Genomic DNA, 111,890 nt, shown 5'->3' with positions numbered 1-111,890 from the left:
GTGCTTGCTGTCGTCGCCAACAAGTCGGCGATCGGTGAGCAGTTCGTCGACCTGCAGCCGCGCACCAACTCCGCGCCCTACCTGCACAAGGGATCGGCGATCTCGCTGCGTGACACGCGCATCCCGATCGACACCACGACGCTGCTGGTTGACCTGAACAAGCTCGTCTCGTCGGTCAACACCGACAGCCTGCGCACGGTCGTCGACGAGCTGGGGCAGGCGTTCGAGGGCACAGGTCAGGACCTGTCGACGATCCTCGACACGTCGTCGGAGTTCATCAAGGCCGCCGACGAGAACATCGACGTGACCCGCTCGCTGATCAACGACTCGTCGTCGGTCCTGCAGACCCAGATCGACAAGCAGGGTGAGCTCGGCACGTTCTCCAAGAACCTGGCGCTGCTGTCCGACAGCCTGGTCGACGCGGACCCCGACCTGCGGCGCCTGTTCGACAAGGGCAGCGAGAGTGCGGCAACGCTCAACGCCGTGGTCAACGAGAACTCCGCTGATCTCGGCAATGCGATCCGCGATCTCGTCACGGCCAACAAGCCGCTGTCGGAGAACGTGCTCGGCCTCCAGGCGATCTTCATCCTCTACCCCTACCTCGTCGAGGGCTCGTTCTCGGTGCTCGACAAGGTTCCGGGCACTTCGGACTACAACGCGACGTTCGGGCTGGTGATGTCGGGTGGTCTGCCCCCGCCGCCCACCTGCACGTATGCCCAGAACGGTGAGGCTTCGGGCTACACCAAGCGTCGCGCCGAACAGGTCATCAGCGACAAAGAGTTCCTGACCAACCTGGACTGTAATGTTCCTGACAACAAGATCGCGCGACAGCCGTGCAAGACCGAGGTGAACGGCAAGAGGCCGGTTGCCTGCCCGTTCAAGCTGGATCGGGCGGCGGCAGCGTCGGAGACGTCAGCACCCAATGGAAAGGACTCCTGGAAGTGGCTTCTGCTCGGCCCGGCACAACAGTGACCGAAAGGTCCAGCCGCTCCCGAGTCATCGCTCTCCTGGTGGTCGCCACGGCCTTCGGCGTGGTGCTCGCGGCAATCGGTGGCGTCCTGCTCCTTCGGGACCCCTCCGGCAGTAACGGCGACTCGAAGGACCGCAACGAGGTGATCTCGCGGGCCAACGACTTCGCGGTGGCCAACAACACGTACGACGTGCTGGAGCTCGCCGAGTATCAGAAGCGGCTCAAGGGGTTGCTCACGCCGGCGTACGACAAGGAGTTCGTCAAGATCACCGATGCCGTGTTCAAGGCACTCGAGGTCAAGAAGCAGAAGAGCGGCGAAGCCAAGGTGCTCGGCACCGGGGTTGAGAGCATCGACAAGGACTCAGCCGTCGCGCTCGTCGCGGTTGATGCCAAGATCACCAACACCGACAACGAGGCCGCGGTGCTGAGGCACTTCCGCTGGAAGGTGTCGTTCGTCAAGAGCAAGGGCGACTGGCTGGTCTCGGCCTTCGAGAGCGTCGCGCCCGTCGAGGCCCAGGCCACGCCGGTGCCGTCGGCGACGCCCAGCGCCACGGAAGGAAGCGGCGAATGACGGATCCCACTGGGCCGACCCGCCGCCGCCGGATCGCGGGGGAGGGCAAGCCTGCCGTGCCGGCTGCGAAGCCCGCCGCTCCGAAGGTGCCGGCCAGGAAGGCTGCCGCCAAGAAGGCGGCGATGCAGAAGGCGGCCCCGCCGGCGGCCCCGCCGACCAAGAGTGTCGCGACCCCCAAGGCCACCCGACCGACGAAGGGTGCACCGGCGCCCACTCGCGACCGCGCTGATGCGATCAACGCTGCACCGCTCTGGCTCGTGCTGGTGGCAGGCGTGGCGATCATCGCCGGCGTCGCGCTGACCGTGTTCGGCGTACAGCACATACGCGGTGACGGCGGCGACGATCCGCTCGACACGTCGCGCGAGCAGGCCGTCTCGGCTGCCGGGAGCGCCGCGCAGACGATCTTCTCGTTCAGCTCCGACAAGCTCAAGGAGCACGAGTCAGCCTCCAAGGCACTCATGACGCCGTCGTTCGGCAAGGACTTCGACAAGGTCGCGCCGGCGCTCTCCGAGGTCACGGCGGACCGCAAGATCGTCGTCAAGGCAGTGACCCGCGAGGCTGCGCCTCTGGCCTGCGGGGACGAGTGCTCGCCCGACAAGGTCACGGTGCTGGTCTTCCTCGACCAGGCACGCCTCATCGGCTCGTCCACGGAGCCGACGGTGTTCGCCAACCGGATCTCGTTGTCGATGGTCAACACCGACAACGGCTGGCTCGTCAACAACGTGAGGGCTCTGTAGCAGCGTTGGAACTCGCCGCGAGGTGCTAAGACTGCAGCGGCAGGGCGCCGAGCTCAGGAGTTCGTTATGTCCCGTCGACGAGCAGGCGACGCAACGCAGGCTGCCGACGCGACGGCGCTTGTCGATGGGACATAACTGACTCGTGAGCGCTGGTGACGACGGCGCAACGCGCGAGCCGACGACGCAAACGCGGTAGCCCTATCCCAACGAAAGCCATGAAAAACTGGCGGCGAGATTCAGGCGTGAAATCCGGCGTTCTTCATGAAAAGCCAAATAGACTCCCCCAAGCAGCGGGCTTTGTCAAGACCCGCCCTTGCTTCGCTGTGCCCTGCGGGTTACACTGAACTTTCGCGCTCGCTCTGTCTGCCCATGTCCCCTTGACCGGGGTCGATTGGCGTGCGCGCAGCACGATCCATCGAGCCACCCGCCTGCGAGCCCTTGGAAGGACCCCTCTTGGCCGCCTCGCGCACCTCCGCACCTGTTCAGCCCCGTCGCATCTCTTTTGCAAAAATCTCAGAACCTCTCGAGGTCCCAGAGCTTCTCGCTCTCCAGACCGACAGCTTCGCCTGGTTGATCGGCGACGACTCCTGGAAGGCTGGTGTCGAGGAAGCCCTCGCCGGCGGCCGCACGGACGTCTCCACCAAGTCCGGACTCGAGGAGATCTTCGAGGAGATCTCGCCGATCGAGGACTTCTCCGAGACGATGAGCCTGTCGTTCCGCGACCACCGCTTCGAGCCGCCGAAGTACTCCGTCGAGGACTGCAAGGACCGCGACGTCACCTACGCCGCTCCGCTGTTCGTCACGGCCGAGTTCATGAACAACGAGACTGGCGAGATCAAGAGCCAGACCGTCTTCATGGGCGACTTCCCGCTGATGACGGACAAGGGAACCTTCATCATCAACGGCACCGAGCGCGTCGTCGTGTCGCAGCTCGTCCGTTCGCCGGGTGTCTACTTCGAGCGCGTGCCCGACAAGACGTCCGACAAGGACATCTACACCGCGAAGGTCATCCCGTCGCGTGGTGCATGGCTCGAGTTCGAGATCGACAAGCGCGACCTCGTCGGCGTACGCCTCGACCGCAAGCGCAAGCAGAGCGTCACGGTCCTGCTCAAGGCGCTCGGCTGGACCGAGGCCCAGATCCTCGAGGAGTTCGGCCAGTACGAGTCGATCCGCCTGACCCTGGAGAAGGACAACACCACGACCCAGGACGAGGCGCTCCTCGACATCTACCGCAAGCTGCGTCCGGGCGAACCGCCGAGCCGCGAAGCCGCGCAGACGTTGCTGGACAACTACTATTTCAACGCCAAGCGCTACGACACGGCCAAGGTCGGTCGCTACAAGATCAACAAGAAGCTCGGCGTCGAAGAGGCCTTCGACCAGCAGACGCTGACGATCGACGACATCGTGTCGACGATCAAGTACATCGTCGCGCTGCACGCCGGTGACGAAGAGCTGACGACGCCTGCTGGCCAGACGATCGTCGAGGCCGATGACATCGACCACTTCGGCAACCGTCGTATGCGCACGGTCGGCGAGCTCATCCAGAACCAGCTCCGCACGGGCCTGGCCCGCATGGAGCGCGTCGTCCGCGAGCGCATGACGACTCAGGACGTCGAGGCCATCACGCCGCAGACCCTGATCAACATCCGCCCGGTCGTCGCTGCGCTCAAGGAGTTCTTCGGCACCTCGCAGCTCAGCCAGTTCATGGACCAGAACAACCCCCTGGCCGGACTGACGCACAAGCGTCGCCTGTCCGCCCTCGGACCTGGTGGTCTGTCCCGTGAGCGCGCCGGCTACGAAGTCCGTGACGTCCACCCGTCGCACTACGGCCGCATGTGCCCGATCGAGACCCCGGAAGGCCCCAACATCGGCCTGATCGGCTCGCTCGCGTCCTACGGCCGGATCAACTCGTTCGGCTTCGTCGAGACGCCTTACCGCAAGGTCGTCAAGGGCAAGGTCACCGAGCAGGTCGACTACCTCACCGCGACGGACGAGGACCGCTTCATCATCGCTCAGGCCAACTCGGTCCTGACCGACAAGAGCACCTTCGCCGAGGACATGGTCCTCGTACGCCAGAAGGGTGGCGAGGCCGAGCTTCGCCCCGCTGCTGACGTCGACTACATGGACGTCTCGCCTCGACAGATGGTGTCGGTCGCCACGGCGCTGATCCCGTTCCTCGAGCACGACGATGCCAACCGCGCCCTCATGGGCTCGAACATGCAGCGTCAGGCCGTCCCGCTGATCCGCAACGACGCCCCGCTCGTCGGCACCGGCATGGAGTTCCGTGCCGCCGTCGACGCCGGTGACGTCACGGTGGCCAAGGTCGCCGGCGTGGTCAACGAGGTGTCCGCGGACGCCATCGAGATCATGCAGGACGACGGCTCCTACTTCACCTACCGTCTGGCGAAGTTCCGTCGCTCCAACCAGGGCACCTGCACCAACCAGCGTCCGCTGGTCGAGCAGGGTCAGCGCGTCGAGGTCGGCACCCCGCTGGCCGACGGCCCGTGCACCGACGAGGGCGAGATGGCCCTCGGGACGAACCTGCTCGTGGCGTTCATGCCGTGGCAGGGTCACAACTACGAGGACGCGATCATCCTCTCGCAGCGAGTCGTCCAGGACGACCTGCTGACCTCGATCCACATCGAGGAGCACGAGGTCGATGCCCGCGACACGAAGCTGGGTCCCGAGGAGATCACCCGCGACATCCCCAACGTCAGCGAGGAAATGCTGGCGGACCTGGACGAGCGCGGCATCATCCGCATCGGTGCCGAGGTCGGCAACGGCGACGTCCTGGTCGGCAAGGTCACGCCCAAGGGCGAGACCGAGCTGACGCCGGAGGAGCGACTGCTCCGCGCGATCTTCGGTGAGAAGGCGCGCGAAGTGCGCGACACCTCGCTCAAGGTCCCGCACGGCGAGTCGGGCACCGTCATCGGCGTCCGGGTCTTCGACTCGGCCGAGGGTGACGAGCTCTCCCCGGGCGTCAACCAGCTCGTACGCGTCTACGTCGCCCAGAAGCGCAAGATCTCCAACGGTGACAAGCTCGCCGGTCGTCACGGCAACAAGGGCGTCATCTCCAAGATCCTTCCGGTCGAGGACATGCCCTTCCTGGAAGACGGCACGCCCGTCGACATCGTGCTCAACCCGCTCGGTGTCCCCGGTCGAATGAACGTCGGACAGGTGCTGGAGACCCACCTCGGGTGGGTCGCCAAGACCGGCTGGCAGATCCCGGACGACGAGAAGGACGAGTGGGCGCAGACCCTCCGCAAGATCAAGGCGGACAAGGCTGAGCCCTCGACCAACATCGCGACGCCCGTGTTCGACGGTGCCCGTGAGGACGAGATCCAGGGCCTGCTGGCCTCGACGCTCCCCAACCGGGACGGCGAGCGCATGGTCAAGCGTGACGGCAAGGCGGTGCTCTTCGACGGTCGTACCGGCGAGAAGTTCCCCGACCCCGTCTCGGTGGGCTACATGTACCTGCTCAAGCTGCACCACCTCGTCGACGACAAGATCCACGCACGTTCCACGGGTCCCTACTCGATGATCACGCAGCAGCCTCTCGGCGGTAAGGCGCAGTTCGGTGGACAGCGCTTCGGTGAGATGGAGGTGTGGGCCCTCGAGGCCTACGGAGCGGCGTACGCGCTGCAGGAGCTCCTGACCATCAAGTCGGACGACATCCTCGGACGCGTCAAGGTCTACGAAGCGATCGTCAAGGGCGAGAACGTCCCCGAACCCGGAATCCCGGAGTCGTTCAAGGTTCTCGTCAAGGAGATGCAGTCCCTGTGTCTCAACGTTGAGGTGCTCTCCAGTGATGGCTCGGCCGTCGAGATGCGCGACGCGGAAGAGGATCTCTTCCGTGCCGCCGAAGAACTCGGCATCGACCTGTCCAGGCGCGAGCCTTCCAGCGTGGAGGAGGTCTAGCCCCCAGGGCTGGACCTTCCCCACCGCAACCACATCAGTTTTCAGAACAAGCAAGGGAAAGAAGACAACGTGCTCGACGTGAACTTCTTCGATCAGATCCGGATCGGTCTCGCGACCGCCGACGACATCCGCGGATGGTCGTTCGGTGAGGTCAAGAAGCCGGAGACGATCAACTACCGCACGCTCAAGCCCGAGCGTGACGGCCTCTTCTGCGAGAAGATCTTCGGTCCCACCCGGGACTGGGAGTGCTACTGCGGCAAGTACAAGCGCGTGCGCTTCAAGGGCATCATCTGCGAGCGCTGCGGCGTCGAGGTCACGCGGTCCAAGGTGCGCCGTGAGCGTATGGGCCACATCGAGCTCGCCGCTCCGGTCACGCACATCTGGTACTTCAAGGGTGTGCCCAGCCGGCTCGGCTACCTGCTCGACCTGGCACCGAAGGACCTCGAGAAGGTCATCTACTTCGCGGCCTACATGATCACCAAGGTCGACGAGGACGCGCGCCACAAGGACCTCTCGAGCCTCGAGACCAAGATCGACCTCGAGCGCAAGCAGCTCGAGAACCGTCGTGACAACGAGGTCAACGAGCGCATGCAGAAGCTCGAAGAGGACCTCAAGGCACTCGAGGACGAGGGCGCCAAGGCCGACGCCAAGCGCAAGGTCAAGGACGCCGCCGAGCGCGAGGCCAAGCAGCGTCGCGACCGTACGCAGCGCGAGATCGACCGTCTGGACGAGGTCTGGAACCGCTTCAAGAACCTCAAGGTCCAGGACCTCGAGGGCGACGAGCTGCTCTACCGCGAGATGACGTACCGCTTCGGCAAGTACTTCGAGGGCTACATGGGCGCCACGGCGATCCAGAAGCGCCTGCAGGACTTCGACCTCGACGCCGAGGCCGAGTCGCTGCGCGAGATCATCGCGACCGGCAAGGGCCAGAAGAAGACCCGCGCGCTCAAGCGCCTCAAGGTCGTCTCGGCGTTCCTCGGCAGCAGCAACGCGCCCGAGGGCATGGTCCTCGACGCCGTCCCGGTGATCCCGCCGGAGCTGCGCCCGATGGTCCAGCTCGACGGTGGACGCTTCGCGACGAGCGATCTCAACGACCTCTACCGCCGCGTGATCAACCGCAACAACCGGCTCAAGCGACTGCTCGACCTGGGCGCTCCGGAGATCATCGTCAACAACGAGAAGCGCATGCTTCAGGAGGCCGTCGACTCGCTGTTCGACAACGGCCGTCGTGGCCGTCCGGTCACCGGACCGGGCAACCGTCCGCTGAAGTCGATCTCCGACATGCTCAAGGGCAAGCAGGGACGCTTCCGTCAGAACCTGCTCGGAAAGCGCGTCGACTACTCCGGCCGTTCGGTCATCATCGTCGGCCCGCAGCTCAAGCTGCACCAGTGCGGTCTGCCCAAGCAGATGGCGCTCGAGCTGTTCAAGCCGTTCGTGATGAAGCGACTCGTCGACCTCAACCACGCGCAGAACATCAAGAGCGCCAAGCGCATGGTCGAGCGTGCTCGTCCGGTCGTGTGGGATGTCCTCGAAGAGGTCATCACCGAGCACCCCGTGCTGCTGAACCGCGCACCCACGCTGCACCGTCTGGGCATCCAGGCGTTCGAGCCGCAGCTCATCGAGGGCAAGGCCATCCAGATCCACCCGCTCGTCTGCTCGGCCTTCAACGCCGACTTCGATGGTGACCAGATGGCCGTGCACCTGCCGCTGAGCGCGGAGGCGCAGGCCGAGGCCCGCGTCCTGATGCTGTCGACCAACAACATCCTGAAGCCGTCTGATGGCCGCCCGGTCACCATGCCGACCCAGGACATGATCATCGGCCTGTACTTCCTCACGCTCGAGCGTGCGGGGCACATCGGTGAGGGTCGCGCGTTCAGCTCGGTCTCCGAGGCGATCATGGCGTTCGAGCGCAACGAGATCACGCTGCAGAGCCACGTCAAGATCCGCATCGACGGCGAGACCGTCGAGACGACCCTGGGTCGGGCGATCTTCAACGAGGCGCTGCCCGAGGACTACCGCTACGTCAACTACCAGGTGGGCAAGAAGGAGCTCGGTGTGATCGTCAACGATCTCGCTGAGCGCTACTCCAAGGTCGACGTCGCCAACTCGCTCGACAACCTCAAGGACACCGGTTTCCACTGGGGCACCCGCTCCGGCGTGACCATCTCCATCGAGGACGTCGTGACCCCGGGCCGCAAGCCCGAGATCCTCGCGACGTACGAGACGCAGGCCGCCAAGGTCCAGACGCAGTTCGACCGCGGTCTCATCACCGAGGACGAGCGCCGTCAGGAGCTCATCGAGATCTGGACGCAGGCAACTGCCGAGGTCTCGGCCGAGATGGAGAAGGGTTTCCACGAGGACAACCCGATCTACATGATGGTCGACTCCGGTGCCCGCGGAAACATGATGCAGGTCCGTCAGATCGCCGCCATGCGTGGTCTGGTCGCCAACCCGAAGGGCGAGATCATCCCTCGCCCCATCAAGGCCAACTTCCGCGAGGGCCTGTCGGTGGTGGAGTACTTCATCGCCACCCACGGTGCTCGCAAGGGACTCGCGGATACCGCTCTGCGTACGGCTGACTCGGGCTACCTGACGCGTCGACTCGTCGACGTCAGCCAGGACGTCATCATCCGTGAGGACGACTGTGGCACCGAGCGAGGCCTGCCCAAGGTCATCGCGACGAAGCTCGACGACGGCCGTCTGGTCGCCGCCGAGAACGTCGAGACGTCGGCCTACTCGCGCACCGCTGCCACTGACGTGACCGACGCCAAGGGTGCTGTGCTCATCGCAGCCGGCGGCGACCTCGGCGACGTCGAGATCGAGCAGCTCATCGCTGCCGGTATCGAGGAGATCAAGGTCCGTACGGTCCTCACGTGTGAGGCCAAGGCCGGCACGTGTGCCAAGTGCTACGGCCGTTCGCTCGCGACCGGCAAGCTCGTCGACATCGGTGAAGCGGTCGGCACCATCGCCGCCCAGTCGATCGGTGAGCCCGGCACGCAGCTGACGATGCGTACGTTCCACACCGGTGGTGTGGCCGGAGACGACATCACGCACGGTCTGCCGCGCGTCGTGGAGCTCTTCGAGGCGCGTCAGCCCAAGGGCCGTGCGCCGATCACCGAGTCCGCTGGTCGGGTCGAGATCGATGACTCGGACAAGACGCGCAAGCTCGTGGTGACGCCGGACGACGGTTCCGAGGTGCTGGAGTACCCCGTGACCAAGCGTTCGCGTCTGCTCATCGCCGACGGCGACCACGTCGAGGTCGGCCAGCAGCTCACTCACGGCACCCCGGATCCGCAGGAAGTCCTGCGCATCCTCGGTGTCCGCCGGGCTCAGGAGCACCTCGTGGACGAGGTCCAGGAGGTCTACCGCTCGCAGGGCGTGGCGATCCACGACAAGCACATTGAGATCATCGTGCGCCAGATGCTCCGTCGCGTGACGGTCATCGAGCAGGGTGCGTCGAACCTCATCCCGGGTGACCTGGTCGATCGGGCCAAGTTCGAGGAAGAGAACCGTCGCGTCGTCGCCGAGGGTGGCACCCCCGCCTCCGGCCGTCCGGTCCTGATGGGCATCACGAAGGCCTCGCTGGCCGTCGAGTCGTGGCTGTCGGCCGCCTCCTTCCAGGAGACGACCCGCGTCCTCACCGACGCCGCCATCCACGGCAAGTCGGATGCGCTGCGCGGCCTCAAGGAGAACATCATCATCGGCAAGCTCATCCCGGCTGGTACCGGTCTCGACCGTTACAAGAACATCCGGGTCGAGCCCACCGAAGAGGCCCGTCAGGCCGCCTACGCCGTCACCGGCTACGGGGACTACGACTACGGCTTCGGCGCCCCGGACTCCGCTCCGGTGCAGCTGGATGACTTCGACTTCACGTCGTACGAGAAGTAGCCAGCACGACACGTCAGAAGCCCCCGGCCATCGGCCGGGGGCTTCTGCGTTGCTACAGGCCGTTCTTGCGCAGGATCCGGGCCAGCTGGTGGCCGGTCTCTCGGGCATGGGCGGATGTCTCGTAGAAGTGGCGGTGGGTCTCGGACAGCGGTCCGGCGTAGCCGCCAGGCGGCCAGTTGCAGATCTCGTCGCCGGTCGCGCAGAACGTGATGGCCTTGGCCTTGAGGGAGTCCGGCAGCGGCGTACCGGCCCCGAGCTTGCCCGGACCGGGCGCGGCCTTGCCGTAGGTCCACGAGGCGAACGCGTCGTCGGGGTTGCGTCGCGGATCGGCGATCATCGCGACGAGGGCGACCCGACGCGACGCCGAGGCCGACAGGTCGATCGCGAGCCCGTGCACGGCCTGGGCGCCCTGGCTGAAGCCCACCAGCGCGATGCGGCTCTTGGGGCACCGCTCGGCGAGCTGCGCCATCCGCGCCCTCGTCCGCGTCACCCCGTCCTCGATGTTGGCCTGGTAGATCGCCGCACTCGCTGCACTCTCAGCCCGGTAGGGGATGCCTTCGAGGCGAACAGTCGTCTCGGACGTGCGGTGCAGGTCGGCTGACATCGCGCGTACGGTGCGCAGGATCTCCTGACCCGCCCCGAAGTTCTGGTCCGCCGACTGGTTCGACCCGCGCAGCCCGAGCACGACCAGATCCGCGCACCCGGTGGTCACGAGGACCGGGGCGGGTTTGCGATTGGTGGACGACGGACCGGGTTCGTGTGCCGGGCTGGGGCTCGAGCACCCCGCGACGATGAGCAGTGCCAACGTTGCGGCGAGCCGCCTCACGTGGTGGCGGTGGAACGGTCGGTCGCCGGTTCCGACGCCTTGGCCGGGCTCGGCTTGGGGGTCTCCCTGAACAGCCAGGCCAGCTTGGGCTCGAAGATCGGGCGGAACATCGTCGCGATGGGCTTGGTCATCAAGAGGTTGGCGACGACGACCGCGACCAGCGTGCAGCCGATGACGGCGCCCACGCCGAACCGGTCGAGGCGATCGAAGACCTCGAACTGGTACTGCAGGTACAAGATGATGTAGCCGTGGATCAGGTAGCAGTAGAACGTACGGCCGCCGAGTGCCGTGGTCCACGAACGCCTGCGGGGGACGAGTGACAGCGCTGCGAACGTCAGCAGGAACCCGACAGCCAGCAGCTCGGCTCGCTGCGTGATGCCCTCGATCGCGGTGGCGCTCAGCGGGTTCTCGTCGTAGCGCTGCTTCCACAGCAGCCAGTCGGTCGTCCAGTTCTTGGAGTAGACGTAGCAGATCAGGAGCGCCGAGCCGAGCAGGACGACCGATGCCGCCCGGACGCGAGGTGTGGTGAGCCGTTCGAACCGTTCGCGGCTCATGTGCAGCCCGACGACGTAGAACGGGAGGAAGCCGAGGATCTTGGGCAGGGCCAGGACGTTGGGGACCTCGATCAGCCCGACGAGCAAGGAGATGACGATCGAGGTGGTGATGGGGTACTTCAGCGCCCGCCAGATCGGTGTCGTCAGGCGCCAGACGAACAGCGCGGCCATGAACCACGCCAGCCACTGGGGCGACAGGATCATCAGCGGATCGGGCTCACCGACGTAGTGCCGGGTGATGAGCTGCATCGTGGTCTCGACCAGCAGGTAGGGCACGACGAGCGTGCTGACGATCCGGCGTACCTGGCGGGCGTCGCCCATGTAGCGGCGTGCGGTGTAGCCGGAGATCAGGATGAAGAACGGCATGTGGAACGAGTAGATCCACACGTAGACTCCGCGGGCCGAGTCCATGTCGGTGAACTGCGTGAGGGAGTGGCCGATCACCACCAGGAGCATGACCCAGTAGCGGGCGTTGTCGAGGTAGGCCACGCGCTCCTTGGCCGGAGACGTGGTGACGGGCAACGGTTCGAGGGCACTCATTGTGATTGACTCTATAAGCACTGTCTGAACACGCACTGTGACGATCGAGTGGGGAGAACGAGTGGGCGACCCCTTACGTACCCAGCGCCTGGGTGCGTATGCCGTCGCCGTCCACGAGGATCGCCTCCTCCTGACCCGGATCTCGTCGATCGGCTATCCCGCGGGGGCGTGGACACTGCCCGGTGGCGGCGTCGACCACGGGGAGTCGCCGCACGACACCGTGCGGCGCGAGCTGTACGAGGAGGCGGGCCTCGAGGCCATGAGCACCCGGCTCGTCGACGTCCACCACGTGCACATCGTCGACGTCGGCCGTGGTGACCAGTACGAGGACTACCACGGCGTCCACCTGCTCTACGCGGTCGAGGTCGACCCCTCGATCGAGCCGCATGTCGTCGACGTCGACGGCACGACCGACCTGGTCCGTTGGGTGCCGATCGACGAGATCGGCTCAGCGACCGCGCCGGTGCTCCCGATGGTGACCCACGCGATCGAGCACCTGGATCAGTTCGTCGCCGGTTCGTAGAACAGCATGGTGTAGTTGCCGCGCGCCGACAGGACGTACGTCGCTCGCGCCGTGCTGCCGTTCTTGGTGCGGGTCGTGTAGGTCGTGCTGACCTCGTTGAGGTCCTCGACGATGTCCTTCGTGATGCGGCCGTTGGGGCTGTTGCCCAGGACGTATTGTTCCGCGGTCACGTCCGCGTCGACCGCGCGTGCGGCGGTGATGACGACGAACCTCGGGTGATAGCCGCTGAGCAGGATCGTCGCGGTCGGGGGTGCGGTCCACCCGTTGAGCAGCTTGCTGCTCGCGGGGGCGTCCTCGTCCATCTTGGGCCAGATGAGCCCCGACTTCTCAGGCTCGGAGTCGATGCCCTTGACGCCGTCGAGGGAGTTGGACTCCCGCGAGAGCTGGCCCTTGCGGGGCTCCCCGACGTACTCGACGGAGACCGTCATGACCGGACGAGTGAGGTCCGACGGACCCGACGTGCGCGACCTGACGTCGCCGGGGTCGACCGTCATGACGACCCGGATCTCACGATCGCCCTGGGCGATGCCGGTGATGGCCAGCCGGCAGCTCGTGATGCGGCGGAGGCTCGCGGTGCAGTAGTTGCCGATGTCGTCCGTCGAGACGCCCGAGTCAGGCAGGAGCGCGGCGATCTGCGAGAGCATGCGGCGGACGACGTCCGACGGAGACCCGTCGATCCGCATCAGCGACACCGTGGAGTCCGGCTTGGGCGGGTCCTCGAGCAGCTTGAACGAGTCGTCGCTGGGCCGGGTGTCGGGGGTGGGGGTGGTCGGCGTGGGTGGCGTGCCCTCGCTGGCCTCCTCGGCCTCCTTGTCGCGGGCCTCGGCGTCCTTCTGGGCCTGCGCGGCCTTGAGCTCGGGCAGGTAGGCCGCGATCAGGCGTGCACTGCGGTAGCGGATCAACGGTCCGAGCTGGGTTGCCCCGCGGGGGACCTGCAGGCCGTACGTGATGGGGCTCTCGGGACCCGACTCGTGCTCGGTGACGTCCGGCGGCTGGGTCGTCGTCTGGGTCGTCGTCGGCGTGGGATCGGCACCGGATCCCTCACCGTCGCACGCGGCGAGCAGGGTCAACGCGACGAATGACAGCACCACTCGGAAGCAGCGAGACTTCATGCGTTCCCCTCGTCGAAGTCCCCATGGGGGACGCGGTCGGTCAGGCGTTCCGAGCAACGCCATTGCGACGAGATCTCGTGCACCAACACCACACGATATCGTTCCCGGCCAAGGGTCCCGGATGTGTGGTCCTGCGATCGGGAGAGGAGGAGGCCATGGCCGCGCGGACGACGACGACCGATCGGGTGTTCGCATCGCTGCGCGAATCCATCCTCTCCGGCGAGTTCCCTGCCGGCTCGCTCCACTCGATCTATCGGCTCGCGGACCTGCTCGAGGTCTCGCGTACGCCCGTCCGTGAAGCCGTCCTGCGGCTCGCCGACATCGGTCTGGTCACGATCGAGCGCAACCGTGGCGTCCGGATCCGCGGCGTCTCGGTCGCAGACATCCGTTCGGTGTTCGAGCTGCGGCTCATGATCGAGGTGCCGACTGCCGCGTACGCCGCGGCCCACGCCAGCGATGATGACGTACGTGTGCTCGAGGCCGAGCTCGACGGGATGCGGGCCGCGGCGTCAGACAGCGATGAGCAGCGGTTCACGGCCCACGACAAGGCCCTCCACCACGCGATCGGCTCGATCCTTGGCAACCAGAGGGCCCAGCACGAGGTCGCTGCGCTCCGCGACTCGATCCAGACCCGAGGAGCCTCGACGCTGCATCGTTCGCGCGGCATGCCGGAGATCCTCGGCGAGCACGTGCCGATCGTCGAGGCGATTGCAGCCCGGGACGCGAAGGCGGCCGCCGCGCACATGGAGCAGCACCTCGTCAGCACCGCCTCCCTCCTCATGGCGCAGGCGGCCACGGGGGACGACCCCGCGCCGGAGTCCGGGTGGGCCGACCGGCTGCGGGGGCACCTGTACGTCCCGGGGAGAGCGGCCTCCCCGAGCGAGTAGCATGCTAGTAGTCTGATCGCGTCGATCCGAAGGAGCAGCACCGTGCCGAGCTTCCATCCCGCGCACCCCGAGACGGTCTTCACGTACGGCGCCCCGGGCCTGAAGTTCGGTGTCGGAGCACGGCATGAGCTCAGCCACGACCTCGGGCAGCTCGACGCCCGGCGCGTGCTGATCGTCACGGATCCAGGCGTCGCCGCGACGGGCCGGCCCGCCGAGATCGCCGAGTCGCTGCGGGCTGCGTCGATCGAGACCGTGGTCTTCGACCGGTCCCGCGTCGAGCCCACCGACGCGAGCCTGATCGAGGCGATCGACTTCGCGCGCGCCGAGGGACCGTTCGACGTCATCGTCGCGGTCGGCGGAGGGAGCAGCATCGACACCGCCAAGGCCGTCAACCTCCTGACGACCAACGACGGCGAGCTCATGGACTACATCAACGCGCCGGTCGGCAAGGCCAGGGCGCCGAAGCATCCGCTCCTGCCGCTCATCGCCCTGCCGACCACGACGGGCACCGGCAGCGAGAGCACCACGATCTGCGTGCTCGACGTCGTGAGCCAGCACGTCAAGACCGGCATCTCGCACGCCCGGCTCCGTCCGACGCTCGCGATCGTCGATCCGGAGCTGACGCTGACCCAGCCCGCCGGCGTCACGGCAGCCTCGGGGCTCGACATCCTGTGCCACGCGCTCGAGAGCTACACGGCGCGCCCGTATCAGTCGTACGAGCACAAGCGCGCCGACGAGCGGGTGCCCTATTGCGGCGCCAACCCCATTGCCGACATGTGGTCCGAGAAGGCACTCAGCCTCATGGCCTCGTCGTTCCGCAAGGCCGTCCACGACGGGGACGACCTCGCAGCCCGTACCGAGGTCGCGATGGCGGCCACCTTTGCGGGGCTCGGCTTCGGCAACGCCGGTGTGCACATCCCGCACGCCAACGCGTACCCGATCGCCGGCCAGGTCCGGGACTTCCATCCCGAGGGTTACGACGCCGATCATGCGATGGTGCCGCACGGGATGGCGGTGTCGCTGACGGCTCCGGCGGCGTTCCGCTACACGTTCCAGGCTTCTCCCGAGCGACACCTCCGAGCGGCCGAGCTCCTGGCGCCCGGCGCCGAGCGGCCGGACGACCCCGCCGAGCTGCTGCCGCAGGTGCTCGCCGGGATCATGCGCGATGTCGGCATCCCGGCCGGCATCGGCGCCGTCGGCTTCTCGACCGGCGACATCGACTCCCTCGTCGAGGGCACCATGAAGCAGCAGCGGCTCCTCGCGACCGCCCCGCTGGAGGTCACCGAGGACGCCGTGGCGACGATCCTCGACGAGTCGATCGAGCTGTGGTGATAGCCGTGACGCGCTCCTTCGTCGCGCTCGGGCGCGGCTCCGCCACTGCACGGCTGTCGACCTTCGGTCGATCATGGTGACGTCCACGGTGACGTCCGATGTCGTCCACGCGTTGCGAAAGCTGGGGGTCACCGATGTCGATGACTCGACCCTGACCCGCGCTCTCTACAGCACCGACGCGTCGCTCTACCGCGTCGTGCCCCAGGTCGTCGTACGCCCGCGCAGCGTCGAGGAGGTGCTCGCCACCGTCGAGGCCTGCCGCCTGACCGGTACGCCGCTGACATCGCGCGGCGCGGGCACCTCGATCGCCGGCAACGCCGTCGGGACGGGTGTCGTCATCGACTTCACGCGCCACCTCAACCACGTGCACGACATCGACGTCGAGGCGCGTACGGCCCGCGTCGACCCCGGCACGGTGCACGCGGTGCTGCAGAAGGCCGCAACCCCGATGGGCCTCCGCTTCGGCCCCGATCCCTCGACGCACACGAGGTGCACGGTCGGCGGCATGATCGGCAACAACGCATGCGGTTCGCGCGCCCTGGCCTACGGGCGTACGGCCGACAACGTCGTGGGCCTCGACGTCGTGACGATGGCGGGGGAGCTGCTGTCACTCGGCGCCGGAGGGCGCACCGAGTCGCCGACCCTCAGCCGGCTGGACGATGTCGTGCAGGGTGGCCTGGGCGCGATCCGGACGGAGTTCGGGAGGTTCGGCCGCCAGGTCTCGGGCTACAGCCTCGAGCACCTCCTGCCCGAACGCGGTTTCGATGTCGCCACGTTCCTCGCCGGCACGGAGGGGACCCTCGCGACGATGACGTCGGCGACCGTCCGGCTCGTCGAGGACCCGTCGCACCGGCAGATCCTCGTGCTGGGCTACGCCTCGATGGCCGAGGCCGGGGATGACGTTCCGGCCCTGCTGCCGTTCGGTCCCACCGCCTGCGAGGGTCTGGACTCCCGCATCATCGACGTGTTCCGTACGCACAAGGGCTCGGTGCCCGAGCTGCCACGCGGCCAGGGCTGGCTGTTCGTCGAGATCTCCGGCGACGAACCGGGACTCGTCGCCGACACCGTGCAGCGTGCGGCGTCGGCATCGTCGGCGATCGCGAGACGGGTCGTCACCGACCCGCGCGAGCAGGCCGTGCTGTGGCGCATCCGCGAGGAGGGTGCCGGGCTGGCGAGCCGCACGCTCCCCGGCAAGGCGCTGTCGGGCTGGGAGGATGCCGCGGTGCCGCCGGACCAGCTCGGCACCTACCTCCGCGAGTTCGACGCGCTGCTCCGTGAGAACGGACTGGACGGCGTGCCGTACGGCCACTTCGGCGACGGCTGCATCCACGTCCGGATCGACTTCCCGATCGACGCACCTGGCGGTAAGGAGCTGTTCCGGTCCTTCATGTTCGACGCGGCGAGGCTCGTGGCGTCGCACGGCGGCTCGTTCTCGGGTGAGCACGGTGACGGGCGAGCCCGCTCCGAGCTGCTGCCGCTGATGTACTCGCCGGAGGCGATCGACCTGTTCGCGCGGGTCAAGGGCGTCTTCGACCCTGACGACCTGCTCAATCCCGGTGTCCTCGTGCGTCCGCGACCGGTCGACGCGGACCTGCGTGGCCCCGAGTCGTCTCGTGACCGGCTCGAGGGCCGGCTCGGGTTGCGGCTCCTGCACGACGACGGCGACTTCGGCAAGGCGGTGCATCGTTGCACCGGCGTCGGCAAGTGCATCGCCGACAACACGGGTTCCAACGGCGTCATGTGCCCCTCCTTCCAGGCCACCCGCAACGAGAAGGACTCGACTCGCGGTCGCGCCCGCGTGCTGCAGGAGATGATCGACGGACGGCTGGTGACGGGCGGGTTCCGCGCGCCCGAGGTCCACGACGCCCTCGACCTGTGCCTGTCCTGCAAGGGCTGCGCCAACGACTGCCCGACCGGCACGGACATGGCGACGTACAAGTCCGAGGTGCTGCACCAGTCGTACAAGGGCCGGCTCCGTCCTCGCAGCCACTACATCCTCGGCCGCCTGCCGTTCTGGGCGCGGATGACGTCGCCGATCGCCTGGCTCGCGAACCTCGGCCTGCGCACGCCCGGCATCCGCTCGCTGGCTCGCTGGGCGGCCGGAGTCGACCAGCGCCGCAGCCTGCCGACGTTCGCGCGGGGGAGCCTCACCCGCTGGGGCCGCCGGCGTACGCCCGACACCGCGGGTCGCCCCCGCGTGCTGCTCTGGGCCGACTCGTTCACGGACTTCTTCTCGACCGATGGCGGCAAGGCGGCCGTCAAGGTTCTGGAGGCGGCCGGCTATCACGTCGAGTTCCTGGCGCGTTCGGCGTGCTGCGGTCTGACCTGGATCACGACCGGACAGCTCGACCAGGCGCGGTCGATCGTCGGAAACGCGGTCGCGCAGCTCCATCCGTACGTCGCCGAGGGCGTGCCGATCGTGGGGCTCGAGCCGTCATGCCTGGCGGTGCTGCGCTCGGACGCTGTCGAGCTGCTCGACGATACCCGTGCGGTCGACGTGGCCGGCGGCGTGTTCACGTTGTCGGAGCTGCTGCAACGCACCGAAGGGTGGCGGGCTCCCGACCTCACGGGCACGACGCTCATCGTCCAGCCCCACTGCCACCAGGCCTCTGTGCTCGGGTTCGAGGCCGATCTCGCCGTCATGGAGTCGACTGGCGCCACGATCCAGCGCCTGTCCGGCTGCTGCGGGCTGGCCGGCAACTTCGGCGTCGAGAAGGGTCACTACGAGGTGTCGGTCGCGGTGGCCGAGCAGCAGCTCCTGCCCGCAGTTCGTAACGCTGCGGTCGGCGCGGTCGTTGTCGCTGACGGATTCTCCTGCAGGACACAGCTGGACGACCTAGCCTCGGTGGAGGCGCTACACCTCGCGCAACTCCTCGCGCCCTGATCGGAAGCTGACGACATGGACCACATGCTCGAGCTCGGCTCGGCCATGTCGCGCTTTGTCGAGCTCGTCAGCAAGGCGGCGGGGGACGAGCCGGTCCCGGCGTGCCCGGGCTGGACGGTCCGCGACCTCACGACGCACCTCGGCACGATCCACCGATGGGCTGCGGCGACGGTGCTGAGCGGCCAGCGGCTGCGCGACCCCGAACCGCTCGTCACCGATCCCATCGTCGACTGGTACGCCGGCACCGCGTCGGCGTTGCTCGGCGCCCTCCAGGCCGTCAGCCCCGACGAACCCGTGCCCAACTTCTCCTACGTCGACGAGCGCGCCGCGTTCTGGTCCCGGCGGCAGATGCACGAGGCCACGGTCCACGCCATCGACGTGGCCCAGGCGCTGAACCTCGCCGAGGACGACTGGGGAGTGGCCTCGGCGGTCGCCGCCGACGGCATCGACGAGGTCCTGCAGGTCTTCTTCCCCCGCATGACGGCGCGCAAGCAACGCCCAGACGTGCGCTCGCGCATCCGGCTCGTCGCGACGGACACGCAGCAGTCCTGGCTGGTGGCACCCGGCAGCGGTGAGCTCGGCCCGCCGTTGCAGCTGCACCCGACGCTCGACGCAGACGGATCCGTGAGCGGCACCGCCGTCGAGCTCTACCTGGTTCTGTGGAAGCGGATGGGCCCCGAACGGCTCGACTTCGAGGGTGTCGACGGACGTATCCTGTTCGACGGCCCGACCACGCCCTGACCGGCGGCAATCCAGCGCAGTCTCGGTTTGGAATCTACCGACGCAGCCCGGTAGTATTGGCTGCTGTGCCTGAACCACTCAGGCCGATGCACGCATCCTGCCGGATTGCACGGTGGCGAGTGCATCACGACTCATGGCTCACACCAGTCAGAAGAAGGAAGTTTGTAGTGCCCACGATCAACCAGCTGGTCCGCAAGGGCCGCCAGCGCAAGGTCGTCAAGACGACGACTCCCGCGCTCAAGGGTTCGCCTCAGCGCCGCGGTGTCTGCACCCGCGTCTACACCACCACTCCGAAGAAGCCGAACTCCGCGCTCCGCAAGGTTGCTCGTGTGAAGCTCTCGAGTGGCACCGAGGTCACTGCATACATTCCGGGCGAGGGCCACAACCTGCAGGAGCACTCGATCGTGCTCGTGCGTGGTGGCCGCGTCAAGGACCTTCCTGGTGTCCGTTACAAGATCGTTCGCGGCGCCCTGGACACCCAGGCCGTCAAGGGCCGCAAGCAGGCTCGCAGCCGCTACGGCGCGAAGAAGGAGAAGAGCTAATGCCTCGTAAGGGTCCGGCAACCAAGCGCCCCGTCGAGACTGACCCCGTCTACGGGAGCCAGCTCGTCACCTCACTCATCAACAAGGTCCTGGTCGACGGCAAGAAGCAGGTCGCCCAGCGCATCGTCTACACCGCGCTCGAAGGCACCCGCGAGAAGTCCGGTACCGATCCGGTCATCACGCTCAAGCGCGCGCTCGACAACGTCAAGCCGGCCATCGAGGTCAAGAGCCGCCGTGTCGGTGGCGCGACCTACCAGGTCCCGATCGAGGTCCGCGCGGTCCGTCAGAACACCCTGGCCCTGCGTTGGCTCGTCAGCTACGCCGGCGCACGTCGTGAGAAGACCATGGCCGAGCGCCTCATGAACGAGCTGCTCGACGCCTCGAACGGTCTCGGCGGCGCGGTCAAGAAGCGTGAAGACACGCACAAGATGGCCGAAGCCAACAAGGCCTTCGCTCACTACCGCTGGTAAACCCAGCACCACATTCACCAGTCGCCGTGACCCGGCGATGCTCCGTAACAAAGGAAAGCGACCAACTCGTGGCTACAGATATCACCACCGACCTCAACAGGGTCCGCAACATCGGCATCATGGCGCACATCGATGCCGGCAAGACCACGACGACCGAGCGCATCCTCTTCTACACCGGCATCAACTACAAGATCGGTGAGGTCCACGACGGCGGCGCCACGATGGACTGGATGGAGCAGGAGCAGGAGCGCGGCATCACGATCACGTCCGCCGCGACGACCTGCTGGTGGAAAGACAACCAGATCAACATCATCGACACCCCCGGTCACGTCGACTTCACCGTCGAGGTCGAGCGCAACCTGCGCGTCCTCGACGGTGCTGTCGCCGTGTTCGACGGTGTCGCCGGTGTCGAGCCGCAGTCCGAGACCGTGTGGCGTCAGGCCGACAAGTACGGCGTCCCGCGCATGTGCTTCGTCAACAAGCTCGACCGCACCGGCGCGAGCTTCGACTACTGCGTCAAGACGATCCGTGAGCGTCTCGGCGCGACGGCCCTCGTCCTGCAGGTGCCGATCGGTGCCGAGGGCGACTTCATCGGTGTCGTCGACCTGATCGGCAACCGCGCGCTCGTCTGGCGCGGCGAGACCGCGATCGGCGAGGACTACGAGGTCGAGGAGATCCCCGCGGACCTCGTCGACAAGGCTGCCGAAGCTCGCAACGAGATGATCGAGACGCTCGCCGACCACGACGACGAGTTCGCCGAGGCCTACCTCGACGGTGCGGAGATCACCCCCGAGCTGCTCAAGCCGGCCATCCGTCGCGCGACGCTGGCCGCCAAGCTCAACCCGATCCTGTGCGGCACGGCGTTCAAGAACAAGGGCGTCCAGCCCCTGCTCGACGCCGTGATCGACTTCCTCCCGTCGCCGATCGACGTCGGCGCCATCACGGGTCTCGACCCGCGTGACGAGAGCAAGACCGACACGCGTGAGCCCAAGGAGACCGAGCCGTTCGCGGCCCTGGCGTTCAAGATCGCCTCGGACCCGCACCTCGGCAAGCTGACCTACCTGCGCATCTACTCGGGTCGCCTCGAGGCCGGCAGCACGGTCATCAACGTGACCAAGGGCCGCAAGGAGCGCATCGGCAAGATCTACCAGATGCACGCCAACAAGCGTGCCGAGATCGCCGCCGTCGGCGCCGGTCAGATCGTCGCCGTCATGGGTCTCAAGGACACCACGACCGGTGAGACGCTGGCCGATCCCAACAAGCAGATCGTCCTCGAGTCGATGACGTTCCCGGCTCCCGTGATCCAGGTCGCGATCGAGCCCAAGACCAAGAGCGACCAGGAGAAGCTCGGCACCGCGATCCAGCGGCTCGCCGAGGAGGACCCGACGTTCCAGGTCCACACCGACGAAGAGACCGGTCAGACGATCATCGCCGGCATGGGCGAGCTGCACCTCGACATCCTAGTCGACCGCATGAAGCGCGAGTTCAACGTCGAGGCGAACGTCGGCAAGCCGCAGGTCGCCTACCGCGAGACCATCAAGCGCAAGGTCGAGAACGTCAGCTACACCCACAAGAAGCAGACGGGTGGCTCGGGCCAGTTCGCCAAGGTCATCATCAGCATCGAACCGACCGGCGTCTCCGTCGGCGGCGAGGGTGGCTACGAGTTCGTCAACAACGTCACGGGTGGCCGCGTGCCCCGCGAGTACATCCCGTCGGTCGGCGCCGGAGCCGAAGACGCCATGCAGTTCGGCGTCCTCGCCGGCTACCAGATGGTCGACGTCAAGGTGACGCTCGAGGACGGCGCCTACCACGACGTCGACTCCTCGGAGCTCGCGTTCAAGCTGGCCGGCTCGATGGCTTTCAAGGAAGCCGCGCGCAAGGCCGATCCGGTGATCCTCGAACCTACTTTCGCGGTCGAGGTCACCACGCCCGAGGACTACATGGGCGACGTGATCGGCGACCTCAACTCTCGCCGTGGCCAGGTAAACGCCATGGAAGAGGGCATGGGAGGCGTCAAGATCGTCAAGGCGATCGTCCCCCTGTCCGAGATGTTCGGGTACGTCGGCGACCTGAGGTCGAAGACCTCGGGCCGTGCGTCATACTCGATGCAGTTCGACTCCTACGCGGAGGTTCCCAAGAACGTCGCGGAAGAGATCATCAAAAAGGCCCGCGGCGAGTAGCAGCGGACCATCTCATAAGATGGCCTGAGGCTTCCGTACGGCGGGACCCAACGGCGTTCAACAGCAACCAATTCGAAGAAGGAGCCCCAAGTGGCTAAGGCGAAGTTCGAGCGGACCAAGCCGCACATGAACATCGGCACCATCGGTCACATCGACCACGGTAAGACGACTCTTACCGCGGCGATCACCAAGGTGCTGCACGACAAGTACCCCGACCTGAACGAGGCCTCGGCCTTCGATCAGATCGACAAGGCGCCGGAAGAGAAGCAGCGCGGCATCACGATCTCGATCTCGCACGTTGAGTACCAGACCGAGAACCGTCACTACGCGCACGTCGACTGCCCGGGTCACGCTGACTACGTCAAGAACATGATCACCGGTGCGGCTCAGATGGACGGCGCGATCCTCGTGGTCGCCGCCACCGACGGGCCCATGCCCCAGACGCGCGAGCACGTGCTGCTCGCTCGCCAGGTCGGCGTGCCCGCGATGGTCGTCGCGCTCAACAAGTGCGACATGGTCGATGACGAAGAGATCCTCGAGCTCGTCGAGCTCGAGGTCCGTGAGCTCCTGAGCGATCAGGAGTTTGACGGCGACAACGTCCCCGTCGTCAAGGTCGCCGCTCACCCGGCGCTCCAGGGCGACGCCAAGTGGGGCGAGTCGATCCTCGAGCTCATGCAGGCCGTCGACGACTACATCCCGATGCCTCCGCGTGAGACCGACAAGCCGTTCCTCATGCCTGTCGAGGACGTCTTCACGATCACCGGTCGTGGAACCGTCATCACGGGCCGTATCGAGCGCGGCATCATCAAGGTCAACGAGACCGTCGACATCGTCGGCATCCGTGAGGCCAAGCAGACCACGACGGTCACCGGCATCGAGATGTTCCGCAAGCTGCTCGACGAGGGCCAGGCCGGCGAGAACGTCGGACTGCTGCTTCGCGGCACCAAGCGCGAAGACGTCGAGCGCGGCATGGTCATCATCGCGCCCGGTTCCACGACTCCCCACACGGAGTTCGAGGGCCAGGTCTACATCCTGTCGAAGGAGGAGGGCGGCCGTCACACGCCGTTCTTCAACAACTACCGTCCGCAGTTCTACTTCCGCACCACGGACGTCACCGGCGTCGTCACGCTGCCTGAGGGCACCGAGATGGTCATGCCCGGCGACAACACCGAGATGAGCGTTCAGCTGATCCAGCCGATCGCCATGGAGGAAGGCCTCCGCTTCGCCATCCGTGAGGGTGGTCGCACGGTGGGCGCCGGACGCGTCACGAAGATCAACAAGTGAGCTAGCCACACCAGCTCAGCGAGAGCCCCGTCCTGCTTCGGCAGGACGGGGCTCTTGTCGTACCTGACACTGGTTCCCGGTGGCGTCCTTTTGGCGGACATCGGCTCGTTGTTTACGCAACGCCGCCCTATCCTTAATGGCATGGGACACGACCACGCGCACGGTGCCGGCGCGGCGCATCGCGGCCGGCTCGCGCTGGTCCTGACGCTGTCCTTTGCCGTCCTGCTCGTCGAGGCGGTCGTCGCCTGGATCACCGGCAGCCTCGCGCTGCTGGCTGACGCCGGCCACATGCTGGGCGACTCGTTCGGCATCCTCATGGCGCTCGCCGCCATCACCGTTGCTCAACGCGGCGGCGGGCCCGGCTCGCGCCGGACGTTCGGCTACTCCCGCACGGAGGTCCTCGCCGCCGGCATCAACGGACTCGTGCTGCTGGGGCTGGCGGGCTGGGTGGCCTTCAGTGCGATCCGGCGTTTCGGAGACTCACCGGAGCTCGAGGGCGGGCTGATCCTGGTTGCCGGCGGGGTGGGCCTGGTCGTCAACGTCATCGGGCTCCTGCTGCTTCGTCACGGCGCGCAGGAGAGCATCAACGTACGCGGGGCCTATCTCGAGGTGCTGGGCGACGCCCTCGGCTCGGTGGCGGTCCTGGTGTCGGCGACCGTCATCCTGCTCACCGACTGGTACGCCGCGGATGCCGTCGCGTCCCTCGTGATCGCCGCGATGATCGTGCCACGCGCGATCTCGTTGCTCAGGGAGGTGGCCGAAGTGCTGCTGGAGTCGACTCCGCGTGATGTCGACCTGGCCGAGCTGCGCGAGCACATCCTCGCGATGGACGGCGTCAAGGACGTGCACGACCTGCACGTATGGACCATCACGTCGGGCATGCCGATCATGAGCGCACACGTCGTGGTGGAGGACTCGGTGACGGCGATGGACGATGCGCACGGCGTCCTCGACCGCCTGCGCGGTTGTCTGTCCGACCACTTCGACGTCGAGCACTCGACGTTCCAGATCGAGCCGGCCGGCCATGTGGACTCTGAGCATCACGTGCATCACTGAGCTGCCACCGGAGGATTGCCATGCGGACCGAGTTGTCGAGCAAGTGGGTCCGCGGCTACGTCGGCGAGACGGTAGTGGTCGACAGTCGTGCACCGATGCTCTTCTTCGAGGACTCGTTCCCGGTCCCCGGCTACGCGTTCGCTGACGACGACGTCCGGCTCGACCTCCTTCGGCCGACCAGCGATCCGCCGCCCCACGGACCGTTCTTCTACCTGCCCAAGGGGCCGGTCGCCGAGTGGTATCACCTCGAGGTCGAGGGCCGCATCGTCAGGCACGCCGCCTGGCGGCGTGACGACCCGGAGATCAGCGACCGGCTGGTCCTCAGCTGGCAGCCCGGCGTCCTCGACCGGTGGATGGAGGAGGAAGAGGAGGTCATCGAGCATCCTCGCGACCCACACAAGCGGGTCGAAGCCATCGCCAGCTCGCGCCACGTGGAGATCAGCCTCGACGGCAGTCCCCGCGGTCGGAAAGATCGCCGGCCTCGTGGCGTTCTACAACGAGATGGTCGACATCGTGGTCGACGGCGTGCCTCAGGAACGGCCGGTGACGGTGTTCAGCGCACGCGCGCACCGGCCGGTTTCCTCGGGATGAACGGACTGTGGTCGGCAGAGGCCGGGTCCTTGCCTAGCACTCGGCGACCTCGATTTGTATTAGGGCGCGTAGGTCTGTCAGAATAGTTCGGTTGCTCCGGCTTGATCGCTGGGGCGCCGACCGTCCGGCCTCTCACGCCGATCATGACGCCGGTGCCGAACCTGAGATCGAGCTTGTCCCGCTGAAGCGGGTCCAACCACCTAACTCGACAAGTGTGTGACGTATGCGCCCAAGTGGCCGCGACACGCCCGACCTCGGGGGTCGGCGGGAGGGAGGAGCCTTTCTCCCTCGATCCGGGGCGAGACTGCGAAGCGAACGAACGTAAAGGACAAGCGAGAGCATGGCGGGACAAAAAATCCGTATCCGGCTCAAGGCCTACGACCACGAGGTCATTGACTCCTCGGCGCGCAAGATCGTCGACACGGTGACGCGCACGGGCGCCAAGGTCGCAGGACCGGTGCCGCTGCCCACCGAGAAGAACGTGTTCTGTGTGATCCGTTCGCCGCACAAGTACAAGGACAGCCGCGAGCACTTCGAGATGCGCACGCACAAGCGCCTCATCGACATCATTGACCCGACGCCGAAGACAGTCGACTCGCTCATGCGCCTCGACCTGCCTGCCGGCGTCGACATCGAGATCAAGCTCTGAGGGGGACAGCGACCATGAGCACCAGCAGCACTGCCACCACGCGCGGCCTCCTCGGCCGCAAGCTCGGCATGACCCAGGTATGGGACGCCGACAACAAGATCATTCCCGTCACCGTGATCGCTGCCGACACCAACGTCGTCACCCAGATCCGTACGCGTGAGACCGACGGCTACTCCGCCGTCCAGCTCGGCTTCGGCGAGATCGACGGCCGCAAGGTCAACAAGCCGGTCGCCGGTCACCTGGCCAAGGCCGGCGTGACTCCTCGCCGCCACATCGTCGAGATCCGCACCGAGGCCGTCTCGGACTACACGCTGGGCCAGGAGGTCTCCCCGGAGATCTTCACGGCCGGCGACGTCGTCGACGTCACCGCGACCAGCAAGGGCAAGGGCTTCGCCGGAGTCATGAAGCGTCACGGCTTCCACGGCGTCGGCGCCTCGCACGGTGCGCACCGCAACCACCGCAAGCCCGGCTCGATCGGTGGCTGCGCCACCCCGGGTCGCGTCTTCAAGGGTCTGCGCATGGCCGGCCACATGGGCGCCGAGCAGGTCACGACGCAGAACCTCAAGGTTCACGCTGTCGACGCCGACAAGGGCGTCATCCTCATCAAGGGCGCCGTACCCGGCCCCAAGGGCGCACTCGTCGTCATCCGCTCTGCTGTGAAGGGAGCCTGATCATGGCAAAGACCATTGACGCTCAGCTGCCTGTCGACATCTTCGACGTGCAGGTCAACATCCCGCTGATCCACCAGGTCGTCGTGGCGCAGCTCGCCGCGGCTCGCCAGGGCACGCACAGCACCAAGTCGCGTGGCGAGGTGTCCGGTGGTGGCAAGAAGCCGTACCGCCAGAAGGGCACCGGTCGCGCTCGTCAGGGCTCGATCCGCGCACCCCAGTACAACGGTGGTGGCATCGTGCACGGCCCGACGCCGCGCTCGTACGACCAGCGCACGCCCAAGAAGATGAAGGCCGCCGCCCTGCGCGGTGCCCTCTCCGACCGGGCCCGCTCGGGTCGCCTGCACGTGGTTGAGAGCATCGTCGCCGGCGACAAGCCGTCGACCAAGCTGGCTCTGGCCACACTGCGCGAGCTCACGCCGCGTCCCCGCGTGCTGATCGTCGTGGACCGTGAGGACACGATCACGTCACTCAGCCTGCGCAACGCCGGCGAGACGGTCATCCTGACGTTCGACCAGGTCAACACCTACGACGTCCTGCTCAGCGACGACGTCATCTTCACGCAGGCAGCATTCGACGCCTTCGTGGCGGCGCGTTCGGCCGAGGGTGCGAAGACGATCGCCCTGAGCGCTGCGGCGACCGAGGTCGACGCCCGCGACGCCAAGCCGGCCGCCAAGAAGGCGCCTGCCAAGAAGGCCCCCGCCAAGAAGGCGGCAGCCACTGAGGCCGCCGCTGGCGAGGAGCCGGCCAAGAAGGCCACCGCCAAGAAGGCGCCTGCGAAGGCTGCCGACGAGGAGACGCCGGCCAAGAAGGCCAGCACTGCCAAGAAGGCGCCGGCCAAGAAGGCCGATGCTGACGAGGCCCCGGCCAAGAAGGCTGCTGCCAAGAAGGCCCCCGCGGCCAAGAAGGCGCCGGCCAAGAAGACCGCTGCCAAGAAGGCTGCACCCGGAGGCGATGACAAGTGAGCACGATCCACAAGGACCACCGCGACATCCTGATCGCGCCGGTCGTCAGCGAGAAGAGCTACGGCCTGCTCGATGACAACAAGTACACCTTCGTGGTGCACCCGGACGCCAACAAGACGGAGATCAAGATCGCCGTCGAGAAGATCTTCGGCGTCAAGGTCACCGCAGTCAACACGCTCAACCGCAAGGGCAAGACCCGCCGCACGCGTTCGGGTCTCGGCAAGCGCAAGGACACCAAGCGAGCCATCGTGAGTGTCGCCGCAGGCCAGAGCATCGACATCTTCGCAGGCCCGAGCGCCTGAGACGAGGACTGAAGACATATGGCAATTCGCAAATACAAGCCGACAACCCCGGGCCGTCGTGGCTCGAGCGTTGCCGACTTCGCCGAGATCACCCGCACGACTTCGGAGAAGTCGCTGACGGAGCCGCTGCCCAAGAAGGGCGGCCGCAACAACCAGGGACGCATCACGACGCGTCACCAGGGTGGCGGTCACAAGCGCGCCTACCGCATCATCGACTTCCGTCGCTATGACAAGGACGGCGTGCCGGCCAAGGTCGCTCACATCGAGTACGACCCCAACCGCACCGCGCGCATCGCGCTCCTGCACTACGCCGACGGCGAGAAGCGCTACATCATCGCGCCCGAGGGCCTCAAGCAGGGCATGACCGTCGAGTCCGGTGTCGGTTCCGACATCAAGGTCGGCAACAACCTGCCCCTGCGCAACATCCCCGTGGGAACGACGATCAACGGCATCGAGCTGCGTCCGGGCGGTGGCGCCAAGATGGGCCGCTCCGCCGGCACCAAGGTCCAGCTCGTCGCCAAGGAGGGCAACAAGGCGCAACTGCGTCTGCCCTCCGGCGAGATGCGCTACGTCGACGTCCGCTGCCGCGCCACGATCGGCGAGGTCGGCAACGCCGAGCAGTCCAACATCAACTGGGGCAAGGCCGGACGCAACCGTTGGAAGGGCAAGCGCCCGACCGTCCGCGGTGTCGCCATGAACCCGGTCGACCACCCGCACGGTGGTGGTGAGGGCAAGACGTCCGGTGGACGTCACCCCGTCTCCCCGTGGGGCAAGCCGGAAGGCCGTACGCGCAAGCGCAAGGCCAGCGACTCCCAGATCGTCCGCCGCCGCAAGTCCGGCCGCTGAGAAGGATTGGTTAACAGATGCCACGCAGTTTGAAGAAGGGCCCGTTCGTTGACGGGCACCTCGAGAAGAAGGTCGACGCGCAGAACGCCGCCGACACTCACACCGTGATCAAGACCTGGTCGCGTCGCTCGATGATCCTGCCGTCCTTCATCGGACACACGATCGCCGTGCACGACGGCCGCAAGCACGTGCCCGTGTTCATCACGGACTCGATGGTGGGTCACAAGCTGGGCGAGTTCGCCCCGACCCGCACGTTCCGCGGTCACGAGAAGGACGACCGGAAGGCGAAGAGGCGATGAGTGCAGCTACCCGTGAGAGCATCAGTGCTCGACGTGAGCGTCTGCTGGGCGACGAGCCCGGTGCGTTCGCCGTCGCGCGCTTCGTGCGCGTCACCGCGCAGAAGTCGCGCCGTATCGCGGACCTGATCCGCGGCGACTCGGTCGAGAACGCCCTGGCCACCCTGCAGTTCGCGCCGCAGGCCGTCGCCGAGAACTTCTACAAGCTCGTCGACAGCGCCGCGTCCAACGCGGAGACGACCGAAGGCCTCGACCGTTCCAACCTGGTCATCACCGTGGTCCAGGTCGACGAGGGCCCGACGATGAAGCGTTGGCGCCCCCGCGCCAAGGGTGCGGCCAACCGCATCCTCAAGCGCAGCAGCCACCTGACCGTGGTCGTGCAGCCCCGCGAGGTCGTTCAGGCCAAGCTGGACGCGGCCAACATCAAGAACTCCAAGAAGAAGGGCGGGAACCGATAGTGGGACAGAAAATCAACCCGCACGGGTTCCGACTGGGCATCTCGACGGATCACAAGAGCCGTTGGTACGCCGACAAGCTCTACAAGAGCTACGTCGGCGAGGACGTCAAGATCCGCAAGATGCTCACCAAGGGCATGGACCGCGCCGGCATCAGCCGTGTTGAGATCGAGCGCACGCGTGACCGCGTACGCGTCGACATCCACACCGCTCGTCCTGGCATCGTCATCGGCCGCCGTGGCGCCGAGGCTGACCGCATCCGCGGCGACCTCGAGAAGCTCACGGGCAAGCAGGTGCAGCTGAACATCCTCGAGGTCAAGAACCCCGAGATGGACGCGCAGCTGGTCGCCCAGGGCGTTGCCGAGCAGCTGTCGGGTCGCGTGCAGTTCCGTCGCGCGATGCGCAAGGCCATGCAGACGACGATGCGCAGCGGTGCCAAGGGCATCCGTATCCAGTGCTCGGGTCGTCTCGGCGGCGCCGAGATGTCCCGCTCGGAGTTCTACCGCGAGGGCCGCGTGCCCCTGCACACGCTCCGCGCCGACGTCGACTACGGCTTCTACGAGGCCAAGACGACCTTCGGCCGCATCGGCGTGAAAGTCTGGATCTACAAGGGTGAGGTTGCGGGCACCCGCGCCGAGCGCGAGGCCGAGGCGGCCAAGCGTGCGGCAGCTCCCGGCAGCAGCCGTCGTCCCGCCCGTGGTGGCGCGGCCGGTGGCGCACGTCGCCCCGAGCGTCCCGCCCGTGAGGACGCCGCTCCGGCGGCCGACGCCGCTGCTGCGGCTCCGGCCACCGCCGAAACCGTTGCCGCGCCCGCCGCTGCAGCACCTGAAGGAGGGGAGAGCTGATGTTGATGCCCCGCAGGGTCAAGTACCGCAAGCAGCACCACCCCACGCGCCGCGGTGCGGCCAAGGGTGGCACCGAGCTCGCGTTCGGTGACTACGGCATTCAGTGCGTGACCGCCGCCTACGTGACGAACCGTCAGATCGAGTCCGCTCGTATCGCCATGACGCGTCACATCAAGCGTGGCGGCAAGGTCTGGATCAACATCTACCCGGACCGTCCGCTCACGAAGAAGCCCGCCGAGACCCGCATGGGTTCCGGTAAGGGTTCGCCGGAGTGGTGGGTCGCCAACGTCAAGCCCGGACGCGTCATGTTCGAGCTGTCGGGTGTCTCCGAGGAGGTTGCTCGCGAGGCCATGCGCCGCGCGATCCACAAGCTCCCCATGAAGGCCCGATTCATCACCCGAGAGACAGGTGAGCTGTGATGGCGCAGCACACAACCGCAGCAGAGCTGCGCAGCGTCGCTTCCGACGACCTGGCGGCCAAGCTGTCAGAGGCCAAGGAAGAGCTGTTCAACCTGCGCTTCCAGAACGCCACTGGTCAGCTCGACAACACCGCCCGGCTTCGGGCAGTGCGCAAGGACATCGCCCGGATCTACACCGTCATGCGTGAGCGCGAGCTCGGCATCGTCGAGGAGGTCCAGGCATGACCGACAAGAACCAGAAGGACGAGGCAGTGACCGAACGCACCACGCGCAAGACCCGTGAGGGTCTTGTCGTCAGCGACAAGATGGACAAGACCGTCGTGGTCAACGTCGAGGATCGCGTCAAGCACGCCCTCTACGGCAAGGTCCTGCGTCGCAACATCAAGCTCAAGGCTCACGACGAGGCAAACGCTGCCGGCATCGGTGACCGTGTCCTGATCATGGAGACACGTCCACTGTCCGCCACCAAGCGTTGGCGCATCGTCGAGATCCTCGAGAAGGCCAAGTAGGAGACGACAGATGATTCAGCAGGAGTCGCGACTCAAGGTCGCCGACAACACCGGTGCCAAGGAGATCTTGTGCATCCGTGTCCTCGGTGGCTCAGGTCGGCGCTACGCGGGCATCGGCGACACGATTGTCGCCACTGTCAAGGACGCCATCCCCGGCGGAAACGTCAAGAAGGGTGATGTCGTCAAGGCTGTCGTCGTGCGCACCGTCAAGGAGCGCCGTCGTCCGGATGGCTCGTACATCAAGTTCGACGAGAACGCAGCCGTGATCCTCAAGGCCGATGGCGACCCGCGCGGTACGCGCATCTTCGGTCCCGTTGGCCGTGAACTTCGCGACAAGAAGTTCATGCGCATCATTTCGCTCGCACCGGAGGTGCTCTGAGATGGCCCGCAAAGGCACCATCAGCATTCGCAAGGGTGACCAGGTCAAGGTCATCGCTGGCAAGGACAAGGGCGTGACCGGATCGGTGATCGAAGTGATCGCTGACCAGAACCGCGTCATCGTCGAGGGCGTCAACCGCGTCAAGCGCCACACCAAGCCTTCACAGGCCGGTGGCGCAGGCTCGGGCGGCATCATCACCAGCGAGGCTCCGATCCACATCTCCAACGTGATGCTGCTCGCCGACAAGACCCCGACGCGTGTCGGCTACCGCCGCGACGACGTCACCAAGAACCGTCCCGACGGTTCCACCTACACCGCGCAGCGCAGCGTGCGCATCGCGAAGAAGACCGGAAAGGAGATCTGAATATGAGTACCAGCGTTGATTCCAACACGGCTTCCTCCACGGCTCCCCGCCTGAAGGCTCGGTATCGTTCCGAGATCCTTCCGGCGCTCCGTGAGCAGTTCGACTACGCCAACGTCATGCAGGTTCCCGGCCTCACCAAGATCGTCGTCAACATGGGCGTCGGCGAGGCTGCCCGCGACGGCAAGCTGATCGAGGGCGCGCTCCGCGACCTCACCGCCATCACGGGACAGAAGCCGCAGGTCACCAAGGCTCGCAAGTCCATCGCTCAGTTCAAGCTGCGTGAGGGCATGCCGATCGGCGCGCACGTCACGCTGCGTGGCGACCGCATGTGGGAGTTCCTCGACCGTCTGCTGACGCTCGCGCTGCCCCGCATCCGCGACTTCCGTGGGCTCTCGCCCAAGCAGTTCGACGGCCGCGGCAACTACACGTTCGGTCTGACCGAGCAGGTCATGTTCCACGAGATCGATCAGGACAAGATCGACCGGTCGCGTGGCATGGACATCACGATCGTCACCACGGCCACCAACGACGACGAGGGTCGCGCGCTGCTCACGCTGCTCGGCTTCCCCTACAAGGAGAACTGACATGGCGAAGACTGGACTCAAGGTCAAGGCCGCCCGCAAGCCCAAGTTCGCGGTACGCGGCTACACCCGTTGCCAGCGCTGTGGCCGACCCCGGTCGGTCTACAAGAAGTTCGGCCTCTGCCGCATCTGCCTTCGCGAGATGGCACACCGTGGCGAGCTGCCGGGCATCACCAAGAGCTCCTGGTAATCACTTCAACCACTGAAAGCCGCAGGTCCTCATCCGCCGGATGACGGAAACCACGGCAGGAATGGAACACACGAACTATGACAATGACCGATCCGATCGCCGACATGCTGACGCGTGTCCGCAACGGCAATCAGGCGTACCACGACAGCGTGTCGATGCCGTACTCCAAGCTCAAGGCCGGCGTAGCCGAGATCCTGAAGCAGGAGGGCTACATCACCGCGATCGAGGTCACCGAGCCCAAGGAGGGCGAGGTGAGCAAGACGCTCACGATCACCCTCAAGTACGGGCCGCACCGCGAGCGTTCCATCGCCGGCATCCGCCGCATCAGCAAGCCGGGTCTTCGCGTCTACGCGAAGTCGACCGGTCTGCCCAAGGTGCTCGGTGGACTCGGCGTGGCGATCATCTCGACGAGCCAGGGTCTGCTCACGGACCGCCAGGCCAACCAGAAGGGCGTAGGCGGAGAAGTCCTCGCCTACGTCTGGTGAGAGGGGTCTGAACACATGTCACGCATTGGCAAGATTCCCGTCCCGGTCCCGTCCGGGGTCGAGGTCACGATCGAGGGCCAGGACGTACGCGTCAAGGGCCCCAAGGGCGAGCTTTCGCACACGGTCGCGGAGCCCATCACGGTCTCCAAGTCCGACGACGGCAGCCTCGCGGTCGAGCGTCCCAACGACGAGCGTCGCAGCAAGGCGCTTCACGGCCTCTCACGCACCCTGATCGCCAACATGGTCACGGGTGTCACCGAGGGCTACGAGAAGAAGCTCGAGATCGTCGGCGTCGGTTACCGCGTCCAGGCCAAGGGCCCGGCTGCACTCGAGTTCGCGCTCGGCTTCAGCCACCCCGTCCCGGTCGAGGCTCCCGAGGGCATCACGTTCTCGGTCGAGTCGCCCACCAAGTTCGCCGTGCACGGCATCGACAAGCAGGCCGTCGGTGAGGTCGCAGCGAACATCCGCAAGATCCGCAAGCCCGAGCCTTACAAGGGCAAGGGCGTCCGCTACGCCGGCGAGCACGTCCGCCGCAAGGTCGGAAAGGCTGGTAAGTAGTCATGGCTATCTCGATCAAGCACGCCAAGCACACGTCGCCCCGTACGGCTTCGCGTCTGCGCCGTCAGGTGCGAGGACGCAAGAAGATCGAGGGTTCGGCGGAGCGTCCGCGTCTCGTCATCACCCGCTCGAGCAAGCACATCGTTGCTCAGGTCGTCAACGACCTCGAGGGCCGCACGCTGGCCTCCGCGTCGACGATGGAAGCCGATCTGCGCTCGTCCGACGGTGACAAGACCGCCAAGGCCCGCAAGGTCGGCGAGCTCGTCGCTGACCGCGCCAAGGCCGCCGGTGTCGCCACCGTCGTCTTCGACCGCGCGGGCAACAAGTACGCCGGCCGTGTCGCAGCTCTGGCTGACGGCGCGCGCGAGGGCGGACTGGAGTTCTGATGAAGACTAACAACCAGAGGAGTGCCGCATGAGCGGGCAGCAGCGCCGCGGAGGCGGAGGCGGACGGGGTCGTGGAAACGACCGCGGAGCCGAGAAGTCCAACTACATCGAGAAGGTCGTCACGATCAACCGTGTCGCCAAGGTCGTCAAGGGTGGTCGTCGCTTCAGCTTCACCGCTCTGGTGATCGTCGGCGACGGTGACGGTCAGGTCGGCATCGGCTACGGCAAGGCCAAGGAAGTTCCGACTGCGATCGCGAAGGGCGTCGAAGAGGCCAAGAAGTCCTTCTTCCGCGTTCCGCGCATCCAGGGCACGATCCCGCACCCGGTGCAGGGCGAGAAGGCGGCTGGCGTCGTCTTCCTGCGTCCCGCATCGCCCGGTACCGGCGTCATCGCCGGTGGCCCGGTGCGCGCCGTGCTCGAGGCGGCAGGCGTCCACGACGTCCTGTCCAAGTCGCTCGGTTCGTCCAACGCGATCAACATCGTCCACGCGACCGTGGCCGCCCTCAAGCTGCTCGAGTCGCCGGAGATGGTGGCGGCGCGTCGTGGCCTGACGGTCGAGGAGGTCGCTCCGGCGGCGCTCCTGCGGGCCGGCAAGGAAGGCATCGCCGAGGCCAAGGCCAAGGCAGAGGCCGGAGTGGGTGCGTGATGGCGAAGATCCAGGTCACCCAGATCAAGTCCGGCATCGGCCGCAAGCCCAATCACCGTCAGACCCTGCGCACGCTCGGTCTGAAGCGCATCGGCGACGTCGTCGTCAAGGAAGATCGTCCCGAGATCCGCGGCATGGCTGCGTCCATCTCGCACCTCGTGGACGTCAAGGAGGTTGACTGACATGGCGCTCAAGCTGCACCACCTGCGTCCCGCACCGGGAGCCAAGACCGCCAAGACCCGCGTGGGTCGCGGTGAGGGCTCGAAGGGCAAGACCGCTGGTCGAGGCACGAAGGGCACCCAGGCTCGTTACCAGGTCCCCGCGGGCTTCGAGGGCGGCCAGGTCCCCATCCACATGCGACTGCCCAAGCTGAAGGGGTTCAAGAACCCGTTCCGCGAGGAGTACCAGGTCGTCAACCTCGATCGTCTCGAGGAGCTCTACCCCCAGGGCGGTGACGTCGACATCGCGTCGCTCGTCGCCAACGGTGCGGTCCGCAAGGGTCGCCCGGTCAAGGTCCTCGGGCAGGGTGAGATCACGGTCAAGCTCCAGATCACGGCGAACAAGTTCTCCGGGTCGGCCAAGACCAAGATCGAAGCAGCCGGAGGCAGCGTCACCGTTCTCGGTTGATGCTGTCCGGGGCAGGACGCCATGTCCTGCCCCGGCTGTTTCGGTGACTGCTAGAGTCACCCTGCGGGCGAAAGCCCGCTTTTGTCCGTCATACCGAAGCCCGTTTTTTATATGCACAGTGGTGCACGAGGAGGCATGCGGTGCTCACCGCTTTCGTCCATGCGTTCAGGACGCCTGATCTGCGGAAGAAGATCCTCTTCGTCCTGTTCATCATCGTGCTGTTCCGCCTCGGCTCGACCATGCCGGCGCCGGGCATCAACGTCGGCAACGTCAAGGACTCCGTCGACGCGGCGACCAACGGCGACAACAGCAGCCTCTTCGCGCTGATCAACGTCTTCTCCGGTGGCGCTCTGCTCCAGCTGACGGTCTTCGCGCTGGGCATCATGCCCTACATCACCGCGAGCATCATCCTGCAGCTGCTCGTCGTCGTGATCCCACGGCTCGAAGCCCTCAAGAAGGAGGGCCAGGCCGGCCAGACCAAGATCACGCAGTACACCCGCTACCTGACGCTCGGCCTGGCGATACTCCAAGCCACGGGCATCGTGGCGCTCGCGCGATCGGGCAACCTCTTCGGCGGTCAGACCACCGGCGACCTGCTCTATCACAACGACAGCATCCTGTCGTTCCTCCTGATCGTCCTCACGATGGTCGCCGGCACCGCGGTCATCATGTGGCTCGGCGAGCTCATCACCGACCGCGGCATCGGCAACGGCATGTCGATCCTGATCTTCACGCAGGTCGTGGCGACGTTCCCCGGTGCGATGTGGCAGATCAAGCAGACCAAGGGCTGGACGACGTTCGTCCTGGTCGTGCTGATCGGCCTTGTCATTGTGGCGGCAGTGATCTTCATCGAGCAGGCGCAGCGCCGCATCCCGGTGCAGTACGCCAAGCGCATGGTCGGCCGGAGGATGTTCGGCGGCTCCTCGACGTACATCCCGCTCAAGGTCAACCAGGCCGGCATCATCCCGGTCATCTTCGCCTCGAGCCTGATGTACCTCCCAGCCCTGATGGCCCAGTTCAACCAGGACGCGTCGTGGGCCTCATGGGTCAACGACAACTTCGTCAAGGGCGACCACCCGTACTACATGATCTCGTTCTTCCTCCTGATCGTGTTCTTCACGTACTTCTACGTGTCGATCACGTTCAACCCCGAGGAAGTCGCCGACAACATGAAGAAGTACGGCGGCTTCATCCCGGGCATCCGAGCCGGCCGGCCGACGCAGGAGTACCTCGCGTACGTCCTCAGCCGCATCACCGCGCCGGGCGCGCTCTACCTGGGCCTGATCGCCCTGATCCCGATGATCGCGATCGCGGTCCTCAACGCCAGCCAGAACTTCCCGTTCGGCGGAACGACGATCCTCATCATCGTCGGCGTGGGGCTCGACACGGTCAAGCAGATCGAGAGCCAGCTGCAGCAGCGCAACTACGAAGGGTTCCTCAAGTAATGCGCCTGCTGATCATGGGTCCCCCCGGCGCCGGCAAGGGAACCCAGGCCGTGGCGCTGGCGAAGCGCATCGGTGGCGCGCACATCTCAACCGGCGACATCTTCCGCGCCAACGTGCAGCAGCAGACCGAGCTCGGCAAGGTCGCGCAGCGCTTCATGGACGCCGGCGAGTACGTCCCCGACGAGGTCACCAACGCGATGGTCGAGGACCGGCTCGGGCAGGAGGACGCGCGTGACGCGTTCATCCTCGACGGCTATCCCCGCACCGTCGACCAGGTCGACACGCTTGACCGCATCCTCGACGGCTTCGGCACCAAGCTCGATGGCGTGCTCGAGCTCGTGGTCGATCCCGAAGAGCTGATCCAGCGCCTCCTCAAGCGTGCCGAGACCAGCGGCCGCGCCGATGACACCGAAGAGGTCATCCGGCACCGCCAGGAGGTCTACACGGCCGAGACGGCACCGCTGCTCGAGGTCTACGGCGCCCGTGGCCTCGTCATCGAGGTCGACGGCATGGGCAACGTCGACGAGGTCACTCGAAGGATCGACGCCGCCCTGCCCGCGTGAGGGCGAGCTCGTAGCCATGTTCGAACGCGGCATCGAGATCAAGACTCCGGCTCAGATCGAGTCGATGCGTTCAGCGGGCCTCGTGGTGGCGTCGACGCTCGAGCTGATGCGTCGTTCGGCCGTAGCCGGGATCACCACGGCAGAGCTCGACACGATCGCCCACGACCACATCCGTTCGCAGGGCGCGACGTCCAACTTCCTCGGCTATCACGGCTTCACGGGCGTGATCTGCACGTCGGTCAACGACCAGGTCGTCCACGGCATCCCCGGCACCCGCGTGCTCCGCGACGGCGACATCATCTCGATCGACTGCGGTGCGATCGTCGACGGCTGGCACGGCGACGCCGCGACGACCGTGGCGATCGGCGAGGTGCCCGACGAGGTCACCGAGCTCATGCGCGTCACCGAGGAGGCGCTCTGGCGCGGCATCGCCGCCGCGCACCTCGGCGGCCGGGTCTCCGACATCAGCCACGCGGTCGAGCAGACGGTCGACTCCGCGGGCGACTACGGCATCGTCGAGGGCTACACCGGCCACGGCATCGGCTCGGCGATGCATCAGCCGCCCAACGTCCCCAACTACGGCAAGGCCGGTCGGGGACCCAAGCTCGTCAAGGGGCTCGCGCTGGCCGTCGAGCCGATGGTCACGCTCGGCTCACCCGAGACACGTACGCTCGCGGACGACTGGACGGTCGTGACGACCGACGGTTCCTGGGCGGCCCACTACGAGCACACCTTCACGCTGACCGACACCGGGGCGTGGGTGCTCACGGCGCTCGACGGCGGGGAGTCCCGGCTCGCCGAGCTCGGCGTGCCCTACGGGGGACACTGAAGGCATGAGGAAGATCGTCGCGGTGGCCGCCATGCTGGTCGTCGCGGCCTGCGGCACGTCGGATCCACCCGAGCCGGCGAAGCCGACAGCATCGCGCAGCACGTCCGCGGCCGTCCCAGCGCTGGCACCGGCCGAGGCAGCGGTCGACGCGCTGATGCGCGCCCTGGACGCTGGTGACTGTGAGGCAGCCAAGAAGCTCGTCGTGACGCCCTCGGAGCTCGGGTGCGACGTGGTCGAGCAGTCCAAGGACTCGTTCGCCGACGAGGGCATCGACCTGGACAAGGTGACCTACCGCGCCGGTGCTGTGCACGACGCCAGCTCAACCGTCAGCATCACGTGGGGCAATGGCTATCCCACCGAGTCTTACGACGTGCAGAAGGTCGGCGATCGGTGGAAGGTCGTCTTCGACTCCGCGGCGTGATCCTTGGGTTGCTGCTCAGCCGATCGTGACGGACTTGCTGAGGGTCGCTGACGTCACGGTCGCGGTGGGCCGCAGCGTGAAGGCATACGTCTGGACGCCCGAGGCCTGGCCCGTCAGCGTCAGCGTCGCCCGGCCGTCCACCACCGCGACGGTGCGGGACTGGTCGCCGGCGAAACGAACCACCACCGTGCCGTCGGGTGCCGCGATGCCGGTGGCTGCGACGCGGATCGTGAATGTCACGCGACGGGTGCCTGGGGTCGCCGAGACACTCAGGGTCGACTTCGCCTTGACCCAGCCGGTCAGGGCGGTGGTGGCGGTGCGTGTCGTGTAGCCGGTGGCCGAGAACCGCACGCGGGCCGACAGCCGGTGTCCCAGGTCGCCGACGGTGAGCGTGCGGGTGCGGCTGGTGGCGCCGGTCAGCACCTTGCCGTCGCGCAGCCACTGGTAGCGCACGGTCGCACCAGCTGGGGTGTGCTCACCGGGCGAGACCGACATTGAGGAGCCGAGCCGCGGCGAACCGGTGATGGTCGGCGCGGTCTGGCTGAGGATGCGACCGTAGCCGATCGCGGCGGTGCTGTAGGACAGGGCCGAGTTCGTCACGAAGCCGTCCTTGCGGACGTGGACCCGCACCTGGATCCTCGAGCCCAGCTGGCGGCTCGTGGGGATGTACGACGAGCTCGTGGCACCGGTGATCGGGACGCCGTCGGCGTACCAGGTGTAGGAGTAGGTGCCGGTCGGGGACCATGAGCCCGTCGAGGCGGTCAGTCGCGAGCCGACGCGGGTGTTGCCCGTGATCGCCGGCCGTGACCTGAGCGCGAACGTGCCGCGCGCGACCGCCGCGGTCTGCGGTGAGATCGCCGTCGTCGTGGTGTAGCCGGCGCGGCTGGCGGTGACGTGCACCGTCACCGGGAGCCCGACATCGGCGGCGCGCGGCACGAAGGTCGAGCGGTCGGCGCCACTGACCGGCGTGCCGTTGACGACCCACTGGTAGGCGTACGTGAGGCCGGGCTTGGACCAGGTGCCGGTCGACGCGCTGAGGGTCGAGCCGACCTTGGGCGTGCCGGAGATCGATGGCTTGGTGATGGCGCTCAGGAGACCCGGCGCGATCGCTGCTGTAGGAGCGGACCTCGACGTGACGCTGGTGTAGCCGGTCTTGGTCGCCTTGACCGCGACGGTGACCTGGCGCGTGACGTCGGCGGGCCCGGGCGTGAACGTCGAGCCGGTGGCGCCCGGCACGGGCACGCCGTCAACCATCCACTGGAACGTGTAAGTCGAGCCGGTGGGCGACCAGGTGCCCTTCGAGGCGGTGAGGGTGGAGTCCACCCGGGGAGTCCCGGTGATCGCCGGGACCTGGGTGGCCGTGAGCGTCCCCGGCGCGACCTTCTTGGAGAGCGAGTAGGCCCTGGCGGTCGGGTAGCCGGGCCGGCTGGCCGTCACCTTGACGGTGAGGAGCTTGCCGAGCTGTGCCGATGTCGGGGTGAACGCCCTGCCGAGGGCACCGGGGATGTCCACGCCGTCCGCGCGCCACTGATAGACGTACGTGTTGCCCTTGGGCGTCCAGTCACCGCCCGAGGCGCTCAGGGCGCCACCCACCTTGACGACGCCGCTGATCGACGGCCGGATGTTGTTGACGATCTTGAGGTCCTTGAAGTGGATGAAGCCGTCAGGCCATCCGGAGCCGGACTTGGTGATCTTGCGCCAGTCGAAGGAACCGCTCCAGTTGGACTCCGACACCCAGATCTCGCTGGAGGACACGATCTTCTCGACGTACGCGACGTGGTGGCCGGTCTTGCCCCACCAGGCGACCGAGCCCAGGGCCGGCGTCGAGTTCGTGATCGAGGCCATCGCGAAGCCCCAGTCCTGGGCATTGCCGACGCCGGACTTCGGCCGGATGTTCGGCATGCCGTTGGTCGTGACGAGGCGGTAGGCGACGTAGTTGGTGCAGTTGGTCCCGGTGTACATCATCCAGTAGCTCGTCGACTTGTGCGTCGAGTAGCCGTAGTTGGAGTAGCCCTTGTCGCTGCACGACGAGTAGCCCGTGCAGATCAGGTAGGAGCTCGCGTGGGCGGCCGATGTGGGGACCAGAAGGGCAGCGCAAAATAGCATGGCGAGGATGATCCGGGCGCGCGACACGCCGTTACCTTACGTTACTGGTGGGGCTTGTGTGACTGGATTGCCGTGAAATCCCTGGCCGCACGGCCCACAGTGCTCGGCGTCGCGTCTAGCGGTGGAGCTCCATCGTGCAGCACTTCACGCTGCCGCCGGACTTGATGTACTCGCTCAGGTCGACCGGCACCGGCGTGTAGCCGCGCTCCTTGAGGGAGGCGGCGAGGCCCGTCGCCGCGGACGGCAGCACGACGTGGCGACCGTCGCTGACGGCGTTGAGCCCCAGCACCCGGGCGTCGGCCTCCGAACAGATGACCGCGTCGGGGAACAGGTCGCGCAGGGTGCGCTGGCTGTGCTTGCTGAACGCCCCGGGGTAGTAGGCGATCTCGGCCGGCGCGTTCCCGTTGCCGTCGTCGAGGACCGCGATGGCGACGTCGAGGTGGTAGAAGCGCGGGTCGACGAGCTCGAGCGAGACGACGGGGCGGTCGACCGCCTCAGCGGCTTCGATGTGCGCAGCAAGCGAGGTCCGGAAACCCGTGCCGGCCAGGATCATCGAGCCAAGCGCCAGGAAGTCACCCTCGCCCTCATTCGTGTGGGTCGGCTCGACGACGCTGACGCCCGAGAGCCGGAGCCACGTCGCATACGCGTGGCCTTCGGCAGCCCGCTCGGGGTGGCGGAACTTCGCGCCGTACGCACGACCGCCGACGACGAGCCCGCCGTTGGCCGCGAACACCATGTCGGGCTGGGTCGCCATCGGCTCGATCAGGTCGACGCGATGGCCGAGGCTCAGGTAGGTGTTGCGCAGGACCTCCCACTGGAGGTGTGCGCGCTCGACGTTGACCGGGTTGGCGGTGTCCATCCACGGGTTGATCGCGTAAGTCACCTCGAAGTGCGTCGGTGCGCACATCAGGTAATGACGGGTTCTCGACGTCCGGGTGAGGGGCGCGGCGGTACGGACGGGGGTGCGGGTGTCGAGAACGGTCAACGTGTGCCTCCAGAGATGAGCTCCTGCGCAATGAATCAATGCTAGAGCCGGCATTGGCAGGCCAACGAATCCGAAAGTGATGATCACCCCGACGATTTGTTGCGTCCTCTTCGGATCTGTGGCGGATTCTTGCAATACTGGGTGGATGGACGATCTGGATCGCCGGCTCATCGGTTGCCTGCTCGAGGACGGGCGGGCGAGCTACGCCACGATCGGCGATCGCATCGGGCTGTCAGCGCCGGCCGTCAAACGGCGGATGGACCGGCTGCTGGCCGACGGCGTCATCAGCGGGTTCACCGCCGTGCTCGATCCGGACCTGGTGGGCTGGAGCACCGAGGCGTACGTCGAGGTGCACTGCAAGGGCACGATCTCGCCGGACGAGCTCCGGGCCGCGTTCAGCCGTGTGCCGGAGGTCCACGCTGCCGCCACCGTGTCGGGCGCCGCCGACGCGATCCTGCACATCGTGGCCAAGGACGTGCGCGACCTCGAGCGGGCACTCGAACGCGTCCGGGTCGAGACCGACAACATCGACCACACTGAGACGGCGATCGTGCTGTCCCGGTTGATCGAGCGCTACGGCCCCGGCCAGTCGGAGTTCAACCTCCCGGCGTGAGTCTGTCGCAGGGCCTCAATTTGAGTCTGCCGCCTGTGTAAGCGTAGAATCGGGAGTCGGCCTTTTCAGGTCTGCATTCCCATGTCTTGGCTACCGCTCAGGCGGCTTCGCTGGGGTGCGCCAGAACGGTCCGGCCGGCAGACAAGCAACCAGAAGTTGAGGTTATGGCGAAAAAAGAAGGCGTCATCGAGATGGAAGGCGCCGTAGTAGAGGCACTTCCGAACGCGATGTTCCGCGTGGAGCTGGCCAATGGCCACAAGGTTCTCGCGCACATCAGCGGCAAGATGCGCCAGCACTACATCCGCATCCTCCCCGAGGATCGCGTTGTGGTGGAGCTCTCGCCGTACGACCTCTCCCGCGGTCGCATCGTCTACCGCTACAAGTAAATCCAACACGTTCAGATCCCAAAGAGAGAATCTCGATGAAGGTCAACCCGAGCGTGAAGAAGATCTGTGACAAGTGCAAGGTGATTCGTCGCCACGGCAACGTCATGGTGATCTGCGAGAACCCGCGTCACAAGCAGCGCCAGGGCTAAGCAGAGTTCTTCACAGCAACACGAAACATCTGATCGCTCCCGTCACAGCACGATCGTGGCGGGTCACCCCCGGAAGCGTAGGCCGGGGCCCGACTCAGGATCGACCAAAGATCCTGGAGGCAGTTGGGATGCATCAGGTGGCCATACCTCGCCGAATGGAAGGAAATGCCTAGATGGCACGCCTCGTAGGAGTCGACCTCCCGCGCGAAAAGCGCATTGAGATCGCACTCACGTATGTATTCGGGATCGGCCGCACCCGCGCCACCGAGACCCTCGCAGCAACCGGCATCAGCCCGGACAAGCGCGTCCACGAGCTCGACGACAACGACCTCGTCGCTCTGCGCGATCACATCGAAGCGAACTACCAGACCGAGGGCGACCTGCGTCGTACGGTCACCGGTGACATTCGCCGCAAGATGGAGATCGGCAGCTACCAGGGCCGTCGCCACCGTGCGCACCTGCCCGTTCGTGGCCAGCGCACCAAGACCAACGCGCGTACCCGCAAGGGCCCCAAGCGCACCGTCGCCGGAAAGAAGAAGTGATAGCGCATGCCTCCTAAGACAGCTGGCAAGAAGGTTCGCCGCAAGGAGAAGAAGAACGTCGCTCAGGGCGAGGCCCACATCAAGAGCACGTTCAACAACACCCACGTCACCATCACGGATCCTTCGGGCGCCGTGATCGCATGGGCTTCCGGCGGCACCGTCGGATTCAAGGGCTCGCGCAAGTCGACCCCGTTCGCAGCCGGTATGGCTGCCGAGTCGGCCGGTCGCCAGGCGATGGAGCACGGGATGAAGAAGGTCGACGTCTTCGTGAAGGGCCCCGGTTCGGGCCGCGAGACGGCGATCCGGTCGCTGAGCGGAGTCGGCCTCGAGGTCGGCACCATCTCCGACGTGACCCCCAGCCCGCACAACGGCTGCCGTCCTCCCAAGCACCGTCGTCTCTGACGACCCTGCCCACCACAGTTTTCTAGGAGCTATCAACCATGGCCCGTTACACCGGACCTCTCACCAAGAAGTCGCGCCGTCTCGGCATCGACCTCGTCGGTGGTGACGCTGCATTCGAAAAGCGTCCTTACCCTCCCGGCCAGCACGGCCGCGCGCGCGTCAAGGAGTCGGAGTACCGCAACCAGCTGCTCGAGAAGCAGAAGGCGCGTTACACCTACGGAGTGCTCGAGAAGCAGTTCCGCAAGTACTACGAGCTCGCCTCGCGTCGCCCCGGCAAGACCGGCGACAACCTGCTGCAGATCCTCGAGTCACGCCTCGACAACGTCGTCTACCGTGCGGGCTTCGCTCGTACGCGTCGTCACGCCCGCCAGCTCGTCAACCACGGACACTTCGTGGTCAACGGCGTCAAGACCGACATCCCGTCGTTCCAGGTGAGCAAGCACGACATCATCGACGTCAAGACCAAGTCACTGGAGACCACGCCGTTCATCGTCGCGCGTGAGACCCACGACCGCGACACCGTGCCAGCCTGGCTCGACGTCGCACCCGAGCGCGGCCGCATCCTCGTCCACAGCCAGCCTGTGCGCGAGCAGATCACGGTCCCGATCAACGAACAGCTGATCGTGGAGTTCTACTCCAAGATCTGATCGGCCCGCTCTCACCTGAGAAAACAACCCGGACCTTCAAATAGAGGTTGGTCCGGAAAGGAAGAAACAATGCTCATCGCCCAGCGCCCCGCCCTGTCCGAAGAGGTCGTCGACGAGTTCCGTTCGCGGTTCGTCATCGAGCCCCTGGAGCCCGGCTTCGGCTACACCCTCGGCAACTCCCTGCGTCGTACGCTCCTGTCGTCAATCCCGGGTGCGGCCGTCACGTCGATCAAGATCGACGGTGTCCTGCACGAGTTCTCGACCGTCCCCGGCGTGACCGAGGACGTCACCGAGATCATCCTCAACCTCAAGGAGCTCGTGGTCTCCTCGGAGAACGACGAGCCCGTCGTCATGTACCTCCGCAAGGAGGGCAGCGGTGAAGTGACCGCCGCCGACATCCAGCCCCCGGCTGGTGTCGAGGTCCACAACCCCGACCTGCACATCGCGACGCTCAACGCCAAGGGCAAGATCGAGATCGAGCTCGTCGTCGAGCGTGGCCGTGGCTACGTGTCGGCCGTGCAGAACAAGTCCGGTGACGAAGAGATCGGCCGTATGCCGGTCGACTCGATCTACTCGCCGGTCCTCAAGGTGACCTACAAGGTCGAGGCAACCCGAGTCGAGCAGCGTACGGACTTCGACAAGCTCGTCATCGATGTCGAGACCAAGAAGTCGATCCTGCCGCGTGACGCGATCGCGTCGGCCGGTTCCACCCTGGTGGAGCTGTTCGGCCTGGCTCGTGAGCTCAACGTCGAGGCCGAGGGCATCGACATCGGACCGTCGCCGGTCGACGAGCAGCTTGCTGCCGACCTGGCACTGCCGATCGAGGACCTCAACTTCACGGTGCGCTCCTACAACTGCCTCAAGCGCGAGGGCATCCACACCGTGGGTGAGCTCATCACGCGCTCGGAGCAGGACCTGCTCGACATTCGCAACTTCGGTTCGAAGTCGATCGACGAGGTCAAGGCCAAGCTCGCCGAGATGGGCCTCGCGCTCAAGGACAGCCCGGCTGGTTTCGACCCGTCGGCCGTCATCGACGCCTACGACGACGACGCCAGCTTCGCCGAGGACGAGCAGTACTGAGTACTGCCCGTCCTTGACGGCTCAGCCCGAACAATTTTGGAGACGAAACCATGCCAACCCCCACCAAGGGACCTCGCCTCGGCGGTAGCCCGGCCCACCAGCGTCTGATCCTCGCCAACCTCGCGCAGAACCTGTTCGAGCACGGCAAGATCACGACGACCGAGGCCAAGGCCCGTCGTCTGCGTCCCTACGCAGAGGCGCTCATCACGAAGGCCAAGACCGACACGGTGGCCAACCGCCGCCAGGTCGTCAAGGTCATCCGCGACAAGAGCATCCTGCACACGCTGTTCACCGAGATCGGTCCCGCCATGGCGACCCGTCCCGGCGGCTACACGCGCATCACGAAGGTCGCGCCGCGCAAGGGCGACAACGCCCCCATGGCCGTCATCGAGATCGTCGAGGCCAAGCAGTTCGGCGCGCAGAACCAGACGCCCAAGAAGGCCAAGGCTGCCCCCAAGGCCGCCGCGCCTGTCGAGGAGCCGGCTGTCGAGGAGACCGAGGTCGTCGAGACCGAGGACCTCGGAACCGACGTGCCCGTCGACGCGACCGACGACGCTGCTGAGGCGGCCGAGACGGTTGCCGAGGCCACTGAGGCTGACGCCGCCGAGGAGGCTCCTGCAGAGGAGACCACCGAGGACGACGCCAAGTAGGCATCACTTCGTCAGGAGGCCCGTCACCGCAAGGTGGCGGGCCTTCTGCATTGTCGGAGCCGAGCAGGAGCGAGTCCTCTGCATTCCGCCTCGAGAAGACCCCCACGAATGGTAGATTTCCCCGGCCGGTGCCACTTCGGAGCTCCGACCAATACCTGTCGGGGGACCCGTATGCACACGCTGGCCGTTCGTCGTTCGTTCGTCGTGATCGCGGTCGGCGCGCTGACCGCCGCGGGCCTCGGCCTCGGCCCGGTCGCCGCCGAGACCGCCGCGCCGGCCCCGGTCTCGCAGCCGAGCCCGGATCGGCGGCCCGCGTTGGCGGCGGGTGTCATCGTCAAGACGACGACGTCGACCGCCAGCTCCGGACTGGTCCGTGCCGCTGAACGCGCGCTGCCGAAGGGTGTCGAGCTGGCTGACGTCCGCAAGAGCGCCGCTGGCGGGCGTACCACGGTGCTCCCGACCGGAAAGAGGGTGACGGCGGCTGCCGCCGAGGCTGTCGCCGCGGAGCTGCGGAAGCGTCCCGACGTGGTGTGGGCATCGCCCAACTACATCCTGCGACCGCACACCGATCCGCCGGTGCCGGCCACCGACTCGTACTTCGTGCAGGACAAGGCGCGCGCGGTGTGGGACTGGCGAGCGAAGACCGACCCGAAGGTCCAGTCGGTCATGGGCTCCTCCAACACCTTCGGCAGCGGTGGCTTCAGCTCACGCGCTCCGTACGCCTGGCAGGCGACGAAGGGAGCGGGAGCCGTCGTGGCGGTTCTCGACACGGGCATCACGACGCACCCCGAGCTGCCGAGCGGTCGGATCCTTCCCGGCTACGACTTCGTGAGCCAGTACGAGTTCGAGGACGGCGACTTCGAGGACACGGGTCGTGACGGCGATGGCTGGGACTCCAACCCTCAGGACGGTGGCGACTACACCGATTTCGACGACTACTGCGCTGCTGACGAGCCGGCGTACGGCAGCTCGTGGCACGGGACCCACGTGGCGGGCATCATCGCGGCCGCCAAGGATGCCGGTGGCGGCATCGTCGGCGTGGCGCCGGAGGCGCAGATCCTCCCGATCCGGGTGCTCGGCCTGTGTGGTGGGACCACGGAGGACATCGCCGCAGCGATGAAGTGGTCGGTGGGCCTTCAGGTGACCGATCCGCGGACCGGCGACGCAGTGCCGGTCAACGCCAATCCCGCCGACGTGATCAACATGTCGTTGGGCGTGAGCAGCTCCTGCACGAGCCCTGATGCGATGCCGACGGTTGACGCCATCAACGCCGTGCGAGCCACGGGTGCGGTGGTCGTGGCCTCTGCAGGCAACGACGGCGTCAACATGTCGACGTACCCGGTGATCCCGGCCAGCTGTGCCGGCGTCCTCGCTGTCGGTTCTACGAGTGAGTACGGCGACAGGGCAGGCTATTCCAACACCAGCGGCCGCAAGGTCGTGTATTCCAACTACGGTTCTGCCGTCGACCTGGCGGCGCCCGGCGGGGATGTCTACTGGAGCAGCACAGGCGGCATCCTGTCGTCGATCAACACTGGTGCGACCACGCCGGTGGGTCCGGGATACGCCCGCTACAGCGGGACGAGCATGGCCGCTCCCGTCGTCTCGGCCGCCGCAGCACTGCTGAAGTCCGTCAACGGCGACCTCACCGCCGCCCAGACGGAAACGGCAGTCAAGGCGTCCGTCCAGCCGTTCCCCAGCGGTACGTCGTCGCAGTTCAAGCCGTGCTCGACCTCGATCTGCGGCACGGGGATCATCGACCTGGCCAGGATCGAGGTTCCGCGGTCTGCGACGACGATCACCGGCACGCCCACAATCGGTGAACCCTTGACCGCAGTCACGGGCACCTGGGTCAAGACACCGACGACGTTCAGCTACCAGTGGCTGCGTGACGGTTCGCCGATCTCCGGCGCGACCGGCGTGACGTACTACCCGACCCGCGACGATGTCGGCAAGGCGCTCTCCACCCGGATCAGTTCCGGCACGGCTGCCTATGCGATGTTCGGCTCGACGTCGGCTCCAGTCTCGGTGCCCGACGGGCCAGAGGTCACGATGACCGGACTGCCGGCCTCGGTGACGTACGGCGTGGGGGCCACAGCCACGGTCACGGTCAAGAACGGCGACGTGCCCGTCGACGGCGTGGTGGAGCTGCGTCGCGGCAGCACCGTCCTGGCCAGTCAGCCGACCAGCGGCGGGACGGCAGAGATCACGATCGCTGGCTCCAAGTGGGTCGCCGGCACCAACGTCGTGCGCGCCGCGTTCGTGGGAAGCGACAGCGCCGCGTCCTCGGTTGGGACCCCGGTGGCGGTCAGCAAGGCCGTGACCTCCTCGGTGGCCAGGTCGGTGCCGAGTCGCGTGCGCTACACCTCTCGCGCGACGCTGGTCGTCGAGGTCAGGGTGCCCAACGTCCCCAACCCCACGGGTGAGCTGCGGGTCTATGACGGCTCGCGCCGGATCGTGACGTCCGCCCTCTACTCGACCTACGGCGGGAAGCGGTCCATCCTGCTGCCCAGGCTCTCGAAGGGTTATCACCTGATCAAGGTCACCTACATGGGGAACTCGGTCATCACGGCGAAGAGCTCGACCGCACGCGGCGTCACGTCCTACTAGTCGGCGCGACGGACCTCGAGGATCCGGAAGCCCTTCTCGCTGGCGACGCGGCCGGTCGGCCAGCCCTGGTCGACCAGCCAGCGCTGGAGGGAGTCCGCACCGAGGTTCTTGCCGACCACGAGGCGGGCGACGCCGTCCGGTGCGAGGCGGGGGAGCCAGCGCAGGAGCAGGTCGTGGAGGGCCGACTTGCCGATGCGGATCGGCGGGTTCGACCAGATCTCGTCGAAGGCGAGGTCGGCTGGTACGTCGTCGGGCACCGCCGTACGGACGGTGACGCCCAGGCGGGACGCGTTGAGGGCGGTGAGCTCGAGTGCGCGTTCGTTGGTGTCCGTGGCCCAGACCGTCGCCCCGGTGCCGGCCAGCGCGCATGCGATCGGTCCCCAGCCACACCCGAGGTCGAGGATCGTCCCGCCGGTGGGTGGCGTCGAGCTGCGCAGCAGGACGGCGGTGGCCTTGTCGAGGCCGTCGTGCGAGAAGACGCCCGCCGATGTGGTGAACGTGAGCTCCTTGCCCCAGATCCGCGCCGTGACGTCCTGCCGCTTGTCGGGGGTTGACGGGCTGGCGTCGAAGTAGTGGTCCGGCACCCCGCCATCCTCTCAGTCGGCTGCGTGCCGCTTGCGCAGAGTCGCCGGGGCGGCGATGTGCCAGGCGTCGGAGATGAGCTCGCACAGCTCGTCGGGCTCGACCAGCTCGAGGTTGACCGCGACGTAGTTGTAGCCGTCGAAGTGCGGGGTGGTGTAGAACGCCGGGTCGTCGCCGCCCACGAGCGCCGCCTTGTCGGCCGCCGAGCACTTGAGCGCGAGTCCGCCGTCGTCCTCCGTGCGGAGCCGGGCCATGAGCTTGCCGGCGACCTTGAGCGATGGGGTCCCGTAGGACGTCGATTCTGCGACCTCCGGCAGCGTCACGGCGTAGGCCACGACGTCTTCCCAGGTCATCACGGCTTCAGTGTCGCACCTGGCTCAGACGGCGGCCTTGAGGAAGCGGAGCTGGCGGCCCCACCGGGGGTGCATGCGATCACCGTCGGGGGTGAACCCGGCCTGGGTGATGACGCCGATCGACGCGGCGTTGTCGGGGCTGATCGTGGCGAGGACGCGCGTCACCGCCGGCTCGAGCTCCGCGCGCGCCACCATGAGCCTGGCGGCTGCGAGAGCGAGGCCCTGGCGGCGATGGGCGGTCAGGATGCGATAGCCGAGCTCGATCTCCCCGTGCTCGTCGGGCGCACCCTTGAAGCCGGCATTGCCGACGATCTCGTCGGCGCGGACCAGCGCGTGCATGGTCCACGTCGCGTTCTCCGGGCGCCCGTCGAGGAGCGTGACCATGAAGTTCCAGATGTCGGTCTGCGCGGCGAACTCCGACGGGATCGGGAGGCCGATCAGGCTCTCGGCTCTCGCGGTCTCGCCATCACGGAGCGCCAGCATGACCGGCAGCGGCAGGTCGACGACGCGCAGGCTCACTCGTCCCTCCGTCTGCGAGACTCCGCAGCCCGTGCCGCGAGCCCTTCGTCGTCGGGGTAGACGACCTCCTCGAGGACCAGGCCGTGAGGCGGCATGACCATGACCCGGGCGTCGCGCGTGGCATTGGCCAGCACGTCGTTCGACCACTCCGGCTCGTACCGCCCCTCACCGACCGCGACCAGCAGGCCCATCAGCGACCGGACCATCGAGTGGCAGAACGCATCCGCGCGGACCGTCGTCTCGAGATTGTCGCCGGTCCGAATGGTGCTGAGCTGCCGCAGCGTACGCGTGGTGGTCGCGCCTTCGCGGCGCTTGCAGAACGCCGCGAAGTCGTGCAGGCCGAGCAGGTGTTGCCCGGCGGCATTCATGGCGTCGACGTCGAGGCGGCGCTGCCACCGTACGACCGAGGTCCGGGTCAACGGGTCGGGCCCTGACGGGCCGTCGAACATCCGGTAGGCGTAGCGACGCTCCAGCGCAGCGAAGCGGGCGTCGAAGCCGTCCGCCGCGACGGTCAGCGAAAGCAGGACGATGTCGTCGGGCAGGAGCCGTCGCAGCCGGCGCTGAAGATAAACCGGATCGACGTCGTCGAGGTCAACGTGAGCCACCTGACCGCGCGCGTGCACACCGGCGTCGGTGCGTCCGGCGCAGGTGAGCTGCGCTGACCGGGGGAGGCGCAGGATCATCGCGATCGCGGCTTCGACCTCGCCCTGGACCGTACGCAGACCGGGTTGGGTGGCCCATCCCCGGAAGCCGGTCCCGTCGTAGGACAGGTCGAGTCGCAGTCGCACCCCGTCACGCTACCGGTCAGGTCAGCGCCACGAGTAGAAGGACCACGCACCCAGGGTCGCGCCGACCGTTCCCAGCGCGAGGTAGATCCCCCACCGCAGGAGGGGTTCGGTGGGTTTGCCGCTGGCACCCTTGCCGGACGTCCACATCGTGCCGCCGGAGTCAACGACCACAATCAGCCCCGGCAGGGCCATCAGCTCGAACACGATGCCGCACACGATCCAGCCCGGCACGTTGCCGTCGGGACCCGCGAACCCGTACTCCAGGAAGTTCCAGCCCAGCGAGCCGAACAGGACGGTCCACATCGGCACCAGCAGATTGGGCGCGTTGAGGCTGACCGCGGCGAACGTCCCGGCGAATGTCGCCAGGATCATGACCGGGATCGCGATGCCGATGAATCCCGCACCACCGGGGCACGGCTGCGCGCTGACGTAGGGCCCGCCATCGGCACACGAGCCGCCGACATCCATGACGGTGCGCATGCTGAGGAACGCCCACGTCAGGGTGAGCGCGAGCACCACGACGCTGATGAGCAGGACCGAGAGCCTCCGCACGGGCACCGCCGTCTGCGTGTCGCTCATGCCGACACTCTGGCAGAACCGACGCCAAGCCCGTCAGCGAAATGGACCATAGGTCGGGCGAAGCCCGACAGGCGGGCCGCGACGGAGTCGCGGAGTGAGCGCGAGGAACGAGCGCGTACCGCCTACCAGCGCTTCTCGGCGGGGACGAAGTCGAGCCGGCGGTCACCCGTGTAGATCTGCTTGGGACGTGCGATCTTCTGCTCCTTGTCGTCCACCAGCTCGAGCCACTGGGCGAGCCAGCCAGCCGTACGCGGGATGGCGAACAGGACCGTGAACATCTCGGGCGGGAACTGCAGCGCCTCGTAGATCAGGCCGGAGTAGAAGTCGACGTTCGGGTAGAGCTTGCGCGAGATGAAGTAGTCGTCCTCGAGCGCGATCCGCTCGAGCTCCTGGGCGATCTCCAGCAGCGGGTTGACCCCGGTCACCTCGAAGACGTCGTCGACGGCCTTCTTGATGATCGTGGCGCGCGGGTCGAAGTTCTTGTAGACCCGGTGCCCGAAGCCCATGAGCTTCTCGTCGCCCTTCTTGACGCCCTCGATGAACGCGGGGATCTTGTCGGGCGTACCGATGCGCTTGAGCATCTTGAGCACGGCTTCGTTGGCGCCACCGTGGAGCGGGCCGTAGAGGGCCGCGATGCCGGCGCTGACGGCCGAGTAGGGGTCGACCTCGCTGGAGCCCACGGAGCGTACGGCGTTGGTCGAGCAGTTCTGCTCGTGGTCGGCGTGCAGGATGAACAGCACCTCGAGGGCCTTGGACAGCCGCGGGTCGGGGTTGTACTTCTGCTCGCTCATCTTGAACAGCATCGAGAGGAAGTTCTCGGTGTAGGTCAGCTCGTTGTCGGGATAGACGTACGGCTTGCCCTGCGCGTGACGGAACGACCACGCGCCGAGGGTCGGCATCTTGGCGATCAGGCGTACGACCTGGTCGTGCCGGATGTCGGGATCCTTGATGTTGCGAGCCTCGGGGTAGAACGTCGACAGCGCGCCGACGCTCGACAGCAGCATGCCCATGGGGTGCGCGTCATAGCGGAAGCCCTGCAGCTGGGACTTGAGGTTCTCGTGCACGAACGTGTGGAACGTGATCTCGTGGACCCACTGCTCGTGCTGCTCCTTGGTCGGCAGCTCGCCGTGGATCAGCAGATAGGCGACCTCGAGGAACGTCGAGTCCTCTGCGAGCTGCTCGATGGGGTAGCCGCGGTACTCGAGGATGCCCTTGTCGCCGTCGATGTAGGTGACGGCGCTGCGGGTCGAGGCGGTGTTGGTGAAGCCGGGGTCGTAGACCGCGAGGCCCGGTTCGTCCTCCGACTTCCCGATCTTGCCGAAGTCACTCGCACGGACGGTGCCGTCGGTGATCGGGAGCTCGTACTCCTCGCCCGTCCGGTTGTCACGGACGGTCAATGTCTGGTTTTCGGTCACGATGGGTCTCCTGTGACGGCGGGGAAATGCCCTGCTGCGAGGTGGTGCAGCACTCAACCAACTTAGTGCGACTCTGCAATTCACACGATGTGGGGTCTCAGGTGTGAGACGAATGGGGGACTCGTTTTGACCCGAGTGGCTGCCGCCGGTTAACCTTGTGTGTCGTGTCTCCGTCGGCTTGACCCGCGGAAACGACCATTTGCTTCACCACCAAGCCACACCACCAAGAACGAGAAGGTCACGCCGTGCGCACGTTCAGCCCCAAGCCGTCTGACATCACCCGTCAGTGGCACGTCATCGACGCCGAGGACATCGTCCTGGGCCGTCTCGCCGTCCAGGCTGCGACGCTGCTCCGCGGCAAGCACAAGCCGACCTATGCACCTCACGTCGACGGCGGTGACTTCGTCATCATCATCAACGCCGAGAAGGTCGCACTGTCGGGCAACAAGCGCACCGACAAGCTGGCCTACCGCCACAGCGGCTACCCGGGTGGACTCAAGTCCATCGCCTACGGTGACCTGCTCAACAAGGATGCCCGCAAGGCGATCGAGAAGTCGGTCCGCGGCATGCTTCCCAAGAACCGTCTGGGTGATCAGCTGATCACGAAGCTCAAGGTCTACTCCGGCCCCGAGCACCCGCACCACGCCCAGAAGCCCCAGCCGTTCGAGATCACGCAGATCTCCCAGTAAAGAAGAGCATCGTGACTGAGACCAGCACCGAAGAGACCGAGTTCGAGACCAACGCCGAGGGTGTCGCATACACCTCGGAGACCGTTGGCTCCGCTGTCACCTCCGACAAGCCCGCGACGATCGCTCCGGGTGCCGCGACGGGCCGTCGCAAGGAAGCCATCGCGCGCGTCCGCATCGTTCCGGGCACCGGTGTGTGGACCGTCAACGGCAAGCCGCTCGAGGAGTACCTCCCCAACAAGCTGCACCAGCAGATTGCCAAGGAAGCCTTCGCCGAGACCGGTCTGCAGGACCGCTTCGACGTCATCGCCCGTGTCACGGGTGGCGGCATGACCGGCCAGGCCGGTGCGCTGCGCCTCGGTGTGGCTCGCTCGCTCAACCAGATCGACGAAGAGGCCAACCGTCCGGTCCTCAAGAAGGCTGGACTGCTGACGCGCGACTCGCGCATCAAGGAGCGCAAGAAGGCCGGTCTCAAGAAGGCCCGTAAGGCTCCCCAGTACAGCAAGCGCTAAGACAGCTGTGGGCCAGATCTTTGGCACAGATGGCGTTCGCGGACTCGCGAATCGTGATCTGACGGCAGAGCTGGCGGTCGACCTCGCGGTCGCCGCGGCCCACATCCTCGGCGAGGTCGGTGCTTTCGCCGACCAGCGTCCGACCGCAGTCGTTGCCCGCGATCCCCGCGCCTCAGGAGAGTTCCTGGAGGCTGCGGTGGTCGCGGGTCTTGCGTCTGCCGGGGTCGACGTGCACCGGCTCGGCGTCGTCCCGACGCCCGGCGCGGCCTACCTGACGTCCTACCTGCAGGCCGACATGGGTGTCATGATCTCGGCCAGCCACAACCCGATGCCGGACAACGGCATCAAGTTCCTGGCACGCGGCGGGCTCAAGCTCGACGACGACCTCGAGCTGCAGATCGAGCAGCGGCTCGAGGAGCCGTGGGACCGGCCGACCGGATCCGGCGTCGGCCGCATCGGCGACAGCCACGCGGGTGTCGGTGCGTACGTCAAGCACCTCGTCGCGTCGTCGCCAGGACCGCTCGACGGGCTGAAGATCGTGCTCGACTGCGCCAACGGTGCGGCGTACGACGTGGGGCCCCAGGTGTTCGAGCAGCTCGGCGCCACGGTCATCGCGATCCACGCCGAGCCCGACGGCCTCAACATCAACCTCAACTGCGGGTCGACGCACCTCGACGACCTGCAGAAGTCTGTCGTCCGTCACGGTGCAGACGCCGGGTTCGCGTTCGACGGTGACGCCGATCGCTGCCTGGCAGTCGATCACTCCGGTGCCGTCGTCGACGGCGACCAGATCCTTGCGATCCTCGGGATCGCGGCCCGTGATGCCGGCCGGCTGGCCGACGACACCGTCGTCGCGACCGTCATGAGCAACCTCGGCTTCGTCCAGGCGCTCCACGCCGCCGGCATCACGGTCATCCAGACTGCTGTCGGCGACCGCTACGTCCTCGAGGCGATGCGCTCGGGCGGGTTCAGTCTCGGTGGAGAGCAGTCCGGTCACGTCATCATGGCCGACTTCGCCACGACCGGCGACGGCGTCCTCACGGCGGTGCACCTCGCCTCCCGCATCCGCGAGAGTGGTCAGTCGCTCGCTGACCTGGCTTCGGTCATGACGCGGCTGCCGCAGGTGCTGATCAACGTCCCCGACGTCGACAAGTCGCGCGCCGACACCGACCCGGTCCTGCAGGGCGAGGTGGCGATCGCCGCGGCCCGACTCGGCGACAGCGGCCGCGTGCTGCTGCGCCAGTCCGGCACCGAGCCGCTCGTCCGGGTCATGGTCGAGGCGGCAACGCATGACGAGGCCGCCGAGGTCGCAGAACGCCTCGCCGGGGTCGTACGCTCGACCCTCGCGCTCTGACACTGCGACGCACCGGTTCCATACACTTTCGGCGTGACCACCGTCGAGAGCCTCGATCCGACCGACGACGACCAGTTCGCGGCGTTCCATGCCGTCTACGCCGCCGGGCACGACGAGGAGTGGGACCGGCCCTACACGGCCCGTGAGCAGCGCGCTGAGCTGCTCCAGGAGGCCCCGCACCTCGAGATCCACGGCGTGCTCGCCCGCGACGACTCCGGCACCCCGGTCGGCATGGGATACATCGAGATGCCTCAGAAGGACAATCTCGATCTGGGCTACATCGACGTCGTCGTGCGGCCGGAGCATCGCCGTCAGGGTCACGGCACGGCGGTGCTGGCGCGGCTCGACGAGATCGCCCGGGCAGCGGGACGGCACACGTTGTACGTCGAGGTGCGGTGGGACCTCGGTCAGGACGGCTCCGGCCATACCGCGTTCGCCGAGGCGATGGGCTTCCAGCGCGACCTCGTCGATGCTCATCGAGTCCTGACGCTGCCGGCCGAGATGCCATCCGCGCCGCCACGCGACGGATATGTGCTGCACTCGTGGCGCGGGCCGTGCCCGGATGAATGGATCGACCAGTACGCGCGCCTGCTGACCCTCATCGTGCAGGAGGCGCCGTCAGGCGACTATCCACTCGAGAACGAGTTCTTCGACCGGACGCGCATACGCTCGGACGAGCAGCTCCTGGTGGAGCAGGGGCGGATCATGCAGGTGGTGGCAGCCGAATCACCAGATGGCGTCCTGGCCGGCCACACGCAGCTGGTGTTCTCCGAGACCGACTCGCATGACGCCTATCAGTGGGACACGCTCGTGCTCGGCGACCACCGCGGCCACGGACTCGGGCTGTCGCTCAAGGTGCGGGCCATGCAGGACTCGGCAGACCTGCTCGCGGGGCGCCGCTACGTCCATACGTTCAACGCGGCCAGCAACGGCCCCATGATCTCGGTCAACGAGAAGATCGGGTTCCGGCAGGTCGGCTGGCTCGGCGAGTACGTCCGCACGAGCTGATCGCTCAGATCTTGCGGAGGCGGACCCAGTCGACCGAGTGGTCTGGTCCCTTGCGCAGGACGAGTGATGCCCGGCCGCGGGTCGTCTGGATGTTCTCGCGCAGGTTGGGCAGGTTGATCGTGTCCCACAGCTCGCCCGCGCGGGCCTCGGCCTCGGCGTCGGTGAGCGCGCTGTAGCGGTGGAAGTACGACGCGGGGTCCGCGAACGCGGTCTTGCGGAGCGTGAGGAACCGGTCGACGTACCAGCGGCGCAGGTCCCGGCTCGAGGCGTCGACGTAGATCGAGAAGTCGAAGAAGTCGCTGACCGCCAGGCCGGGGCTGCCGTCGCCGCGAGGGCGGGCCGGTGCGAGGACGTTGAGGCCCTCGACGATCACGATGTCGGGCGCCTTGAGCGTCACGACTTCGTCGGTGCGGTCGTACGTGAGGTGGGAGTAGACCGGGGCCGACACGACCTCGACGCCCGACTTGACCTCCATGACGAACCGGAGCAGCGCCTTGCGGTCGTACGACTCGGGGAAGCCCTTGCGCTCGAGCAGCCCGCGCCGCTCGAGCTCGGCGTTGGGGAACAGGAATCCGTCCGTCGTGACGAGGTCGACGACCGGGTGGTCGGGGGAGTGGGAGAGCAGCTCCTTGAGCAGCCGGGCGGTGGTCGACTTGCCGACGGCGACCGACCCGGCGATGCCGATGACGAACGGCGTCCGGTTGGCCTGCGGGGCGTGCAGGAAGGCCTCGGTGGCCTGGTAGAGCGCGCCGGCCAGGCGTACGCGCATGCTGATGAGCTGTGTCATCGGCAGATAGACCTGACGGACCTCCTCGAGGTCGAGCTCGTCACCGAGCCCTCGTACGCGCTCGATCTCGGCCGGCTGGAGCGGTTGCGGGGCGTCGCCGGCGAGCTTGGCCCACGCGGCGCGTTCGAGCTCGACATACGGTGACTGGTCGCGCGTCATGTCGCCATTCTCCCGCCTGCCTCGTATCACGGGTGCACTCGGGCCTCCCACGGCTCTCCCGCGTGCCTCCGGGCAAGGCCGCCGCCGGTACTCTGGACGCTATGTGTGGAATCGTCGGATATGTCGGACAGCGCTCTGCGCTCGACGTCGTCATGGGTGGTCTGAGGCGTCTTGAGTACCGCGGATACGACTCCGGCGGTGTCGCGCTCGTGCACGAGGACAAGATCGTGTCGGCGAAGAAGGCCGGCAAGCTGGTCAACCTCGACGCGGAGCTCGAGGCCAACCCCCTTCCGGTGGCGCACACCGGCATCGGACACACCCGTTGGGCCACGCACGGCGCCCCCAACGACGTCAACGCGCACCCGCACCTGGACCAGACCGGACGCATCGCCGTGGTGCACAACGGCATCATCGAGAACTTCGCCGCGCTGCGCGCCGGGCTCGAGGCGGCCGGCCACGAGCTGATCTCCGAGACCGACACCGAGACCGTCGCGCACCTGCTCCACGACGAGCTCGAGCACACCGATGACCTGTCCGAAGCTGTACGCGCGGTGTGCCGCCGCCTCGAAGGTGCGTTCACCCTGGTGATCTGCGATGCCGCCCAGCCCGACGTGGTCGTCGGAGCGCGCCGCAACTCCCCGCTCGTCGTCGGCCGCGGCGAGGGCGAGAACTTCCTCGGCTCCGACGTTGCCGCGTTCATCGAGTTCACCCGTGACGCGATCGAGCTGGGCCAGGACCAGGTCGTCACGATCACGCCCGACGACATCGTCGTCACCGACTTCGACGGCAATCCCGCCGAGACCAAGGAGTACCACGTCGACTGGGACGTGTCGGCCGCCGAGAAGGGTGGCTACGACTGGTTCATGCTCAAGGAGATCGCCGAGCAGCCGCAGGCCGTCGCCGACACCCTGCTGGGCCGGCACTCCACGGACGGGCACCTGCAGCTCGACGAGATGCGACTGTCCGACAGTGAGTTGCGCGACGTCGACCGCATCATCATCGTGGCGTGCGGCACCGCGGCGTACGCGGGGCTCGTGGCGAAGTACGCGATCGAGCACTGGACCCGCATACCGTGCGAGGTCGAGCTCGCGTCGGAGTTCCGCTACCGCGACCCGATCCTGGACCGCTCCACGCTGGTCGTGTCGATCAGCCAGTCCGGCGAGACGATGGACACCCTGATGGCGGTCCGCTATGCCCGCCAGCAGAAGGCGCGCGTCCTGTCGATCTGCAACACCAACGGCTCGACGATCCCGCGCGAGTCCGACGCCGTGATCTACACCCACGCCGGCCCGGAGATCGCGGTCGCCTCGACCAAGGGCTTCCTCGCGCAGATCGTGGCCTGCTACCTCCTCGCGCTCTACCTCGCGCAGGTCAAGGGCACGAAGTTCGGCGACGAGATCAGCCACATCATCGCTGACATCGAGCAGATCCCGGCGGGCATCCAGCGGATGCTCGACGAGGGTGACCAGATGCGCAAGCTCGCCGCTGACCTCGCGGGCTCGCGGTCGATCCTGTTCCTCGGTCGTCACGCGGGCTATCCGGTCGCGCTCGAGGGTGCGCTCAAGCTCAAGGAGCTCGCCTACATCCACGCCGAGGGCTTCGCCGCCGGCGAGCTCAAGCACGGACCGATCGCCGTGATCGAAGAAGGCCTCCCGGTCTTCGTCGTCGTGCCGCCCAAGGGTCGCGACCAGCTGCAGGAGAAGACGGTCAGCTCGATCCAGGAGATCCGGGCCCGCGGTGCTCGCACGATCGTGCTCGCCGAGGACGGTGACGAGGACGTCGTGCCGTACGCGGATCACCTGATCCGGCTGCCCAAGGTCCCGACGTTGTTGCAGCCGCTCGTCGCGGTCGTGCCCTTGCAGATCTTCGCGTGCGAGTTCGCCTCGGTGCTCGGCCACGACGTCGACCAGCCCCGCAACCTGGCCAAGTCCGTCACGGTGGAGTGACGAGCACATGAGCGAGCGCCAGCGAGCGAAGCATCAGGCATGACCATCCTGGGCATCGGGGTGGACGTCGTGGACCTGGCGCGCTTCGCGCAGACCCTCGAACGTACGCCGACGATGCGCAGCCGCCTGTTCACCGACGCCGAGGCGCACCTGTCGGTCGAGTCGCTGGCCGGTCGGTTCGCCGCTAAGGAGGCGTTCGTCAAGGCGTTGCGGGCACCTGCCGGCATGTCCTGGCAGGACATCGAGATCGTCAACGACGCGCAGGGCGCACCGGTGTTCCAGCTGTACGGCGCGGCGCTCGACCGGGCCAAGGAGCTCGGCATCACGACGGCCCACCTGTCGATCTCCCACGACACCAGCGTGGCGACGGCCTTCGTGGTGGCTGAATGCTGAGTGCTCACACCGTCGGCGACATCCGTAGCGCCGAGGAAGCCCTCGCGGCGACGCTTCCCGACGGTGAGCTCATGCAGAGGGCAGCGCGCGGGCTGGCCGACCGCCTCGGCCTGATCCCCGCCGGCGACGTCGTCCTGTGCCTGATCGGTCCGGGCAACAACGGCGGCGATGCGCTGTATGCCGCGGCGCACCTGCTCGATCGCGGCGTGCGGGTCGACCTGTGCCTGCTCGACGAGGCCAAGGTCCACGCCGGCGGGCTTGCCGCCGCGACCGGCGCCGGCGCGACGCTCGTGGCTGCGCCGGGCCTGCAGCGTTGGTGCCTCGACGCGATCTTCGGCATCGGGGCGCGTCCCGGACTCAGCGGCAGGGCAGCGGAGTGGGCGGCCTGGATCGAGGAGATGCGGCCGTACGTCTGGGCGGTCGACGTGCCGTCCGGCGTCGACGTCGACGGGGCGACCTTGCCTGGCGCGTACGTCCGAGCGGATGCGACGGTGACGTTCGGGACGTACAAGGCGGCGCTGCTCGCCGACCCGGCTGCCGGCGCTGCCGGCGCCACGAGGTTGGTCGATATCGGCCTCGGGCCGCACCTCTCGTCGCCGTCTCTCGAGTCGATCGAGGCGTCGGACGGCTATCTGCTCGACTCGGTGCTGCCGGGCGACAGCTCGCACAAGTACTCCCGCGGCGTGCTGGGCATCGCCGCCGGCTCCGAGCAGTACGCCGGTGCCGCGCACCTCTGCGTCGCCGGCGCCCAGGCCGGATTGGCCGGGATGATCCGGTTCGTCGGCAGCGCGGCGCTCAGCCAGCGCGTGATCGACCGCGCGCCAGAGCTCGTGGCCGGCCGTGGCCGCGTGCAGGCGTGGGTCGTCGGTCCCGGGAGCGGCGACGATGCGGAGTCGCAGCTCGCGATGGCGCTGGAGGACGGGGTGCCGGTCGTGGTCGACGCGAGCGCGCTGCAGCACCTACCTGAGACGTTCGACGTCCCCGCTCTCCTGACTCCGCACGCCGGAGAGCTCGCGGCGATGCTCGGCGTGGAGCGTGAGGACGTCGAGGCTGACCCGCTCGGCCATGCCAGCGCGGCGGCGGAGCGCTGGAACGCCACCGTGCTGCTCAAGGGCCGGCGGACCGTCGTCGCCCAGGCCGGCACGCCCACCCGGGTCAACCGCAGCGGATCGTCGTGGCTCGGCACCGCGGGCGCTGGTGACGTCCTTGCCGGCTTCGCGGGCTCGCTGATGGCTGCCGGCCTCGACCCTCGCGACGCAGGGTCGGTCGCGGCGTACCTCCACGGTGTCGCATCCGTGAACGCCAATCCGGACGGACCGATCGTGGCGACCGATGTCGCGTACGAGCTGCCCGCGACCGTGGCGGCATTCATCCAGGGAAGCCTGACGTGACCGCACCGCAGGCCGAGGCGGTCATCGATCTCGATGCCTTCCGCGACAACATCGCCGCGCTCAAGACCTGCGCTCCCGCATCGGCGCTGATGACCGTCGTCAAGGCGGACGCCTACGGCCACGGTATGGCGCAGATGGCCCTCGCCGCGCGGCAGGCCGGCTCGGAGTGGCTCGGCGTCGCGACGATCGACGAGGCCCTCGCGCTGCGCGGGATGGGCGACACCGGGAACCTGTTGTGCTGGCTCGCGGCGCCCGGCGCCGACTTCGCAGCGGCGATCGAGGCGGGCATCGAGGTCACCGCGTCGTCGGCCGAACAGCTCGCCGAGATCCTCGCGGCAGCCACGTCCGTACGCCCGAAGGTCCAGCTCAAGGTCGACACTGGCCTGTCGCGCAATGGTGCACTGGGGCCGCAGTGGACGGAGCTGGTCGCTGCTGCTGCGGCCGCCCAGTCCGCCGGCAATGTCGAGATCACCGGAGTCTGGTCGCACTTCGCGTGCGCCGACCAGCCGGAGCACCCGGCCAACGACGCCCAGGAGGCTGCGTTCGGCCAGGCGGTCGACGAGCTGAAGGCAGCTGGCGTCGAGCCCCCGCTGCGGCACCTGAGCAACTCCGCCGCGACGCTGACCAGGCCGTCGGCCCACCTCGACCTGGTGCGCGTCGGCATCGCGGCCTACGGCATCAGGCCCGATCCCGGCATGACCTACGCGACCGAGCTGACCGCGGTCATGACGTTGCGGGCGCGACTCGCCGCGGTCAAGCGAGTGCCGGCTGGGACCAGCGTGTCGTATGGCCACACGTGGACCTCGGACCGGGAGACCACACTCGGGCTCGTGCCAATCGGATACGGCGAGGGCATCCTGCGCACGGCGTCCAACCGCGCGGAGGTCGGCTTCGGCGGCAACCGCGTGAGCCAGGTCGGCGTGGTCTGCATGGACCAGTTCGTCGTCGACCTCGGCGACGCCGAGGCCGCCCGCGGCGATGTCGTGACTCTGTTCGGGCCCGGAAGCAACGGCGAGCCGACTGCTGAGGACTGGGCTGTGGCCGCGGGCACCATCGCGTACGAGGTCGTGACCCGGCTCGGCGGCCGCATCGAGCGTACGTACCAGGGGGATGTGTGAGCGAGCGCCAGCTGGGGGTCCCCCCACGAGCTCTGCGAGTAGGGGGCGCGAATCATGAGGCAGCAATCATGCCGTTGCCTCCGTATCGTGGGTTTCTCTTGGGGGCGACGGCATGAGCAGAACTGCGAAGGTGGCGACGACCGCGGGGGCGTTCGTCACCGCGGGGGTCGTCGCGACCCTGCTCAACGGACGGCAACGCCACCAGCGTCGGCTGCGGCGTGGCGAGGACGTCGAGTTCGGCTCGGTCCACAGCGATCCCGTGCACATCGCGGCCGCCGACGGGGTCCTGCTCAACGTCGAGATCGACGAGGCCGAGCGCAAGACACCGACGGTCGTGTTCGTCCACGGCTGGGTCGAGTCGATCGACGTCTGGCACTATCAACGGCTCGCGCTGCGCGGGAAGGTCCGGATGGTGTTCGTCGACCTTCGCTCGCATGGGGAGTCGGGGCGCTCGAACCAGGACAACTCGTCGATCCCGCACCTCGCTGACGACCTGCGGGCCGTCATCGCCGCTGTCGTGCCGCGCGGGCCGATCGTGCTGGTCGGTCACTCGATGGGTGGGATGGCGATCATGGAGCTCGCCGCGGCCGAGCCCAAGCAGTTCGGCCGCCGGGTCAAGGGTGTCGTGTTGATCAGCACGAGCTCCGGCAAGCTGATGCGCAGCAGCCCGGCACTGCGCTACCTGGTCCCGCTGCTCCGTGTCACGTCGCCCGTGCTGGACTGGGGGCGTACGTTCAACAGCTATTCGATCGTTCGGCGTTGGGGACTCGGGCCGAATGCGCAGGAGCGCCACGTCGACATGACCAACGAGATGATCCTCAAGTCGCCGACCCACGTCCTGATGGACTTCTATCCGCTCTTCGTCACGCTGGACGTGACCAAGGGTCTCAAGGTCATCGGCAACGCCAAGACCGTCGTGATGGGCGGCACGGCGGACCTGATCACGCCGATCAAGCACAGCCGTCGTCTCGCGGAGGCGATCCCGGGTGCCAAGCTCGTGGCGCTCGAGGATGTCGGCCACATGGTGATGTTCGAGGAGCACGCGAAGGTCACGAAGGTCATCGAGGACGTACTGGAGGACATCGCATGACCGCGCTCAACGTCATCCACGCCGGGCCTGAGCACGCACCGCAGATCGTCGACATCATCCACCGGTCGTTCGGTGCGCGCCCCACGCTCGACCCGCCATCAGACGCCTCCGAGGAGACCGTCGAGTCGGTCGCCAAGGTGCTGGACACGGCCGGAGGGCTGCTGGTCGAGCGCCGCGGTCTCCCGATGGGCGCGATGCTGTTCGACGAGTCGCGGCCCGGGCAGCTCGGTCTCAAGCGGGTCTGCGTGGACCCCGACATCCAGGCCCGAGGCGTCGCGTCGGCCATGGTCGGCGTCGCGGAGGACACCGCCGAGGAGCGTGGCAAGGACGGCATCTGGCTCGACGTGCGCGAGGAGCTGCCGGAGACCGTGCAGTTCTGGTCGCGCCGGCTCTACTACCCCGTGGGTCGGGACCGGCAGTTCATCGAGTTCGGCAAGACGCTGTGGCTCGCTCGGGAAGTGCCGACGCCCGACGAGATGCACGCGCTCGCGGCCAAGCTGTCGACGCTGCTGCGGCCCGGTGACCTGCTCGTGCTGTCCGGCGACCTTGGTGCGGGCAAGACGACGTTCACTCAGGGCCTCGGCGAGGCGCTGAGCGTACGCGGTCCGATCACGTCGCCGACCTTCGTCATCGCCCGTACGCATCCGTCGCTCGCCGACGGCCCCCCGCTGGTGCACGTGGATGCCTATCGGCTCGGGAGCGCGGCCGAGCTCGACGACATCGACCTCGACGCCACGACGGAGGAAGCCGTCACAGTGGTGGAGTGGGGCGACGGCATGGCCGAGCAGCTGGCGGACAGCTGGTTGCACGTACGCATCGAGGTGCGCGGTGCGCGTCCGATCGACCCGCTCGGCACCCCGCACGAGGGGGACCTCGTCGACGAGGCCGAGCCGCGGGTGGTCACGGTCAAGCCGCACGGCTCCCGCTGGGTCGGCGTCCCCCTCCGCTCCACCCTCCTCTCCTAACCCCCGCTGACGAGTGGGTTGTGTCCGCTGACGCGTGGGTTGTGCCCGCTGACGCGTGGGTTGTGCCCGCTGAAGCGTGGGTTGTGCCCGCTGACGCTGGGGGTCCCCCCGCGAGCTCTGCGAGCAGGGGGCGGGTTGCGCCCCGGTACAGCCAGCGCCTCGCTGGTCGTAACCCGCGCTTCGCTGGTCGTAACCCACGCCTCACGGGTCGTAACCCACGCCTCACGGGTCGTAACCCACGCGTCAGCGTTAGGGTTCATGGCGTGCTGCTGCTTGCGTTCGACACCGCCACCCCGGCCATCACGGTTGCCGTCCACGACGGCGAGCGCGTCGTCGGCGAGGCGGCCGGCGAGGGCGCGATGGCACACGGCGAGCTGCTCGCGCCCGCGATCCGTGACGCCGTGGCCCAGGCCGGCGCCACGATGGCCGACCTCACCGACGTCGCCGTCGGCGTTGGACCAGGACCGTTCACCGGCCTCCGCGTCGGCGTCGTGACGGCGCTGACGCTCGGCTCGACGCTGGGACTGACGACCCATGGCGTCTGCACCCTCGACATCATCGCCGCCGACACCCAGGTCGAAGGCGAGTTCCTCGTCGCCACCGACGCGCGGCGCAAGGAGGTCTACTGGGCCCGTTACGGGGCCGATCACGTACGCCTCGACGGTCCACATGTCGACTTCCCGGCCGATCTCGCGACGCGGCACCCGGATCTGCCGACGTACGGTCGGGGTGGCGAGCTCTACGACGGCGTTCTCCGTGCCGCAGGCGACTCGAAGGATCCGCGTGCCGCAGCGCTCGCGAGGATCGTGGTTGCCGGCACGGTGCAGGCCCTGCCGCTCGAACCGCTCTACCTCCGGCGCCCCGACGCCACCCCGCAGGTCGCGACCAAGCGCGCATGATCCACGTGGCGATGCCCACCGAGATCGACGCGATCACGGTGATCGAGCGTGCCTGCTTCGGCCCCGACGCCTGGAGCGAGGACCTGGTGACCGCCTCGGTCGAGGGGGACCGCAACACCGTGCTGGTCGACGGCCTGGATGCTTATGGGGCGATTGCCGTTGCCGGTGACGTCGCCGACCTCGAGCGCATCGCCGTGATGCCGTCGCGTCGCCGCCAGGGAATCGCGCGACGGCTGCTCGACGCACTCTGCGCGGCCGCCCGCGCGCAGGGCGCCTCCCGCATCCTGCTCGAGGTGGCCGCTGACAACGACGCAGCGCTCGGCTTTTACGAGACGTACGGGTTCACGACGATCAGCCGGCGCGCCGGCTACTACCGTGGCGGCGTCGATGCGCTCGTCATGCAGCTCGATCTCGAGGAGGTCGGATGAGGAAGAACGTCAGCTCGCCATCGCCGTTCGAGGACGTCGTGGGCTACTCCCGCGCCGTCCGGGTCGGCAACAGCGCGTGGGTCGCGGGCACCACGGCAACGGTCAACGGCGAGGTCGTCGGCGTCGGCGATGCGTACGAACAGGCCCGGGTCGCGTTCGGGATCGCGCTGGCGGCCCTCGGCTCGGCGGGCATGGAGACGCAGCACGTCGTCCGTACGCGGATGTACGTCACCGACATCGCGGACTTCGACGCGGTCAGCCGGGCCCACAAGGAGATCTTCGACGTCGTACGACCCGTTGCCACGATGGTGCAGGTCGTCGCACTTGCGAGACCCGAGCACCTCGTCGAGGTAGAGATCGACGCACACATTGCGTCCTCGGGTTGGCGTGCAAGGCTGGGTTCATGACCGAGACTCCTGACACCTTCGACGACGACAGCGACGCCCTCGACCAGGACGCGATCTTCGACGATCCCGACGAGACCCTCGACTCGGGCTACTCCCCGCCGGAGAGCTACCGCGGCGAGGGCTTCGGCACGACGGCAGACGAAGCGCTGCAGGGCGAGTCCCTCGACGAGCGCCTGCGGCAGGAGGAGCCGGACACCGATCCGTACGCCGAGGTCGGTGAGGACCTCGACGACGGCGAGGTCGGCTCGCAGCGGGCCGGGCGTCTGGTCGGCCCCGACGAGGGCTTCGGCGAGGACACCGAGAAGGACCTGGTCGGCGAGGACGTCGGCATCGACGGTGCCGCAGCGAGCGCCGAAGAGGCAGCCGTTCACGTCATCGACGAGGACTGAGCGGGGGAGGGCGTGAGCCTGCTCTCGATCATCGTGTCGGTGCACGCGTGTCCACTAGGCTGATCTGATGCGCGACTTCACGTACCCTCCGGTGATCCTGACCGCCAAGACGCTGTTCAAGACCCTCGGCATGAAGTTCCAGATGTCCGGCACCGAGCACATCCCGCGCACCGGCGGAGCGATCCTCGCGGCCAACCACATCGGCTACGTCGACTTCATCTTCGACGGCTTCGCGGCCCAGCCGAGCGGCCGGCTCGTACGTTTCATGGCCAAGAAGGAAGCGTTCGACCACAAGATCTCCGGGCCGATCATGCGCTCTCTCCACCACATCTCGGTGGACCGTGAGAACGGGCAGGCGTCGTACGACCAGGCGGTCGACTACGCCCGCAACGGCGAGATCGTCGGCATCTTCCCCGAAGCCACGATCAGTCGCTCGTTCGACATCAAGGAGCTCAAGACCGGCGCCGTACGCATGGCGGCCGAGGCCGGCGTCCCGCTGATCCCGATGGTCACGTGGGGGACCCAGCTGCTCAAGACCAAGGACCACCCCTCTGACATGAAGGGCCGCGGGAAGACGATCGGCCTGCACGTCGGTGCACCGCTCGAGGTCACGGGTGAGGACCCGGTCGCGGAAACGGCGCTGCTGCGCGAAGCCATGACCGAGCTGCTCGACAAGGCGATCGCCGACTACCCCCTCAGTCCCGAGGGCCAGTGGTGGGCGCCGGCGCGCCACGGCGGCACCGCCCCGACACCGGAGCAGGCCAAGAAGCTCGACGAGGAAGAGCTGCTCGCCCGCGCCGCCCGCCGCGCCGCCAAGCAGGCGGAGTAACTCCTCGCTGGCAGTGTCCCCGCGTCACTCCCAGCGGGGGGCTGACTAGTCGCCGACTGAGCCGTCGGCCATCTCGCGCAGCAGGTCGAGGTGGCCGTTGTGCCGCGCGGTCTCCTCGATGAGGTGCGCGACGACCCAGCGGACGTTGGGATGGAAGTCCTTGAGCACCTTGTCAGTCTCGGCGTCGAAGTCGAGATCGGCGAGCAGCGTACGGCTGAGCTGCACCTGCTCGGAGTAGCCGTCGATGACCTCCTGGAGCGGTATCTCGAGCCCGGCCTCCAGCTCACCGTCGGGACGTTCTTCGCTCCATGGGGCGCGGTCCTCACGGCCCAGGATCACGACCTCGACCCAGTAGTGCTCGTTCCAGCGGAGGTGGTTGAGCAGCGACGCTGGATTGGTCAGCGGTGAGGTCGGGATCGGTGCTGTGCGGGCCAGCTCCTCCGTCAGACCACGCACCTTGAACAGTGCGGTCTGCTGGACGTACTCCAGCATCTGCATCATGACGGAGCGTTCGTCGCCAGCCGGAGGAGTATCGGTGCGAACCATTGGTCCACCCTGTCACACGGGGCCTGTCAGAATGGCCCCGTGAGCGAGCGCAGCGAGCGAACCATCAGACAGCTTTACGCCGACGCATCCGTAGCGTGGGTTCTTCAACGGAGGTGGCGGCGTGAGCGAGCGCAGCGAGCGAACCATGAGACAGCTTCACGCCGACGCATCCGTAGCGTGGGTTCTTCAACGGAGGTGGCGGCGTGAGTGAACCGTTGGTGATGGGCATCGAGTCGTCCTGCGACGAGACCGGTGTGGGCATTGTGCGCGGCACGGAGCTGCTGGCCCACGCGCTCTCGTCGAGCATGGAGCAGCACGTACGCTTCGGCGGCATCGTCCCCGAGGTCGCGAGCCGTGCCCACCTCGAGGCCATGGTCCCGACGCTCGAGCAGGCTTACGCGGAGTCGGGCGTACGCGTGCAGGACGTCGACGCGATCGCCGTGACCAGCGGGCCGGGACTGACCGGAGCGCTGCTGGTCGGTGTAGCCGCGGCCAAGGCGCTCGCGCTCGCGCACGACAAGCCGCTCTACGGGGTCAACCACCTCGCCGCCCACGTCGCGGTCGACCAGCTCGAGCACGGCCGGTTCGACGAGCGGGTCGTCGCGCTGCTCGTGAGCGGCGGCCACACCGAGATCCTGCTCGTCGACGACATCGTCACCGGCATCACGCTGCTCGGGCAGACGATCGACGACGCGGCAGGCGAGGCGTTCGACAAGGTCGCGCGACTCCTCGGACTGCCCTATCCCGGCGGCCCGCACATCGACCGCGTCGCCCGCGACGGCGACCCAACGACCATCGCGTTCCCGCGGGGCCTCACCGGCGGGCGAGACCTCGACAAGCACCGCTACGACTTCTCGTTCTCGGGTCTCAAGAGCGCCGTCGCGCGCCACGTGCAGCACGAGGACCGTATGGGCCGTACGTTCGAGGTCGCCGACATCGCGGCATCGTTCCAGGACTCGGTCTGCGACGTGTTGACCAAGAAGGCCATCGACGCGTGCCTCGACCACGACGTCAAGACGCTCATCATCGGCGGAGGCGTGGCCGCCAACGGTCGACTGCGCCAGTTCGCCGAGGAGCGTGCGGCCAAGGCCGGCATCCGGGTCCGCGTGCCCCGCATGGGACTGTGCACCGACAACGGCGCGATGGTCGCGGCTCTCGGTGCCGAGGTCGTACGCCGTGGGCTGCCGCCGTCCCGACTGGACCTGCCGGCCGACTCCAGCATGCCCGTCACGTCCGTCGTCGCCGCCTAGCGCAAGAAATCGTCGAGCGCCTGGCTGATCAGCTCGCTCGGGCTCATGCCGCGCTTCGCGGCCGCATCGATGACCCGCGACTCGAGAGCGGTGGTCAGCAGCTCCGGTTCGCCGCTCGGCCGTCCCCGCCCGAACGCGGCCAGCGCGGACAGGACCACGGTGCCCAGCACGTCGAGGATCGCCACGACTCCGAAGATCCGCCAGTACGTGTCGTCGAGGTCCTCACCGTTGACGATCGCGACGACGATCATGGCTGCCACCACGGCGATCGCGACCATCGTGCCGATGAGCGCAGGACCGATCCGGCGGCGGCCGACCAGCGCCAGCAACAGGCATACCTGCGCGAGGGACGCGGCGATCGTGACACCGGCGCCGAACGCCTGCCACAGTCCGTCGTTGTCGTCGATCGTCTCCCACGTCAGCCGCAGCCCCAGCGCGAACGGCACGACCGACACCCCGGCGCCCATGACGCCGACCCAGGCCGTCGGCCGCTCGGCGACGGACAGGTAGCACAGCACCGCGACGGACTCGGCGCCCACGATCACGGTGGTCAGGAGGATGTTGGCCTCGGTCTCACCGATGCCGGCGCCGAGGAGGAGGGCGGCGATCCCGAGCGCAGCAGCGATCGTGAACGAGACGATGACGAGCTTCGTGACCAGGCCGCGCAGGTTCTTCATGTCGTGCATCCTGTCGGACTGGCGAGGTCACGGCAGTGAAATGCGACGGAATCGTACGACCTGCCCCGGTGCTGCTTGCGCGAGCCAGTCGGTGTGCCGGTCCAGCACGACCGCGATGACCGGATAGCCCCCGGTCACCGGGTGATCCGGGCCGAACACGATCGGCTGGCCGTCCGTCGTCACCTGGATGCTGCCACGCACGCACGGCTCGCTCGGCAGCTCGCCGGTGCGGGTGCGCTCGAGCACGGGACCGGTCAGTCGTACGCCGACGCGGTCCGATGCCGGGCTGACCTGCCAAGGCGCCTCCAGCAGTCGGCGGACGGCTGCCGGGGTGAACCAGTCATCCCGCGGACCGAGTGCCACGTCGAGGGTCAGTTCGCCGGTGTGGGCGATCGGTGGGATGTCCTCGATGTCCGGCGGATGGTTCGGCGACCCGATCTCCAGCCGGTCGCCGGTGCCCAGCGGTGGGGGCCCGAGCCCGGCCAGCGTGTCGGTCGCACGCGAGCCGAGCTCCTGCGGGACGGCGAACCCGCCGGCCACCCCGACGTACGCCCGCAGGCCCGCGCTCGGGCGGCCGAGCGCCAGCCGTTGACCGGCATGCAGGGGGATTGCCCGCCCGTACGCCGCGGGGTCGCCGTCGATCGTGATCGGCCCGGCTCCGCCGGTGACCGCGACCCACGCGGACGTCTCGGCCCGCAGCATGAGTCCGCCTCCGAGCACTTCGAGCGCCGCGGCGCCAGGATCGTTGCCGAGCACGAGGTTGAGCTGGCGCAGGGCTGAACGGTCGAACGCGCCGGACGGGCTGACCCCGAGGTGGCCGAGTCCCGGGCGGCCGAGGTCCTGCACCAGGCTCCGCAGCGCGGGCGCCTCCACGACGAGCGTCACGGCGCGACGACGAATCTGACGGTCATCCCGGCGGTGAGCAGCGCCGGCTCATCACGGGTCGTGTCCCACATCGTCAGGTCGGTGTGGCCGATGAGCTGCCAGCCACCCGGGGACTCCCGGGGGTACACGCCGCTGAACTCCCCGGCGAGCCCCACCGATCCCGCCGGCACCCGGCCTCGTGGTGAGTCGCGGCGCGGCACGTGCAGACGTGGGTCGCTGCCGACCAGGTAGGAGAAGCCGGGCGCGAAGCCACCGAATGCCACGGTCCACGGCGCACCGGTATGGGCCTGGATGACCTCATCTGCGGCCAGGCCGGTGAGTCGCGCGACATCCTCGAGGTCGGCACCGTCATAGACGACGGGGATCTCGACCTCCCGCCCGTCGATGGCCGTCCTCAGGTCCGCCGGGGTCGTCCGCTCAACCAGCGAACGCAGCGTCGCAGGCTCGCCGAGAAGAAGCACGCTCCGGGCGCCCAGCACCGCCTCGGCGTCGTGGTGCAGGGCGGCGAACCAGCGCTGCGCCTCGTCGAGGGTCTCGCAGTCGAGCAGCACCGCGGTGTCGCCGTACGCCTTGAGGTTCATGGCACGACGCTCGTCAGCTCGGCACCGTGCGCCTCGAGGGCGGAGCGCACGGCGCGTGCGAGGTCGACCGCGCCGGGACTGTCGCTGTGCACGCAGATCGACGAGACGCTGTCGAGCAACTTGACTGCCTGCGCCGCCACGGCGGCGGGATCGTCGAGCACTGCACCGGGCTCGCTGCGGGGCACGAGCCGGCCGTCGGAGGTGTACGCACGATCGGCGAAGCCTTCGCGGATGATCGGGATGCCGGACGCCTCGGCGATCGACAGCGACACCGAGCCCGGCAGGCCCAGCAGGGGGAGTGGTGTCGCGAGACTCTGGAGCGCGTCCACCACGGCCTGCGCCTGGACGTCGTCGTCGACGATCGTGTTGTAGAGCGCGCCATGCGGCTTGACGTACGAGACGATGCCGCCGGCCGCCCGCGCGATCTCGTCGAGCAGCAGCAGCTGGCTCAGCACCTCGCCGGTGAGCTCCGCCGACGGCAGGTCGAGATGAACGCGGCCGAAGTTGTCGCGGTCCGGGTAGCCGACCTGCGCGCCGATCGCGACGCCCTTGGCGACGGCCGCCTCGCAGGTCGCCCGCATGAGCTCGGCATCTCCGGCGTACGCGCCGCAGCACACGTTGGCGCTCGTGACGACGTCGAGCAGCGCGATGTCCTCGCCGGACTCCCAGCGAGGCCACGACTCGCCGAGATCGGCGTTGAGGTCGATCCGCATGCCGCCAGCCTATGCCCCGAGATTTGGATGCCGGCGCACCACGAAGTAGTCGGCCATGGTGCACGAGAATCCAAATCTGGGAGGTTCAGAGGCGTTCGACGAGGTATGCCCGGCCGTCGCCCAGGACGCGCGTCATGATGATCGTCGCGGTGTTGGGCCCCTTGAGCTTGAGCCGGCGGATCAGCTCCTCGGGGACGATGTCGACGCCGCGCTTCTTGACCGTCAGCGTCCCGATCCGCCTCACCTGCAGCGCGGCCTTGAGCGGCTTCTCGCGGAACGGCAGCTCGTCGACGATCCGGAACCCGCGCGCCAGCGGTGTCGCATGGGCGCCGTCCGAGGCGACGTACGCGATGTGCGGGTCGGGCAGCCAGCCGCCGATCGTCGCGGCGAGCTCGCTGACCAGGCCCGCGCGGATGACGGCGTCGTCCGGCTCATAGAGGTATGCCCCGACGTCCGCAACCGCCACGGGCTCGCCGGTCGAGACCAGCCCTGCGCCGGAGGGCAGCACGGTGGCCCTGCGGGTCGCGGTCGCGAACGGCGCGCCCCACAGGCATGCCTCGACGAGGCTGCCGCCGTCGCTGACCCATTCGGCCTCGACGCCACGCGGCACCGCGTCGTGGGCGAGACCGGGCATGAGCTTGGCGACGGCTCTGCCCGCCAGCAGCTCGCGCACCCAGTCCCACGGCGGCTGCAGGTCGGAGGTCGAGAACGTACGCCCTCGGCCGTCGCGGCGGGCCGGGTCGATGAAGGCGACCTCGTCAGCACCGATGTCGACCGAGCGGGCGTCCTCGCACATGACGTCGCCGTCGAGGTCGAGCGCCCGCAGGTTGGCCGACGCGATCGCGGCGCGTACGGGATCGAGCTCGACACCGCGTACCCGCAGGCCAGCACGTGCCAGCGCGACCAGGTCGCCGCCGATGCCACAGCCGAGATCGACGACGGCCGTGGCGCCGGTGGACGCAAGCCGGGCGGCGCGGTGCGTGGCCACCGGCATACGCGTCGACTGCTCGAGGGCGACGTGGGTGAAGTACATCCGCGCTGCGTCGGCGCCGAACTTCGGCACGGCCTTGCCGCGCAGGTGGTTCTGCGTCACCGCGGCCGCGACGAGCTCTGAGGCGTACGTCTTGCGGAGCCGGGTGCCCAGCGCCAGGTCCGACTCGACGCCGGCCCGCTCGGCGACCTCGTCGAGCAACAGCTGGCCCGCAGGGGACAGCAGCTGCTCGAACGTCGCCAGATCCATGGAGAGCAGTCTGCCGTGCCGGACACACATACGTGGACGACGTGGGGCGAGCGAGCCTTGAACTCGCGTTTAGCACTCCCTTGGGTCGAGTGCCAGCACCGTGCTAGATTTCGTACTGGCACTCTCGCCATGAGAGTGCCAAGCATCGGTGAGTACGACCCCCGCGACGGCGTGCCCACCAGCGTCCAACGTTCCACCGCCTGAAAGGGGAGGTCGACACGTGTCGGTCACCATCAAGCCGCTCGAGGATCGCCTGGTCATCCAGGCTGTCGAAGCCGAGCAGACCACTGCATCAGGTCTGGTCATCCCGGACACTGCCAAGGAGAAGCCCCAGGAGGGCAACGTCATCGCCGTAGGACCCGGTCGGGTCGACGACAACGGCAACCGCGTTCCTCTTGACGTCGCCGTCGGCGACAAGGTCATCTTCAGCAAGTACGGCGGCACCGAGGTCAAGTACGACGGCCAGGAGTACCTCATCCTGTCCGCTCGCGACGTCCTCGCTGTCGTTTCGTGATCTGACGCCCCGGCGCCCCTCCGTGGGCGCCGGGGCTTCTCACGTTCCCCCCGTCGCACCCAAAATTTTTGAAAGAAGCTGACAATGCCCAAGATTCTCGAATTCGACGAGAACGCCCGCCGCTCGCTCGAGCGCGGCGTCGACAAGCTCGCCAACACCGTCAAGGTGACCCTCGGCCCCAAGGGTCGCTATGTCGTCCTCGACAAGAAGTGGGGCGCACCCACGATCACCAACGACGGTGTGACCGTCGCCCGTGAGGTCGAGCTCGACGACCCGTTCGAGAACCTCGGCGCCCAGCTGGCCAAGGAAGTCGCCACCAAGACCAACGACGTCGCCGGTGACGGCACGACGACCGCGACCGTCCTGGCCCAGGCCATGGTCCACGAGGGCCTCCGCGCCGTCGCCGCCGGCGCCAACCCAGTCGGCCTCAAGAAGGGCATCGAGGCTGCCGTCGAGGCCGTCGTCAAGCGCCTGCACGAGGTTGCCCGCGACGTCGACGACGTCAAGGACATGACCGACGTCGCAACCGTCTCCTCGCGTGACGGCGTCATCGGCCAGCTCATCGCCGAGGCCTTCGACAAGGTCGGCAAGGACGGCGTGATCACGGTCGAGGAGTCCAACACGATGGGCACCGAGCTCGAGTTCACCGAGGGCATGCAGTTCGACAAGGGCTACCTGTCGCCTTACTTCGTCACGGACACCGAGCGCATGGAGACCGTCCTCGACGATCCCTACATCCTCGTCAACCAGGGCAAGATCTCGTCGGTGAGCGACCTGCTCCCGATCCTCGAGAAGGTCGTCCAGGCCGGCAAGCCGCTGTTCATCATCGCCGAGGACGTCGACGGCGAAGCGCTGTCGACGATCGTCGTCAACAAGATCCGCGGCACGTTCACCTCGGCCGCCGTCAAGGCGCCTGCGTTCGGTGACCGCCGCAAGGCCATGCTGCAGGACATCGCGACCCTCACCGGCGCGCAGGTCGTCACGCCTGACGTCGGCCTCAAGCTCGACCAGATCGGCCTCGAGGTGCTCGGCACGGCTCGCCGCGTCGTCATCACCAAGGACGACACCACGATCATCGACGGCGGCGGCGACAAGGCCGAGGTCGATGGCCGGGTCAGCCAGATCAAGGCTGAGATCGAGAGCACCGACTCCGACTGGGACCGCGAGAAGCTCCAGGAGCGCCTCGCCAAGCTCGCCGGCGGTGTCTGCGTCATCAAGGTCGGCGCAGCGACCGAGGTCGAGCTCAAGGAGAAGAAGCACCGCATCGAGGACGCCGTCTCGGCGACTCGCGCGGCGATCGAGGAGGGCATCGTCGCCGGCGGCGGCTCGGCTCTCGTCCACGCCGTCTCGGTGCTGGACGACAACCTCGGCCTGACCGGTGACGAGGCTATCGGTGTCCGCATCGTCCGCATCGGTGCCGACGCCCCGCTCGAGTGGATCGCCCGCAACGGCGGCGTCTCCGGCGAGGTCGTCGTCAACAAGGTCCGCGAGAGCGGCCAGGGCTACAACGCGGCCACCGAGCAGTACGGCGACCTGGTCGCCCAGGGTGTCCTCGACCCGGTCAAGGTCACGCGCTCCGCGCTGGCCAACGCCGCGTCGATCACCGCGATGCTGCTCACGACCGAGACGCTGATCGTCGAGAAGCCGGCCGAAGAAGCCGCCGACGCGCACGCCGGTCACAATCACTGAATCTGACCGATGACGGCGGGCCCCACCTTCGGGTGGGGCCCGCTTTCTCGTATCCCGCTAGATTCGTCGGGGTGAGCACTCCACGGCACGACTTCGAGGGCGTACGTGCCGAGTTCGACCTCCCGCCCGCAGCCGAGACTGACCGCTTCCCGCCGGACGTGCTCGCCGAGGCCGCCACGATCGCTTCCGCTGACCGACCAGATGTCGAGGACGCGACCGCGATCCCCTTCGTCACGATCGACCCGCCCGGTGCCAGGGACCTGGACCAGGCGATGTTCCTCGAGCGCGCCGGCGACGGCTTCACGGTCCACTACGCGATCGCCGACCTGGGCGCGGCGATCCCGCCGGGTGGTGCGGTAGACACCGAGGCGAGACGCCGGGGCCAGACGATCTACCTGCCTGACGGGCGGGTCCCCCTGCACCCGCCGACGCTGTCCGAAGATGCGCTGAGCCTGCTCGCCGACCAGGTACGTGGTGCCGCCCTGTGGACCGTCGACGTCGCCGCCGACGGAGCCCTCAGCAACGTGTCCGTACGCCGCGCGCTCGTGAAGTCCGTGGCACAGCTCGACTACGAGGGCGTGCAGCAGTCGTTCGACGCCGGCTCGCCGCACCCGTCGATCGAGCCCCTCGCCGATCTGGGCCGACTCCGCCAGAAGGTACGCGTCGACCGGGGCGCGCTCGAGCTTGCCCTGCCGGAGCAGGAGGTCGAGCGGGACGGCGACGATTGGAAGGTCGTGATGCGGGTCCGCACGGAGGTCGACGGCTGGAATGCCGAGGTCTCCCTGTTGACCGGCATGGCGGCCGCCCAGCTGATGCTCGAGGCGCAGGTCGGCCTCCTGCGTACGCTCCCGCCTGCCGACGAACGTGCCGAGCGGGATTTCCTGCGCACCGCGCGGGCGCTCCAGATCCCGGTGCCCGACGGCGCCACGCCAGCGCACGTGCTGCTGGCGCTCGACCCGGACCTCCCTGCCTCCGTCGCGCTCATGACGGAGGCGACCCGCTTGCTCCGCGGGGCCGGCTACGAGGCATTTGACGGGTCGGTCCCGGCGCAGGTCGACCATGCCGGTGTCGGGGCTCCCTACGCACACGTGACCGCGCCCCTGAGGCGGCTGGCCGATCGTTTCGGCACCGAGGTGTGCCTGGCGATCTGCGAGAAACGGGCTGTCCCGGACTGGGTGCGCGAGGCGCTGCCGTCGTTGCCGGAGATCATGCGGACGTCGGACCAGCGCGCGTCCAAGGCCGACCGCACCTGCATCGACCAGGCCGAGGTGTGGGCGCTGGCCGGGCGGGTCGGCGAGTCGTTCGAGGCTGTCGTGGTGCATGCGGACCGTGAGGGCGGCGACGTCATGCTGCGCGAACCGCCGGCCGTTGCCCGCTGCCAAGGCGCCGGCCTGCGTGAAGGTGCGCAGGTCAGCGTACGTCTGACCCGCGTCGATGAGGTGCGGCGCGAGGTCGAGTTCAGCTTTGGGGGTCCTGCCGAGTAGGTGATTTCATTAGGTTAGGCTGCCCTTATGAAGAAGATCTTGACGGCTGTCTCTGTACTCATGCTCCTGGCGCTCGCCGCCTGCGGCACGTCCGCGCCCGACGAGGAGGGCTCTGGCCCCTGGAAGTACCGGGACGACCTCGGCACCTCGATCTCCCTGGACCACGCGCCGAAGCGGCTCATAGTTCAGTCCTCGGTCGCGGCAGCGCTGACCGACCTCGGGCTCGGCGACGAGATCGTCGGCACGTTCGGGCCGCTCAAGAACGCCGAGGGCAAGCCGGACTCACAGGTCGCCGGCCTCGACATCGACAAGGCCACCGACGTCACGGGTGGCGGCGAGTACGGCTCGATCGACCTCGAGAAGGCGGCGAGCCTCAAGCCGGACCTCGTCGTGACGAGCGCGTACCTCAAGAGTGACCTTTGGTACCTCAACGACGCGACCGCGAAGAAGCTCAAGCAGCTCGCGCCGATCCTGGTCGTCAGCTTCGACGGCAAGACGCTGCCGCAGATGCTCGACTCGACCGAGCGGGCTGCCAAGGCCCTGGGCGCCGACATCGACTCGACGACGGTGCAAAAGGCGCATGACGACTTCACGGCAGCCGCGGACCGGGTCGAGCAGGCGGGCCAGGACCTCGGCAGCAAGAAGATCCTGGTCGGTTCACCGGCGAAGGACGTCTTCTACGTCTCCAACCCCAATGTCAGCCCCGACCTGAAGTTCTGGCGCGACAAGCTCAAGCTGCCGATCGTCGTGCCGACCAAGCCCGACGAGGGCGGCTACTTCCAGACCCTGAGCTGGGAGAACGCCGACGAGTACCCCGGTGACGTGCTGCTGTACGACGACCGGGTCGGCAAGGCGGGCCTCGCGATCCTCGACGACCAGCCGGTGTTCCAGACGCTGCAGGCAGCGAAGGACAAGGCATACATCCCGTGGACGTCGGTCGCGCCGCCCAGCTATCGCGCGTACGCGGACATCATGAACCGGCTCGCGACCGAGCTTGAGAAGTACTAGGCGGAGCGGCGCTGCTCGAGGCCGGTCAGGACAATGTCGAGCTTGCGGTCGTACCAGCCGCGCCCGCGCCACACCTCTTCGGTGTCGTAGGCCTTGAGGACCGGCACGCGGGGGCCGTCGGCGTGGCTCTTCTCGATTGCCTTGAGCCGGCGCATCTCGGCGGAGGCCGTCAGCGCGAGGGTGATGACGAACTCCACGGCGACGGCGGCATCCTCCAGGACGAAGCCCTGGCGCTGGAGCGACTCGATGTACTTCTCGATGCGGTCTTCGACGGCACGAGGTGACTTCGGTGCGCCGAGCGCAGCGGTGTCGAGGCCCGGATGTTCCTCACACATCTGCCAGATGGTGTCGCCGATGCCCTTGAGCAGGTCCTGCCAGGACGTGTCAGCGTCGGGCCAGGTCGCGGCAACGATGGCCTTGTCGAGTGCGCGGAGGAGCAGGTCATCACGATCTTCGACGTAGCGGTACAGACCGGAATGAGCTACCCCGAGCCGACGGGCAACCGACGGCATACTGAACGTGGCGATTCCGTCGTCAAGCGCGGCTTGCGCTATGACGTCGACAGTGAGTGCCCTCGGGCGCCCTGGCTTGCGGTCCATTGGGGCATCATACTGCGGGTACGGGTGCAATGTCGGCTCTTCTGTGATGCCGGTCGCACCGGCACGGCTGGGGACCCGGAGGCTCTTCGCCGGGGCGATAGGATGTGGCAATGGAGCATACGGGCATTCCTGACAAGTTTGCGAGCCTCGGACTCACGTACGACGACGTCCTCCTGCTGCCTGGATTCTCCGACCTCAATCCCAGCGAGATCGACACGACGTCTCGTCTGACGCGGGAGATCAATCTCAGGATCCCGCTGATCAGCGCCGCGATGGACACGGTCACCGAGTCCCGTATGGCGATCGCGATGGCCCGCCAGGGCGGCATCGGCGTCCTGCACCGCAACCTGTCGCTCGAGGACCAGGCCTACCAGGTCGACCTGGTCAAGCGCACCCAGACCGGCATCATCTCCAACCCCGTGACGATCGGCCCCGATGCGACGCTCGAAGAGCTCGACCGGATCTGCGGCGAGTACCGCGTCTCCGGGCTGCCCGTCGTCGACACCGACAGCCGGCTCCTCGGCATCATCACCAACCGCGACCTGAGGTTCACCCCGGTCGCCGAGTGGGCCACGACCAAGGTCGACGAGGTCATGACCCCCATGCCGTTGATCACCGGGCACGTCGGCATCGACCGCGAGGAGGCGACGCTGCTGCTGCGCAAGCACAAGCGCGAGCGGCTCCCTCTGATCGACGACGACGGTCGGCTCGGCGGTCTGATCACGGTCAAGGACTTCGTCAAGTCCGAGCAGTTCCCGCACGCCACCAAGGACGCTGACGGTCGCCTGATGGTCGGCGCGGCGATCGGCTACTTCGGCGACGCCTGGGAGCGTGCCACGACGTTGATCGAGGCCGGTGTCGACGTGCTCGTCGCCGACACCGCCCATGGCCACGTCCGGATGCTGCTCGACATCGTCAAGCGGCTCAAGACCGATCCAGCCACCCGCCACGTGCAGGTCATCGGCGGCAACGTCGCGACCCGCGAGGGCGCTCAGGCGTTCGTCGATGCCGGCTCGGATGCCGTCAAGGTGGGCTTCGGGCCTGGCTCGATCTGCACGACCCGCGTCGTCACGGGCTGCGGCGTCCCGCAGATCACCGCCGTCTACGAGGCGTCGTTGGCCGCCAAGCCGGCCGGCGTCCCCGTGATCGCTGACGGCGGCCTGCAGCAGTCGGGCGACATCGCCAAGGCGCTGGTCGCCGGAGCCGAGACCGTCATGATCGGCTCGATGCTGGCCGGTGTCGAGGAGTCTCCGGGCGAGGTCGTCTTCGTCAACGGCAAGCAGTTCAAGGCCTACCGCGGCATGGGCTCGCTCGGTGCGATGAGCAGCCGGGGCAAGAAGTCCTACTCCAAGGACCGCTACTTCCAGGCCGAGATCACGAGCGACGACCAGATCGTCCCCGAGGGCGTCGAGGGCCAGGTCGCCTATCGCGGCCCGCTGTCGGCGGTCGCCCATCAGCTGATCGGCGGGCTCAACCAGTCGATGTTCTACGTCGGCGCGCGGACGATCCCCGAGCTGCAGGACAAGGGTCGCTTCGTCCGCATCACGTCGGCGTCGCTCAAGGAGAGCCACCCGCACGACATCCACATGACCGCCGAGGCACCCAACTATTCGTCGCGCTGAGCAGCGCCCCGCGTACCTCATGTTCGACGGCCGATAGCCTCGTCTCGTGGCCACCCGCAATGTCGCTGTCTTCATCGACGCCGAGAACCTGTTCAAGGGTTACGGCAAGCTCGACATCCCTGATGTGTCGATGGAGGACATCCTCAAGCAGCTCGAGTCCGCCGCGGCCCTGGCAGCCGACGGCGGCAGCATCGCGGTAGCGCGGGCCTTCGCCGACTGGAACGCCCTCGGGCTCGAGGACTATCGGCGCGACGTCGAACGTGCCGGCGTGCAGACCGTGCAGGTCTTCTCGGTCAGCAAGGCCGAGAAGAACGCCGCCGACATCGTGCTGGTTGTGGACTGCCTCCGGGTGGCTGCCGAGCTCGAGCAGATCGACGTCTTCGTGATCGTGTCCGCCGACGGCGACTTCGTGCCGCTGGTGCGCCGCTTGCACGAGCTCAACAAGTACGTGGTCGGTGCAACGCTTCCCGACCACCGGCCCAACAACGTCCTCGAGCGCGAGGTCGACCAGTACGTCACGCTCAAGCTGGCCGCGAAGCCGCCGCCGGCAGCAGCGCTCAAGCCGCTGTTCTCCTCCGGCGAGCAGGCTGCGCCGACCGAGAGCCGTCCGCGCAAGGCTGCGCGCAAGGCGCCGGCGGAGAAGCCGGCAGCCCCGGAACAGCCCGAGGCCCGGGCCAAGAAGGCCGCGGCGAAGAAGTCAGCGGCCAAGCAGGACGAGCCGGCGAAGGCCGCGGCCAAGAAGACCGAGCCCGCCAAGAAGGCCGCGACCAAGAAGGCCGCGAGCCAGGCACCAGCCGCCGCGGGCAAGGGCAAGGTCAACTGGCACGCCCTGGCGCAGGAGATCCCCGTCGTGCACGCCGACGCGGCGACGTCCCCTGAGGACTACAAAGCCATCGTCAAGAAGGTCCTCTCCGACTCCAAGGTACGCAGTTTCAGCGACCAGCTGGCCAACCACGGTGGCCCGCTGCCGATCCTCGCGATGGCGATCAAGGCAGCGGCGCCGAAGCTCAGCCCCTCCGACGCACGGGTCAGCTCGCTGTCGCGCGCGCTCAGGTTCGCGCTGGCCGGCACGCAGTACGCCCTGGCGCGCGAGAGCGACGACGTCCAGCCGGTGCTCGTACGCCGATCCAGCAAGCCGGCCGGGATGCTGCCCGACCTGTCGCTCGACGACATCCAGCGGGGCGTCCAGTAGGTTGGCCGGTCCGCCACGCGCACTACGCTGTACGCATGGCAGACATCGAGATCGGCACGGCCAAGCGCGGCCGCCGTGCGTACTCCTTCGACGACATCGCGATCGTCCCGAGCCGGCGCACGCGCGACCCCGAGGAGGTCTCGACGGCGTGGCAGATCGATGCCTACCGGTTCGAGCTCCCGGTCATCGCCGCTCCGATGGACTCGGTCATGAGTCCCGAGACCGCGATCGCCCTCGGCAAGCACGGTGGGCTCGGCGTCCTCGACCTCGAAGGCCTGTGGACCCGCTACGAAGATCCCGAGAAGCTGCTCGAGGAGGTCGCCGGCATCGACGGCCCGCTCGCGACCAAGCGGTTGCAGGAGATCTACGCCGAGCCGATCAAGGCTGAGCTGATCACGGCACGCCTGCAGCAGATGCGCGAGTCGGGTGTCACGGTGGCTGGTGCACTCTCGCCCCAGAGGACCAAGCAGTTCGCCGATGCTGTCGTCGACGCGGGGGTCGACCTGTTCGTCATCCGCGGCACCACGGTCTCCGCGGAGCACGTCTCGGGTCAGACCGAGCCGCTCAACCTCAAGGAGTTCATCTACGAGCTCGACGTCCCGGTCATCGTCGGTGGCTGCGCGACGTACCAGGCGGCCTTGCATCTCATGCGCACCGGAGCTGCCGGCGTCCTCGTCGGATTCGGCGGTGGCGCGGCCCACACGACCCGCAGCGTCCTGGGTATCTCGGTGCCGATGGCGTCGGCCGTCGCGGACGTCGCAGCGGCCCGTCGTGACTACCTCGACGAGTCGGGTGGCCGTTATGTCCACGTCATCGCCGACGGCTCGATCGGTCGCAGCGGCGACATCGCCAAGGCGATCGCCTGTGGCGCGGATGCCGTCATGATCGGCTCTCCGTTCGCGCGAGCCGTCGAGGCTCCGGGTCGCGGGTTCCACTGGGGCGCCGAAGCCTGGCACCCCGACCTCCCGCGTGGTGCTCGTGTCGAGATGGGCACCGTCGGCGACCTCGAGTCGGTGCTGTTCGGCCCTTCGTCGGTCCCGGACGGCACCATGAACCTCATCGGCGCGCTGCGTCGCGCGATGGCGACGACGGGCTACACCGACCTCAAGGAGTTCCAGCGGGTCGAGGTCGTCGTCGGTTGACCCAGCTGGAACGGGTGCCGTTCGATCACCCTGACGCCGTGGCGCTGCGTGCCGAGCACGTGGCGTACGGCAACCAGCTCTACGCATCGGACCCGGCGTCGCTGCATCGCTCCGGCTCCGAAGGCATCGAGCCGTCATCCGTCGTCGCGACGGTGGTGGCGTACGACGACGACGGCCCAGTGGGCCACGCCTGCCTCCGCCAGCTCGACGGCGAGCTGGAGATCAAGCGCATGTACGTCGTTCCGAGCCGCCGCGGGTCGGGCATCGCGGACGAGCTGCTTGCCGCGATGGAGCAGGCAGCGCTCGACGAAGGCGCTCGACGCGTCATCATCCACACCGGCGACCGCCAGCACGCGGCCCTGAAGTTCTACGACCGGCACGGCTACACGCCGATCCCGGTCTACCCACCGTACGAGGACGTCACCTACTCACTGTGCTTCGAGAAGGTGCTGTGATGCGGGTCGAGTCGATCCACATCTATCCGGTCAAGGCCACCGCGCCCGTCGACCTGACGTCCGCTCGCGTCGAGCTCGCGGGTCTGCGCGATGACCGTCGCTGGGCGGTCGTCGACCCGCAGGGCGTCAGGCTCAACGCCACGACTCACGGCCGCCTGTTGACCGTCACCGCGACACCGGACGAGTCCGGCGCGTTGACTCTCAGGGCTCCGGGCCAGCCGCCCCTCGCTGTCGCCGTCCCCGCTGGCGGTCCCGTCGTGCCGGTCAACGTCACGAGACTCGCGTCGATGGTGGATGCCGGTGCCGAGGCGGCCGAGTGGTTCAGCCGGGTCCTGGGGGAGCAGGTGCGGCTCGTGTGGCAGGACGATCCGGCCCGTCGCCCGATCTCTGAGGAGCACGGTGGTCTCGGGGCCGAGCCGTTGAACCTCGCCGACACCGGCCCGCTGCTGCTGACGACCACGTCGTCGTTGGCGCAGCTCGAGGCCTGGATCGCCCAGGATCACGAGCCGCAGCCCATGGTGATGCGCCGCTTCCGGCCCAACGTCGTCGTCGACGGCTCCGTCACACCGTTCGCAGAGGACGAATGGCGCGGCATCCACATCGGCGACGTGCCCTACCGGTTCGCCGAGCACTGCGACCGGTGCGTCGTCACGACGATCGACCCCGCGACGCTGGCGCATGGCAAGGAACCGATCCGTACGCTCGCGCGCCACCGCAAGTGGGCCGGGAAGACGTGGTTCGGCATCCGGATCATCCCGCTCGCCACCGGCAAGGTGTCGATCGGCGACGAGGTCACGGTCGCGTAGCCACGTCGAACAGATCACACCCGGGCCACTGGTTTGCTGGGTGAGGGTTGCCTTAGCATGGTGAGGCTCGCCTTATTTACATCGCGCAGCCTCCGATCCCGAAGGAACTCCCTGCCATGAAGCCCCTTGCCGCGCTCAGCGTGATGACGATCGCCGCGCTGAGCCTGACCGCCTGCGCCGACGACCCGAAGGCGTCCGGCGGCCTGACCGTCAACGCCACGGACTCGGCGTGCACGGTGTCGCAGACCGACCTCAAGGCCGGTCCGTCGACGTTCAAGGTCACCAACAAGGGCAGCAAGGTCACGGAGTTCTACGTGTACGCCGATGGTGACCGCATCATGGGCGAGGTCGAGAACATCGGCCCCGGCCTGTCGCGCAACCTCGTCGTCGACCTGCCGAAGGGCACGTACGAGGGTGCCTGCAAGCCCGGCATGGTCGGCGACGGCATCCGCCAGAAGATCACCGTGACCGGCGAAGCCGCCAAGAAGCTGTCCGACTCCGCGCAGCTCAAGGCCGCCGCGACGTCGTACGAGCGCTACGTCAACTCCCAGACCGTTGCGCTGATCGCGAAGACCGAGGAGTTTGCCGCCGCGGTCAAGGCCGGTGACGTCGAGGAGGCCAAGCGGCTGTTCCCGATCGCCCGTACGTACTGGGAGCGCATCGAGCCGGTCGCCGAGAAGTTCGGTGACCTCGATCCGCTGACCGACGGCCGCGAGACCGATGCCAAGGCCGAGAAGCGCGACTTCACCGGCTGGCACCGCATCGAGAAGCAGCTCTGGGTCGATGGCAACACCGAGGGCATGGCGACGTACGCCGACGACCTGCTGGTCAACGTCAAGAAGATCGTGGCCCTCGGCAAGGACGCTCCGCTGACCGCGCTCGAGCTTGCGCAGGGCTCGAAGGGTCTGCTCGACGAGGTCGCGACGAGCAAGATCACGGGCGAGGAGGACGAGTTCAGTCACACCGACCTGTGGGACTTCAAGGCCAACATCGAGGGCTCGCAGGCTGCCATCGCGGCGCTCCGGCCGGTCCTGGAGAAGCAGGACCCGGCGTTGGTCAAGGAGCTCGACACCAAGTTCAAGACGCTCGACGACGACCTCGACCGGTACCAGGACGACAACGGCGACTGGACGTTCTACGACAAGCTCACCAAGGAGCAGGTCAAGCGCCTCTCCGACCTCGTCGCCTCCGTCAGCGAGCCCATCAGCCGCGTGGCGGCCGTGGTTGCCGGGTCTGCGTAGCCTGACCTGATGTCTGACACCAACGAGACCACGTCCGGCCTCTCCCGGCGCAAGCTGATCGGAGCGGCCGGGCTCGGCGCGCTCGCGGTCGGTGCCGGCGGCGGTTATGCCGCGGGCCGCCAGGGCGACGAGAGCCCCGCGGGTGTCGCCGACCCCACGGCCGAGCCGGTCCCGTTCGAGGGCACGCACCAGGCCGGGATCGTCACGCCGGCGCAGGACCGGCTCTACTTCGTCACGCTCGACATGACGAGCGAGGAGCGGTCCGACCTGATCTCGCTGCTCAAGGACTGGACCGCGGCGGCGCGGCAGATGACGCAGGGCAATGACGTCGGCGAGTTCGGCGCGGTGTCAGGCTCGCCGTTCGCGCCGCCCGAGGACACCGGTGAGGCGCTGGGGCTGCCGCCTTCAGGGCTCACGATCACGGTCGGCTTCGGGCGCAGCCTGTTCGTCGACAGCAAGGGCAAGGCCCGGTTCGGTCTCGACGGCAAGCTTCCCGACCGGCTCAAGGAGCTTCCGGCATTCTCCGGTGACGACCTCGATCCCGCGCTGTGCGATGGCGACCTGGCGATCCAGGCGTGCGCCAACGACCCTCAGGTCGCGGTCCACGCGGTCCGCAACCTCGTACGCATCGCGTTTGGCCGCGCCTCGGTGCGCTACTCGCAGATGGGATTCGGGCGTACGTCGTCGACGTCCACCGCACAGGTGACGGCGCGCAACCTGCTGGGCTTCAAGGACGGCACGGCCAACATCAAGGTCGAGGAGAAGAAGGACGTCCAGGACTTCGTCTGGGTGCCCAAGGACGACGGCCCGGACTGGCTCGTCGGGGGCTCCTACCTCGTCACCCGCAAGATCAACATGCGCATCGAGATCTGGGACCGCGAGCCGCTCGAGGGCCAGGAGAACATCATCGGTCGCGCCAAGGGCTCCGGCGGCCCGCTGTCCGGCGGCGACGAGTTCGACCAGCTCGACTTCACCCAGAAGAACGACCGCGGCGAGCCGGTCATCGACATGAAGTCGCACGTACGCCTGGCGCACCCCGACTTCAACAAGGGCGCCAAGCTGCTGCGCCGCGGCTACAACTTCGTCGACGGCTCGAACGGCCTCGGCCAGCTCTCCGCCGGTCTGTTCTTCATGGCGTACCAGCGCGACCCCGAGAAGCAGTTCGTCCAGGTGCAGCGCTCGCTCGCCGGTTCGCAGAACGATCTGCTCAACGAGTACATCGTGCACGTCGGCTCGGCGCTGTTTGCCTGCCCGCCGGGCGTCAGCACCAAGGGCTACTGGGGCGAAGGGCTATTTGCCTGAGGCAAGCGAGCTCAGCCTGAGCTACACCACGTTGAACCAGGCTTGCAGCTGCGGGATCCGGCGCAGCACGAGCTGATCGAGCAGCAGCGCGACCAACAGCGTGATCCCGAAGAAGGGCAGGAACACGCCGAGGGCGACGATGCCCACCGCGAGCAGCGGGCTGCCACGCAGCGGCATGCGGCCGCGGGGTGCGGCGATCGAGCCGCCCTTCTTGGGCCGCCGGCGCCACCACATCATCGGGCCGGAGACGCACATGAAGATGACCATCAGGCACGACAGGGCGGCGGCCCAGAAGCTGACCGGTCCGAAGCTGCGACCCTCGTGCAGGCCGATCCCTTGCGACACGACCTTGGCCAGAACCGGGTAGTCCGCGAAGCCGTACGTGCCGACGACCTGACCGCCGTACTGGTCGACGTGCACTGTCTTCTCCCGTGACGGGTCGTGGAACGCGTAGCTGATGGCGGAGAAGACGCCCTTGTCGTCGACCGGCAGGGCGATCGTCAGCGGGTGGTGCAGTCCCGCCTTGTCGGCCACCGTGACCGCGGTGTCGATGTTGGCGATCGACACCTCGTCGCCCGCCTTTGCGGACTCGGGGACCTTGGAGTCGCCCTGGGCCCACGGGATCTCGTGGGCGTGGCTGTGTGGCAGCGATTCGTCCAGCGTCGAGCCGGGATGTGACACCCCGCCCGGATCGCTGCCCCACATCGAGGTGCTGTTGTCGGTCGCCATCGTCTGGGCGTGCTTGCCCCAGAACGCGGTCCACGGCAGCCCGGAGACCAGCAGGATCAGGAGGCTCACGCCGACGACCGACCCGATCACGGCGTGACGGCTGCGCATCGCGGAGCCCGCCGCGCCCGTCATCTTGCGCCGCAGTCGCGCGGCTCGGCCGCGGATGAATAGGTAGTAGCCGGTCAACGCCATGACGATCGCCCAGCACGCGCCGAGCTCCATTAGGATGTCGCCCTTGGTGCCCAGCATCATGTTGGCGTGGAGCCTCACGGCCATCCCGCTCAGGGTCGTGTCGGGATTGAGGCTGCCGAGGACCTCACCCGTCCAGGGGTTGACGTAGGCATCACGGCTCGAGCCGTCGGGCATGCTCAGGTAGAAGTCGGTCGACCGGTCATTGCCCTTGGGCTCGGTCATCGAGGCGATCGTCGCCTTCGGGAACGCCTTGGCAACAGCCTGCCGCTGGTCCTCGTACGGCACGCGCTGGGTCGCGCCGGCTGGCTGCTCGACCTTCATGACGTCGGCGTGCATCAGCGGCTCGAGCTGGAACCGCAGCAGGTAGATCAGCCCGGTGCTGGCCAGCACCAGCAGGATCGGAGCCACGATGAAGGCGGCGTAGAAGTGCCAGCGCCAGAACGCGCGGAACAGGCCACCACTCGGCTTCCGGTCCTTCTCGCTGCGGCGGTCAAGCGCGAGGGTGTCAGTCGCCATCGGAGGCTCCTTCGGTGACGGGCGAGTGGGGCCGGGAGGCCATCAGGAGCAGGCAGAACACGACGATCGCTGTCGAGAGCCCGAGCAGCAGCAGGAGCGGGTCCAACGAGGGTCCCGCCGCGTCCGCGGTGGTGGCGACGTACGCCGTGCCGGGTGCGGCCGTTGCGGTGGTCGGAGAGGGCGTCGAAGCCGTCGGGGTGGCGGACGGAGTCGTCTCGGTGTGCCCCGTGGTCGGCGCGACGGCGGCCGGCGTCGTGGCGGCCGGGGCGGGAGCGACCGCCTTCGGCTTGGCAGTGACGGTCGCATGCATGTCGGGATGGACGCTGCAGGTGTACGAGTAGGCGCCGGGCTGGCTGAACGTGTAGCTCCAGCTCTTGCCCTGGGTCAGCATCGGTGAGCGGAACTTCACCGGCCCGCTGGTCACGACGACGTCGTGCGGGACGCTGTCCTTGTTGGTCCAGGTGACGGTGTCGCCGTGCGAGATGGTCATGGACCCCGACCCGTACGCATAGTTCTTGATCGTGATCGGGTGCGTCGCCGCGGAAGCTTCCGAGGCCGGCCACATCAGGACCGCCAGCGCCGTCAGGAGACCGGCGAGGAGGACCCGCGGCCCCTTCCGGGTGGTCGTGGAAAGGGGAGATGACATGAGATGTCCTTCCAAGCTGGTGGGGTCCGGTCATACTGGGTGGGTGGTGGTCCGGCCGGTTGCGACTCGGCCGGACCACCACGCCGTTGGGGGTTCCTAGCAGGAGCCCAGGTCTTCACCGACGAGCGGCTTGATCATGTTCTCGACGAGCACGGTGTGCGTCTTGACGTACTGGTCGATCGCCAGGGCGTCGGTCACCTGCTGGCCGACTCCCGTCTCGAGGTGTGCCGCATAGACGTGCTGCAGGAACGTGTCGAGTGTTGACTGGGCTCCGCCCAGCAACGGCTTGAGCATGTTCTCGACCAGGACCAGGTGCGTCTTGAGGTACTGGTCGACCGAGAGCGCATCCGTGACCTGCTGCGTGAGCGGCGTCTCGAGGTGTGCTGCGTAGAAGTGCTGCATGAACGCGTCGACCGTCGACTCCAGGCCCGTGCAGACGTCGTCTCCGCCCATCGGCGGCATCGTCGGCGTCGGTGTTGTGGGCGTCGGAGTCGTCGGCTTCGGTGTCGGGGTCGTCGGCGTCGGGGTGGGCGTCGTCGATCCGGCCACCGTCACCTTGGCCGTCATGTCGGGGTGCACGGCGCAGTAGTACGCGTACGTCCCCGCCTTGGTGAACGTGTACGAGAAGCTCTGACCCTTGGCGAGGTTGCCGGAGTTGAACTTCACCGGACCGCTCGTCACGGTCACGGTGTGCGGCGCCGTGTCCATGTTGGTCCACTTGACGGTGTCGCCCACCGAGACGGTCAGGGCCGCCGGCGTGTACTTGTAGTTCTGGATCATCACCTCTTTCGTGACGGCCGCCGTGGTCTTGGCCGTCGTGGTGCTGGTCGAGGTCTTGGTGGCCGCTGCTGTCTTGGCCTGGGTGATCGCGGCACTCGACGCGAGGGTGTCCGAGGACTCGGACGCGCCGGCTGAGAGGCCGGCAACGGACACGATCGAGGTGAGGACACCACCGATCACGAGTGTCATGAGGCCCCAGCGTTTCGGGGCAAGGCGGGAGTCGGTGCCGGTCAGCGGGCTTTTCAAACGTGGACTCATCGAGCCACTCCTTCTGTGGGTTGTGGTTCACCCGGGTGGCTGGCAGATTGCGACTCGGCCAGAGCCCCGGTTGTCTGGGTGGTGGTGTGGTTCAGCACGAGCTGAGATCGGCCCCGACGAGCGGCTTGATCATGTTCTCGACGAGCACGGTGTGCGTCTTGGCGTACTGGTCGATCGCCAGGGCGTCGGTCACCTGCTGTCCGACACCGGTCTCGAGGTGAGCTGCGTAGACGTGCTGCATGAATGTGTCGAGCGTCGACTGGGCTCCGCCCAGCAGCGGCTTGACCATGTTCTCGACCAGGACGAGGTGCGTCTTGAGATACTGGTCGAGCGACAGCGCATCGGTCACCTGCTGCGTGAGCGGGGTCTCCAGGTGCGCGGCGTAGAAGTGCTGCATGAACGCGTCGACCGACGACTCGAGTCCCGTGCAGACGTCGGGCGTTGCCGGCATCGGCATGGGATCGGTCGTCGCCGCCGTGGTCGGCGTCGCAGTGGGCTTCGCGACGGCAGCGGGTGCTGCGGCGGCCGGTGCTGTCGTGACCACCGGAGTGGTCACGAGGCTCGTCGTCGGCAACAGGCCGCCGAGCAGGTCGCCGGAGGCACTGCTCGAGATCGAGGCAGCCGGTGCGAGCGCGTCGGTGGTCGTTGGCGATGTCCGCAGCGCGAACAGCGACAGCGAGGCTGCCAGGGCTGCGAGCAAGGCGATCGTCACGAGGCTGCGGCGACGCAGCTCCTGAGATCGGATCGGACTGGACGGTGAGGGATTCATGTGACGTGCCTTCCTGCGGGAGTGTGTTCCTTCGGAGTGGTGCTTCATACGCCTGGACTGGAGGTGACCAGGACACTTGCGGCGCCGAGCACGGCGATGACCAGGACGGTCTCGGTGGCGACTGACGCGATGAACACGCCGACCGCCGAGCCCCGGTGGGTCGAGCTGGTCAGGTTGCGCTCCACCCAGTTCTTGCTCTTCATCGCCGCGAGCAGGACGGTGGCGAAGAGCGCGAGCTTGATGAGCAGGACGCGGGCGTAGTGGGTGTGCCAGAAGCCGTCGACGGAGCTGATGATCTGCCAGCTCAGGATCAGGCCGGAGGAGACGATCACGAGGACCGAGACCATCGCGATGGTCGAGAACTTCGGGACGACGCGCTCCAGCTCGGCGATGCTGCGCCGCGGGAGCAGGCACACCGTCATGACCGTCAACCCGCCGACCCAGGCGCTGATGCCGACCAGGTGCAGGAACTCGGCGGCGGCACCCCAGGTCGGCTCGCCGCCTTGGGTGGCGTGCGCGTTCATGCCGGTCGTACGGATGAGGCCGGCGCCGACGATGAGAGCTGCGACCCGCCAGGGGAGCTCGCGTACGACTGTGTCGCCGCGTTGGAAGACGGCCGCGACGACCACGGCGGCCAGGAGCCAGAGGAGGGCCATCGCCGTGGTGACCCGGCCGAAGTCCTGGTTGAGCGCCTCACGGAGTGTCAGGCTCCCGGACGACCGCCACACCACGACTGCCTCCGAGGCAGCGGCGGCGGCGATGCCGGCGGCGACCGCCACGCCCAGCAGCCGGCGCGTGCGGCGCACCGTGGCGCCGGCGGGCCACAGCAGCGAGATGAACAGGAGGCCGCCGACGAACACGGCCATCGCGAGGTATCCGACGATCCGGGCCGACACCGTCACCCACGTGATGAGGCGCGAGTCGTCAGGCGGTGCGTTGGCGTTGGCGTCCGATCCCGCCGCGGCGTCCTTGATGGTCTCCTTGACGTGCAGCGTGATGACGCCGGAGCTCTCGTGCCCGTCGTGCGGGTCCTCGGCCTGCCAGCTCAGCAGGACGGTCTTGGCCGGCTTGACCGAGCGCAGATCGACCCTGAGTGTTGACGCCTTGCCGGTGATCGCGTCGACCTTCAGGGCCTTGCCGTCAGCCTTGATCGTGAGATCCTCCGGACCGAGCGACTCGCTGAACACCAGCGTTGCGTGCGAGGGCAGCTTGTCGAGCGTGGCTCCGGTCGCGGGCGTCGACGACTCCAGCTCGTCGTGCGCCTGCGCCTGCGTCGCCGGCCCCAGGGTCAGCAGAGCGGTGGTCGCAGCGGCCACGGCGGCAAATCGGGTGATTCCACGCCGCGTGATCATTCCGCGTCCTCGGCGGTCGCGGTCGTCGTGGTGCAGCACGTGGGGCCGACCAGCGATCCGATGAGGCAGCTCAGCGGTCCGGTCGCCTGACCGTCGGTCGGCGGTCCGGCCAGGTCGCTGACGACGGGCGTCGAGGCCACCACGGACGAGAGCAGCGACGAGGTCAGCTGGCCAACGGCAGGCAGACCCTCGAGCACCGAGGGTGCGCACGTGTCGTCAGGGTCGGTCGGTTCGGGCTCGCTGGGTGACGGCGTCGGCTCGGGATCGATGGTGGCCTGGTGTGGCGCGTCGGCCGGCATCGCCATGTCCGGCATCGTGCTGGTGCCCGGCATCGCGGGCTGGGCGATCGGGGCGGCCGGCGGCGGGATCGTTGCGGGAACGGCCGGGGCGGCGGCAGCCGGCGGCTGGGCAGCGGCCGGTGGCGCAGCGGTCGCAGCGTCGGTGGGAGTGATCCCGATGCCCGATGCGTAGCCGAGGATCACGACCACGCCACCTGCCAGCACGGATGCCATGGCGGCGTCGCGACGGTCGACAAATCCTGCCCGAGATGAGCTCACAGCTGTCCCCTTTGGCAAGGCATGGATGGGAGTGGCCTTGCGTGTCAAACATGCTGTCGAGCAGGAATCCGCCGATGGTGTCGGTGGCGTGAAATACGCGGATCATTTCCCTCATGGGCGGCGGCATTCCGCGGTGAGCGCTTGGAAATCGTGCCGACACCCGGCGTTATCACGCTGGCGATGTGACTCTTGCTACTCGCCGGTAGTCATGTGACACGCGCGATGTCATACTCAGGGTATGACCGCGCTCGACTCACCTCCCACGACCTCGTCACCCATCACGCCGGCACGCGCCGCGGAGCTGACGAGCCTCATCCGTACGACATCGGGTGAGCACCGGACCACCCGCTCGCCGCTGACGGGCGACGCGGTCGCCGACATCCCCGTGTCGAGCGTCGCCGATGTCGACCAGGCCTTCGCGACCGCCCGCGAGGCACAGCAGGCGTGGTCACAGACATCGCTGCGGGTCCGCAAGAAGGCGCTGCTGCGACTCCACGACCTCGTGCTGGAGCACCAGGACGAGCTGCTCGACCTGATCCAGGTCGAGTCCGGCAAGAGCCGCGCGCACGCATTCGACGAGGTCGCGCACCTGGCGCTCACGGCCCGCTTCTATGCCCGGCGCCTCAAGAAGCAGATCGGCACGCGCGGCCGCAATGGTGCCCTGCCGGGGCTGACCTCGATCACGGTCAACCAGGTTCCCAAGGGCGTGGTCGGCATCATCAGCCCGTGGAACTACCCCCTCACGATGGCGATCTCCGACGGCATCCCGGCGATCGCGGCCGGAAATGCGGTGGTGCACAAGCCCGACAGCCAGAGCCCGTTGATCGCCCTCGCGGGGGTCGAGCTGATGCGCAAGGCGGGCATCCCGGCCGACGTCTGGCAGGTCGTCAGCGGCGAGGGCTCTGTCGTGGGCACCGCGATCATCGAGCGCGCCGACTATGTCTGCTTCACGGGCTCGACCGCGACTGGCAAGCTCATCGCCCAGCAGGCCGCAGCCCGGCTGATCAGCTGCTCGCTCGAGCTCGGTGGCAAGAACCCCATGATCGTCCTGCCGAGCGCCGACATCGACAAGGCCGCGACCGGCGCGGTGCAGGCGTGCTTCTCGTCGGCGGGCCAGCTCTGCGTCTCGATCGAGCGCCTGTACGTCCCGGAGTCGCGCTTCGAGGAGTTCAAGGCCGCTTTTGTCTCGCGGGTCGAGCACCTCGCGCTCGGCGCCGCACTGGACTGGGACGCCGACATCGGCTCCCTCGTCTCGCAGGCCCAGCTGGACACCGTGACGAACCACGTCAAGGACGCGGTCGCGCACGGCGCCACGGTGCTGGTCGGGGGCAAGCCTCGGCCCGACATCGGACCGTACTTCTACGAGCCGACCGTCCTCGAAGGTGTCACGCCGGAGGCCGAGTGCTTCGCGGGTGAGACGTTCGGGCCGTTGGTGTCGCTCTACCCCTACCGCACGGTCGACGACGCGATCGCGCTCGCCAACCAGGGGGAGTACGGCCTCAACGCCAGCCTGTGGGGGAAGCCGCGTGAGGCCAAGGCCATCGCCTCGCGCATCAAGGCGGGGACGATCAACATCAACGAGGGCTTCTCTGCCACGTTCGGCAGCGTCGACGCACCGATGGGCGGCATGCGTCAGTCGGGTCTCGGTCGCCGACAGGGCGCCGAAGGCATACTCCGCTACACCGAGCCACAAGCCGTCGGCGTGCAGCGCGGCTTCCCGGTCGCCGGCCCGTCGTTCCTGCAGCCTCGGACCTACGCCAAGCTGCTCACCGCCGGACTGAGGATCCTGAGGAGGACCCCGCGTGCCTGATCTCGAGAACGAGTACGACTACGACTACGACGTCATCGTCATCGGATCGGGATTCGGCGGGAGCGTCTCGGCGCTGCGACTGACCGAGAAGGGCTACAAGGTCGCCGTGCTCGAGGCCGGCAAGCGTTACGAGGACAAGGACTTCGCCAAGAGCTCCTGGCGGTTGCGCAAGTTCCTCTGGCTGCCCCAGCTCGGCTGTTACGGCATCCAGCGCATCGACAAGCTCAAGGACGTCCTCATCCTGTCCGGCGCGGGCGTCGGCGGCGGCTCCCTCGTCTACGCCAACACGCTCTACGAGCCGCTCGACCCGTTCTACCGGGACCCCGCCTGGGGGCACATCACGGACTGGAAGGCCGAGCTCGCGCCCTACTACGACCAGGCCAAGCGGATGCTGGGCGTCGAGGTCTATCCGATCGAGACCGCGGCGGACAAGATCATCAAGCAGGTCGCCGAGGACATGGGCGTGGGCGGCACGTTCCACCACACCCCGGTCGGCCTCTTCTTCGGCGAGCCCGGCAAGACGGTCGCCGACCCGTACTTCGGCGGTGCAGGACCCGACCGCGCCGGCTGCCTGCACTGCGGCGAGTGCATGACCGGCTGCCGCCACAACGCCAAGAACACGCTGGTCAAGAACTATCTCTACCTCGCCGAGAAGGGTGGCGCCGAGGTGCACCCGCTCACGACGGTCACCTCCGTCACGCCGCTCGCCGGCGGCGGCTACGAGATCGAGACGCGCCGGACCAACCGTCGCTTCCGCCCTCACCAGAAGATCACCGCCGAGCAGGTCATCTTCTCCGCGAGCACGATGGGCACGCAGAAGCTGCTGCACAAGATGCGAGACAGCGGGGCGCTGCCCGACGTGTCCGAGCGACTGGGTTTGCTCACCAGAACGAATTCAGAGGCCTTGCTCGGCGCGATCGCTGACGGCCGCGAGGTCGACTACAGCCACGGCGCCGCGATCACCTCGTCGTTCCACCCCGACGAGCACACCCACGTCGAGCCGGTGCGTTACGGCAAGGGCTCCAACGCGATGTCGCTGATGCAGACCGTGCTGACCGACGGCAGCACCGGCACGCCGCGCTGGCGGGTGTGGCTCAAGGAGATGTGGCGCCAGAAGTTCAGCATCTTCAAGCTGTACGACCTCCGGCACTGGTCCGAGCGCACCGTCATCGCGCTGGTCATGCAGACCCACGACAACTCGATCACGACCTACACCAAGCGCGGCATCACCGGCCGTCGCAAGCTGACCTCCAAGCAGGGACACGGTGCGCCCAACCCGTCGTTCATCCCGCCGGCGCACGAAGCCGTCCAGCGGATGGCCGAGCACATGGACGGCACGCCCGGTGGCACGATCGGCGAGCCCTTCAACGTGCCGCTGACAGCGCACTTCATGGGTGGCTGCGCGATCGGCGAGTCAGCCGAGACCGGTGTGATCGATCCGTACCAGCGGCTGTTCGGCCACGAGGGCCTGCACGTCGTCGACGGCTCGGCGATCAGCGCCAACCTCGGTGTCAACCCCTCGCTGACCATCACGGCCCAGGCGGAGCGGGCGATCTCGTACTGGCCCAACAAGGGCGAGGACGACGTACGCCCGCCAGTCGGCGAGCCGTACCGCAAGCTCCAGCCCGTCCCGCCCAAGAACCCGGTGGTGCCGGCAGATGCCCCGGCAGCCCTGCGCCTGCCGATCATCGGGGTGTCGTAGGGCGTTAAGAGTGATCGGCTGCGTCGTCGGGTCGCCTTGATCCTGCTGGGCACGAGCGCTGACAAGTCAGTTCTGGCCCATCGACAAGCGTCGTTCGTCATTGAGCGCGCTTTGCGTCGCCTGCTCGTCGACGGGCCACAACAGACTCGTCAGCGCGCACCCTCCCGCAACAGCCTTCACATCTCATGGCGAGGCGTCAGGTTTCAGAGACAAGTCACCGAGTCCCAATGTGTCGGGGAAATGTCCCGGAATGCACAGAGCCCGACCGGGAGGGAGCTCACGGGTCGGGCCCTGTTGTGCCACGAGGAGCAGCACATGATCTAACGGGAGGGAGTGTTGTTAGATCCACCCTGTAAAACGACCGTGTCCACACGGAGTTACGCACGTCCTGAGAATATTTTTCGGCCGATAGGATGGGGCGCGTGACCCCTGATCATGACCTTGTTCTCGTCGTCGATTTCGGGGCGCAATACGCCCAGCTGATAGCGCGACGGGTGCGTGAGGCCCGCGTCTACTCCGAGATCGTCCCGCACACCATGTCGGTCGACGAGATGCTCGCCAAGCGGCCCGCCGCGATCGTCCTCTCCGGCGGCCCCTCGTCGGTCTACGAACCCGGCGCGCCGCAGCTCGACGCCGCGTTGTTCGACGCCGACGTCCCGGTGTTCGGCATCTGCTACGGCTTCCAGGCGATGGCACAGGTGCTCGGCGGCAACGTCGCGCACACCGGACAGCGGGAGTACGGACGTACGTCCGTGAGCGTCGTCGAGCCCGGCATGCTGCTCGCCGGGGTCCCCACCGCCCTCACCTCGTGGATGTCGCACGGCGACGAGGTCGTCGCGGCTCCCGAAGGATTCCTCGTCAACGCCAACTCGCCGCGCGCCACCGTGGCCGCGTTCGAGGACATCGATCGCAAGCTCGCCGGCGTGCAGTGGCACCCCGAGGTCATGCACAGCGAGCACGGCCAACGCATCCTCGAGTCGTTCCTGGTCGACATCGCCGGCTGCCGGCAGACCTGGACCAGCAGCAACATCGTCGAAGAGCAGGTCGAGCTGATCCGCGAGCAGGTCGGCGACGCCCGCGTCATCTCGGCCCTGTCCGGTGGCGTTGACTCAGCGGTCTCGACGGCGTTGGTGCAGCGTGCGATCGGCGACCAGCTGACCGCGGTGTTCGTCGATCACGGGTTGCTTCGCGAGGGCGAGGCCGAGCAGGTCGAGAAGGACTACGTCGAGGCCACGGGTGTCGACCTCAAGGTCGTCGACGCGCGCGACCAGTTCCTGGGCTTCCTCGCCGGTGTCTCCGACCCCGAGGAGAAGCGCAAGATCATCGGCCGCGAGTTCATCCGGGTCTTCGAGGCGGCGGAGCGCGAAGTGCTCGCGACGCCCGGCACGCCGGTGAAGTTCCTCGTCCAGGGCACGCTCTATCCCGACGTCGTCGAGTCCGGCGGCGGCACGGGCGCGTCCAACATCAAGAGCCACCACAATGTCGGCGGTCTCCCCGAGGACCTCGAGTTCAGCCTGATCGAGCCGCTGCGCACCCTGTTCAAGGACGAGGTCCGCGACGTCGGACGTCAGCTCGGCATCCCCGAGGCGATTGTCGGCCGTCACCCGTTCCCCGGCCCCGGCCTGGCCATCCGCATCGTCGGCGCGGTCGACGCCGAGCGCCTGCGCATCCTGCGCCGGGCCGACGCGATCGTCCGTGAGGAGACGACGGCAGCGGGCCTCGACGGTGAGATCTGGCAGTTCCCGGTCGTGCTGCTGGCCGACGTCAGGTCGGTGGGCGTTCAGGGCGACGGTCGTACGTACGGACACCCGATCGTTCTGCGGCCGGTGTCGAGCGAAGACGCCATGACGGCCGACTGGAGCCGCCTCCCGTACGACGTGCTCGAGCGCATCTCGACGCGCATCACCAACGAGGTCGACGAGGTCAACCGGGTCGTGCTCGACATCACGAGCAAGCCGCCCGGCACGATCGAATGGGAGTAAACGCCCTGTCTTGTTAGGGTCGTCGGAGTCGATCGAAGGGAACACCAGTGAGTCAGACCGCCTCCCAGCGGCCCAAGAGGGTGTTCCTGATCGTCTTCGCGATCGCCGTCGTGGCCGTCATCGCCTTCGCCGGATGGCGCTTGATGGGTGACGACGACCCGACCGAGCCGCTCGCGACCGGCACGGACTCGACCACCACGCCCACCGCCGCGACGAGCACCCCGACGACGACCACGCCAACCCCGAAGAAGACCAAGGCGGCCGGCTCCTGCGAGGGGCCGGACACCCAGTTCAACGTCGAGGGCGTCGAGCAGGACAGCCTGCTGCCCGACTGCGGCACCGCGCCCGTTTCGCACGAGCAGGAGCAGAAGTCCGGCCTCGGGCTGGCGTGCGGCGGCTCCTACCCCGTGATCCTCTACAAGACCACGACGACCGACGCCAAGACGTCGATCTGTGGCAAGGACGCCTCGGGGGAGTCGTTCCGCTTCGTCACCAAGCCGACCGGAGGCGAGGTCGTGGACCTCCCCGGGAGCTACGAGCCGCAGCTCGACGCGTTCGTCGCCAAGAAGGACGGCACGTCGTATGCCGTGCAGGGCTATGACGGCACGCTCCTGGTCACGAAGAACGGCACCACGACGCGGCAGAAGTCCTCGGACTGGATCTCGCTCGACAACGAACCCGACTACGACTGAGGTCGACCACTCAGACGTCGAACGAGGACCTCGTCCGGCGGATGACGTCGTCGATCACGGCGGTCAGGTCCGAGGAGCGGGCGGCAACAGCGCGCTGATGCTCCGATCCGGTGCCATCGACCAGCAGGCGGCGGATGCCCTCCTCGGCGAGAGTCGTCGTGCCGTGCTCATCGAGCACCGGCCGCAAGTGATCGAGCAGGTCGGCCAGGGCTTTCTCTGCCGGGACCACCGCGCGGGTGACCGGATCCATCAGCGACTCGGTCAGGCCGTTGCGGCGTGCCCGCCACCGGGCGGCCCTGAGCAGGTCGGTCCGCCAGGGTGGCGCGATCTGGCCGTCGGCTCGGGCGCGGGCCGCGGTCTCGACCAGGGCGCGCGCCAGCTCAGCGATGAGGATCGTGTCATCGAGGTTCGTGCAGGCGTCGGCAACCCTGATCTCGATCGTCGGGAAGTTCCGGGACAGGCGGGCGTCGAAGTAGATCATGCCCTCGTCCATCGCGGCGCCGGACGCGATCAGCTGCCGGACCGCCTCCTGGTAGCCGGCGGCGTCACCGAACGGCTCCACCGGGCCTGCGCTGGGCCAGCCGTCATACAGCTGGCGCCGCCAGCTGGCATAGCCGGTGTCCTCGCCGCGGTAGATCGGCGAATTGACGGACAACGCTGCCAGGAGTGACAGCCACGGCTGGATCTCGTCGACGATGCCGACGGCCTCGGGCTCCTCGACGTGCACGTGGACGTGGGTCCCGCACACGAGCCCGCCCTGTCCGACGATCCTGCCGAACGTCTCCAGCATCGTCACGTAGCGGGCCTTGGGTGTCGTTCGACCGTCCTCGTGCGGCAGGACCGGCGTGCCGACGGAGGCCAGCTGTGCTCCGACGGACTCGGCCGAATCCGCCGCCAGCCGGCGCTCCTCGACGAGGTCCCACCGCAGGGCGCCGAGGTCGGTGTGGGGACGGGTACGGATCTCGAGCTGCTGGAGGAACAGCTCCTGGTCGAGATCCTCTTCCGCCGCGCGGGTCGAGTGGACCACGCCGTCCGAGACCGGCGCGAGCCGCCTGGTGCGAGGATCGATCAGGAACATCTCCTCCTCGACGCCAACCTCACGCACTGCTCACCTGCCTTCCGAGTCGCCCAGGAGTCCCTGGGCAGGTGCCGGAACGGTCCGGCGGGGCAGGCGCAGGTCAATCGTCGTCATGGGGGCCATCTACCCCTGGAGCCGCGCGATCAATCTCGCGTACGAGGTGCGGGACGGGTCCGCCGTTTGCCCCGGCAGGCCGGGGGTAGGGCAGACAGATGAACCCCACCCCCGAGCAGGTCATCCCGTGAGCGTCAACACGCGCATCGTCGCCGCGACGCCCGACGATGTGTGGAACGTCCTGGCCGACGGCTGGCTCTACCCCCTGTGGGTGGTCGGCGCGACCCGGATGCGGGACGTCGACCAGAACTGGCCCGAGAAGGGCAGTCGGATCCACCACTCGGTCGGCGTCTGGCCGTTGCTGATCAACGACCACACCGAGGTGCTCGACGTGGTGCCCGGCCGGTCGATCTCGCTGCGTGCCCGCGCCTGGCCGGTAGGCGAGGCCAAGGTCGACATCCGGCTCAGCGACGTCGGCGCTCAGACCGAGGTCGTCATCGAGGAGGACGCCATCGCCGGACCCGGCGTCCTGGTGCCCGAGCCGTTCAAGGGCCTCACCCTCAAGTGGCGCAACGTCGAGACCCTGCGACGCCTCGCGTTCATCGCCGAGGGCAGGCACGAGGCAGATGACCCCGCTCAACGATCCACGAAGGAGAACTGATGCGTGCACTCACCTGGCAGGGACGACGGTCGGTGTCGGTCGAGACCGTGCCGGACCCGATCATCCAACAGCCCAACGACGCCATCATCAAGGTCACCTCGACCGCGATCTGCGGCTCCGACCTGCATCTCTACGAGGTGCTGGGTCCGTTCCTGCACCAGGGCGACGTGCTCGGGCACGAAACCATGGGCGTCGTGCAGGAGGTCGGCCCTGAGGCGGGCGACCTCAAGGTCGGCGACCGCGTCGTGATCCCGTTCAACATCTCGTGCGGTCACTGCTGGATGTGCTCGCGCGGGCTGTTCGCACAGTGCGAGACGACGCAGAACGAGAAGACCGGCAAGGGCGCGTCCCTGTTCGGCTACACCGAGCTGTACGGCTCGGTGCCGGGCGGTCAGGCGGAGTACCTCCGGGTGCCGGAGGCTCAGTTCGGGCCCATCAAGGTGCCCGAGGGAGTCCCCGACGAGCGCTACCTCTACCTGTCCGACATCCTGCCGACGGCCTGGCAGGCGTTCGAGTTCGCCGACGTGCCGGAGGGCGGCACGGTGGCGGTCTTCGGGCTCGGCCCGGTCGGCCAGCTCACCGCCCGCATCGCCCTGAATGCCGGCCGACGCGTCATCGGAGTCGACCGCATCGCCGAGCGCCTCGACCTGGCGCGCTCGTACGGCGTGGAGGTCGTCGACCTGGACTCGGTCGACCACATCGAGGAGGCGATCTTCGACCTGACGAACGGCCGCGGCGCGGACGGAACGGTCGACGCCGTCGGCATGGAGGCGCATGGATCGCCCATCGCCAAGACCGCCATCAGCGCCGTGGGGATGCTCCCCGACGCACTGGCGAAGCCGTTGACCGACAAGTTCGCGATCGACCGCCTAGCCGCGTTGATCGCGTGCATCAAGTCCGTACGCCGTGGCGGCACGGTTTCCGTGAGCGGTGTCTACGGCGGTGAGGTCGACCCGATGCCGGTGATGGAGATGTTCGACCGCGGCATCACGATGCGACTGGGCCAGTGCCACGTCAAGCGCTGGACCGACGAGATCGCCAAGGTGCTCGACCACGATGAGGACCTGCTGGGCGTCGAGTCACTCGCGACGCACCACGTCCCGCTCGAAGAGGCCCCAGCGGCGTACGAGATGTTCCAGAAGAAGCAGGACGGCTGCGTCAAGGTGGTGCTCAAGCCGTGACCTCGGACCCCCGGGTCCTCGTCGTCACGGGAGCGTCGAGCGGGATCGGCAGGGCTGTCGCGCTGCAGTCGGCGGCCGCCGGCGACCACGTCGTGCTCGTCGCCAGGGGCGAGCCACCGCTGCAGCAGGTGGCTCGCGAGTGCGAAGCGGAGGGGGCTGCGTCGACGCTCGTCCTGCCGACCGACGTGGGTGACGACGCCGAGGTCGAGAAGCTGGTGACCGCCGTGACGTCACAGCACGGCCGCATCGACGCGGTCGTCCACTGCGCGGGCGTCGTGGCGTACGGCCGCACCGAGGAGGTGCCGGCCGAGGTCTTCGAGGGCGTGATGCGCACCAACCTCATGGGCTCGGTCAACGTGGCCCGCCACGCGATCCCGGTCATGCGGCGACAGCGGGCCGGGTCGCTCGTCCTGTTCGGCTCGGTGATCGGCCACATCAGCGTGCCGGGCATGAGCGCATACGTCTTGAGCAAGTGGGGGATCCGCGCCCTTGCACGCCAGCTGCAGCTGGAGAACCGGGATCTCGACGAGCTGACGATCGCCTACATCGCACCAGCTGGCGTCGACACCCCGATCTACCAGCAGGCGGCCAACTACGACGGCTTCGCCGGCCGGCCACTCCCGCCGGCGCTCTCGCCGGAACGTGTGGCGCGGATTGCGCTGCGGCGCCTCGATCGGCACCGGGCGCGGACGCAGATCGGGATCCCCAACGACGTCCTCCGGTTCGGCTTCACCGTGGTGCCGTGGGCGTTCGACATGCTGGTCGGGCCGTTGTACCGGGTCCTGGTCACCGATCGCACGACGCGCGTCGAACCGACAGCCGGCAACGTGCTGGAGTCGAAGTTCGCCGGCAACCAGCTGCACGGCTCACACGCCAACGGTCTCATCGCGGTGGGCCGCAACGTGTTCGCGCGGGTCACCGGCAAGGACAAGCCGGCATGACCCGTACGTACGACGCAATCGTCGTCGGCGCCGGCCCCAACGGGCTCGTCGCCGCGAATCACCTCGCCGACGCCGGCTGGTCTGTGCTCGTGCTCGAGGCGCAGCCCGAGGTCGGGGGAGCGGTGCGCAGCGCGGAGGACGTCCACCCCGGGTTCGTGCACGACACCTTCAGCGCGTTCTATCCGCTGGCCGAGGCCTCGCCCACGATCCGCTCGTTCCATCTGGAGGATCACGGCCTCGTGTGGCAGCACGCGCCGGCCGTCCTTGGCCACCCGACAAAGGACGGTCAATGGGCGATCCTGCACCGCGACCGCGACATCACCGCTGCACTGATGGACGAGCGGCACCCCGGTGACGGCGGGTCCTGGCTCGAGCTGTGCGAGCAGTGGGACCGCATCGGCGACCAGCTGGTCAAGTCCCTGCTGTCGCCGTTCCCGCCGGTCAAGAACGGCCTGGGAGCCCTGGCCCGGCTGCGCAGCGTCGGCGGACTGGAGTTCGTACGCATGATGCTGACCCCGGCGGCCGAGCTGGGCCTCGCGAGGTTCGGTGGCGCATCGCCCCGCCTGCTGATCGCCGGCAACGCGGGTCACGCGGACATACCGCTGCACGCACCGGGATCCGGACTCATGGGGATCCTGCTCGTCATGCTCGGCCAGACCGTGGGATTCCCCGTGCCGCAGGGCGGGGCCGGAGAGCTGACCAAGGCACTGGCCCGCCGCTTCGAGTCTCTCGGCGGCGAGATCCACTGCTCTTCGGAGGTGGCGCGGATCAAGGTCGAGGACCGCCGGGCGGTCGGCGTGCGTACGACCGATGGTGAGCGCTTCGGTGCCCGTCGCGCCGTCGTCGCGGACGTTGCGGCGCCGAACCTCTACGGCGGCCTGGTGCACGCCGCGGACCTGCCGGCCAAGACCGTCAAGGCCATGACGTCGTTCGAGCTGGATCCCGGCACGGTCAAGGTCGACTGGGCGCTCGACGGTGGCGTGCCATGGGCCAAGTCGCCACCGCACGACCCCGGCACGTTCCACATCGCCGACTCGGTCGAGCAGATGACCGAGGCGCTGGCCCAGGTCTCGGCTCGAGCGATCCCGGCAGCACCGTTCATGCTCGCGGGACAGATGTCGACGACGGACCCGACGCGCTCGCCGGCCGGCACGGAAGCGCTGTGGGCCTACACGCACGTGCCGCAGGACGCGACCCGTGACGCCGGCGAGGACGGCATCCGTGGGGTCTGGGACGGGAATGACTGCGAGCGGTTCGCCGACCGCATGCAGGCACGGATCGAGGAGGTCGCGCCGGGATTCGGCTCGCGAATCCTGGCGCGCCGGGTGCTCGGCCCGCGAGAGATGGAGCAGCGGAACGCCAACCTCATCGGCGGCGCGATCAACGGCGGAACGGCCCAGCTGCACCAGGAGCTGATCTTCCGGCCGGTCCCCGGGCTGGGTCGCGCCGAGACCGTCGTCCGCGGTCTCTATCTCGCGTCGGCTTCGGCGCATCCGGGCGGCGGCGTGCACGGAGCGTGCGGCATGAACGCCGCCCGCGCGGCTCTCGCGCACACGCGGGTCCGCGAGCTGCTGCCGGCTTCGCTCAGGCGGTGAGTTCCTGGCCGCTCGCCGTGAACTCCACCTGGTCGAGCGGCACGGTCGGCTGTCGGTACTGCTGCTCGAGCTGCTCCTGCGTGCGACGGTTGAGCTCCGGGTCGACCGACGCGACCGCTTCGTCGACGAGGACGACGCGGATGTCGCGGGCATACGCGTCGGCGGCGGTCGTCGCGATGCACGACTCGGTGGACACTCCGGCCAGGGCGATCGACTCGACGCCCCGTGAGCTCAGCAGGTCCTCCAGCTCGGTGCGGAAGAACGAGTTGTCGCGGGTCTTGATGACGGTGTACGCGCGATCGGTCCGCAGGCCGCGGACAGGCTCGGCGCCGGGCGTCCCCTCGATGACCATGCCGCTGTCGTCGTCGCGCATGTTGAGCGCCCAGGTCGAGCGGTCCGGCTTGTGCTCGGTGCGCACCTCGACGACCGGCGCGCCGGCCGCGTTCGCACGCTCGACCAACGCGTTGCACGCGGCGACGAGGTCGTCGCGGCACCGCTCGAGCTCGCTGTGGTTGAAGTAGTCGACCTGCATGTCGACGATCACCAACGCCTGCACGGTGTGGCCGGTCATTGCTCTCCTCTCGCCGAGCGCGAACTACCCGCAAGCCGCACGCGTCAACCGCCTCAGCGCAGGCGGTCGAGCTCGGCTTCGGCGTCGTCGAGGGCCTCCTGGGCCGTACGCTCCGCATCTTCTGCCCGATCGGCTGCCGTGTCGGCCCGATCCAGCGCCTTCTCGGCCTCGCCGATCTCCCGCTCGATCGCCTTGGCCTTCTTGCGGAGGTCGGCGAGCTCGTCCTGGAGCTCTTCACGCTCCTCGATCAGCGACTCGAGCTCCTCTGATGCGGTCTTGGCCTTGCGCCGGGCCTTCTCGACCTTGGCCTCGGCCGCCTCGATCCGCTTGCGCTCCAGCTGTGTCGGACCCTGCTGGACCTTCTTCGTACGCGGTCGTGCTCCCTCCGGCGGGATCGCCACGACATCCGTGAGATCGACCGGCTCGAACGGGTTCGCGGCGAACGTCGTGACGAGCAGCCCGTCCTGCACCGCGTTCGCAGCGTCCGGATCGGTCATGGCCGCGCGCAGGGTCTCCTCGACGCCTGCGGCGGCCTGGTCGCTCAGCGATCCGCCGGAGGCCTTGGCCAGCTCTGAGGCCTCGTCGAGCGCCTGGCGGGTGAGGTCCCGGCGGGCGCGGTCGAGCAGCCGCGTTCGCGACCCGTCCGAGTCCGACTGCGCATCGCGCAACTGGTCCCCGAGCTCGACAACCTCCTCGACCAGCTCGGCCCGCTCACGCGCCAGCGCGTTGACGGCCCATGCGGCCGCGCTGGGCTTGCGCAGCGACTTGACCTGCTTCGCCAGCTCCTTGTTGCCGGCACCGTCTGCGGCTTCCTTGCGTGCCGCGATGAACTCCGACAGCGGCCGGCCGTAGAGCTCCTGGGCGATCGATCGCAGGTCGGCCATGCGCCCAGACTAGGGCGTGTCTCCCTGTTCCGCTCCGGGTCGCGTGACCCCGCATCCCGTCTGACGGCGTTATCCTCGGTCGCCGCACAACCCCGGTGCGCCTCCCTCGTCTGCCTTGTCATACGGGCGCGGATGCCACGCGCCCTGATCGAAGCGGAACAGGGAGACGCGCCCTAGATCGGTCCCGGGTTTGTCGCCTGATCCACACGGGTATGTCCGCCCCATGACGTCACTCTGGCTCGATCGCCCTGACCTGCCCGCGAGCGACCCGCTCCCGGTCGGCGAGCGCCTCGACGACCTCGTGGTGGGTGCTGGCCTGACCGGTCTGACCACGGCGTTGCTCCTGGCCCGGGCGGGCCGACGAGTCGCGGTCGTCGAGGCCCGGCACGTCGGTGCCGTGACGACCGGCAACACGACGGCGAAGTTGTCGTTGCTCCAGGGCACCAAGCTGTCGATGCTCCTGGAGCGCCAGTCCCACGACGTCGCACAGGCGTACGTCGACGCCAACCTCGAGGGACAGCAGTGGCTGGTGCGGTTCTGCTCCGATCACGACGTGCCGGTCCAGACCCGGGACGCCATCACGTACGCGGCGGAGATCCACCAGGTTGATGCGGCACGCGCCGAGCACGACGCGGCTCGCTCCTTGGGTCTGGACGCCCGGTGGCACGACCAGCTCGACGTGCCGTTCCCGAACCATGGCGGCACGATCCTCGCCGACCAGTACCAGTTCGACCCGCTCGACGTCCTGACCGCGCTCGCGCGCCAGCTGCGCGAGCACGGCGGCACGATCCATGAGGGCCACCGGGTCGTGAGCGCCTCCAAGACCGGCCGGCCGACTGTGCACCTCGACGACGGCACGGAGCTGACCGCTGACGAGATCATCCTCGCGACCGGCACGCCGATCCTCGATCGCGGGCTCTACTTCGCGAAGCTGGAACCCAACCGCTCGTACGCCCTGGCATTCGACTTCGCGACGACGCCGTTGGCGATGTGCCTGTCGGCGGGTCAGCCGTCGCGCTCGATCCGCGACGTGCCCCGCAACAACGGAGCGACGAAGCTCATGATCGGCGGCAACGGGCACACCGTGGGCCGCACTGACTCGGAGGCCCGCCATGTCGACGAGCTGCGGGCGTGGACCGCGAAGTACTTCCCCGGAGCCGTGGAGACCCACGTGTGGTCGGCCCAGGACTACCAGTCCCACGACGGCATCCCGTACGTCGGACACCTGCCCCGTGGGGGCGGCCGGTTCCACGTCGCGACGGGCTTCGACAAGTGGGGCATGACGAACGCCGTGGCAGCGGCCCGCAACATCTCCGCGACGCTGCTGGGGGAGCCGGTGTCGTGGTCGAAGCCGATGTCGCGGCGGATCACCCGGCCGGCCGGCGCGGTCAAGATCGCGACGATCAACCTCAATGTCGGGGCCGAGCTGGCCAAGGGGATCGTGGGTGCAGAGCTGCGGCCGATGCCGGAACCGCCTGGCGAGGGCGCCGGCGAGGTCGGCCGCGACGGAATCCTGCCAACTGGGGTCTCGACGGTCGACGGGCGTACGTGCACGGTCCGCGCGATGTGCACGCACCTGGGCGGCATCCTGTCGTGGAACGACCAGGAGAAGACCTGGGACTGCCCACTGCACGGGTCGAGGTTCACGCCCGAGGGCGAGGTGCTCGAGGGCCCCGCGACCCGTCCTCTGCACCAGCCCGGCGACTAGGGCGTGTCTCTCAATTGGTGGCCGATCGGGATGCGGGGCCGCGCGAGCCGGCCATCGAATTGGGAGAGATGCCCTAGGGACGGTCGCGGGCCGGGAGGACCTTGTGGGTGCCGTCGCACCACGGCTGGTTGGCGGACTTGCCGCAACGGCAGACCGCGCTGACCGGGCGCACGGTCCGGTGCGCAGTCCCGTCAGCGTCCTCGACGAGGTGCTCGCCGCGCAGCAGCAGCGGCCCGCCCGGGCAGACGATGACATCAGGGTGCTCGAACCCCAGCTCTTCGGCTGTCATGATGCCCACCCGTCGAGCATGCGCTGGGCGTAGCGGTCCTCCAGGTCGAGGCATGTGAACGCGCCGAACACGACATCGTCGATGAGCTGGGGCTCCTGGGCGACCAGCGCACCGCAGATCGTACGGACGGCGAGCTGCTCGTGCACCGCGTCGGCCTCGACGTGCTCTTCGTAGTACGCGATCATCTCCGGCGGGAACTCCAGCCGCGCTAGCCCCTGCGCCATGCGACGCGACGGCAAGGAGCTGGTGGCCTCGAACGCGGCAAGATGCCCCAGCGACGCGGCCCGGAGCCGGCGGTGCAGACCGAAGAGCGACATGGCGTTGTTGAGCTCCAGGATCTCGGCCGGGACGTCGTCGATGTACGCGTACGGGTCCGCCCGCAACCCCGACGCCTCGAGGCCCAGTGCGAACAGGTGCGCGTGGAGCCGGTTGGGGTCGCCACCGCCGTACTCGTCGTACTGCAGCTCCATCAGCGCAGCCTTGGGGGCCGTCGGGAGCTGCGGGACCGCCCAGGCGATCGGGTCCGACTCCTTGAGGTGATAGATCGAGCGGTGCCTCAGCAGCTCGAGCACCTGCTCGCGGTCGGCCCTGCGCTGCACGTGGGCCGCGATCGAGGGTCCGTCGTGGTCGGCGATGAAGGCGAACAGTGCCTCGGCGAACGGCTCGCCCATCGTGGTCGCGGGCTGCCGTGCGCGCAGCTCGGCCTCGAAGTCGCGTTCGAGACTGCCGCGAAGCCCGAGGACTCCGGGGTGCCACTCCATCTGGTCATCGACGTCCTCGAAGCCCGAGTAGTGAAGCTCGTACATCGCCCACAGTGCGATGTGCATGTCGCCGCTGTCGGACGGCTCGACATGCTGCACGCTCGCGACCTCGCCCGGCTCGGAACGCAGGGTGTCGAACAGGGCCTCGCTCAGCTCTCCGCGGGCCTTAGGAAGCAGCATCGCGGTCATCGTCCTCGTCGAGGGCCTGCCACTCGCCCCGGCAGTCGAGGAATCCTCGAGGCGTGGCGTGAGGCATCGGCGGGCCGGGCCGCACTTGGTCAGGCTGCAGGGTGTCCGGGTGCTCGGTCAGGGCTTGCTGGTTCGTCATGTCGCGGCCCACATACCCCCGGTCCGCGGTGGTGAAACCCGGGTTTGATTGCGCTGACCAGTGGGTATGTGAATGGGTGGCGCGATTTCGCGCAGGTCGGAAGGATCACGATGCGCGTGCGAGTGGCGGTGGCTGCGACCCTCGCACTTCTCGTCGCCGGGTGTTCCGGCAGCCCCCAGGACATGTCGATGGGCGTGCGCGAGGCGCAGTCCGCCGTCGGCACGGCGAAGCTGGCGCTGACCTCGTCCGAGGACGGGGATGCCACGAGCACGCTTGCCGAGACGATGCTCGACGAGGCTGGCTCACGGATGTCGGCGGCGTCGACCACGGCATCGGCGTTCAAGCCCACTGACCGGCGTACGGCGGCCCAGCTGGAGACGGTCACGCAGGCGCTCGGCGATGCCGACACCGCGGTCCGCCACGCGAGCGAGGCGCTGGCCGGCTATCCCGGGGCGCCCAGCGTCGACACCGCGCTCGACGAGCTTGAGCAGGCCGGCTCCGACCTCGACAGACTGGCGGCGAAGCTGGAGCCGCCGCGATGAAGAGGTACTTCGCCGTCGCGCTCGGCATCCTCACCGCGATCGGCGGTTTCGTCGACATCGGCGACCTGGTCACCAACGCAGTCGTCGGCTCGCGGTTCGGGATGTCGCTGGCGTGGGTCGTCGTGGTGGGCGTGGTCGGCATCTGCCTGTTCGCCCAGATGTCGGGCCGGGTCGCCGCGATCAGCGGGCGGGCGACGTTCGAGATCATCCGCGAGCGGATGGGCCCGCGGGCCGGCACCGCCAACCTGGTCGCGTCCGTGATGATCACCGTCATGACGCTGACGGCCGAGGTCGGCGGCGTCGCCCTGGCCCTCCAGATCGCCAGCGGAGTGCAGCCGTTGTTGTGGATGCCGGTCGCTGCGTTCGCCGTGTGGCTCGTGATCTGGCGGGTCAAGTTCTCGATCATGGAGAACGTCGCGGGCCTGCTGGGACTCACCCTCGTCGTGTTCGGCGTCGCGCTGTTCCTGCTCGGCCCCGACTGGGGCGACCTCAGGCACCAGGCGCTGCAGCAGACGTCGCACCCGCGCGAGACCCCGCTGACGTACTGGTACTACGCGATCGCGCTGTTCGGTGCCGCGATGACGCCGTACGAGGTGTTCTTCTTCTCCTCGGGCGGCGTCGAGGAGAAGTGGACCGAGAAGGACCTGGTGACGTCCAGGGCCAACGTCATGGTGGGCTTCCCCTTGGGCGGGGTGCTGTCCCTGTTCATCGCCGGGTGCACCGCGACCGTCCTGCTGCCTCGAGGGATCGACGTCGACACGCTCTCCCAGACCGTCCTCCCGGTGGCGATGGGCGCGGGCCAGCTCGGGCTCGCCGTCGTGATCCTGGGCGTCGTCGCTGCCACGTTCGGCGCCGCGCTCGAGACCGGGCTGTCCGCGGGCTATGCGCTGGCCCAGTTCAACGGCTGGTCATGGGGCAAGTTCCGTCGGCCTGCGCAGGCAGCCCGCTTCCACCTGACGATCATCATCTGCCTCATCGTCGCGGTGCTCGTGCTCCTGACCGGGGTCGACCCGATCCTCGTGACGGAGTACTCCGTGGTCTTCTCCGCGGTGGCACTGCCCCTCACGTACCTGCCGATCCTCGTCGTCGCGAACGATCCGCAATATGTCGGTGAGCACGTCAACGGCAAGGTGCTGAATGCCCTCTCGTCGGTCTACCTCGTCGTCATCCTGGTGGCTGCCATCGCCGCGATCCCGCTGATGATCCTCACGAAAGCAGGTGCCTGATGCCCGAGCTGCCCAAGCACGAGTCGGCCGGCCAGGTGCTGGACGTCAACCTGCACATCCTGGACCGCCAGGTGCTCGACCGCGACGACGTGCCGATCGGCCATGTCGACGACGTCGAGGTCAAAGGCATCGAGCGCGGGCGCGATCTCGACCCGGGCTCGCCACCTGTGATCGCCAACCTGGTGCTGAACTCCGGCCTCTGGCCCCGTATGTTCGGCGGTCGGCCGCCGGGGTCGCGTCTTCACCGCGTGCCGTGGTCGGCGGTCAGCGCCATCGGGACGGCGATCGAGCTCGGTGAGCCGGGCTCGTCATTCGACGTGACCTGGCCCGAGCGATGGGTCCGCGACCACGTGATCGCCCGCATACCGGGAGGCCGGCATGCTCCTGAATGACATCCTGAGCCGTCCCGTCGTTGGGCCCGAAGGGCACCTCGGCTACGTCGCCGACTGCCGGTTCGCCATCGAGGGGACGCCCGGACCCCTCCTCGCGGATGCACAGCTGGTGGGGATCATCGTGGCCCGCAAGCACGTGCACGGTTTCCTCGGCTACGAACGTACGTCCGTCACGGCGCCGGCACCCCTCGCGTGGTGGTACGAACGGCGTCAGCGAGGGTCGTTCCTGGTGCTGTGGAAGGACGTCGAATCCGTCGACGACGAGGTCCGCGTGCGTCCCGGTTTCACCAAGTGGTCCTCGGCGCTGTAACACGTGAGAAAGGCTGTCCGAACGAATTGCCTGCAATCTCGGGTGTGTTGATGTTCACAGGCTTACCCACAGAGTGTGCATATAGTTCTTTAGAACTAGACAGGTAGTCACTTGTGACCTGGGTCACAGTCTGAGACGGCCGTCCAAGTAGCGAGACGGCCTGTCACTGGAAGACGTCAGGGATCCCGTCGGCGTCGTCGTCCCGGGTCTCGCGGAGGGTGATCTCCCGGTAGCGGCGATTGCGCGCGCGGAGGATCAGGGCTGCTCCGACGGCCGAGACGAGGGAGCCGACCAGCACCCCGGTCTTGACGTGCTCATCGGTCGCGGTGCCCACGCCGTACGCCAGCTCGCCGATCAGCAGCGAGACCGTGAACCCGACACCGGCGAGCATCGCGAGCCCGAGGACGTCGAGCCACTCCAGGTCGTCGTCGAGCTCCGCGCGGGTGAACGTGGCGACGAGCCAGGTGGCGCCGAACACGCCGATGGTCTTGCCGGCGAACAGTCCCGCGATGATCCCCAGGGTGATGGGCTCGGCGAGGGCATCGGTGAACCCTGACCACCCGTCGACCGCGACACCGGCGCTGAAGAACGCGAACACCGGCACCGCGACCGCCGCCGACAGCGGCCGGAACCGGTGCTCG

The 111,890-nt window shown here is 67.8% G+C and carries 121 protein-coding genes and 1 pseudogene (2 of these 122 running past the window's edge); 90 read left to right on the top strand and 32 right to left on the bottom strand.

The window, feature by feature from the left end:
- The 5 genes from AC1DVU_RS18935 to AC1DVU_RS18915 form a co-directional block, all read left to right on the top strand.
- Positions 1-972, top strand: partial view of an MCE family protein gene (locus AC1DVU_RS18935; protein ID WP_476924007.1) — the 3' portion only. The gene continues 282 nt to the left of window position 1, outside the view; 972 of the gene's 1,254 nt are visible here — the last part of the coding sequence; the start codon falls outside the window, past its left edge; it ends in the stop codon at positions 970-972.
- Entirely contained in the window at positions 969-1,541 is a 573-nt protein-coding gene (locus AC1DVU_RS18930) for a hypothetical protein (protein ID WP_476924006.1), read from the top strand. The genes AC1DVU_RS18935 and AC1DVU_RS18930 overlap by 4 nt, the downstream gene beginning before the upstream one ends.
- Positions 1,538-2,278 (top strand): hypothetical protein, encoded by a 741-nt coding sequence (locus tag AC1DVU_RS18925; RefSeq protein ID WP_476924005.1) that lies wholly within the window; start codon positions 1,538-1,540, stop codon positions 2,276-2,278. The genes AC1DVU_RS18930 and AC1DVU_RS18925 overlap by 4 nt, the downstream gene beginning before the upstream one ends.
- 453 nt (positions 2,279-2,731) lie before the next feature.
- Entirely contained in the window at positions 2,732-6,196 is a 3,465-nt protein-coding gene (gene rpoB / locus AC1DVU_RS18920; protein ID WP_476924004.1) for a DNA-directed RNA polymerase subunit beta, read from the top strand.
- A gap of 69 nt (positions 6,197-6,265) precedes the next feature.
- Complete coding sequence (locus AC1DVU_RS18915; protein ID WP_476924003.1) at positions 6,266-10,084, top strand: DNA-directed RNA polymerase subunit beta'; 3,819 nt, start codon at positions 6,266-6,268, stop codon at positions 10,082-10,084.
- 52 nt (positions 10,085-10,136) lie between these two features.
- Here the strand turns inward: AC1DVU_RS18915 and AC1DVU_RS18910 are convergent, their stop codons facing one another.
- Positions 10,137-10,910 carry a cutinase family protein gene (locus AC1DVU_RS18910; protein WP_476924002.1) on the bottom strand — a complete coding sequence of 258 codons (774 nt, stop codon included), beginning with the start codon at positions 10,908-10,910 and terminating at the stop codon, positions 10,137-10,139.
- Positions 10,907-12,004: an acyltransferase family protein gene (locus AC1DVU_RS18905; protein WP_476924001.1), complete on the bottom strand. Its 1,098-nt coding sequence runs from the start codon at positions 12,002-12,004 to the stop codon at positions 10,907-10,909. The genes AC1DVU_RS18910 and AC1DVU_RS18905 overlap by 4 nt, the downstream gene beginning before the upstream one ends.
- A 61-nt stretch (positions 12,005-12,065) precedes the next feature.
- On the opposite strand from AC1DVU_RS18905, the gene AC1DVU_RS18900 reads away from it, so the two are divergent.
- Positions 12,066-12,527, top strand: a complete 462-nt coding sequence (locus AC1DVU_RS18900; RefSeq protein WP_476924000.1) for an NUDIX hydrolase — start codon at positions 12,066-12,068, stop codon at positions 12,525-12,527.
- On the opposite strand, the gene AC1DVU_RS18895 is transcribed toward AC1DVU_RS18900, so the two are convergent.
- Complete coding sequence (locus AC1DVU_RS18895) at positions 12,506-13,639, bottom strand: hypothetical protein (protein ID WP_476923999.1); 1,134 nt, start codon at positions 13,637-13,639, stop codon at positions 12,506-12,508. The two genes, AC1DVU_RS18900 and AC1DVU_RS18895, sit on opposite strands and share 22 nt — an antisense overlap.
- Positions 13,640-13,794: 155 nt before the next feature.
- Here AC1DVU_RS18895 and AC1DVU_RS18890 point away from each other — a divergent pair, with 155 nt between their 5' ends.
- From AC1DVU_RS18890 to AC1DVU_RS18720, 35 genes and pseudogenes are all read left to right on the top strand, one after another.
- Entirely contained in the window at positions 13,795-14,526 is a 732-nt protein-coding gene (locus AC1DVU_RS18890) for a GntR family transcriptional regulator (RefSeq protein WP_476923998.1), read from the top strand.
- Between the two features lie 42 nt (positions 14,527-14,568).
- Positions 14,569-15,858 (top strand): hydroxyacid-oxoacid transhydrogenase, encoded by a 1,290-nt coding sequence (locus AC1DVU_RS18885; protein ID WP_476923997.1) that lies wholly within the window; start codon positions 14,569-14,571, stop codon positions 15,856-15,858.
- Between the two features lie 73 nt (positions 15,859-15,931).
- Entirely contained in the window at positions 15,932-18,742 is a 2,811-nt protein-coding gene (locus AC1DVU_RS18880; protein ID WP_476923996.1) for an FAD-binding and (Fe-S)-binding domain-containing protein, read from the top strand.
- Between the two features lie 15 nt (positions 18,743-18,757).
- Positions 18,758-19,483, top strand: a complete 726-nt coding sequence (locus AC1DVU_RS18875; protein ID WP_476923995.1) for a maleylpyruvate isomerase family mycothiol-dependent enzyme — start codon at positions 18,758-18,760, stop codon at positions 19,481-19,483.
- 167 nt (positions 19,484-19,650) lie between these two features.
- A complete protein-coding gene (gene rpsL, locus AC1DVU_RS18870; protein WP_056209459.1) occupies positions 19,651-20,025 on the top strand; it encodes a 30S ribosomal protein S12 in 375 nt (124 codons plus the stop codon).
- Complete coding sequence (gene rpsG / locus AC1DVU_RS18865; RefSeq protein ID WP_476923994.1) at positions 20,025-20,495, top strand: 30S ribosomal protein S7; 471 nt, start codon at positions 20,025-20,027, stop codon at positions 20,493-20,495. Before rpsL ends, rpsG begins: the two co-directional genes overlap by 1 nt.
- A gap of 68 nt (positions 20,496-20,563) precedes the next feature.
- Positions 20,564-22,675, top strand: coding sequence for an elongation factor G (fusA, locus tag AC1DVU_RS18860; protein ID WP_476923993.1), 2,112 nt, complete (start codon positions 20,564-20,566; stop codon positions 22,673-22,675).
- A gap of 90 nt (positions 22,676-22,765) precedes the next feature.
- Positions 22,766-23,959: an elongation factor Tu gene (gene tuf / locus AC1DVU_RS18855; RefSeq protein WP_159537227.1), complete on the top strand. Its 1,194-nt coding sequence runs from the start codon at positions 22,766-22,768 to the stop codon at positions 23,957-23,959.
- 141 nt (positions 23,960-24,100) lie between these two features.
- Positions 24,101-25,015 carry a cation diffusion facilitator family transporter gene (locus AC1DVU_RS18850; RefSeq protein WP_476923992.1) on the top strand — a complete coding sequence of 305 codons (915 nt, stop codon included), beginning with the start codon at positions 24,101-24,103 and terminating at the stop codon, positions 25,013-25,015.
- 20 nt (positions 25,016-25,035) lie between these two features.
- A pseudogene (locus tag AC1DVU_RS18845) lies at positions 25,036-25,254 on the top strand (hypothetical protein); the annotation flags it as partial.
- A 692-nt stretch (positions 25,255-25,946) separates the two neighbouring features.
- Positions 25,947-26,255, top strand: a complete 309-nt coding sequence (gene rpsJ / locus AC1DVU_RS18840; RefSeq protein ID WP_012923688.1) for a 30S ribosomal protein S10 — start codon at positions 25,947-25,949, stop codon at positions 26,253-26,255.
- A 14-nt stretch (positions 26,256-26,269) separates the two neighbouring features.
- On the top strand, positions 26,270-26,926 hold the full coding sequence (gene rplC / locus AC1DVU_RS18835) for a 50S ribosomal protein L3 (protein ID WP_476923991.1): 657 nt from the start codon (positions 26,270-26,272) through the stop codon (positions 26,924-26,926).
- Between the two features lie 2 nt (positions 26,927-26,928).
- Positions 26,929-27,888, top strand: a complete 960-nt coding sequence (rplD, locus tag AC1DVU_RS18830; protein WP_476923990.1) for a 50S ribosomal protein L4 — start codon at positions 26,929-26,931, stop codon at positions 27,886-27,888.
- Positions 27,885-28,190, top strand: a complete 306-nt coding sequence (gene rplW, locus AC1DVU_RS18825; RefSeq protein ID WP_159537239.1) for a 50S ribosomal protein L23 — start codon at positions 27,885-27,887, stop codon at positions 28,188-28,190. The genes rplD and rplW overlap by 4 nt, the downstream gene beginning before the upstream one ends.
- Positions 28,191-28,208: 18 nt before the next feature.
- Positions 28,209-29,036: a 50S ribosomal protein L2 gene (rplB, locus tag AC1DVU_RS18820; protein ID WP_476923989.1), complete on the top strand. Its 828-nt coding sequence runs from the start codon at positions 28,209-28,211 to the stop codon at positions 29,034-29,036.
- A 17-nt stretch (positions 29,037-29,053) separates the two neighbouring features.
- The gene (gene rpsS, locus AC1DVU_RS18815; protein WP_056209436.1) at positions 29,054-29,335 is read left to right on the top strand and encodes a 30S ribosomal protein S19; all 282 of its coding nucleotides are present in this window, start codon (positions 29,054-29,056) and stop codon (positions 29,333-29,335) included.
- A complete protein-coding gene (rplV, locus tag AC1DVU_RS18810; protein ID WP_476923988.1) occupies positions 29,332-29,790 on the top strand; it encodes a 50S ribosomal protein L22 in 459 nt (152 codons plus the stop codon). The genes rpsS and rplV overlap by 4 nt, the downstream gene beginning before the upstream one ends.
- Positions 29,790-30,632, top strand: coding sequence for a 30S ribosomal protein S3 (gene rpsC / locus AC1DVU_RS18805; RefSeq protein ID WP_476923987.1), 843 nt, complete (start codon positions 29,790-29,792; stop codon positions 30,630-30,632). Before rplV ends, rpsC begins: the two co-directional genes overlap by 1 nt.
- Positions 30,632-31,051, top strand: a complete 420-nt coding sequence (rplP, locus tag AC1DVU_RS18800) for a 50S ribosomal protein L16 (RefSeq protein ID WP_056209431.1) — start codon at positions 30,632-30,634, stop codon at positions 31,049-31,051. The genes rpsC and rplP overlap by 1 nt, the downstream gene beginning before the upstream one ends.
- Positions 31,051-31,275 carry a 50S ribosomal protein L29 gene (rpmC, locus tag AC1DVU_RS18795; RefSeq protein ID WP_056209429.1) on the top strand — a complete coding sequence of 75 codons (225 nt, stop codon included), beginning with the start codon at positions 31,051-31,053 and terminating at the stop codon, positions 31,273-31,275. The genes rplP and rpmC overlap by 1 nt, the downstream gene beginning before the upstream one ends.
- Entirely contained in the window at positions 31,272-31,559 is a 288-nt protein-coding gene (rpsQ, locus tag AC1DVU_RS18790; protein WP_159537249.1) for a 30S ribosomal protein S17, read from the top strand. The genes rpmC and rpsQ overlap by 4 nt, the downstream gene beginning before the upstream one ends.
- A 10-nt stretch (positions 31,560-31,569) precedes the next feature.
- Positions 31,570-31,938, top strand: a complete 369-nt coding sequence (gene rplN, locus AC1DVU_RS18785) for a 50S ribosomal protein L14 (RefSeq protein ID WP_056209423.1) — start codon at positions 31,570-31,572, stop codon at positions 31,936-31,938.
- 1 nt (position 31,939) lies between these two features.
- The gene (gene rplX / locus AC1DVU_RS18780) at positions 31,940-32,302 is read left to right on the top strand and encodes a 50S ribosomal protein L24 (RefSeq protein WP_056209420.1); all 363 of its coding nucleotides are present in this window, start codon (positions 31,940-31,942) and stop codon (positions 32,300-32,302) included.
- Positions 32,303-32,304: 2 nt separating this feature from the next.
- Positions 32,305-32,886: a 50S ribosomal protein L5 gene (gene rplE / locus AC1DVU_RS18775; protein ID WP_476923986.1), complete on the top strand. Its 582-nt coding sequence runs from the start codon at positions 32,305-32,307 to the stop codon at positions 32,884-32,886.
- A gap of 1 nt (position 32,887) precedes the next feature.
- Entirely contained in the window at positions 32,888-33,073 is a 186-nt protein-coding gene (locus AC1DVU_RS18770) for a type Z 30S ribosomal protein S14 (protein WP_056209415.1), read from the top strand.
- Between the two features lie 77 nt (positions 33,074-33,150).
- Positions 33,151-33,558: a 30S ribosomal protein S8 gene (gene rpsH, locus AC1DVU_RS18765; RefSeq protein ID WP_056209411.1), complete on the top strand. Its 408-nt coding sequence runs from the start codon at positions 33,151-33,153 to the stop codon at positions 33,556-33,558.
- Between the two features lie 15 nt (positions 33,559-33,573).
- Positions 33,574-34,116 carry a 50S ribosomal protein L6 gene (gene rplF / locus AC1DVU_RS18760; protein WP_476923985.1) on the top strand — a complete coding sequence of 181 codons (543 nt, stop codon included), beginning with the start codon at positions 33,574-33,576 and terminating at the stop codon, positions 34,114-34,116.
- Positions 34,117-34,118: 2 nt separating this feature from the next.
- Positions 34,119-34,502, top strand: a complete 384-nt coding sequence (gene rplR / locus AC1DVU_RS18755) for a 50S ribosomal protein L18 (RefSeq protein WP_056399245.1) — start codon at positions 34,119-34,121, stop codon at positions 34,500-34,502.
- Between the two features lie 28 nt (positions 34,503-34,530).
- Positions 34,531-35,148, top strand: a complete 618-nt coding sequence (gene rpsE, locus AC1DVU_RS18750; protein ID WP_476923984.1) for a 30S ribosomal protein S5 — start codon at positions 34,531-34,533, stop codon at positions 35,146-35,148.
- Positions 35,148-35,330, top strand: coding sequence for a 50S ribosomal protein L30 (gene rpmD, locus AC1DVU_RS18745; RefSeq protein ID WP_476923983.1), 183 nt, complete (start codon positions 35,148-35,150; stop codon positions 35,328-35,330). The genes rpsE and rpmD overlap by 1 nt, the downstream gene beginning before the upstream one ends.
- A gap of 1 nt (position 35,331) precedes the next feature.
- Positions 35,332-35,775 carry a 50S ribosomal protein L15 gene (gene rplO, locus AC1DVU_RS18740; protein WP_476923982.1) on the top strand — a complete coding sequence of 148 codons (444 nt, stop codon included), beginning with the start codon at positions 35,332-35,334 and terminating at the stop codon, positions 35,773-35,775.
- A gap of 140 nt (positions 35,776-35,915) precedes the next feature.
- Complete coding sequence (gene secY / locus AC1DVU_RS18735) at positions 35,916-37,220, top strand: preprotein translocase subunit SecY (RefSeq protein WP_476923981.1); 1,305 nt, start codon at positions 35,916-35,918, stop codon at positions 37,218-37,220.
- On the top strand, positions 37,220-37,783 hold the full coding sequence (locus AC1DVU_RS18730; protein ID WP_476923980.1) for an adenylate kinase: 564 nt from the start codon (positions 37,220-37,222) through the stop codon (positions 37,781-37,783). The genes secY and AC1DVU_RS18730 overlap by 1 nt, the downstream gene beginning before the upstream one ends.
- A 16-nt stretch (positions 37,784-37,799) precedes the next feature.
- The gene (map, locus tag AC1DVU_RS18725) at positions 37,800-38,612 is read left to right on the top strand and encodes a type I methionyl aminopeptidase (RefSeq protein WP_476923979.1); all 813 of its coding nucleotides are present in this window, start codon (positions 37,800-37,802) and stop codon (positions 38,610-38,612) included.
- 4 nt (positions 38,613-38,616) lie between these two features.
- The gene (locus AC1DVU_RS18720) at positions 38,617-39,033 is read left to right on the top strand and encodes a hypothetical protein (protein WP_476923978.1); all 417 of its coding nucleotides are present in this window, start codon (positions 38,617-38,619) and stop codon (positions 39,031-39,033) included.
- 15 nt (positions 39,034-39,048) lie between these two features.
- Here AC1DVU_RS18720 and AC1DVU_RS18715 read toward each other — a convergent pair whose 3' ends face one another.
- Together AC1DVU_RS18715 and ddaH are read right to left on the bottom strand one after the other, a co-directional pair.
- Entirely contained in the window at positions 39,049-41,166 is a 2,118-nt protein-coding gene (locus AC1DVU_RS18715) for a CHAP domain-containing protein (protein ID WP_476923977.1), read from the bottom strand.
- A gap of 88 nt (positions 41,167-41,254) precedes the next feature.
- Positions 41,255-42,178: a dimethylargininase gene (gene ddaH / locus AC1DVU_RS18710; protein WP_476923976.1), complete on the bottom strand. Its 924-nt coding sequence runs from the start codon at positions 42,176-42,178 to the stop codon at positions 41,255-41,257.
- A gap of 91 nt (positions 42,179-42,269) precedes the next feature.
- On the opposite strand from ddaH, the gene AC1DVU_RS18705 reads away from it, so the two are divergent.
- The 9 genes from AC1DVU_RS18705 to AC1DVU_RS18665 all read left to right on the top strand — a co-directional run bounded on the left by AC1DVU_RS18705 (position 42,270) and on the right by AC1DVU_RS18665 (position 49,200).
- Positions 42,270-42,737, top strand: a complete 468-nt coding sequence (locus AC1DVU_RS18705; protein ID WP_476923975.1) for an Lrp/AsnC family transcriptional regulator — start codon at positions 42,270-42,272, stop codon at positions 42,735-42,737.
- Positions 42,738-42,901: 164 nt separating this feature from the next.
- A complete protein-coding gene (infA, locus tag AC1DVU_RS18700; RefSeq protein ID WP_007078610.1) occupies positions 42,902-43,123 on the top strand; it encodes a translation initiation factor IF-1 in 222 nt (73 codons plus the stop codon).
- A 35-nt stretch (positions 43,124-43,158) separates the two neighbouring features.
- Entirely contained in the window at positions 43,159-43,272 is a 114-nt protein-coding gene (gene rpmJ / locus AC1DVU_RS18695; RefSeq protein ID WP_007540807.1) for a 50S ribosomal protein L36, read from the top strand.
- A gap of 173 nt (positions 43,273-43,445) precedes the next feature.
- Positions 43,446-43,814 carry a 30S ribosomal protein S13 gene (gene rpsM / locus AC1DVU_RS18690; RefSeq protein WP_056399217.1) on the top strand — a complete coding sequence of 123 codons (369 nt, stop codon included), beginning with the start codon at positions 43,446-43,448 and terminating at the stop codon, positions 43,812-43,814.
- Between the two features lie 6 nt (positions 43,815-43,820).
- Positions 43,821-44,216 (top strand): 30S ribosomal protein S11, encoded by a 396-nt coding sequence (gene rpsK, locus AC1DVU_RS18685; RefSeq protein ID WP_056209373.1) that lies wholly within the window; start codon positions 43,821-43,823, stop codon positions 44,214-44,216.
- Positions 44,217-44,254: 38 nt separating this feature from the next.
- The gene (gene rpsD, locus AC1DVU_RS18680; protein ID WP_056209369.1) at positions 44,255-44,863 is read left to right on the top strand and encodes a 30S ribosomal protein S4; all 609 of its coding nucleotides are present in this window, start codon (positions 44,255-44,257) and stop codon (positions 44,861-44,863) included.
- Between the two features lie 69 nt (positions 44,864-44,932).
- A complete protein-coding gene (locus tag AC1DVU_RS18675; RefSeq protein ID WP_476923974.1) occupies positions 44,933-45,943 on the top strand; it encodes a DNA-directed RNA polymerase subunit alpha in 1,011 nt (336 codons plus the stop codon).
- Between the two features lie 50 nt (positions 45,944-45,993).
- On the top strand, positions 45,994-46,593 hold the full coding sequence (gene rplQ / locus AC1DVU_RS18670) for a 50S ribosomal protein L17 (RefSeq protein ID WP_476923973.1): 600 nt from the start codon (positions 45,994-45,996) through the stop codon (positions 46,591-46,593).
- A gap of 171 nt (positions 46,594-46,764) precedes the next feature.
- The gene (locus AC1DVU_RS18665) at positions 46,765-49,200 is read left to right on the top strand and encodes a S8 family serine peptidase (RefSeq protein WP_476923972.1); all 2,436 of its coding nucleotides are present in this window, start codon (positions 46,765-46,767) and stop codon (positions 49,198-49,200) included.
- On the opposite strand, the gene AC1DVU_RS18660 is transcribed toward AC1DVU_RS18665, so the two are convergent.
- From AC1DVU_RS18660 to AC1DVU_RS18635, 6 genes are all read right to left on the bottom strand, one after another.
- Positions 49,197-49,784: a class I SAM-dependent methyltransferase gene (locus tag AC1DVU_RS18660; protein ID WP_476923971.1), complete on the bottom strand. Its 588-nt coding sequence runs from the start codon at positions 49,782-49,784 to the stop codon at positions 49,197-49,199. The two genes, AC1DVU_RS18665 and AC1DVU_RS18660, sit on opposite strands and share 4 nt — an antisense overlap.
- A 12-nt stretch (positions 49,785-49,796) precedes the next feature.
- A complete protein-coding gene (locus AC1DVU_RS18655; RefSeq protein WP_476924081.1) occupies positions 49,797-50,135 on the bottom strand; it encodes an MmcQ/YjbR family DNA-binding protein in 339 nt (112 codons plus the stop codon).
- Between the two features lie 24 nt (positions 50,136-50,159).
- Complete coding sequence (locus tag AC1DVU_RS18650; protein WP_476923970.1) at positions 50,160-50,654, bottom strand: GNAT family N-acetyltransferase; 495 nt, start codon at positions 50,652-50,654, stop codon at positions 50,160-50,162.
- The gene (truA, locus tag AC1DVU_RS18645; RefSeq protein WP_476923969.1) at positions 50,651-51,442 is read right to left on the bottom strand and encodes a tRNA pseudouridine(38-40) synthase TruA; all 792 of its coding nucleotides are present in this window, start codon (positions 51,440-51,442) and stop codon (positions 50,651-50,653) included. The genes AC1DVU_RS18650 and truA overlap by 4 nt, the downstream gene beginning before the upstream one ends.
- 21 nt (positions 51,443-51,463) lie before the next feature.
- Complete coding sequence (locus tag AC1DVU_RS18640; RefSeq protein WP_476923968.1) at positions 51,464-52,021, bottom strand: hypothetical protein; 558 nt, start codon at positions 52,019-52,021, stop codon at positions 51,464-51,466.
- Between the two features lie 122 nt (positions 52,022-52,143).
- On the bottom strand, positions 52,144-53,436 hold the full coding sequence (locus AC1DVU_RS18635) for a citrate synthase (protein WP_476923967.1): 1,293 nt from the start codon (positions 53,434-53,436) through the stop codon (positions 52,144-52,146).
- Positions 53,437-53,681: 245 nt separating this feature from the next.
- Here AC1DVU_RS18635 and rplM point away from each other — a divergent pair, with 245 nt between their 5' ends.
- From rplM to AC1DVU_RS18615, 4 genes are read left to right on the top strand one after another with little or no spacing between them, the layout of a single operon-like run.
- Positions 53,682-54,125: a 50S ribosomal protein L13 gene (gene rplM / locus AC1DVU_RS18630; protein ID WP_159541506.1), complete on the top strand. Its 444-nt coding sequence runs from the start codon at positions 53,682-53,684 to the stop codon at positions 54,123-54,125.
- 11 nt (positions 54,126-54,136) lie between these two features.
- Complete coding sequence (rpsI, locus tag AC1DVU_RS18625) at positions 54,137-54,634, top strand: 30S ribosomal protein S9 (protein WP_476923966.1); 498 nt, start codon at positions 54,137-54,139, stop codon at positions 54,632-54,634.
- A gap of 7 nt (positions 54,635-54,641) precedes the next feature.
- Positions 54,642-55,988 carry a phosphoglucosamine mutase gene (gene glmM, locus AC1DVU_RS18620; protein ID WP_476923965.1) on the top strand — a complete coding sequence of 449 codons (1,347 nt, stop codon included), beginning with the start codon at positions 54,642-54,644 and terminating at the stop codon, positions 55,986-55,988.
- Positions 55,989-56,021: 33 nt separating this feature from the next.
- Positions 56,022-56,996, top strand: coding sequence for a GNAT family N-acetyltransferase (locus AC1DVU_RS18615; RefSeq protein WP_476923964.1), 975 nt, complete (start codon positions 56,022-56,024; stop codon positions 56,994-56,996).
- Positions 56,997-57,000: 4 nt separating this feature from the next.
- Here the strand turns inward: AC1DVU_RS18615 and coaA are convergent, their stop codons facing one another.
- Entirely contained in the window at positions 57,001-57,942 is a 942-nt protein-coding gene (coaA, locus tag AC1DVU_RS18610; protein WP_476923963.1) for a type I pantothenate kinase, read from the bottom strand.
- 101 nt (positions 57,943-58,043) lie between these two features.
- Between coaA and glmS the strand changes: the two genes are divergently transcribed.
- The 11 genes from glmS (at position 58,044) to AC1DVU_RS18555 (ending at position 67,797) form a co-directional block, all read left to right on the top strand.
- Positions 58,044-59,888 carry a glutamine--fructose-6-phosphate transaminase (isomerizing) gene (glmS, locus tag AC1DVU_RS18605; protein WP_476923962.1) on the top strand — a complete coding sequence of 615 codons (1,845 nt, stop codon included), beginning with the start codon at positions 58,044-58,046 and terminating at the stop codon, positions 59,886-59,888.
- Positions 59,889-59,927: 39 nt separating this feature from the next.
- Entirely contained in the window at positions 59,928-60,281 is a 354-nt protein-coding gene (locus tag AC1DVU_RS18600; RefSeq protein ID WP_476923961.1) for a holo-ACP synthase, read from the top strand.
- Positions 60,275-61,672, top strand: a complete 1,398-nt coding sequence (locus AC1DVU_RS18595) for a bifunctional ADP-dependent NAD(P)H-hydrate dehydratase/NAD(P)H-hydrate epimerase (protein ID WP_476923960.1) — start codon at positions 60,275-60,277, stop codon at positions 61,670-61,672. The genes AC1DVU_RS18600 and AC1DVU_RS18595 overlap by 7 nt, the downstream gene beginning before the upstream one ends.
- The gene (gene alr, locus AC1DVU_RS18590; RefSeq protein ID WP_476923959.1) at positions 61,669-62,790 is read left to right on the top strand and encodes an alanine racemase; all 1,122 of its coding nucleotides are present in this window, start codon (positions 61,669-61,671) and stop codon (positions 62,788-62,790) included. The genes AC1DVU_RS18595 and alr overlap by 4 nt, the downstream gene beginning before the upstream one ends.
- 112 nt (positions 62,791-62,902) lie before the next feature.
- A complete protein-coding gene (locus AC1DVU_RS18585) occupies positions 62,903-63,880 on the top strand; it encodes an alpha/beta fold hydrolase (RefSeq protein ID WP_476923958.1) in 978 nt (325 codons plus the stop codon).
- Positions 63,877-64,845 carry a tRNA (adenosine(37)-N6)-threonylcarbamoyltransferase complex ATPase subunit type 1 TsaE gene (gene tsaE / locus AC1DVU_RS18580; protein WP_476923957.1) on the top strand — a complete coding sequence of 323 codons (969 nt, stop codon included), beginning with the start codon at positions 63,877-63,879 and terminating at the stop codon, positions 64,843-64,845. The genes AC1DVU_RS18585 and tsaE overlap by 4 nt, the downstream gene beginning before the upstream one ends.
- 263 nt (positions 64,846-65,108) lie before the next feature.
- Positions 65,109-65,744, top strand: a complete 636-nt coding sequence (gene tsaB, locus AC1DVU_RS18575; protein WP_476923956.1) for a tRNA (adenosine(37)-N6)-threonylcarbamoyltransferase complex dimerization subunit type 1 TsaB — start codon at positions 65,109-65,111, stop codon at positions 65,742-65,744.
- Positions 65,741-66,172, top strand: a complete 432-nt coding sequence (locus AC1DVU_RS18570) for a GNAT family N-acetyltransferase (protein WP_476923955.1) — start codon at positions 65,741-65,743, stop codon at positions 66,170-66,172. Before tsaB ends, AC1DVU_RS18570 begins: the two co-directional genes overlap by 4 nt.
- Positions 66,169-66,579: a RidA family protein gene (locus tag AC1DVU_RS18565; RefSeq protein WP_476923954.1), complete on the top strand. Its 411-nt coding sequence runs from the start codon at positions 66,169-66,171 to the stop codon at positions 66,577-66,579. Before AC1DVU_RS18570 ends, AC1DVU_RS18565 begins: the two co-directional genes overlap by 4 nt.
- Positions 66,576-66,968, top strand: coding sequence for a DUF5709 domain-containing protein (locus AC1DVU_RS18560; RefSeq protein WP_476923953.1), 393 nt, complete (start codon positions 66,576-66,578; stop codon positions 66,966-66,968). Before AC1DVU_RS18565 ends, AC1DVU_RS18560 begins: the two co-directional genes overlap by 4 nt.
- Before the next feature lie 67 nt (positions 66,969-67,035).
- Entirely contained in the window at positions 67,036-67,797 is a 762-nt protein-coding gene (locus AC1DVU_RS18555) for a lysophospholipid acyltransferase family protein (RefSeq protein WP_476923952.1), read from the top strand.
- A gap of 45 nt (positions 67,798-67,842) precedes the next feature.
- On the opposite strand, the gene AC1DVU_RS18550 is transcribed toward AC1DVU_RS18555, so the two are convergent.
- The gene (locus AC1DVU_RS18550; protein ID WP_476923951.1) at positions 67,843-68,343 is read right to left on the bottom strand and encodes a mycothiol transferase; all 501 of its coding nucleotides are present in this window, start codon (positions 68,341-68,343) and stop codon (positions 67,843-67,845) included.
- 203 nt (positions 68,344-68,546) lie between these two features.
- On the opposite strand from AC1DVU_RS18550, the gene tsaD reads away from it, so the two are divergent.
- Complete coding sequence (gene tsaD, locus AC1DVU_RS18545; protein ID WP_476923950.1) at positions 68,547-69,593, top strand: tRNA (adenosine(37)-N6)-threonylcarbamoyltransferase complex transferase subunit TsaD; 1,047 nt, start codon at positions 68,547-68,549, stop codon at positions 69,591-69,593.
- Here tsaD and AC1DVU_RS18540 read toward each other — a convergent pair.
- The 5 genes from AC1DVU_RS18540 to AC1DVU_RS18520 form a co-directional block, all read right to left on the bottom strand.
- Entirely contained in the window at positions 69,590-70,270 is a 681-nt protein-coding gene (locus AC1DVU_RS18540; RefSeq protein ID WP_476923949.1) for a hypothetical protein, read from the bottom strand. The two genes, tsaD and AC1DVU_RS18540, sit on opposite strands and share 4 nt — an antisense overlap.
- 27 nt (positions 70,271-70,297) lie before the next feature.
- Entirely contained in the window at positions 70,298-71,155 is an 858-nt protein-coding gene (locus AC1DVU_RS18535; protein WP_476923948.1) for a 5-oxoprolinase subunit C family protein, read from the bottom strand.
- Positions 71,152-71,736, bottom strand: a complete 585-nt coding sequence (gene pxpB / locus AC1DVU_RS18530; RefSeq protein ID WP_476923947.1) for a 5-oxoprolinase subunit PxpB — start codon at positions 71,734-71,736, stop codon at positions 71,152-71,154. Before pxpB ends, AC1DVU_RS18535 begins: the two co-directional genes overlap by 4 nt.
- Entirely contained in the window at positions 71,733-72,449 is a 717-nt protein-coding gene (locus AC1DVU_RS18525) for a LamB/YcsF family protein (RefSeq protein ID WP_476923946.1), read from the bottom strand. Before AC1DVU_RS18525 ends, pxpB begins: the two co-directional genes overlap by 4 nt.
- Positions 72,450-72,534: 85 nt before the next feature.
- The gene (locus tag AC1DVU_RS18520) at positions 72,535-73,689 is read right to left on the bottom strand and encodes a class I SAM-dependent methyltransferase (RefSeq protein ID WP_476923945.1); all 1,155 of its coding nucleotides are present in this window, start codon (positions 73,687-73,689) and stop codon (positions 72,535-72,537) included.
- A gap of 220 nt (positions 73,690-73,909) precedes the next feature.
- Between AC1DVU_RS18520 and groES the strand changes: the two genes are divergently transcribed.
- From groES to AC1DVU_RS18500, 4 genes are all read left to right on the top strand, one after another.
- Positions 73,910-74,203, top strand: a complete 294-nt coding sequence (groES, locus tag AC1DVU_RS18515) for a co-chaperone GroES (protein ID WP_056209271.1) — start codon at positions 73,910-73,912, stop codon at positions 74,201-74,203.
- A gap of 84 nt (positions 74,204-74,287) precedes the next feature.
- Entirely contained in the window at positions 74,288-75,892 is a 1,605-nt protein-coding gene (groL, locus tag AC1DVU_RS18510) for a chaperonin GroEL (RefSeq protein ID WP_476923944.1), read from the top strand.
- Positions 75,893-75,963: 71 nt separating this feature from the next.
- Positions 75,964-77,376 carry an RNB domain-containing ribonuclease gene (locus AC1DVU_RS18505; RefSeq protein WP_476923943.1) on the top strand — a complete coding sequence of 471 codons (1,413 nt, stop codon included), beginning with the start codon at positions 75,964-75,966 and terminating at the stop codon, positions 77,374-77,376.
- A 27-nt stretch (positions 77,377-77,403) separates the two neighbouring features.
- Positions 77,404-78,384: an ABC transporter substrate-binding protein gene (locus AC1DVU_RS18500; RefSeq protein WP_476923942.1), complete on the top strand. Its 981-nt coding sequence runs from the start codon at positions 77,404-77,406 to the stop codon at positions 78,382-78,384.
- Here AC1DVU_RS18500 and AC1DVU_RS18495 read toward each other — a convergent pair.
- A complete protein-coding gene (locus AC1DVU_RS18495; protein WP_476923941.1) occupies positions 78,381-78,983 on the bottom strand; it encodes a TetR/AcrR family transcriptional regulator in 603 nt (200 codons plus the stop codon). The genes AC1DVU_RS18500 and AC1DVU_RS18495 overlap by 4 nt on opposite strands.
- A 110-nt stretch (positions 78,984-79,093) precedes the next feature.
- On the opposite strand from AC1DVU_RS18495, the gene guaB reads away from it, so the two are divergent.
- The 7 genes from guaB to efeB all read left to right on the top strand — a co-directional run bounded on the left by guaB (position 79,094) and on the right by efeB (position 86,743).
- The gene (gene guaB, locus AC1DVU_RS18490; protein WP_476923940.1) at positions 79,094-80,605 is read left to right on the top strand and encodes an IMP dehydrogenase; all 1,512 of its coding nucleotides are present in this window, start codon (positions 79,094-79,096) and stop codon (positions 80,603-80,605) included.
- Positions 80,606-80,651: 46 nt separating this feature from the next.
- The gene (locus tag AC1DVU_RS18485) at positions 80,652-81,797 is read left to right on the top strand and encodes an NYN domain-containing protein (protein ID WP_476923939.1); all 1,146 of its coding nucleotides are present in this window, start codon (positions 80,652-80,654) and stop codon (positions 81,795-81,797) included.
- A gap of 35 nt (positions 81,798-81,832) precedes the next feature.
- Complete coding sequence (locus AC1DVU_RS18480) at positions 81,833-82,939, top strand: GuaB3 family IMP dehydrogenase-related protein (RefSeq protein WP_476923938.1); 1,107 nt, start codon at positions 81,833-81,835, stop codon at positions 82,937-82,939.
- Positions 82,936-83,394, top strand: a complete 459-nt coding sequence (locus AC1DVU_RS18475) for a GNAT family N-acetyltransferase (RefSeq protein ID WP_476923937.1) — start codon at positions 82,936-82,938, stop codon at positions 83,392-83,394. The genes AC1DVU_RS18480 and AC1DVU_RS18475 overlap by 4 nt, the downstream gene beginning before the upstream one ends.
- The gene (locus tag AC1DVU_RS18470; RefSeq protein WP_476923936.1) at positions 83,394-84,200 is read left to right on the top strand and encodes an MOSC domain-containing protein; all 807 of its coding nucleotides are present in this window, start codon (positions 83,394-83,396) and stop codon (positions 84,198-84,200) included. The genes AC1DVU_RS18475 and AC1DVU_RS18470 overlap by 1 nt, the downstream gene beginning before the upstream one ends.
- A gap of 116 nt (positions 84,201-84,316) precedes the next feature.
- Positions 84,317-85,441, top strand: a complete 1,125-nt coding sequence (efeO, locus tag AC1DVU_RS18465) for an iron uptake system protein EfeO (RefSeq protein WP_476923935.1) — start codon at positions 84,317-84,319, stop codon at positions 85,439-85,441.
- Positions 85,442-85,450: 9 nt separating this feature from the next.
- A complete protein-coding gene (gene efeB / locus AC1DVU_RS18460) occupies positions 85,451-86,743 on the top strand; it encodes an iron uptake transporter deferrochelatase/peroxidase subunit (protein WP_476923934.1) in 1,293 nt (430 codons plus the stop codon).
- Between the two features lie 21 nt (positions 86,744-86,764).
- Here efeB and AC1DVU_RS18455 read toward each other — a convergent pair whose 3' ends face one another.
- The 6 genes from AC1DVU_RS18455 to AC1DVU_RS18430 all read right to left on the bottom strand — a co-directional run bounded on the left by AC1DVU_RS18455 (position 86,765) and on the right by AC1DVU_RS18430 (position 92,542).
- Positions 86,765-88,180, bottom strand: coding sequence for a PepSY-associated TM helix domain-containing protein (locus AC1DVU_RS18455; RefSeq protein ID WP_476923933.1), 1,416 nt, complete (start codon positions 88,178-88,180; stop codon positions 86,765-86,767).
- A complete protein-coding gene (locus tag AC1DVU_RS18450; RefSeq protein WP_476923932.1) occupies positions 88,170-88,826 on the bottom strand; it encodes a plastocyanin/azurin family copper-binding protein in 657 nt (218 codons plus the stop codon). The genes AC1DVU_RS18455 and AC1DVU_RS18450 overlap by 11 nt, the downstream gene beginning before the upstream one ends.
- A gap of 96 nt (positions 88,827-88,922) precedes the next feature.
- Complete coding sequence (locus AC1DVU_RS18445) at positions 88,923-89,864, bottom strand: cupredoxin domain-containing protein (protein WP_476923931.1); 942 nt, start codon at positions 89,862-89,864, stop codon at positions 88,923-88,925.
- 91 nt (positions 89,865-89,955) lie between these two features.
- The gene (locus AC1DVU_RS18440) at positions 89,956-90,633 is read right to left on the bottom strand and encodes a hypothetical protein (RefSeq protein ID WP_476923930.1); all 678 of its coding nucleotides are present in this window, start codon (positions 90,631-90,633) and stop codon (positions 89,956-89,958) included.
- Between the two features lie 44 nt (positions 90,634-90,677).
- Positions 90,678-91,985, bottom strand: a complete 1,308-nt coding sequence (locus tag AC1DVU_RS18435; protein WP_476923929.1) for a copper resistance CopC/CopD family protein — start codon at positions 91,983-91,985, stop codon at positions 90,678-90,680.
- The gene (locus AC1DVU_RS18430; RefSeq protein WP_476923928.1) at positions 91,982-92,542 is read right to left on the bottom strand and encodes a hypothetical protein; all 561 of its coding nucleotides are present in this window, start codon (positions 92,540-92,542) and stop codon (positions 91,982-91,984) included. Before AC1DVU_RS18430 ends, AC1DVU_RS18435 begins: the two co-directional genes overlap by 4 nt.
- 238 nt (positions 92,543-92,780) lie before the next feature.
- On the opposite strand from AC1DVU_RS18430, the gene AC1DVU_RS18425 reads away from it, so the two are divergent.
- The 4 genes from AC1DVU_RS18425 (at position 92,781) to AC1DVU_RS18410 (ending at position 98,728) form a co-directional block, all read left to right on the top strand.
- On the top strand, positions 92,781-94,352 hold the full coding sequence (locus AC1DVU_RS18425; protein ID WP_476923927.1) for a succinic semialdehyde dehydrogenase: 1,572 nt from the start codon (positions 92,781-92,783) through the stop codon (positions 94,350-94,352).
- A complete protein-coding gene (locus AC1DVU_RS18420) occupies positions 94,345-96,054 on the top strand; it encodes a GMC oxidoreductase (RefSeq protein WP_476923926.1) in 1,710 nt (569 codons plus the stop codon). Before AC1DVU_RS18425 ends, AC1DVU_RS18420 begins: the two co-directional genes overlap by 8 nt.
- A gap of 422 nt (positions 96,055-96,476) precedes the next feature.
- Positions 96,477-98,036 (top strand): glutamine-hydrolyzing GMP synthase, encoded by a 1,560-nt coding sequence (guaA, locus tag AC1DVU_RS18415; protein ID WP_476923925.1) that lies wholly within the window; start codon positions 96,477-96,479, stop codon positions 98,034-98,036.
- Between the two features lie 47 nt (positions 98,037-98,083).
- The gene (locus AC1DVU_RS18410; RefSeq protein ID WP_476923924.1) at positions 98,084-98,728 is read left to right on the top strand and encodes a hypothetical protein; all 645 of its coding nucleotides are present in this window, start codon (positions 98,084-98,086) and stop codon (positions 98,726-98,728) included.
- A gap of 10 nt (positions 98,729-98,738) precedes the next feature.
- On the opposite strand, the gene AC1DVU_RS18405 is transcribed toward AC1DVU_RS18410, so the two are convergent.
- Entirely contained in the window at positions 98,739-99,833 is a 1,095-nt protein-coding gene (locus tag AC1DVU_RS18405; protein ID WP_476923923.1) for a carboxylate-amine ligase, read from the bottom strand.
- Between the two features lie 214 nt (positions 99,834-100,047).
- Between AC1DVU_RS18405 and AC1DVU_RS18400 the strand changes: the two genes are divergently transcribed.
- From AC1DVU_RS18400 to AC1DVU_RS18385, 4 genes are read left to right on the top strand one after another with little or no spacing between them, the layout of a single operon-like run.
- Positions 100,048-100,521 carry an SRPBCC family protein gene (locus tag AC1DVU_RS18400; protein ID WP_476923922.1) on the top strand — a complete coding sequence of 158 codons (474 nt, stop codon included), beginning with the start codon at positions 100,048-100,050 and terminating at the stop codon, positions 100,519-100,521.
- Entirely contained in the window at positions 100,521-101,702 is a 1,182-nt protein-coding gene (locus tag AC1DVU_RS18395) for a zinc-dependent alcohol dehydrogenase (protein ID WP_476923921.1), read from the top strand. Before AC1DVU_RS18400 ends, AC1DVU_RS18395 begins: the two co-directional genes overlap by 1 nt.
- Positions 101,699-102,643, top strand: a complete 945-nt coding sequence (locus AC1DVU_RS18390; protein ID WP_476923920.1) for an SDR family NAD(P)-dependent oxidoreductase — start codon at positions 101,699-101,701, stop codon at positions 102,641-102,643. Before AC1DVU_RS18395 ends, AC1DVU_RS18390 begins: the two co-directional genes overlap by 4 nt.
- Positions 102,640-104,238 (top strand): phytoene desaturase family protein, encoded by a 1,599-nt coding sequence (locus AC1DVU_RS18385; RefSeq protein WP_476923919.1) that lies wholly within the window; start codon positions 102,640-102,642, stop codon positions 104,236-104,238. Before AC1DVU_RS18390 ends, AC1DVU_RS18385 begins: the two co-directional genes overlap by 4 nt.
- Here the strand turns inward: AC1DVU_RS18385 and AC1DVU_RS18380 are convergent.
- Together AC1DVU_RS18380 and AC1DVU_RS18375 are read right to left on the bottom strand one after the other, a co-directional pair.
- Entirely contained in the window at positions 104,228-104,809 is a 582-nt protein-coding gene (locus AC1DVU_RS18380) for a cysteine hydrolase family protein (RefSeq protein WP_476923918.1), read from the bottom strand. The genes AC1DVU_RS18385 and AC1DVU_RS18380 overlap by 11 nt on opposite strands.
- A 53-nt stretch (positions 104,810-104,862) precedes the next feature.
- A complete protein-coding gene (locus AC1DVU_RS18375; RefSeq protein WP_476923917.1) occupies positions 104,863-105,693 on the bottom strand; it encodes a hypothetical protein in 831 nt (276 codons plus the stop codon).
- A 223-nt stretch (positions 105,694-105,916) separates the two neighbouring features.
- Between AC1DVU_RS18375 and AC1DVU_RS18370 the strand changes: the two genes are divergently transcribed.
- On the top strand, positions 105,917-107,401 hold the full coding sequence (locus AC1DVU_RS18370; RefSeq protein WP_476923916.1) for an FAD-dependent oxidoreductase: 1,485 nt from the start codon (positions 105,917-105,919) through the stop codon (positions 107,399-107,401).
- Between the two features lie 73 nt (positions 107,402-107,474).
- On the opposite strand, the gene AC1DVU_RS18365 is transcribed toward AC1DVU_RS18370, so the two are convergent.
- Genes AC1DVU_RS18365 through AC1DVU_RS18355 form a run of 3 tightly spaced genes read right to left on the bottom strand, consistent with a single transcriptional unit; the run spans position 107,475 to position 108,779 of the window.
- Positions 107,475-107,690, bottom strand: a complete 216-nt coding sequence (locus AC1DVU_RS18365; RefSeq protein ID WP_476923915.1) for a CDGSH iron-sulfur domain-containing protein — start codon at positions 107,688-107,690, stop codon at positions 107,475-107,477.
- Positions 107,687-108,640, bottom strand: coding sequence for an iron-containing redox enzyme family protein (locus AC1DVU_RS18360; RefSeq protein WP_476923914.1), 954 nt, complete (start codon positions 108,638-108,640; stop codon positions 107,687-107,689). Before AC1DVU_RS18360 ends, AC1DVU_RS18365 begins: the two co-directional genes overlap by 4 nt.
- Complete coding sequence (locus AC1DVU_RS18355; RefSeq protein ID WP_476923913.1) at positions 108,618-108,779, bottom strand: hypothetical protein; 162 nt, start codon at positions 108,777-108,779, stop codon at positions 108,618-108,620. Before AC1DVU_RS18355 ends, AC1DVU_RS18360 begins: the two co-directional genes overlap by 23 nt.
- A 110-nt stretch (positions 108,780-108,889) precedes the next feature.
- On the opposite strand from AC1DVU_RS18355, the gene AC1DVU_RS18350 reads away from it, so the two are divergent.
- The 4 genes from AC1DVU_RS18350 to AC1DVU_RS18335 are packed head-to-tail and all read left to right on the top strand — an operon-like array spanning position 108,890 to position 111,249.
- A complete protein-coding gene (locus AC1DVU_RS18350) occupies positions 108,890-109,321 on the top strand; it encodes a hypothetical protein (protein WP_476923912.1) in 432 nt (143 codons plus the stop codon).
- Positions 109,318-110,547, top strand: a complete 1,230-nt coding sequence (locus AC1DVU_RS18345) for an NRAMP family divalent metal transporter (protein ID WP_476923911.1) — start codon at positions 109,318-109,320, stop codon at positions 110,545-110,547. The genes AC1DVU_RS18350 and AC1DVU_RS18345 overlap by 4 nt, the downstream gene beginning before the upstream one ends.
- Positions 110,547-110,939, top strand: coding sequence for a PRC-barrel domain-containing protein (locus tag AC1DVU_RS18340; RefSeq protein WP_476923910.1), 393 nt, complete (start codon positions 110,547-110,549; stop codon positions 110,937-110,939). Before AC1DVU_RS18345 ends, AC1DVU_RS18340 begins: the two co-directional genes overlap by 1 nt.
- Complete coding sequence (locus AC1DVU_RS18335) at positions 110,926-111,249, top strand: hypothetical protein (protein ID WP_476923909.1); 324 nt, start codon at positions 110,926-110,928, stop codon at positions 111,247-111,249. Before AC1DVU_RS18340 ends, AC1DVU_RS18335 begins: the two co-directional genes overlap by 14 nt.
- A 163-nt stretch (positions 111,250-111,412) precedes the next feature.
- On the opposite strand, the gene nhaA is transcribed toward AC1DVU_RS18335, so the two are convergent.
- Positions 111,413-111,890 carry the 3' portion of a Na+/H+ antiporter NhaA gene (gene nhaA / locus AC1DVU_RS18330; protein WP_476923908.1) on the bottom strand. The gene runs 788 nt beyond the window's last position, so the window shows 478 of its 1,266 coding nt (coding positions 789-1,266); its start codon lies beyond the right edge, outside the window; its stop codon occupies positions 111,413-111,415.

Source organism: Aeromicrobium sp. P2_G6 (assembly GCF_056403535.1).
Note: the sequence above shows the minus strand (reverse complement) of the source record. Positions and strands in the feature narration are given on the sequence as shown.

Coding starts and splice junctions, on each gene's coding strand:
- AC1DVU_RS18925 (WP_476924005.1), top strand. CDS start 1,538: ATGACGGATCCCACTGGGCCGACCCGCCGCCGCCGGATCGCGGGGGAG.
- AC1DVU_RS18905 (WP_476924001.1), bottom strand. CDS start 12,004: ATGAGTGCCCTCGAACCGTTGCCCGTCACCACGTCTCCGGCCAAGGAG.
- AC1DVU_RS18895 (WP_476923999.1), bottom strand. CDS start 13,639: ATGAAGTCTCGCTGCTTCCGAGTGGTGCTGTCATTCGTCGCGTTGACC.
- AC1DVU_RS18890 (WP_476923998.1), top strand. CDS start 13,795: ATGGCCGCGCGGACGACGACGACCGATCGGGTGTTCGCATCGCTGCGC.
- AC1DVU_RS18880 (WP_476923996.1), top strand. CDS start 15,932: ATGGTGACGTCCACGGTGACGTCCGATGTCGTCCACGCGTTGCGAAAG.
- AC1DVU_RS18875 (WP_476923995.1), top strand. CDS start 18,758: ATGGACCACATGCTCGAGCTCGGCTCGGCCATGTCGCGCTTTGTCGAG.
- rpsG (WP_476923994.1), top strand. CDS start 20,025: ATGCCTCGTAAGGGTCCGGCAACCAAGCGCCCCGTCGAGACTGACCCC.
- AC1DVU_RS18850 (WP_476923992.1), top strand. CDS start 24,101: ATGGGACACGACCACGCGCACGGTGCCGGCGCGGCGCATCGCGGCCGG.
- rpsJ (WP_012923688.1), top strand. CDS start 25,947: ATGGCGGGACAAAAAATCCGTATCCGGCTCAAGGCCTACGACCACGAG.
- rplC (WP_476923991.1), top strand. CDS start 26,270: ATGAGCACCAGCAGCACTGCCACCACGCGCGGCCTCCTCGGCCGCAAG.
- rplD (WP_476923990.1), top strand. CDS start 26,929: ATGGCAAAGACCATTGACGCTCAGCTGCCTGTCGACATCTTCGACGTG.
- rplB (WP_476923989.1), top strand. CDS start 28,209: ATGGCAATTCGCAAATACAAGCCGACAACCCCGGGCCGTCGTGGCTCG.
- rpsS (WP_056209436.1), top strand. CDS start 29,054: ATGCCACGCAGTTTGAAGAAGGGCCCGTTCGTTGACGGGCACCTCGAG.
- rplV (WP_476923988.1), top strand. CDS start 29,332: ATGAGTGCAGCTACCCGTGAGAGCATCAGTGCTCGACGTGAGCGTCTG.
- rplP (WP_056209431.1), top strand. CDS start 30,632: ATGTTGATGCCCCGCAGGGTCAAGTACCGCAAGCAGCACCACCCCACG.
- rpmC (WP_056209429.1), top strand. CDS start 31,051: ATGGCGCAGCACACAACCGCAGCAGAGCTGCGCAGCGTCGCTTCCGAC.
- rpsQ (WP_159537249.1), top strand. CDS start 31,272: ATGACCGACAAGAACCAGAAGGACGAGGCAGTGACCGAACGCACCACG.
- rplN (WP_056209423.1), top strand. CDS start 31,570: ATGATTCAGCAGGAGTCGCGACTCAAGGTCGCCGACAACACCGGTGCC.
- rplX (WP_056209420.1), top strand. CDS start 31,940: ATGGCCCGCAAAGGCACCATCAGCATTCGCAAGGGTGACCAGGTCAAG.
- rplE (WP_476923986.1), top strand. CDS start 32,305: ATGAGTACCAGCGTTGATTCCAACACGGCTTCCTCCACGGCTCCCCGC.
- AC1DVU_RS18770 (WP_056209415.1), top strand. CDS start 32,888: ATGGCGAAGACTGGACTCAAGGTCAAGGCCGCCCGCAAGCCCAAGTTC.
- rpsH (WP_056209411.1), top strand. CDS start 33,151: ATGACAATGACCGATCCGATCGCCGACATGCTGACGCGTGTCCGCAAC.
- rplF (WP_476923985.1), top strand. CDS start 33,574: ATGTCACGCATTGGCAAGATTCCCGTCCCGGTCCCGTCCGGGGTCGAG.
- rplR (WP_056399245.1), top strand. CDS start 34,119: ATGGCTATCTCGATCAAGCACGCCAAGCACACGTCGCCCCGTACGGCT.
- rpsE (WP_476923984.1), top strand. CDS start 34,531: ATGAGCGGGCAGCAGCGCCGCGGAGGCGGAGGCGGACGGGGTCGTGGA.
- rpmD (WP_476923983.1), top strand. CDS start 35,148: ATGGCGAAGATCCAGGTCACCCAGATCAAGTCCGGCATCGGCCGCAAG.
- rplO (WP_476923982.1), top strand. CDS start 35,332: ATGGCGCTCAAGCTGCACCACCTGCGTCCCGCACCGGGAGCCAAGACC.
- AC1DVU_RS18730 (WP_476923980.1), top strand. CDS start 37,220: ATGCGCCTGCTGATCATGGGTCCCCCCGGCGCCGGCAAGGGAACCCAG.
- map (WP_476923979.1), top strand. CDS start 37,800: ATGTTCGAACGCGGCATCGAGATCAAGACTCCGGCTCAGATCGAGTCG.
- AC1DVU_RS18720 (WP_476923978.1), top strand. CDS start 38,617: ATGAGGAAGATCGTCGCGGTGGCCGCCATGCTGGTCGTCGCGGCCTGC.
- ddaH (WP_476923976.1), bottom strand. CDS start 42,178: ATGCCGGCTCTAGCATTGATTCATTGCGCAGGAGCTCATCTCTGGAGG.
- AC1DVU_RS18705 (WP_476923975.1), top strand. CDS start 42,270: ATGGACGATCTGGATCGCCGGCTCATCGGTTGCCTGCTCGAGGACGGG.
- infA (WP_007078610.1), top strand. CDS start 42,902: ATGGCGAAAAAAGAAGGCGTCATCGAGATGGAAGGCGCCGTAGTAGAG.
- rpmJ (WP_007540807.1), top strand. CDS start 43,159: ATGAAGGTCAACCCGAGCGTGAAGAAGATCTGTGACAAGTGCAAGGTG.
- rpsM (WP_056399217.1), top strand. CDS start 43,446: ATGGCACGCCTCGTAGGAGTCGACCTCCCGCGCGAAAAGCGCATTGAG.
- rpsK (WP_056209373.1), top strand. CDS start 43,821: ATGCCTCCTAAGACAGCTGGCAAGAAGGTTCGCCGCAAGGAGAAGAAG.
- rpsD (WP_056209369.1), top strand. CDS start 44,255: ATGGCCCGTTACACCGGACCTCTCACCAAGAAGTCGCGCCGTCTCGGC.
- AC1DVU_RS18675 (WP_476923974.1), top strand. CDS start 44,933: ATGCTCATCGCCCAGCGCCCCGCCCTGTCCGAAGAGGTCGTCGACGAG.
- rplQ (WP_476923973.1), top strand. CDS start 45,994: ATGCCAACCCCCACCAAGGGACCTCGCCTCGGCGGTAGCCCGGCCCAC.
- AC1DVU_RS18665 (WP_476923972.1), top strand. CDS start 46,765: ATGCACACGCTGGCCGTTCGTCGTTCGTTCGTCGTGATCGCGGTCGGC.
- AC1DVU_RS18655 (WP_476924081.1), bottom strand. CDS start 50,135: ATGACCTGGGAAGACGTCGTGGCCTACGCCGTGACGCTGCCGGAGGTC.
- AC1DVU_RS18640 (WP_476923968.1), bottom strand. CDS start 52,021: ATGAGCGACACGCAGACGGCGGTGCCCGTGCGGAGGCTCTCGGTCCTG.
- coaA (WP_476923963.1), bottom strand. CDS start 57,942: ATGACGCGCGACCAGTCACCGTATGTCGAGCTCGAACGCGCCGCGTGG.
- glmS (WP_476923962.1), top strand. CDS start 58,044: ATGTGTGGAATCGTCGGATATGTCGGACAGCGCTCTGCGCTCGACGTC.
- AC1DVU_RS18600 (WP_476923961.1), top strand. CDS start 59,928: ATGACCATCCTGGGCATCGGGGTGGACGTCGTGGACCTGGCGCGCTTC.
- AC1DVU_RS18595 (WP_476923960.1), top strand. CDS start 60,275: ATGCTGAGTGCTCACACCGTCGGCGACATCCGTAGCGCCGAGGAAGCC.
- AC1DVU_RS18585 (WP_476923958.1), top strand. CDS start 62,903: ATGAGCAGAACTGCGAAGGTGGCGACGACCGCGGGGGCGTTCGTCACC.
- tsaE (WP_476923957.1), top strand. CDS start 63,877: ATGACCGCGCTCAACGTCATCCACGCCGGGCCTGAGCACGCACCGCAG.
- AC1DVU_RS18570 (WP_476923955.1), top strand. CDS start 65,741: ATGATCCACGTGGCGATGCCCACCGAGATCGACGCGATCACGGTGATC.
- AC1DVU_RS18565 (WP_476923954.1), top strand. CDS start 66,169: ATGAGGAAGAACGTCAGCTCGCCATCGCCGTTCGAGGACGTCGTGGGC.
- AC1DVU_RS18560 (WP_476923953.1), top strand. CDS start 66,576: ATGACCGAGACTCCTGACACCTTCGACGACGACAGCGACGCCCTCGAC.
- AC1DVU_RS18555 (WP_476923952.1), top strand. CDS start 67,036: ATGCGCGACTTCACGTACCCTCCGGTGATCCTGACCGCCAAGACGCTG.
- AC1DVU_RS18550 (WP_476923951.1), bottom strand. CDS start 68,343: ATGGTTCGCACCGATACTCCTCCGGCTGGCGACGAACGCTCCGTCATG.
- AC1DVU_RS18540 (WP_476923949.1), bottom strand. CDS start 70,270: ATGAAGAACCTGCGCGGCCTGGTCACGAAGCTCGTCATCGTCTCGTTC.
- pxpB (WP_476923947.1), bottom strand. CDS start 71,736: ATGAACCTCAAGGCGTACGGCGACACCGCGGTGCTGCTCGACTGCGAG.
- AC1DVU_RS18525 (WP_476923946.1), bottom strand. CDS start 72,449: ATGCGGATCGACCTCAACGCCGATCTCGGCGAGTCGTGGCCTCGCTGG.
- AC1DVU_RS18520 (WP_476923945.1), bottom strand. CDS start 73,689: ATGGATCTGGCGACGTTCGAGCAGCTGCTGTCCCCTGCGGGCCAGCTG.
- groL (WP_476923944.1), top strand. CDS start 74,288: ATGCCCAAGATTCTCGAATTCGACGAGAACGCCCGCCGCTCGCTCGAG.
- AC1DVU_RS18500 (WP_476923942.1), top strand. CDS start 77,404: ATGAAGAAGATCTTGACGGCTGTCTCTGTACTCATGCTCCTGGCGCTC.
- AC1DVU_RS18495 (WP_476923941.1), bottom strand. CDS start 78,983: ATGGACCGCAAGCCAGGGCGCCCGAGGGCACTCACTGTCGACGTCATA.
- guaB (WP_476923940.1), top strand. CDS start 79,094: ATGGAGCATACGGGCATTCCTGACAAGTTTGCGAGCCTCGGACTCACG.
- AC1DVU_RS18480 (WP_476923938.1), top strand. CDS start 81,833: ATGGCAGACATCGAGATCGGCACGGCCAAGCGCGGCCGCCGTGCGTAC.
- AC1DVU_RS18470 (WP_476923936.1), top strand. CDS start 83,394: ATGCGGGTCGAGTCGATCCACATCTATCCGGTCAAGGCCACCGCGCCC.
- efeO (WP_476923935.1), top strand. CDS start 84,317: ATGAAGCCCCTTGCCGCGCTCAGCGTGATGACGATCGCCGCGCTGAGC.
- efeB (WP_476923934.1), top strand. CDS start 85,451: ATGTCTGACACCAACGAGACCACGTCCGGCCTCTCCCGGCGCAAGCTG.
- AC1DVU_RS18455 (WP_476923933.1), bottom strand. CDS start 88,180: ATGGCGACTGACACCCTCGCGCTTGACCGCCGCAGCGAGAAGGACCGG.
- AC1DVU_RS18450 (WP_476923932.1), bottom strand. CDS start 88,826: ATGTCATCTCCCCTTTCCACGACCACCCGGAAGGGGCCGCGGGTCCTC.
- AC1DVU_RS18445 (WP_476923931.1), bottom strand. CDS start 89,864: ATGAGTCCACGTTTGAAAAGCCCGCTGACCGGCACCGACTCCCGCCTT.
- AC1DVU_RS18440 (WP_476923930.1), bottom strand. CDS start 90,633: ATGAATCCCTCACCGTCCAGTCCGATCCGATCTCAGGAGCTGCGTCGC.
- AC1DVU_RS18435 (WP_476923929.1), bottom strand. CDS start 91,985: ATGATCACGCGGCGTGGAATCACCCGATTTGCCGCCGTGGCCGCTGCG.
- AC1DVU_RS18425 (WP_476923927.1), top strand. CDS start 92,781: ATGACCGCGCTCGACTCACCTCCCACGACCTCGTCACCCATCACGCCG.
- AC1DVU_RS18395 (WP_476923921.1), top strand. CDS start 100,521: ATGCGTGCACTCACCTGGCAGGGACGACGGTCGGTGTCGGTCGAGACC.
- AC1DVU_RS18385 (WP_476923919.1), top strand. CDS start 102,640: ATGACCCGTACGTACGACGCAATCGTCGTCGGCGCCGGCCCCAACGGG.
- AC1DVU_RS18380 (WP_476923918.1), bottom strand. CDS start 104,809: ATGACCGGCCACACCGTGCAGGCGTTGGTGATCGTCGACATGCAGGTC.
- AC1DVU_RS18375 (WP_476923917.1), bottom strand. CDS start 105,693: ATGGCCGACCTGCGATCGATCGCCCAGGAGCTCTACGGCCGGCCGCTG.
- AC1DVU_RS18370 (WP_476923916.1), top strand. CDS start 105,917: ATGACGTCACTCTGGCTCGATCGCCCTGACCTGCCCGCGAGCGACCCG.
- AC1DVU_RS18365 (WP_476923915.1), bottom strand. CDS start 107,690: ATGACAGCCGAAGAGCTGGGGTTCGAGCACCCTGATGTCATCGTCTGC.
- AC1DVU_RS18360 (WP_476923914.1), bottom strand. CDS start 108,640: ATGACCGCGATGCTGCTTCCTAAGGCCCGCGGAGAGCTGAGCGAGGCC.
- AC1DVU_RS18355 (WP_476923913.1), bottom strand. CDS start 108,779: ATGACGAACCAGCAAGCCCTGACCGAGCACCCGGACACCCTGCAGCCT.
- AC1DVU_RS18350 (WP_476923912.1), top strand. CDS start 108,890: ATGCGCGTGCGAGTGGCGGTGGCTGCGACCCTCGCACTTCTCGTCGCC.
- AC1DVU_RS18345 (WP_476923911.1), top strand. CDS start 109,318: ATGAAGAGGTACTTCGCCGTCGCGCTCGGCATCCTCACCGCGATCGGC.
- AC1DVU_RS18340 (WP_476923910.1), top strand. CDS start 110,547: ATGCCCGAGCTGCCCAAGCACGAGTCGGCCGGCCAGGTGCTGGACGTC.
- AC1DVU_RS18335 (WP_476923909.1), top strand. CDS start 110,926: ATGCTCCTGAATGACATCCTGAGCCGTCCCGTCGTTGGGCCCGAAGGG.